At 49.5% G+C, this 115343-nt stretch carries 110 protein-coding genes, 2 tRNA genes, 3 rRNA genes and 6 pseudogenes (2 of these 121 only partly in view); 30 read left to right on the top strand and 91 right to left on the bottom strand.

What is annotated here, in order from left to right; all coding sequences use genetic code 11:
- From EBA_RS01590 to hxlA, 18 genes are all read right to left on the bottom strand, one after another.
- Positions 1-106: the beginning of an RNA polymerase sigma factor FliA gene (locus tag EBA_RS01590; protein ID WP_225615840.1), read on the bottom strand. The gene continues 641 nt to the left of window position 1, outside the view; 106 of the gene's 747 nt are visible here — the first part of the coding sequence; it begins with the start codon at positions 104-106; its stop codon lies beyond the left edge, outside the window.
- Entirely contained in the window at positions 103-936 is an 834-nt protein-coding gene (locus tag EBA_RS01585) for a MinD/ParA family protein (RefSeq protein ID WP_223146633.1), read from the bottom strand. The genes EBA_RS01590 and EBA_RS01585 overlap by 4 nt, the downstream gene beginning before the upstream one ends.
- 31 nt (positions 937-967) lie before the next feature.
- On the bottom strand, positions 968-2374 hold the full coding sequence (gene flhF, locus EBA_RS01580; RefSeq protein ID WP_192372598.1) for a flagellar biosynthesis protein FlhF: 1407 nt from the start codon (positions 2372-2374) through the stop codon (positions 968-970).
- 15 nt (positions 2375-2389) lie between these two features.
- Entirely contained in the window at positions 2390-4495 is a 2106-nt protein-coding gene (gene flhA / locus EBA_RS01575; RefSeq protein WP_192372596.1) for a flagellar biosynthesis protein FlhA, read from the bottom strand.
- A gap of 19 nt (positions 4496-4514) precedes the next feature.
- Positions 4515-5642: a flagellar biosynthesis protein FlhB gene (gene flhB / locus EBA_RS01570; RefSeq protein ID WP_192372593.1), complete on the bottom strand. Its 1128-nt coding sequence runs from the start codon at positions 5640-5642 to the stop codon at positions 4515-4517.
- A complete protein-coding gene (gene fliR, locus EBA_RS01565) occupies positions 5643-6419 on the bottom strand; it encodes a flagellar biosynthetic protein FliR (RefSeq protein ID WP_192372591.1) in 777 nt (258 codons plus the stop codon).
- Positions 6416-6688, bottom strand: a complete 273-nt coding sequence (gene fliQ / locus EBA_RS01560; protein ID WP_020483676.1) for a flagellar biosynthesis protein FliQ — start codon at positions 6686-6688, stop codon at positions 6416-6418. The genes fliR and fliQ overlap by 4 nt, the downstream gene beginning before the upstream one ends.
- A 9-nt stretch (positions 6689-6697) precedes the next feature.
- Entirely contained in the window at positions 6698-7405 is a 708-nt protein-coding gene (fliP, locus tag EBA_RS01555; protein WP_407663594.1) for a flagellar type III secretion system pore protein FliP, read from the bottom strand.
- Between the two features lie 34 nt (positions 7406-7439).
- Positions 7440-7883: a flagellar biosynthetic protein FliO gene (fliO, locus tag EBA_RS01550; protein WP_192372587.1), complete on the bottom strand. Its 444-nt coding sequence runs from the start codon at positions 7881-7883 to the stop codon at positions 7440-7442.
- Positions 7883-8335, bottom strand: coding sequence for a flagellar motor switch protein FliN (gene fliN, locus EBA_RS01545; RefSeq protein ID WP_192372585.1), 453 nt, complete (start codon positions 8333-8335; stop codon positions 7883-7885). Before fliN ends, fliO begins: the two co-directional genes overlap by 1 nt.
- Before the next feature lie 18 nt (positions 8336-8353).
- On the bottom strand, positions 8354-9334 hold the full coding sequence (gene fliM / locus EBA_RS01540) for a flagellar motor switch protein FliM (RefSeq protein WP_192372583.1): 981 nt from the start codon (positions 9332-9334) through the stop codon (positions 8354-8356).
- Entirely contained in the window at positions 9335-9883 is a 549-nt protein-coding gene (locus EBA_RS01535; protein WP_192372581.1) for a flagellar basal body-associated FliL family protein, read from the bottom strand. It abuts the gene before it with no gap.
- A gap of 283 nt (positions 9884-10166) precedes the next feature.
- A complete protein-coding gene (fbaA, locus tag EBA_RS01530) occupies positions 10167-11246 on the bottom strand; it encodes a class II fructose-bisphosphate aldolase (protein WP_192372579.1) in 1080 nt (359 codons plus the stop codon).
- Between the two features lie 103 nt (positions 11247-11349).
- A complete protein-coding gene (locus EBA_RS01525; RefSeq protein ID WP_192372577.1) occupies positions 11350-12336 on the bottom strand; it encodes a transaldolase in 987 nt (328 codons plus the stop codon).
- Between the two features lie 284 nt (positions 12337-12620).
- The gene (locus EBA_RS01520; RefSeq protein WP_229427818.1) at positions 12621-13295 is read right to left on the bottom strand and encodes a hypothetical protein; all 675 of its coding nucleotides are present in this window, start codon (positions 13293-13295) and stop codon (positions 12621-12623) included.
- A 72-nt stretch (positions 13296-13367) separates the two neighbouring features.
- A complete protein-coding gene (gene tkt, locus EBA_RS01515) occupies positions 13368-15383 on the bottom strand; it encodes a transketolase (RefSeq protein WP_192372575.1) in 2016 nt (671 codons plus the stop codon).
- A 198-nt stretch (positions 15384-15581) separates the two neighbouring features.
- A complete protein-coding gene (gene hxlB / locus EBA_RS01510; RefSeq protein WP_192372573.1) occupies positions 15582-16115 on the bottom strand; it encodes a 6-phospho-3-hexuloisomerase in 534 nt (177 codons plus the stop codon).
- A 3-nt stretch (positions 16116-16118) separates the two neighbouring features.
- On the bottom strand, positions 16119-16766 hold the full coding sequence (gene hxlA / locus EBA_RS01505) for a 3-hexulose-6-phosphate synthase (protein WP_192372571.1): 648 nt from the start codon (positions 16764-16766) through the stop codon (positions 16119-16121).
- 435 nt (positions 16767-17201) lie between these two features.
- On the opposite strand from hxlA, the gene thpR reads away from it, so the two are divergent.
- Both thpR and EBA_RS01495 read left to right on the top strand, forming a co-directional pair.
- Positions 17202-17717 carry an RNA 2',3'-cyclic phosphodiesterase gene (thpR, locus tag EBA_RS01500; RefSeq protein ID WP_192372569.1) on the top strand — a complete coding sequence of 172 codons (516 nt, stop codon included), beginning with the start codon at positions 17202-17204 and terminating at the stop codon, positions 17715-17717.
- Between the two features lie 14 nt (positions 17718-17731).
- A complete protein-coding gene (locus EBA_RS01495; protein WP_192372567.1) occupies positions 17732-18079 on the top strand; it encodes a phenylpyruvate tautomerase MIF-related protein in 348 nt (115 codons plus the stop codon).
- A gap of 151 nt (positions 18080-18230) precedes the next feature.
- On the opposite strand, the gene EBA_RS01490 is transcribed toward EBA_RS01495, so the two are convergent.
- The 4 genes from EBA_RS01490 to EBA_RS01475 all read right to left on the bottom strand — a co-directional run bounded on the left by EBA_RS01490 (position 18231) and on the right by EBA_RS01475 (position 21097).
- Entirely contained in the window at positions 18231-18557 is a 327-nt protein-coding gene (locus tag EBA_RS01490) for a ComEA family DNA-binding protein (protein ID WP_192372565.1), read from the bottom strand.
- Positions 18558-18688: 131 nt separating this feature from the next.
- Entirely contained in the window at positions 18689-19660 is a 972-nt protein-coding gene (gene cmoB / locus EBA_RS01485; RefSeq protein ID WP_192372563.1) for a tRNA 5-methoxyuridine(34)/uridine 5-oxyacetic acid(34) synthase CmoB, read from the bottom strand.
- Positions 19657-20388, bottom strand: a complete 732-nt coding sequence (gene cmoA / locus EBA_RS01480) for a carboxy-S-adenosyl-L-methionine synthase CmoA (protein WP_192372561.1) — start codon at positions 20386-20388, stop codon at positions 19657-19659. The genes cmoB and cmoA overlap by 4 nt, the downstream gene beginning before the upstream one ends.
- A gap of 61 nt (positions 20389-20449) precedes the next feature.
- Positions 20450-21097 (bottom strand): MlaC/ttg2D family ABC transporter substrate-binding protein, encoded by a 648-nt coding sequence (locus EBA_RS01475; protein ID WP_225615838.1) that lies wholly within the window; start codon positions 21095-21097, stop codon positions 20450-20452.
- Positions 21098-21236: 139 nt separating this feature from the next.
- On the opposite strand from EBA_RS01475, the gene hemB reads away from it, so the two are divergent.
- From hemB to EBA_RS01440, 7 genes are all read left to right on the top strand, one after another.
- Positions 21237-22253 (top strand): porphobilinogen synthase, encoded by a 1017-nt coding sequence (hemB, locus tag EBA_RS01470; RefSeq protein ID WP_192372557.1) that lies wholly within the window; start codon positions 21237-21239, stop codon positions 22251-22253.
- Positions 22254-22375: 122 nt separating this feature from the next.
- The gene (gene aroE / locus EBA_RS01465) at positions 22376-23221 is read left to right on the top strand and encodes a shikimate dehydrogenase (protein ID WP_192372555.1); all 846 of its coding nucleotides are present in this window, start codon (positions 22376-22378) and stop codon (positions 23219-23221) included.
- Between the two features lie 73 nt (positions 23222-23294).
- The gene (locus EBA_RS01460; protein WP_192372553.1) at positions 23295-24575 is read left to right on the top strand and encodes an HDOD domain-containing protein; all 1281 of its coding nucleotides are present in this window, start codon (positions 23295-23297) and stop codon (positions 24573-24575) included.
- A gap of 4 nt (positions 24576-24579) precedes the next feature.
- On the top strand, positions 24580-25869 hold the full coding sequence (locus tag EBA_RS01455) for an HDOD domain-containing protein (RefSeq protein WP_192372551.1): 1290 nt from the start codon (positions 24580-24582) through the stop codon (positions 25867-25869).
- Between the two features lies 1 nt (position 25870).
- Positions 25871-27235, top strand: coding sequence for an HDOD domain-containing protein (locus tag EBA_RS01450; protein WP_192372549.1), 1365 nt, complete (start codon positions 25871-25873; stop codon positions 27233-27235).
- A 34-nt stretch (positions 27236-27269) separates the two neighbouring features.
- On the top strand, positions 27270-29309 hold the full coding sequence (gene prlC, locus EBA_RS01445; RefSeq protein ID WP_192372547.1) for an oligopeptidase A: 2040 nt from the start codon (positions 27270-27272) through the stop codon (positions 29307-29309).
- Positions 29310-29369: 60 nt separating this feature from the next.
- On the top strand, positions 29370-29657 hold the full coding sequence (locus EBA_RS01440; RefSeq protein ID WP_192372545.1) for a hypothetical protein: 288 nt from the start codon (positions 29370-29372) through the stop codon (positions 29655-29657).
- A 58-nt stretch (positions 29658-29715) separates the two neighbouring features.
- On the opposite strand, the gene tssJ is transcribed toward EBA_RS01440, so the two are convergent.
- From tssJ to EBA_RS01340, 21 genes and pseudogenes are all read right to left on the bottom strand, one after another.
- A complete protein-coding gene (tssJ, locus tag EBA_RS01435) occupies positions 29716-30222 on the bottom strand; it encodes a type VI secretion system lipoprotein TssJ (RefSeq protein WP_192372543.1) in 507 nt (168 codons plus the stop codon).
- Positions 30223-30472: 250 nt separating this feature from the next.
- Positions 30473-30652: pseudogene (locus EBA_RS01430) on the bottom strand (PoNe immunity protein domain-containing protein); the annotation flags it as partial.
- A 15-nt stretch (positions 30653-30667) separates the two neighbouring features.
- The gene (locus tag EBA_RS01425) at positions 30668-31210 is read right to left on the bottom strand and encodes a PoNe immunity protein domain-containing protein (protein WP_192372539.1); all 543 of its coding nucleotides are present in this window, start codon (positions 31208-31210) and stop codon (positions 30668-30670) included.
- Complete coding sequence (locus EBA_RS01420) at positions 31211-31696, bottom strand: hypothetical protein (RefSeq protein ID WP_223146632.1); 486 nt, start codon at positions 31694-31696, stop codon at positions 31211-31213.
- Entirely contained in the window at positions 31674-32060 is a 387-nt protein-coding gene (locus EBA_RS01415) for an ankyrin repeat domain-containing protein (protein ID WP_192372537.1), read from the bottom strand. Before EBA_RS01415 ends, EBA_RS01420 begins: the two co-directional genes overlap by 23 nt.
- A gap of 3 nt (positions 32061-32063) precedes the next feature.
- On the bottom strand, positions 32064-32807 hold the full coding sequence (locus EBA_RS01410; protein ID WP_192372535.1) for a PoNe immunity protein domain-containing protein: 744 nt from the start codon (positions 32805-32807) through the stop codon (positions 32064-32066).
- A gap of 343 nt (positions 32808-33150) precedes the next feature.
- Positions 33151-33345, bottom strand: coding sequence for an RHS repeat-associated core domain-containing protein (locus EBA_RS01405; RefSeq protein ID WP_407663593.1), 195 nt, complete (start codon positions 33343-33345; stop codon positions 33151-33153).
- A 236-nt stretch (positions 33346-33581) separates the two neighbouring features.
- A complete protein-coding gene (locus tag EBA_RS01400) occupies positions 33582-33938 on the bottom strand; it encodes a hypothetical protein (protein WP_192372533.1) in 357 nt (118 codons plus the stop codon).
- Positions 33939-33972: 34 nt separating this feature from the next.
- Positions 33973-34350: a DNA/RNA non-specific endonuclease gene (locus tag EBA_RS01395; RefSeq protein ID WP_192377129.1), complete on the bottom strand. Its 378-nt coding sequence runs from the start codon at positions 34348-34350 to the stop codon at positions 33973-33975.
- Between the two features lie 22 nt (positions 34351-34372).
- Entirely contained in the window at positions 34373-35407 is a 1035-nt protein-coding gene (locus EBA_RS01390) for an RHS repeat domain-containing protein (RefSeq protein ID WP_229427867.1), read from the bottom strand.
- 206 nt (positions 35408-35613) lie between these two features.
- Positions 35614-36072 (bottom strand): hypothetical protein, encoded by a 459-nt coding sequence (locus tag EBA_RS01385; protein ID WP_223146631.1) that lies wholly within the window; start codon positions 36070-36072, stop codon positions 35614-35616.
- Positions 36069-36554, bottom strand: coding sequence for an ankyrin repeat domain-containing protein (locus EBA_RS01380; RefSeq protein WP_192372531.1), 486 nt, complete (start codon positions 36552-36554; stop codon positions 36069-36071). The genes EBA_RS01385 and EBA_RS01380 overlap by 4 nt, the downstream gene beginning before the upstream one ends.
- A 3-nt stretch (positions 36555-36557) precedes the next feature.
- Positions 36558-37934: an HNH/ENDO VII family nuclease gene (locus EBA_RS01375; protein ID WP_223146630.1), complete on the bottom strand. Its 1377-nt coding sequence runs from the start codon at positions 37932-37934 to the stop codon at positions 36558-36560.
- A 14-nt stretch (positions 37935-37948) separates the two neighbouring features.
- The gene (locus EBA_RS01370; protein WP_192372529.1) at positions 37949-39898 is read right to left on the bottom strand and encodes a type VI secretion system Vgr family protein; all 1950 of its coding nucleotides are present in this window, start codon (positions 39896-39898) and stop codon (positions 37949-37951) included.
- A gap of 45 nt (positions 39899-39943) precedes the next feature.
- Complete coding sequence (locus tag EBA_RS01365; RefSeq protein WP_192372527.1) at positions 39944-40234, bottom strand: PAAR domain-containing protein; 291 nt, start codon at positions 40232-40234, stop codon at positions 39944-39946.
- Positions 40235-40247: 13 nt separating this feature from the next.
- Entirely contained in the window at positions 40248-40796 is a 549-nt protein-coding gene (locus tag EBA_RS01360; protein WP_225615833.1) for a DUF6931 family protein, read from the bottom strand.
- Positions 40797-40865: 69 nt separating this feature from the next.
- Positions 40866-42203: a tetratricopeptide repeat protein gene (locus EBA_RS01355; RefSeq protein WP_192372523.1), complete on the bottom strand. Its 1338-nt coding sequence runs from the start codon at positions 42201-42203 to the stop codon at positions 40866-40868.
- Positions 42204-42460: 257 nt separating this feature from the next.
- On the bottom strand, positions 42461-42859 hold the full coding sequence (locus EBA_RS24840; protein WP_407663526.1) for an REP-associated tyrosine transposase: 399 nt from the start codon (positions 42857-42859) through the stop codon (positions 42461-42463).
- A 130-nt stretch (positions 42860-42989) separates the two neighbouring features.
- Positions 42990-44006 carry a LirA/MavJ family T4SS effector gene (locus tag EBA_RS01350; protein ID WP_192372519.1) on the bottom strand — a complete coding sequence of 339 codons (1017 nt, stop codon included), beginning with the start codon at positions 44004-44006 and terminating at the stop codon, positions 42990-42992.
- Between the two features lie 66 nt (positions 44007-44072).
- On the bottom strand, positions 44073-44375 hold the full coding sequence (locus tag EBA_RS01345; protein ID WP_223146629.1) for a hypothetical protein: 303 nt from the start codon (positions 44373-44375) through the stop codon (positions 44073-44075).
- A 285-nt stretch (positions 44376-44660) separates the two neighbouring features.
- Positions 44661-44786: pseudogene (locus EBA_RS01340) on the bottom strand (transposase domain-containing protein); the annotation flags it as partial.
- A 37-nt stretch (positions 44787-44823) separates the two neighbouring features.
- On the opposite strand from EBA_RS01340, the gene EBA_RS01335 reads away from it, so the two are divergent.
- Complete coding sequence (locus EBA_RS01335) at positions 44824-45312, top strand: transposase (protein ID WP_225615830.1); 489 nt, start codon at positions 44824-44826, stop codon at positions 45310-45312.
- Positions 45313-45441: 129 nt separating this feature from the next.
- On the opposite strand, the gene EBA_RS01330 is transcribed toward EBA_RS01335, so the two are convergent.
- From EBA_RS01330 to amoC, 20 genes are all read right to left on the bottom strand, one after another.
- Positions 45442-45726, bottom strand: a complete 285-nt coding sequence (locus tag EBA_RS01330; RefSeq protein WP_192372516.1) for a hypothetical protein — start codon at positions 45724-45726, stop codon at positions 45442-45444.
- 169 nt (positions 45727-45895) lie between these two features.
- Positions 45896-46966 (bottom strand): M35 family metallo-endopeptidase, encoded by a 1071-nt coding sequence (locus EBA_RS01325; protein ID WP_192372514.1) that lies wholly within the window; start codon positions 46964-46966, stop codon positions 45896-45898.
- A gap of 72 nt (positions 46967-47038) precedes the next feature.
- Positions 47039-49744 (bottom strand): type VI secretion system ATPase TssH, encoded by a 2706-nt coding sequence (gene tssH, locus EBA_RS01320; RefSeq protein WP_192372512.1) that lies wholly within the window; start codon positions 49742-49744, stop codon positions 47039-47041.
- Between the two features lie 38 nt (positions 49745-49782).
- Positions 49783-50853: a type VI secretion system baseplate subunit TssG gene (tssG, locus tag EBA_RS01315; RefSeq protein WP_192372510.1), complete on the bottom strand. Its 1071-nt coding sequence runs from the start codon at positions 50851-50853 to the stop codon at positions 49783-49785.
- The gene (tssF, locus tag EBA_RS01310; protein WP_192372508.1) at positions 50817-52703 is read right to left on the bottom strand and encodes a type VI secretion system baseplate subunit TssF; all 1887 of its coding nucleotides are present in this window, start codon (positions 52701-52703) and stop codon (positions 50817-50819) included. Before tssF ends, tssG begins: the two co-directional genes overlap by 37 nt.
- A 3-nt stretch (positions 52704-52706) precedes the next feature.
- Complete coding sequence (tssE, locus tag EBA_RS01305; RefSeq protein WP_192372505.1) at positions 52707-53210, bottom strand: type VI secretion system baseplate subunit TssE; 504 nt, start codon at positions 53208-53210, stop codon at positions 52707-52709.
- A complete protein-coding gene (locus EBA_RS01300) occupies positions 53203-54021 on the bottom strand; it encodes a type VI secretion system accessory protein TagJ (protein ID WP_192372503.1) in 819 nt (272 codons plus the stop codon). The genes tssE and EBA_RS01300 overlap by 8 nt, the downstream gene beginning before the upstream one ends.
- A 75-nt stretch (positions 54022-54096) precedes the next feature.
- Positions 54097-54579: an Hcp family type VI secretion system effector gene (locus tag EBA_RS01295; protein WP_192372501.1), complete on the bottom strand. Its 483-nt coding sequence runs from the start codon at positions 54577-54579 to the stop codon at positions 54097-54099.
- Between the two features lie 119 nt (positions 54580-54698).
- Positions 54699-56189, bottom strand: coding sequence for a type VI secretion system contractile sheath large subunit (tssC, locus tag EBA_RS01290; RefSeq protein ID WP_192372499.1), 1491 nt, complete (start codon positions 56187-56189; stop codon positions 54699-54701).
- A 3-nt stretch (positions 56190-56192) separates the two neighbouring features.
- On the bottom strand, positions 56193-56729 hold the full coding sequence (tssB, locus tag EBA_RS01285; RefSeq protein ID WP_192372497.1) for a type VI secretion system contractile sheath small subunit: 537 nt from the start codon (positions 56727-56729) through the stop codon (positions 56193-56195).
- A 40-nt stretch (positions 56730-56769) separates the two neighbouring features.
- A complete protein-coding gene (gene tssA / locus EBA_RS01280) occupies positions 56770-57801 on the bottom strand; it encodes a type VI secretion system protein TssA (protein ID WP_192372495.1) in 1032 nt (343 codons plus the stop codon).
- Between the two features lie 559 nt (positions 57802-58360).
- Positions 58361-59908 (bottom strand): type VI secretion system-associated protein TagF, encoded by a 1548-nt coding sequence (gene tagF, locus EBA_RS01275; RefSeq protein ID WP_192372494.1) that lies wholly within the window; start codon positions 59906-59908, stop codon positions 58361-58363.
- Entirely contained in the window at positions 59905-63453 is a 3549-nt protein-coding gene (gene tssM / locus EBA_RS01270) for a type VI secretion system membrane subunit TssM (protein WP_192372491.1), read from the bottom strand. The genes tagF and tssM overlap by 4 nt, the downstream gene beginning before the upstream one ends.
- 9 nt (positions 63454-63462) lie before the next feature.
- A complete protein-coding gene (icmH, locus tag EBA_RS01265; protein ID WP_192372489.1) occupies positions 63463-64776 on the bottom strand; it encodes a type IVB secretion system protein IcmH/DotU in 1314 nt (437 codons plus the stop codon).
- A 4-nt stretch (positions 64777-64780) separates the two neighbouring features.
- Positions 64781-66121, bottom strand: coding sequence for a type VI secretion system baseplate subunit TssK (gene tssK / locus EBA_RS01260; RefSeq protein ID WP_192372487.1), 1341 nt, complete (start codon positions 66119-66121; stop codon positions 64781-64783).
- An 80-nt stretch (positions 66122-66201) separates the two neighbouring features.
- Positions 66202-67554 (bottom strand): type VI secretion system-associated FHA domain protein TagH, encoded by a 1353-nt coding sequence (gene tagH, locus EBA_RS01255; RefSeq protein ID WP_192372485.1) that lies wholly within the window; start codon positions 67552-67554, stop codon positions 66202-66204.
- An 802-nt stretch (positions 67555-68356) separates the two neighbouring features.
- Positions 68357-68761: a hypothetical protein gene (locus EBA_RS01250; RefSeq protein WP_192372482.1), complete on the bottom strand. Its 405-nt coding sequence runs from the start codon at positions 68759-68761 to the stop codon at positions 68357-68359.
- 115 nt (positions 68762-68876) lie between these two features.
- Positions 68877-70121 carry a bacterial ammonia monooxygenase, subunit AmoB gene (amoB, locus tag EBA_RS01245; protein WP_192372480.1) on the bottom strand — a complete coding sequence of 415 codons (1245 nt, stop codon included), beginning with the start codon at positions 70119-70121 and terminating at the stop codon, positions 68877-68879.
- A gap of 89 nt (positions 70122-70210) precedes the next feature.
- Positions 70211-70960 (bottom strand): bacterial ammonia monooxygenase, subunit AmoA, encoded by a 750-nt coding sequence (amoA, locus tag EBA_RS01240; RefSeq protein WP_192372478.1) that lies wholly within the window; start codon positions 70958-70960, stop codon positions 70211-70213.
- Positions 70961-71077: 117 nt separating this feature from the next.
- Positions 71078-71830 carry a bacterial ammonia monooxygenase, subunit AmoC gene (gene amoC / locus EBA_RS01235; RefSeq protein WP_192372476.1) on the bottom strand — a complete coding sequence of 251 codons (753 nt, stop codon included), beginning with the start codon at positions 71828-71830 and terminating at the stop codon, positions 71078-71080.
- A 284-nt stretch (positions 71831-72114) separates the two neighbouring features.
- Here amoC and EBA_RS01230 point away from each other — a divergent pair, with 284 nt between their 5' ends.
- The 3 genes and pseudogenes from EBA_RS01230 to EBA_RS01220 form a co-directional block, all read left to right on the top strand.
- Positions 72115-72324, top strand: coding sequence for a transposase (locus tag EBA_RS01230; RefSeq protein ID WP_192372474.1), 210 nt, complete (start codon positions 72115-72117; stop codon positions 72322-72324).
- Between the two features lie 179 nt (positions 72325-72503).
- Positions 72504-72698 carry a hypothetical protein gene (locus EBA_RS01225; protein WP_192372472.1) on the top strand — a complete coding sequence of 65 codons (195 nt, stop codon included), beginning with the start codon at positions 72504-72506 and terminating at the stop codon, positions 72696-72698.
- A gap of 43 nt (positions 72699-72741) precedes the next feature.
- Positions 72742-72939 (top strand): annotated as a pseudogene (locus EBA_RS01220) (IS256 family transposase); the annotation flags it as partial.
- 302 nt (positions 72940-73241) lie between these two features.
- Here EBA_RS01220 and EBA_RS01215 read toward each other — a convergent pair.
- From EBA_RS01215 to EBA_RS01205, 3 genes are read right to left on the bottom strand one after another with little or no spacing between them, the layout of a single operon-like run.
- Positions 73242-73445: a hypothetical protein gene (locus EBA_RS01215; protein ID WP_192372468.1), complete on the bottom strand. Its 204-nt coding sequence runs from the start codon at positions 73443-73445 to the stop codon at positions 73242-73244.
- On the bottom strand, positions 73442-74401 hold the full coding sequence (locus EBA_RS01210) for a DDE-type integrase/transposase/recombinase (protein ID WP_225615826.1): 960 nt from the start codon (positions 74399-74401) through the stop codon (positions 73442-73444). The genes EBA_RS01215 and EBA_RS01210 overlap by 4 nt, the downstream gene beginning before the upstream one ends.
- A gap of 15 nt (positions 74402-74416) precedes the next feature.
- Positions 74417-74614, bottom strand: a complete 198-nt coding sequence (locus EBA_RS01205; protein ID WP_225615823.1) for a transposase — start codon at positions 74612-74614, stop codon at positions 74417-74419.
- A gap of 64 nt (positions 74615-74678) precedes the next feature.
- On the opposite strand from EBA_RS01205, the pseudogene EBA_RS01200 reads away from it, so the two are divergent.
- Positions 74679-75582: pseudogene (locus EBA_RS01200) on the top strand (IS256 family transposase); the annotation flags it as partial.
- A 52-nt stretch (positions 75583-75634) separates the two neighbouring features.
- On the opposite strand, the pseudogene tnpC reads toward EBA_RS01200, so the two are convergent.
- From tnpC to tnpA, 4 genes and pseudogenes are all read right to left on the bottom strand, one after another.
- A pseudogene (gene tnpC, locus EBA_RS01195) lies at positions 75635-77243 on the bottom strand (IS66 family transposase); the annotation flags it as partial.
- A 291-nt stretch (positions 77244-77534) separates the two neighbouring features.
- Positions 77535-77735 (bottom strand): annotated as a pseudogene (tnpB, locus tag EBA_RS01190) (IS66 family insertion sequence element accessory protein TnpB); the annotation flags it as partial.
- 38 nt (positions 77736-77773) lie between these two features.
- Entirely contained in the window at positions 77774-77914 is a 141-nt protein-coding gene (locus EBA_RS01185) for a hypothetical protein (protein WP_225615821.1), read from the bottom strand.
- Positions 77915-78085 carry an IS66 family insertion sequence element accessory protein TnpA gene (gene tnpA / locus EBA_RS01180; protein WP_225615819.1) on the bottom strand — a complete coding sequence of 57 codons (171 nt, stop codon included), beginning with the start codon at positions 78083-78085 and terminating at the stop codon, positions 77915-77917.
- Positions 78086-78250: 165 nt separating this feature from the next.
- On the opposite strand from tnpA, the gene EBA_RS01175 reads away from it, so the two are divergent.
- Positions 78251-78574 (top strand): DDE-type integrase/transposase/recombinase, encoded by a 324-nt coding sequence (locus EBA_RS01175; protein ID WP_192372461.1) that lies wholly within the window; start codon positions 78251-78253, stop codon positions 78572-78574.
- Positions 78575-78681: 107 nt separating this feature from the next.
- Positions 78682-78858 (top strand): IS3 family transposase, encoded by a 177-nt coding sequence (locus tag EBA_RS24835; RefSeq protein WP_192377124.1) that lies wholly within the window; start codon positions 78682-78684, stop codon positions 78856-78858.
- A gap of 310 nt (positions 78859-79168) precedes the next feature.
- Here the strand turns inward: EBA_RS24835 and grxD are convergent, their stop codons facing one another.
- The 16 genes from grxD to EBA_RS01090 all read right to left on the bottom strand — a co-directional run bounded on the left by grxD (position 79169) and on the right by EBA_RS01090 (position 94406).
- Positions 79169-79486, bottom strand: a complete 318-nt coding sequence (grxD, locus tag EBA_RS01165) for a Grx4 family monothiol glutaredoxin (protein ID WP_192372459.1) — start codon at positions 79484-79486, stop codon at positions 79169-79171.
- A 125-nt stretch (positions 79487-79611) separates the two neighbouring features.
- Positions 79612-79727: ribosomal RNA gene (rrf, locus tag EBA_RS01160) — 5S ribosomal RNA — on the bottom strand.
- A 195-nt stretch (positions 79728-79922) separates the two neighbouring features.
- Positions 79923-82818, bottom strand: a 23S ribosomal RNA gene (locus EBA_RS01155).
- A 321-nt stretch (positions 82819-83139) separates the two neighbouring features.
- Positions 83140-83215: transfer RNA gene (locus EBA_RS01150), tRNA-Ala, on the bottom strand.
- A 114-nt stretch (positions 83216-83329) separates the two neighbouring features.
- A tRNA-Ile gene (locus EBA_RS01145) sits at positions 83330-83406 on the bottom strand.
- A 61-nt stretch (positions 83407-83467) separates the two neighbouring features.
- Positions 83468-85001 (bottom strand): 16S ribosomal RNA (locus tag EBA_RS01140).
- Together the 16S, 23S and 5S rRNA genes with 2 tRNA genes alongside form the textbook arrangement of a ribosomal RNA operon.
- Before the next feature lie 410 nt (positions 85002-85411).
- A complete protein-coding gene (gene xerC, locus EBA_RS01135) occupies positions 85412-86305 on the bottom strand; it encodes a tyrosine recombinase XerC (protein WP_192372457.1) in 894 nt (297 codons plus the stop codon).
- Between the two features lie 5 nt (positions 86306-86310).
- On the bottom strand, positions 86311-87000 hold the full coding sequence (locus tag EBA_RS01130; protein ID WP_192372455.1) for a DUF484 family protein: 690 nt from the start codon (positions 86998-87000) through the stop codon (positions 86311-86313).
- Positions 86997-87827, bottom strand: a complete 831-nt coding sequence (gene dapF / locus EBA_RS01125; RefSeq protein WP_192372453.1) for a diaminopimelate epimerase — start codon at positions 87825-87827, stop codon at positions 86997-86999. The genes EBA_RS01130 and dapF overlap by 4 nt, the downstream gene beginning before the upstream one ends.
- Positions 87828-87829: 2 nt before the next feature.
- Positions 87830-89080 (bottom strand): diaminopimelate decarboxylase, encoded by a 1251-nt coding sequence (gene lysA, locus EBA_RS01120; RefSeq protein ID WP_192372451.1) that lies wholly within the window; start codon positions 89078-89080, stop codon positions 87830-87832.
- A 3-nt stretch (positions 89081-89083) separates the two neighbouring features.
- A complete protein-coding gene (gene lptM, locus EBA_RS24830) occupies positions 89084-89209 on the bottom strand; it encodes an LPS translocon maturation chaperone LptM (protein WP_192372448.1) in 126 nt (41 codons plus the stop codon).
- 140 nt (positions 89210-89349) lie between these two features.
- The gene (gene pilQ / locus EBA_RS01110) at positions 89350-91593 is read right to left on the bottom strand and encodes a type IV pilus secretin PilQ (protein ID WP_192372446.1); all 2244 of its coding nucleotides are present in this window, start codon (positions 91591-91593) and stop codon (positions 89350-89352) included.
- A gap of 2 nt (positions 91594-91595) precedes the next feature.
- Entirely contained in the window at positions 91596-92153 is a 558-nt protein-coding gene (locus tag EBA_RS01105; protein ID WP_192372444.1) for a pilus assembly protein PilP, read from the bottom strand.
- Positions 92150-92776 carry a type IV pilus inner membrane component PilO gene (locus tag EBA_RS01100; protein WP_192372442.1) on the bottom strand — a complete coding sequence of 209 codons (627 nt, stop codon included), beginning with the start codon at positions 92774-92776 and terminating at the stop codon, positions 92150-92152. Before EBA_RS01100 ends, EBA_RS01105 begins: the two co-directional genes overlap by 4 nt.
- Complete coding sequence (locus EBA_RS01095) at positions 92773-93345, bottom strand: PilN domain-containing protein (RefSeq protein ID WP_192372440.1); 573 nt, start codon at positions 93343-93345, stop codon at positions 92773-92775. The genes EBA_RS01100 and EBA_RS01095 overlap by 4 nt, the downstream gene beginning before the upstream one ends.
- Positions 93345-94406, bottom strand: a complete 1062-nt coding sequence (locus EBA_RS01090; protein ID WP_192372437.1) for a pilus assembly protein PilM — start codon at positions 94404-94406, stop codon at positions 93345-93347. Before EBA_RS01090 ends, EBA_RS01095 begins: the two co-directional genes overlap by 1 nt.
- A gap of 213 nt (positions 94407-94619) precedes the next feature.
- Here EBA_RS01090 and EBA_RS01085 point away from each other — a divergent pair, with 213 nt between their 5' ends.
- The gene (locus EBA_RS01085; protein WP_192372435.1) at positions 94620-96983 is read left to right on the top strand and encodes a penicillin-binding protein 1A; all 2364 of its coding nucleotides are present in this window, start codon (positions 94620-94622) and stop codon (positions 96981-96983) included.
- Positions 96984-97054: 71 nt separating this feature from the next.
- Here the strand turns inward: EBA_RS01085 and rpmE are convergent, their stop codons facing one another.
- From rpmE to nhaD, 3 genes are all read right to left on the bottom strand, one after another.
- Positions 97055-97255, bottom strand: a complete 201-nt coding sequence (rpmE, locus tag EBA_RS01080) for a 50S ribosomal protein L31 (RefSeq protein WP_081607938.1) — start codon at positions 97253-97255, stop codon at positions 97055-97057.
- Between the two features lie 202 nt (positions 97256-97457).
- Positions 97458-98816: an AmpG family muropeptide MFS transporter gene (locus tag EBA_RS01075; RefSeq protein WP_225615817.1), complete on the bottom strand. Its 1359-nt coding sequence runs from the start codon at positions 98814-98816 to the stop codon at positions 97458-97460.
- 283 nt (positions 98817-99099) lie between these two features.
- Positions 99100-100407, bottom strand: coding sequence for a sodium:proton antiporter NhaD (gene nhaD, locus EBA_RS01070; protein ID WP_225616432.1), 1308 nt, complete (start codon positions 100405-100407; stop codon positions 99100-99102).
- Between the two features lie 212 nt (positions 100408-100619).
- Between nhaD and EBA_RS01065 the strand changes: the two genes are divergently transcribed.
- Complete coding sequence (locus tag EBA_RS01065; RefSeq protein WP_192372429.1) at positions 100620-102272, top strand: nitrite/sulfite reductase; 1653 nt, start codon at positions 100620-100622, stop codon at positions 102270-102272.
- Positions 102259-102714 (top strand): DUF934 domain-containing protein, encoded by a 456-nt coding sequence (locus tag EBA_RS01060; RefSeq protein ID WP_192372427.1) that lies wholly within the window; start codon positions 102259-102261, stop codon positions 102712-102714. Before EBA_RS01065 ends, EBA_RS01060 begins: the two co-directional genes overlap by 14 nt.
- A gap of 113 nt (positions 102715-102827) precedes the next feature.
- On the opposite strand, the gene EBA_RS01055 is transcribed toward EBA_RS01060, so the two are convergent.
- Both EBA_RS01055 and EBA_RS01050 read right to left on the bottom strand, forming a co-directional pair.
- Entirely contained in the window at positions 102828-104189 is a 1362-nt protein-coding gene (locus EBA_RS01055; protein ID WP_192372425.1) for a S41 family peptidase, read from the bottom strand.
- 37 nt (positions 104190-104226) lie between these two features.
- Complete coding sequence (locus EBA_RS01050) at positions 104227-105372, bottom strand: murein hydrolase activator EnvC family protein (RefSeq protein WP_229427816.1); 1146 nt, start codon at positions 105370-105372, stop codon at positions 104227-104229.
- Positions 105373-105910: 538 nt separating this feature from the next.
- Between EBA_RS01050 and EBA_RS01045 the strand changes: the two genes are divergently transcribed.
- From EBA_RS01045 to mraY, 11 genes are all read left to right on the top strand, one after another.
- Positions 105911-106222, top strand: a complete 312-nt coding sequence (locus EBA_RS01045) for an ArsR/SmtB family transcription factor (RefSeq protein WP_036278096.1) — start codon at positions 105911-105913, stop codon at positions 106220-106222.
- Positions 106223-106257: 35 nt separating this feature from the next.
- Positions 106258-106692 (top strand): rhodanese-like domain-containing protein, encoded by a 435-nt coding sequence (locus EBA_RS01040; protein WP_192372420.1) that lies wholly within the window; start codon positions 106258-106260, stop codon positions 106690-106692.
- 33 nt (positions 106693-106725) lie between these two features.
- Positions 106726-107199 carry a protein-export chaperone SecB gene (gene secB / locus EBA_RS01035; protein ID WP_192372418.1) on the top strand — a complete coding sequence of 158 codons (474 nt, stop codon included), beginning with the start codon at positions 106726-106728 and terminating at the stop codon, positions 107197-107199.
- 5 nt (positions 107200-107204) lie between these two features.
- Positions 107205-108206 carry an NAD(P)H-dependent glycerol-3-phosphate dehydrogenase gene (locus EBA_RS01030; RefSeq protein WP_192372416.1) on the top strand — a complete coding sequence of 334 codons (1002 nt, stop codon included), beginning with the start codon at positions 107205-107207 and terminating at the stop codon, positions 108204-108206.
- Positions 108207-108597: 391 nt separating this feature from the next.
- Positions 108598-109065 (top strand): division/cell wall cluster transcriptional repressor MraZ, encoded by a 468-nt coding sequence (gene mraZ / locus EBA_RS01025; RefSeq protein WP_192372414.1) that lies wholly within the window; start codon positions 108598-108600, stop codon positions 109063-109065.
- Positions 109066-109070: 5 nt separating this feature from the next.
- A complete protein-coding gene (rsmH, locus tag EBA_RS01020) occupies positions 109071-110000 on the top strand; it encodes a 16S rRNA (cytosine(1402)-N(4))-methyltransferase RsmH (RefSeq protein ID WP_192372412.1) in 930 nt (309 codons plus the stop codon).
- A complete protein-coding gene (gene ftsL / locus EBA_RS01015; RefSeq protein ID WP_192372410.1) occupies positions 110000-110272 on the top strand; it encodes a cell division protein FtsL in 273 nt (90 codons plus the stop codon). Before rsmH ends, ftsL begins: the two co-directional genes overlap by 1 nt.
- Entirely contained in the window at positions 110273-112000 is a 1728-nt protein-coding gene (locus EBA_RS01010; protein WP_192372408.1) for a peptidoglycan D,D-transpeptidase FtsI family protein, read from the top strand.
- Positions 111997-113457, top strand: coding sequence for a UDP-N-acetylmuramoyl-L-alanyl-D-glutamate--2,6-diaminopimelate ligase (locus EBA_RS01005; RefSeq protein ID WP_192372406.1), 1461 nt, complete (start codon positions 111997-111999; stop codon positions 113455-113457). Before EBA_RS01010 ends, EBA_RS01005 begins: the two co-directional genes overlap by 4 nt.
- Positions 113454-114818 (top strand): UDP-N-acetylmuramoyl-tripeptide--D-alanyl-D-alanine ligase, encoded by a 1365-nt coding sequence (locus EBA_RS01000; protein WP_192372404.1) that lies wholly within the window; start codon positions 113454-113456, stop codon positions 114816-114818. Before EBA_RS01005 ends, EBA_RS01000 begins: the two co-directional genes overlap by 4 nt.
- Positions 114818-115343, top strand: the 5' end (the start) of a protein-coding gene (gene mraY, locus EBA_RS00995; protein ID WP_192372402.1) for a phospho-N-acetylmuramoyl-pentapeptide-transferase. Its footprint extends 557 nt past the window's final position; the window shows 526 of its 1083 coding nt (coding positions 1-526); its start codon is at positions 114818-114820; its stop codon lies off the right edge, out of view. Before EBA_RS01000 ends, mraY begins: the two co-directional genes overlap by 1 nt.

The raw sequence follows: 115343 nt of genomic DNA, 5'->3' as shown, positions 1-115343 counted from the left end.
GGCCCATTAAGTGGTAGGCAATGCGTTTTACCAGCGGCGCATGTTGGATGACTAAGGCATCAACATTTCCAGCCTGCACGGCAGCATACATTGCCGCTCCGCTCATGCAACATCCTCTTTCGCGCTGAACTGAATCATCCGCTCGACAAAAAACTCCAGGTAGCCGCCCGCTTTGGGCTTGATGGGCCAGCTGTCGATCTTCCGTGCCAAATTCTTAATGGCTAGTGCCGCTTTACTTTGCGGGAATGCTTCCACCACCGGCGTTTGTTTTTGCACGGACTTTTTCAAATATTCGTCCTGCGGCACCGCGCCGACGAAATGCAAGGCCACGTCCAAATAACGGTCGGTAACCTTACTAAGCTTATTAAACAAGGCCTGCCCATGCTCGGCAGATTGCACCATATTCGTAATAATGTGAAAACTGTTAAGCCCGTAATCTCTGTTCAACAACTTAATATAAGCATAAGCATCGGCCAATGAAGTCGGCTCGTCACAAACCACCACAATTATTTCCTGACAAGCGCGAGCAAAATTCACCACACTTGCCGAAATACCGGCGGCAGTATCGACTATCAATACATCCAACTCTCGGTCGATTTCGCTAAAAGCTCTTATTACGCCGGCTTGCTCGATACTCGACAAATCAGACATCCGCTGAATACCTGATGAAGCCGGGATGATTTTTAGCCCGGAAGGCCCGGTCATCATGATCTCCTTCAAGCTTTTTTCGCCGCTCAATACATGCGACAAATTGAATTCGGGAAACATGCCCAGCAAAATATCAACATTGGCCAAGCCCATGTCGGCATCGAGTATCGCCACTCGCCTACCCATCTTGGATAGCGCCACGCCGATATTCACGGAAAGATTGGTCTTACCAACCCCGCCCTTGCCACTTGTTACCGCGATTACTCGCACCGGTTTCATATGTCTCATTTGTCTTATTCCAGCTGCCTGATCGAATGACTTATGCATGGCTTTCCGCCATCCAGTCTTCAACATTCACATCGTCACCATAGCCTTGGTCTTGATCGACATTTTCCATACACTGCTGAATCAACGCATCGGCATCGGGTAAATAAATATCTTCCGGAACCTGCTGACCATCAGTGACAAATGACAATGGCATGCGCCGCTCGATAATCGCCGACAACGCGGTACCTTTGCTAACTGCCTCATCAAACTTGGTTAGTATAGTCGCTTGTGGTTCGAGTATCCGGAACGCGTCCATAATTTCCAGCATTGCCTTGTATTGAGTGGTTGCGGACATCACCAAATACGAGCGTATAGGCAAATCGCCGTGTTGCAAGGTTTTCAATTGTTCGACCAAGCGCATGTCGCGCTGGCTCATACCGGCGGTGTCTATCAAAATCAGGCGCTTGTCGGAAAAACTATTGATATGCCGACGCAATTCCTCGGCATCGCCTGCGACTCTGACCGGCACATCCAGGATTCTGCCGTAAGTATTGATTTGCTCGTGAGCACCAATCCGATAATTGTCAGTGGTGATCAACGCGATCTGCCGTGAGCCGTGTTTTAAAATAAACTGCGCGGCCAGCTTAGCGACTGTCGTGGTTTTACCCACGCCGGTCGAGCCAACCAATGCAGCGATACCACCATGATCCAATAGCTTGTCGTCGGCGATTGGCACCAGCTTGGCCAACATGTCCTGAGCTTTGCCGATGGCCATATCAAATTGCTTATGACTACCCAGCCGGTTGGCTATCTTCCCTGCCAGGTTTTTTGAGAAGCCGCACTCCAGCATCCGGTCGCGTAAATCGTCGTGCAAAGGTAGGCCGTGTTGCGGCATTTGCATCACGATATTCGACAGCTTGCTGTCCAACATGGTCCGTAGTTCTTTCATTTCCGCACGCATTTCGTCGATAAATTTGTCGCCGTTGTGCGCTTGAACCGGCCGAGGCTCGGTCAACGGTTTAATTTTTGGATCGGCACTCGCCCACGCAGGCTTTTCGACCTGCCGAACTTTTTCAGAGATTTTCTGTGCGTTGTTATGCCCAACCTGTAGTTTTTCAGCATAACCGACGTATTGATCCAAATTGCGACGGATAGGATTTTCCGGAATGCTACCTTCAACACCGCGTTTTCTGGCACTGCTCAACACATGCAAGGATTTTCTATCGGCTTCGAGATCCGGTAAATCAACTTTTTTAACTTCATTGGGCGGCAATTTTTCGTCTTCGCGCTGTTTGAGATTTTTATGAATGACCTGCTCGTCAAAGTCACGGGCTGCAACAATTTCCACGCCGCCATCCACCGAACGGTTGGACATAATCACTGCTTCGGCACCCAATTCTTCTTTGACCATGCGCATGGCCTGCCGTATGTCTGCTGCAAAAAAGCGTTTAATTTTCATCGCGCAACCTCTGTTTTATTGTCCACGCTGTCCCACTGTGGAAACCACCCTGATCTGCCGATCTTGCGGGATTTCATTATAGGCCAGCACATGTAAACCGGATATCGAATGACGAACGAAGCGAGCCAACCAGGGACGAATATAAGAAGACACCAACAACACCGCCGTCTGTCCTTCCATTTCCATCCTTTGCGCACTTTCCTCCAGGGATTTGTGCATCTGCTCAGCCAAGCCCGGTTCTAAACCCGCACCACCTTCGCCAGCCGTCTGCAATGACCTATGCAATATCTGTTCCAATCCAGGATCCAAGGTAATCACCGGGATCTCTGTTTGTACCCCATTGATTTCATGGACAATTGAACGCCCTAACGCCGCCCGCACCGCTGAGGTCAAGATGTCCGGATCTTGACTCTTCACCCCGTACTCCGCCAAAGTTTCGGCGATAGTCCGTAAATCGCGAATCGAAACCCGCTCTTGCAGCAGATTTTGCAGAACCTTGACCAAAATACCCAAGGGCAAGGTTTTTGGCACCAGATCTTCGACCAGCTTCGGTGCCACCTTAGTTAAATTATCCAACAGCTGTTGCGCCTCTTCGTAACCAAACAATTCGTGCGCATTGCTTTGCAGAATATGGCTGAGATGTGTGGCCACCACAGTACTGGGATCAACTACGGTATATCCCAAAGTTTGCGCCTGGTCTTTTTGATTGGCATCAATCCAGATCGCATCCAAACCGAAGGCAGGATCCTTACAAGGCGCGCCTTGCAATGTGCCAAACACCCGCCCGGGATTAATTGCCATTTCTTTTTCGGGCATGATGTTGGCTTCGCCAACGCTCACCCCCATCAAGGAAATCCGATATTCGGTAGGCGACAAATCCAGGTTATCGCGAATATGTACCGAAGGAATTAGAAAGCCCAACTCTTGCGATAACTTCTTGCGCACACCCTTGATACGCATCATCAATTGGCCGCCCTGATTTCTGTCCACCAGTGGAATCAGGCGATACCCGACTTCCAGACCGATCGCATCGACCGGCATTACATCATCCCAACCCAATTCCTTGATCTCGGTTTTAGCCAGTTGCTGCGGCGACACTATGCGCTCCATTTCCAAGGCTTTTTCTTCCTCCAACTTATGGCGCCTATCGATCAAATACGCCCCACCGACCAATATCAGCGCCAGCAAGATAAACACCAGATTGGGCATACCGGGAATGATGCCCAAGATGCCCATTACCACCGCAGTAACCAGCAGAGTGCGAGGATCTTCGAACAGTTGCGAACTCAGCTGCTTGCCGATGTCCTGCTTGCTACCCCGGACACGCGTGACCACCATCGCAGCGGCAACCGATAATAATAAGGATGGAATCTGCGCCACTAACCCGTCGCCGATAGTCAGCAACACGTAAACATTGGCGGCGTCGGCAAAGCTCATACCATGTTGGCCCACGCCTATCGCCAAACCACCGATCATATTCACGAACAAAATGATGATGCCGGCTACCGCGTCACCACGCACGAATTTACTGGCACCATCCATCGAACCGTAGAAATCGGCTTCCGCCGCCACTTCCTCGCGGCGAGCGCGGGCCTCGTCCTGATTGATCAAGCCGGAGTTCAAATCGGCATCGATAGCCATCTGCTTGCCCGGCATCGCGTCCAAGGTGAAACGGGCGCTAACTTCCGCCACCCGGCCGGCACCCTTGGTCACCACCATAAAATTGATGATCACCAAAATGGCAAACACCACGATGCCCACCGCAAAATTGCCGCCGATTACAAAAGAACCGAAGGCTTCGATTACTTTGCCCGCGGCGTCACCGCCTTCATGGCCGCGAATCAACACGACCCGGGTGGATGCCACGTTCAGGGACAGCCGCAACAAGGTTGCTACCAGAATCACGGTGGGAAAGGACGCGAACTCCAGCGGTTTGAGGGTGTAAATCACCACCAGCAAGATAATCAGCGAAAACGCGATATTGAAGGTAAAAAACAGATCCAGTGCAAACGGCGGCAGCGGCAAAATCAACAATGCCAGCAACATGATAATCAACAGCGGCGCACCCAAACCTAGCCCATTCAGTGCCTTCAACGCGTTGAGTATTTTCGTAAAATCCATAATTCAGCTCGATACCTGGCTATTGCTTAAAGTCGTCGGGAACTTGCACATCGGCGGGTGGAACCGGCTTGTTCCAACCGTATTGCGAGGACGCCCGTAATTGAAAAACATAGGCCAATACCTGGGCGACAGCCAAAAATAAGCCGCGCGGTATTTCCTGATTCAGATCGGTGGAATAGTACAAAGCCCTGGCCAGCGAAGGCGCTGCGACCAAAGGTACTTGCGAAGCCATTGCCAACTGCCTGATCTGCGCGGCAACCAAATCGGTACCTTTCGCAACCAGCAAGGGCGCGCCATTCCCACTTTGATCGTATTTTAAGGCTACCGCAAAATGGGTGGGATTGGTGACGATAACGTCAGCGCTAGGCACCGCATCCATCATCCGCCGCTGCGCAGCTTCCATCTGCATCCTGCGAATTTTGCCTTTGACCTCGGGATTACCCTCCTGATCCTTGGCTTCATCGCGCACTTCCTGCTTGGTCATTTTCAATTGGCGCTGATGATTCCACAATTGATAAGGCGCATCCAGCATCACCAACAATAAAAAGGTGGCACTTAAAATCACTAAACAGAACGAAATAATATCGCCAACGTGATGGATAGCCTGATCGATAGGCAAGCGGCTCAGGCCCATAAAATCGTCGAAATACAGTTTGAACAAATTCCAGGAAACAATGGAGACCAATATGGTTTTTATAATGGCCTTGATCAGTTCGACCACGCCTTGAATACCGATGATTTTTTTTATCCCGGTCAGCGGATTGAGTTTGGAAAATTTGGGTTCGAAGCCCTCGCTAGTAAAATTCCAGCCACCCAATAAGATAGCTGCGAGCAAATCGGCGACAACCAATACCGCCAAAAACGGCAGTATCACCGAAAGCCCGTCGGCAAGCGCTGATTTCAAATAGATTAACAGCGTGGTCGGATCGAATATTTCTTCACGAGATAGCCGGAATTCACGCTTCATCATCTCCAGCAAATCTTGCCACATGCCTTGACCGACATAAAAAAACAAGATGGAACTTGTCATCAGCGTTACAAAAGTATTTAACTCTTTGGAACGTGGGACCTGACCTTTTTGACGCGAGTCGGTAAGTCGCTTACCTGTGGGGTCTTCGGTTTTGTCTTGCCCGGAATCTTCAGCCATTTATTGCAACCTCAGTAATTCACCGACCAACGCGAAGCCGCCGTGCAACATATCGCTAAAGCCTTCCAGCATGGTGGGCAGACCAATCCAGATTAAACCCATGCCCAGCATGATGGTGATCGGAAAGCCGACACCGAATATCTGCAGCTGCGGCGCAGCTTTGGATGCCACACCAAAGCTAATGTTAACGAATAGCAGCGTAGCCATCACTGGCATGGAAAGTAGCAAGCCATCAGCAAATATCAGACTGCTCCAGCTGATGATCCGCCACAAGTCGGCTTTATCCATACCAATATTGCCCACCGGCAAGGTGTGGAAGCTTTGTGCCAGCATCTCTATCAGCAATAAATGGCCATCCACCGCTAAAAACAAGAAGCTGCCGCTAATCACAAATAGCTGAGCAATCACAGGCACTTGCACGCCAGTTGCCGGATCGACCATGGATGCAAAGCCCAAACCCATGCTGTAAGCAATTGTCTGTCCGGCAAACAACATAATGGAAAATACCATCTGCAGGATAAATCCGGTGGTCAGACCTAAGGCGACCTGCTGTACAGCTACCATAATCCCTTGATAGCCAAACATTTCAACATCCGGCATTGCCGGCAAGGTTGGCATAATTACCCAGGTAATTAATAGGCTGGCGATTAATCGTACTTTGGCCGGCACCGCTTTGACACTAAAAACCGGCACGGTGATAAACATGGAACTGATGCGAAAGAATGGCCAGACAAACGAAGCAAGATACCGCAGTAGCTCGTCTTCGCCGAAGTTCATCCTATTAGCGTAGGAATATCGCGCATCAAATCTTGGAAATAATCGATGAGCATTTGCAACATGCCGGGACCGGCTATCATCAATACCGCGATAATAGTTGCCAATTTAGGGATAAAGGTCAGAGTCTGTTCTTGAATCGAGGTCGCAGCCTGGAACATGGACACCAGCAAACCAACAACCAAGGATGCAATCAGGATGGGCCCCATTAATTTCAGGGAAATCAATACGGTGTCCTGGGCTATTGCCGAGATGGTTTCCGGTGTCATCATCGACTTGGCCTATACGTAAAAGCTGGCTGCCAGCATTTCCATCACCATGGTCCAGCCGTCCGCCAGCACAAACAGCATAATCTTGAACGGCAAGGACACGATCATCGGCGACAGCATCATCATACCCATGGACATCAATACACTGGCTACCACCAGATCGATAACCAGGAACGGCAGGAAAATCAGAAATCCTATCTGAAAAGCGGTTTTCAGTTCGCTAGTCACATAAGCCGGCACCAACAAGGAAAACGGCACATCTTCCGGCTTGTCAATTTGCTCACGGCCAGAGATGCGCACAAAGGTATCCAAATCCGCCTCGCGGGTTTGCTTGAGCATAAACTGCTTGAACGGTTCCGAGGCTTTTTGCAAAGCGGTCACGGCGTCGATTTTTTCTTCCATATACGGCTGCACGGCGGTTTCGTTAACCTTTTCCAACACCGGCATCATGATGAAAATAGTTAGAAATAGAGATAGCCCCAACAACACTTGATTGCTTGGCGCTTGCGCGGCACCTATGGCTTGGCGCAGCAAGCCCAATACAATCATGATCCGAGTAAACGAAGTCATCGATAACAACAATGCCGGCAGCAAGGTCAGCATGGTCATTAACGCTAAAATTTGGATGGTGACCGTGTAGGTTTCGCCACCTTTAGGGTTGCTGGTGACCGTAATCGCATCGATGCCTACTGCGGCGGAAACCGTTTCCGGCAACCACATTAAACCTATCAGTATCAGGCAAGAAGAGATCGACTTAATCATGGTGCTTACCCTGCATAACTTGCAGCAATTTCTTGGCAAATACGTTGGTTTCCTGGCTCGCTGCGCTATTCATAAACAAACGCTGATCGCCCTCAAGTTCGAGCAGTTTATCGATACGTCCGCCACTAACACCTAATAATAGTTGTTTCTCGCCAACTTTAACCAACACCAATTTCTCGCGCATACCCAAAGACAATCCAGCCAACACCGCCAACTGACTTTTACCGACAAAAGCCAAACTGCCACTTTTGCGCAATAGCCACACCGACAGAAAAAATAGCGCCAATACCAATAACAAAGCTAACACCCACTGTGCGACATCCCCAGAAGTGACTACTTTTGCGGTCTGTCTGGGCAGCGTAGCGGCTTCGTCAGCCCATGCAATAGGTGCAATTAATACCGACGTAATTTGGGTAGCTAGGCGAGATACGGACATCAGCCGAGCTTTCTCACCCGTTCCGACGGACTGATAATGTCGGTCAGCCGAATACCAAACTTGTCGTTGACCACCACTACTTCACCGTGAGCGACTAAAGTACCGTTTACCAAAACGTCCATGGGTTCACCCGCAAAACGATCCAGTTCCACCACCGAGCCCTGGTTTAGCTGCAACAAATTTCGGATATTAATTTTGGTTCGGCCGATCTCCAGCGACACTGTTACCGGCACATCTAGAATCACGTCCAGCTTAACTTCATCGCTGCTGGGGCCGCTATTTTTGGACTTTTGGTCGTTAAACTCCGGAAACTCCGCAGCAGCAAAACCTTGCGAAGAACCTTTGGTGGCATTTGCCTGTTCTTTTAACGCGTCCCCCCAATCGGCTTCAGCATCAGCCTGTTCGTTCATTGCTGCAGCCCAATCGTCGCCGATATCGTCGTTTTCACTCATGCTTAACCTTCCCTGCTGTTAAATATTATCCAGCGTCATTTTTTCTGTAATTTCGATGGCGTAGTTACCATCGGAAAGCCCCAACTTGCCCCGAAAAACCGGCACATTTTCAACTTCCAACAATACCGTGTCCGGCATTTCTATAGGAATTACATCGCCTTTCTTTAGTTCAATGACTTCGCTGATAGACATTTCTTTTTCTATCAGCTTACTGTTAACTATCACTTCGCTACGCATAATTTCAACCCGTAACGCGTCTTGCCAGCGACCATCGACTTCACCGCGATCACTGGTCACCGCATCCAGGAGCTCTCTAATGGGCTCAATCATGGAATAAGGCATAGCGATATTAATATCGCCGCCGCCGCCTTCCAGTTCCACATGGATAGTGGAAATCACCACAATTTCGGATGGACTGACGATGTTGGCAAACTGCGGGTTGACTTCTGAATTGATGTATTCAAAATCAATATCCATCACCGGTTTCCAGGCTTCGGCCAGATCTTTGAAGATCATGTCGATAATCAGCCGAATAATGCGCATTTCTGTCGGTGTAAATTCCCGACCTTCAACCTTGTTGTAAAATTGGCCGCCGCCACCGAAAAAATTATCTACTGCGGTAAAAACCAAACGTGGCTCCATCACGATTAGTGCTCGTCCGCGTAATGGCGACATCCGAATGACATTCAAATTAGTCGGCACGAATAAGCCTTGAATAAATTCGGAAAACTTCTGCACCTGAATCCCGGAAACAGAGATTTCCGCAGCACGCCTTAAAAAATTAAATAAAGCAATCCGAAAATGACGAGCAAAGCGCTCGTTAACCATTTCCAGGGTGGGCATCCGCCCGCGAACAATCCGTTCCTGACTATTAAAGTCATAGCTTCTAGCCGAGCCTCGACTATATTCGTCGTCATCCCCTGTATCGACGTCGCCGTCGTCCACGCCATGCAGTAGCGCATCAATTTCGTCTTGTGATAATAGATCGGCGGTTGACATTTATTGCATTACAAATTCAGTGAAATACACATCTTTAACGGTATTTTTACCGGCCATTTTTTCCAAAACCTTGCCAATTTCTGCCTGCATCATGGCTTTTAGTTCTTGCTTTCCTGCCAAGGTTTTCGCTTTCTCCGCACCAATCGCACTGATGGCCATCAATAAATTATTACGTATCATGGGCTCATGTTTTTTCATTGCAGCTACGCTCGCCTCACCTTGCGTCAGTATCGTCAAGGATATTCTGATAACTTTGGCACCCGAGCCAGCGGGAAAATTGACCAGTAACGGCGCCGGTAAGTCGTAATAAATATCAGGCTCAGCGACTTTTTCGTGGTCGGCATCTTCTTCGTGTGCAGCTTCCTCCTTGTGCTCTTCCTTCCCATGCTTGGCATCGCCTCCTTCCTTATGCTCCGCGTCGGCTGGCTTATTCATAAAAAAATAAGCCCCACCTCCCGCACCCGCCAAAACCAGCACAACCGCAACAATGATTACGATCATCTTTTTGGAAGACTTCTTACCTTCGTCTTTCCCTTGGGCTTCTGCCATTTTCCACCTTTTGATTTTTAAAGCACAACACGCGCCAAAATATTTACGTCCAATCCGACAGCTGGCCTAAAAACAGCTGGGTTCGATCATACAAGAAAAAACATCGTTTTAGAATAACAGTATAGCCGTCACTTGAAAGCAGTTAGGCAAAAAAGCGGAGTTCAGGTATTCAAAAAATACCTAGAGGGATTGTAGCTCTTAAGTCAATCTTTTGACTCAGATTGCAAACACTTTACAGAAAGGACTGCAAGGGCCTAGCGGCCCTTGCAGCTTTATCACAGTATTACAGCGAGTTAACAGCGTTTAACTCTTGGAACGCTTGCTCTAAACGAGTCACCATACCAACTTGACCGGCACGTTGCCAAACACGTGGATCATAGTATTTTTTGTTCGGTTTATCGGCACCTTCCGGATTCCCGATTTGGCCTTGCAAATAAGCTTCGTTTTTCTTGTAAAACTCCATCACACCAGCCCAGGAGGCCCATTGGGTGTCGGTATCGATGTTCATTTTAATGACGCCGTAGCTGATAGACTCTTTAATCTCTGCTGCAGAAGAACCCGAGCCGCCATGGAACACGAAGTTCAATGAGTTTTGCGGCAAACCGAATTTTTCCGAAACGTACTTTTGCGAGTTAGCCAGAATAGTGGGCGTCAGTTTAACGTTACCTGGAGAGTAAACGCCATGGACATTACCGAATGACGCAGCAATAGTGAATCTGTGACTGCTTTTGCTCAGTTGTTCATAAGCATAAGCAACATCTTCTGGTTGGGTATACAGAGCAGAGTGATCCATACCGCTGTTGTCGACGCCGTCTTCTTCACCGCCGGTGCAGCCCAATTCGATTTCCAGCGTCATGCCCATTTTGGACATACGCTCCAGGTATTTACCGCAGATTTCGATGTTTTCTTCCAAACTTTCTTCGGACAAATCCAACATGTGCGAGCTAAACAATGGTTTACCAGTCGCAGCAAAGTGTTTTTCACCCGCATCCAACATACCGTCTATCCATGGAAGCAATTTTTTCGCAGCATGGTCGGTATGCAAAATAACAGGCACGCCGTAATGTTCCGCCAGAGCATGAACATGGTGGGCACCGGAAATTGCGCCAACGATGGAGCAGCCTTGACCTTCGAGCTTCAGCCCCTTACCAGCAACAAATGCCGCGCCACCATTGGAAAACTGAATAACCACAGGCGATTTGGCTTTTGCAGCCGCTTCCAATACCGAGTTAATGGTATCGGTGCTGATCACATTCACAGCAGGTAGCGCAAATTTATTTTCTTTGCAAATTGCAAAGACTTTTTGTACATCTTCACCGGTTACGACACCGGGCTTAACAACATCTAATATTTTCTGAGACATGCCATAAATCCTGCTTATGAATCGGATTACTCAATAAACACGCAACCCGAGAAATTCGTAATGGAACGCTGGCAACGACAAAAAATCGCTGCCAGCTATCTTTTTAAGCTTCCAAACTAGCCAAACGCTCTGACAACAACTTTTCCAAGGCTTCCAACGCTTTAGCAAAACCGTCGATACCTTCCGCCAATTTTTCTTTTGCCATGCGATTTTCTTCGTGCATACGATCAAAAGTCGCTTTGTCGACAGTGATTTTTTCGATCGTAGCTGTCGCTGCATTAGCTGGATCCAATTTACGCGGCAGATCGCCTTCAACGGATTGCAATTCAGCCAATAACGATGGAGCAATAGTTAACAGATCACTACCCGCCAATTCGGTGATTTCACCGAGGTTTCTGAAGCTTGCACCCATTACTTCGGTTTTGTAACCGAATTTTTTGTAGTAGTTGTAGATTTCAGTTACTGACAATACGCCTGGATCTTCAGTAGGCGCATAGGAATCGCGGCCGCTGTCTTTTTTGTACCAATCCAGAATACGACCAACGAATGGCGAAATTAGCGTAATGCCGTTTTCCGCGCAGGCGATTGCTTGATGCAAGCCGAACAACAAGGTCAGGTTGGTGTGAATGCCTTCTTTTTCCAACACAGCAGCAGCTTGGATACCTTCCCATGTTGCAGCGATTTTGATCAGTACGCGCTCTTTGGTAATTCCAGCAGCTTCATATTGTTTGATCAGATCACGGCCTTTAGCAATGGTGCCTTCGGTATCGTAAGACAAACGGGCATCAACTTCTGTTGATACACGGCCTTCAATAATTTCCAAAATTTTCAAACCGAAAGATACAGCCAAGCGATCAAACGCCAGCGTTACAACTTCCGCTGCGGATGCAGCTACACCTAAAGTTGCGCGCGCACCTTTCAAAGTGTCATCAACAATACCTTGGTATTGCGGCATTTGCGCAGCTGCGGTAATTAAAGAGGGATTAGTGGTTGCATCGCGCGGTTTAAATGTTTCGATCGCTTGAATATCGCCGGTATCGGCAACAACGACAGTCACTTCACGGAGTTGTTCTAGTAAATTTTTTGCCATAGGATTATCCTCAGATTTGTTATTAATTTTTCCCCCTTGTTTGAACCGAGCTTTACAAGCAAATGATGTTCAGCAATTCTTGCAGGAGATTGATTGCAAAAGAGTCCCTGGTGATGAAACTCAATTTTTAGTTAGATTGACCAGACTGAATCGCCACTTGGCATATATTCAAAGCCGAAAAGCACGCTTTAAAACATACGAAGTGGCGATTGCTTGAATCTGCCGGGTGAGAGTTAATGCTTAACCCTTAAGTTCCAGCGATCAGCATCAGAAATCAGATGTTATTAACCTTTATCGCGCAAATACTTTTCCACGCCAGTCGCTTTCGCAGCTGCCGCTTCTCTGTCTCTTACGATTTGTTTTGCCATGTATTTAGCAACACCTGTTGCAGGATTGGAGTCTTGCTTTTCCAAATATTTAGCAACACCGGTTTTGTTCGCGCCCATTTTTTCCAGATATTTTTCCACACCAGTTGCACCAGATACCGCTAGGTAAGCATCTGCTGAGGAAGCTTTGGCTTTTTTAGGCGATTTTTTATTGTAGATAAAAAATCCAGCTACTGCCAACAGCGCCAAGCCAATATAGGAAAAATCAGAAGAAGCGGCTTTTTCTGTTTGTATAACGTCTACAGCTGCTTCTGCGGAAGTTGCAGAGGCGGATGATTTTGACGCTTGATCCGCACTTGGCGCTGCTGCGCTGTGCTTGTAATCGGCATCGCTATACAGCACCTTAGGTTGGAAATTAGTTGCCGGAAACGCTGGGTCGGCTTCAACTTCTTTTGCAGCCGGTTTTGCCACGGGCGCTGCAGCTGGTGCAGCTTTAGTGTCGTTATATTCAGGATTGGAATAAAGCACCTTTGGCTGATAATCGGCCGCCGGATAATCCGCTCCCGCCATAGCTAAGGAACTGGTCAGCAGTAGAGCTGCCATCACGCCTTTCGTTAATTCATTTCTTTTCACGTCTATCACCTATGCTGTTAGAAACGTGAGGCCTCGATCATTCAATCCAAGCCTCACCTAATGTTTACAAAATTAAAGAACGGCTTCCACATTAGCGACGACATTGTCCACGGTGAAGCCGAACTCTTTGAAGAGTTGACCTGCCGGGGCCGATTCGCCGAAACGGTCCAATCCTATGACTCTACCCGCGCTGCCGGCATATTTCCACCAGCTGTCGGTCACACCCGCTTCTACCACGACACGCTTGGTCACGCTAGGCGGCAACACGCTGTCTTTGTAGGCTTGCTCTTGGGCTTCGAAGACGTTGGTCGACGGCAGGGAAACCACGCGGATTTTTTTGCCTTTCGCGGTGAGCGCTTCGGCAGCTTTGATCGCCAATTCGACTTCGGAGCCGGTGGCGATGATGATCGCTTCCGGTGCGCCGTCACTGTCTTTCAGGATGTAGCCACCTCGGCTGATCGCGTCAATCTGCGCTTGGCTGCGAGCCACGTGCGGCAGGTTTTGACGGGAGAAGATCAGGGTGCTGGGGCCGTCTTGACGTTCGATGGCAGCTTTCCAGCTCACGGCCGATTCCACTGCATCGCACGGACGCCAGACTTGCATGTTGGGGATCATGCGCAGGGTGGCGGTTTGTTCGACGGGTTGGTGGGTCGGGCCGTCTTCGCCTAGGCCGATTGAGTCGTGGGTGTAGACGAAGATGGTCGGGATTTTCATCAATGCGGCCATGCGCAGGGCGTTACGGGCGTATTCGCTGAACATCAGGAAGGTGGCGCCGTAGGGTTTGAAGCCGCCGTGCAAAACAAGGCCGTTCATGATGGCGGACATGCCGAATTCACGCACACCGTAGTAGATGTAGTTGCCATCGTGTCCGGCGGCGTTGACGTCTTTGCAACCGGACCACAGGGTCAGGTTGGAGCCAGCCAAGTCGGCGGAGCCGCCCAGCAGTTCCGGCAGCAAGGGGCCAAAGCCGTTCAGGGTGTTTTGTGAGGCTTTGCGGCTGGCGATGGTTTCGCCTTTGGCATTGACCTCTGCGATGAAGGCGTTGGATTTTTCGGCCCAGTCGGCAGGCAGTTGGCCTTTGACGACGCGACGGTCAAATTCGGCAGCCAGTGCCGGATGTGCAGCCTGGTAAGCCGCGAATTTGGCGTTCCAGTCGCTTTCGAGTTTGGCACCTTTGGCATTGCCATCCCAACCGGCTTTGATGTCGGCAGGAATCTCGAACGGGGCATGCGGCCAACCCAGGTTTTCACGGGTGAGTGCAATTTCCGCTTCGCCCAAGGCGGCACCGTGGCATTCTTCTTTGCCTTGTTTGTTCGGCGAACCGAAGCCGATGGTGGTTTGGCAGCAGATGATGGTCGGTTTGTCGGTGACTTTTTTGGCGGCTTCGATAGCGGCTTTCACTGCCTCGGCGTCGTGGCCATCCACTTTAGGAATGACGTGCCAGCCATAGGCTTCGAAACGTTTTGGGGTGTCGTCCAGGAACCAACCACTGACATTGCCGTGACCACGCACTTCACCATCGATAGAGATGTTGTTGTCGTCGTAGAAGGCGATCAGTTTGCCCAGTTTCATGGAGCCGGCCAATGAGCAGGCTTCGTGAGAAATACCTTCCATCAAGCAACCGTCACCCAGGAAGACGTAGGTATGGTGGTCGACGATGTCGTGGCCGGGACGGTTGAATTGGCCGGCCAGAGTACGTTCCGCCAAGGCGAAACCCACGGCATTGGTGATGCCTTGTCCCAGGGGACCGGTGGTGGTTTCGACACCGTCGGTGTAGCCGTATTCAGGGTGGCCTGGGGTTTGCGAGTGCAGTTGGCGGAACTGTTGCAGTTCTTCAATAGGCAGATTGTAGCCGGCCAAATGCAGCAAGGAATAAATCAGCATGGAACCATGACCGTTGGACAGGATGAAGCGGTCGCGGTTGGGCCATTTAGGGTTACTGGGGTTGTGTTGCAGAAAATCGTTCCACAATACTTCTGCGATGTCAGCCATCCCCATCGGCGCACCAGGGTGGCCTGAGTTGGCTTTCTGTACGGCGTCCATGCTAAGTGCGCGGATGGCGTTCGCTAAGTCTCGGCGCGAAGGCATGTTGGTCTCCTTTTTATTTTGTTATTTTAGTTGCGACATTCGATTTCTCAAACATCACTCTGGCTGAGGCTGGTAAATACAAGGAAGACCAAAACCACACTCTCGTTCAGACTGCTGGAATCGGTATCGCCTTGACACCCGAATATAATGTAAAAAACCTGTGACCGAATTGCTCCGATCACAGGTTTACACGCTAAGTTATTCCAAGTTGGCGTGTCTTGATCTCATTTCTTCTTCTGCAATACCTTTATCGTGGATTACATGCGAAATTGTCGCCTCCAGGAAAAACAAGGTAGAGAGCTCAAATACAGTACCCATCGGCATGCCTTTGACTTTACCGTACTGCTCCGATCTGCCAACTTGCAAAGTGACATCAGCCATGTCGCCAATAGTTGAATCGTCTTTAGCCGAAATCAGCACAATTTTTGCGCCGACTTCTTTAGCCTTTTTAGTGAAGGCAATCAGCTGCTCGGTCTCGCCAGAGCCAGAGATAATGATCAACAAATCGCCAGCTTTGATACTCGGCGTAACGATTTCACCAACAACGCTAACCTCATAGCCGCCATGCATCAAACGCATGGCAAAGAAATTGCCGACCAGCTTTGAACGGCCAGCGCCCGATATAAAAATGCGCTTGGCTTGATCCAGCATGTCGACCAGAGTTTTGTCATGCGAATCGGGTGTCGCTTCCAGAATCCCTGAAATTTTGTCAATAATTAACTGCTGATGCATGACTTATACCGCCGCTGCGTCAACCAGTTCACGGATTTCACGAGCCGCTTCAGCAGGTGAAGGCGCGCCGTAGATAGCCGCACCAACAACGATGATGTTCGCGCCGGCTTCAACCACTTGTTGCACAGTGGCTTGTTTAATACCGCCGGCAACAGAGATGCGAACGCCCAGACCCAAACGAGCGATGTCGTTCAGATCGGTAAACGGAGTGTGGCCAGCTGCTTGAGCATCCAGACCGGTGTGAATACCGACGATTTGCGCGCCTAATTTGACGGACTCTCTAGCGCAATCTGCTTTGTCGGCAACATTGATCAAGTCGATTTGAGTTTCTGCACCGTGTTGTTTCGCGGCTTTGATAACGCCGGCGATAGTGGCCAAACCGGATACGCCCAATACGGTGCAGATATCCGCACCAGCAGCGTAGAAAGCACCGGCTTCGTATTCGCCTGCGTCCATGGTTTTCAAGTCAACCAACAACAACTTGTCTGGGAAACGTTGTCTCAGTTCTTTAACCAGGTTGATACCGTTGTATTTAATGCAAGGGGTGCCGATTTCGAAAATGTCGACATAAGGTGCTACTTGATCTGCCAACGCAACGGTTTGGTTGAAATCCAGTGAGTCCAACGCCATTTGAATTAATGGTCTTGCCATGTGATGTGCTCCGAAAGTTTTAATTTTTAGTAATAGCCGATTCTTGCAAATTGCCACAACCCGCTAGGCTTGTCACGTACGTGTGATGCATTTGTAACTGTAAGATAGAAATGGGATATATGTCAATGCTTAGCAACTCTGCGCTGCTTACAGACAGAAGGGACAAATCCTTACTAGACTATTCCGCATCTAAACCTTAGGATGAACAAAACTAGCCGGCAAACCGGGCAAAATTGATTTTCAATTTTAGAATTCGCACGTTACAAACTGATAAATCTGGATATTTTTTTGGTGGACTATCAATCCTCGTGACAACAAACTAGTTGATAGCAAAAACCAATGACTTAGTAGCCAGTTGTAGGCGCCCCAATCAAAACTTTTGATCCTACCGTCAAAAGTCATATTGCCAGCGAAGAGCAACAGGGGAAATGCAACATGAAACGTCTCTTTTTTGCCTTATGGCCAGAACTACACATAAGACAACAATGCGCGACTTTGACCGGCAAACTGAATAGCTCCGGGAAACCGGTTACCCCGGCAAATTTACATGTCACACTGTTGTTTTTAGGGCGAACCTCTCCCGAACAGCAAGCTGCCGTCACAAGAGAGGCCTCACAAATACCAGCCTCGCCAACCACGCTGAAATTTGATCACCTGAGCTTCTGGAAAAAGCCGGCAGTGCTGTGCCTAACCGCCAGCCAATTCGATCAAAACCTTTCTAAATTGCACGAAAACTTGGTCAACATTGCGAAACAACAAGGAATTGCCGTCGAAGATAGGCCATTTACGCCACATGTCACGCTGGTAAAAAAAGCCTATTCGGTAATCGATATAGGTTTCTCACCCGTTATTTGGCATTCCGACGGATTTTGCTTGGTAGAATCCTGCGCGGGTGCCAACGGCATTGAATACCGAATTATTGAACGCTGGACAACAACCCTTCCACCCTAGACTGGAGACTGAACATGCCTTTTTTAAAGCTGAATACCAACATTACGTTAGACGCCGAACAGAAATCAACAATGCTAAGCGAGCTATCGCAGCTTCTGTCCAAAGAAACCGGCAAACCGGAACGCTATGTAATGATCTACCTTTCAGAAAACAACACCATGTTGTTTGCCGGCAGCGAAACCCCCTTAGCCTATCTGGAATGCAAAAGTATCGGTTTGAGCCACAGCCAGGCTAAAAGTTTGTCCACATCAATATGCCAACTGCTAAACACCCGTCTTTCCATACCTCAGGATCGGATTTATATCGAATTCAGTGACTGCCCACCTGACTTCTGGGGCTGGAACGGTTCGACGTTTGGCTAAACTCGGGCAGCATTTTTACCGATAAACGTTACACCCGAGCATTAATGAGGGTACGACGGGCATATAACTTTAGCAATCTCAAAATAGACTCGCCACAGAAACAGACTCAGAGAGCTGGCGCACCAAACACAAGCACGCCAACTCAGTTGCGTTATTTTGGTTTTTTAACTTCTTGAGGTTTTTCCGGCGTCTCAGGCTTATCGGTTTTCACCGCAGCAGCGGGAGCCGGATCGCCAAACAGGATATTCTTTTCATTCTGTTTGGCGGTTTTCTCCCCGATGCCGGAGACATTTTCCAAATCTTTCAAGGTCTTAAACTCGCCATGTTCCTTACGGTATTGAACCACGGCTTCGGCCTTCTTCGGACCTATACCCGTCAGAGCCTTGGAAATAGCTTCGGCATCGGCTTGGTTGATATTGATTGGCTCGGCTAAAACGGCAAAAGAACACAGCATTAAAAGCATAAACAACTTTTTCATGGATTTTCTCCGAAATGAATTAATAAAGAACGCCTAGACCAATCAGCGCACGCATTATCGGCTGATCTTACAGACTAGGAAAGCTTAGATCGTTCTTTAAATTTTACAATCCATAAACAAAAATCCACTGATTATTCGACGCTAGCCATAATTACCGCACGAACCGGTGCCGGCAAGCCTTCGCAAGTCAAATCGGGAGACTTTGGATCGAGAAAATCCGCCAAGGAATGAAACCGCATCCACTCAGTACTACGCTGCTCGTCGACGGAGGTCTTGGCAACATCCGCCAAGCGAATATTTTTAAAACCGCAACGGCGCATCCATAACATCAACGCTGCGCAGCTCGGCAAAAACCAAACATTACGCATTTGTGCATATCGCCCCTCAGGCACCAACACTTGCCCGGCATCGCCTTCAATTACCAGCGTTTCCAAAATCAATTCACCACCCGCGCGCAAACAAGCTTTCAGCTCCAGTAAATGATCAATAGGCGAACGACGGTGATACAACACTCCCATCGAAAACACCGTATCGAACAAGCCCAGGTTCGGCGGCACATCTTCAATCCCCAGCGGCAACAGATAAACCGGCGCTTCGCCATGTAGCTTACGGATAGCATGGAACTGCATCACACTGAGCAACGTGGGATCAATGCCAATCACCAATCTCGCTCCTGCACCGAGCATGCGCCAACAATGATAGCCATTGCCGCAACCGACATCCAACACCAGTCGATTCCGAAGCGGCGCAATCTGGTCTTTCACCCTATCCCATTTCCAATCCGAGCGCCATTCGGTATCGATATCGATGCCAAATATCCGATAAGGCCCTTTCCGCCAAGGATGTAGCTGCTGCAATTGCTCGCGCAAACCGGCCCGTATCTCTTCGGAAATATCCTCTGCATGACCTATTCTGACGCTCTCCAACAAATCGACATTCGAGCGAGTCAAGTCCGGCAAATCGTCTATTGCCTGTTGCCAGCGCTTTAGATCGCCGTGCGACGAGTCCGCGAAAGCGGCTGCCAATTGTCCAGGCAAACGGCTTACCCAGACTTCGTCACCGGCCGCCGCCAAGGCTCGATAAAGACCTTGGTATAGCGTCATTTCAATGCAATCATTGAAGCGAAGTTGAAATACTGAAACCAGACTTCCGCGCTGGCGAACCCCGCCGTTTTCAAGCGCTGTTGATGCGCGGCAAAGGTTTCCGGAATCAGCACGTTTTCTAGTGCGCTGCGCTTTTGGCTGATTTCCAGCTCGCTATAGCCTTGCGCTTTTTTGAATAAGTGATGCATATCGATCTGAAGAGCCTGTTGCCGGACATCGTCGAATGCCAGCTTTTCAGACAAAATCAAAATCCCACCCGGTAGTAGTCCCCGATAGATCGTAGCCAAAAAAGCCTGCCGGTCAGCCAATGGAATAAACTGCAACGTAAAATTCAGCACAACCACCGAAGCATTACTAATCGCGACATCGCGAATATCGGCACATAAAATGTCTATATCGACTCCGCCGGGCGCAGCCGACAGATTTTGCCGACATTGCTCGACCATTGCCGTTGAACAATCCACCGCTACGATCCGACAATTCTTAATCGAGATTTGCTGGCGCATAGCCAGGGTCGCTGCACCCAACGAACAGCCCAAGTCGTAGCAAACACTATCTTCTTTGGCAAAGCGCGCCGCCAATAAACCGATTGCCGAGATGATGGTGCTGTAACCGGGAACCGAGCGCCGGATCATGTCCGGAAAGACTTTGACGACAGCTTCGTCGAAGCTAAATGCACTGATTTCGCCCAGTGGACTGGCGTAAAGAGAATCTTTAGCGGATTGCATACTGATGATAGTTCCCGGCCGGCCTAAACAGCACAGCCAAGAACATTAAGAAGGGATAAACTTATGAATTGTTCTTGTTACTTAACGCTTCGGTATTGCGTTTGGCTAATTGGTTGATGACCTCTTGCAGCGAGCCAGTGCGCTCCACTTCATTTTTGAAGCTGGTGCGATAGTTAGTCACCAAGCTGACCCCTTCAATCATGATGTCATAGGCTTTCCATTGGCCTTTTACATTCAACATCCGATAGTTAACGGCGATAGGCTGCAAACCGGGTTGTAACACTTCAGTTTTGATCAATACTTTTCTTTCGTCTTCTTCCGGCGTAATCGGCAAAAACCGCACGGACCAATCTTTAAATTCAAAAAAAGCCCTGGAATACGTTCTGATCAACAAAACCTGAAACTCTTTTTTAAAACTATCTTTTTCGGCAGGAGAAGCATCCTTCCACATTTTCCCCAACACCAGCGAAGAAATCAGATCGAAATCCACATTCGGATAAATCACTTCCTGTACGAAAGCATTAATTTTTTGGAAGTCATGCGGAAAAGCCGGATCCTGCAAGCGTTGCTTCAATTTGTTGGACGCATCCTCAATAGCACGCTGCGGCTCGCTCAAATCGGCCGCAGCAGCGGGCAAGGACAAAAACATTCCGGCGAACAAGCTAAAAACCACTACAAATATAAAATGCATATGACGTTTGACATTCATAAAAACCATCTCAAAAAGGTATCGCCGGCTAATTTCAACCGCCTTCATTCGATACACTGCTAAAATAAAGGCTGAAGCGCTAACCCGGCTCCAGATTCCAGCCAACCCATCGGGCCAGCAAGTACCTTATTATATTACTATGGAAGAGATGTCACACCCTAAAGACTTTTTCCCAGCCACCCGGATGCGCCGAATGCGTTACCAGGCATTTTCCAGACGACTGATGCGGGAAAATCGCTTAAGCTGCGACGATTTAATTTGCCCGCTATTCGTTATCGAGGGCGATAAAAAACAAGAAACAGTCGCGTCCATGCCAGGCGTAAACCGGTTATCCATCGACCTGCTGCTGAAGGAAGCAGAAACATTATTAAACCTAGGCGTTCCAGCGATTGCTCTATTCCCCGTGGCTAATCCGAACAAAAAATCCTTAAGTGCGGAAGAAGCTTACAACCCTGACGGATTGGCGCAACGCTGCGTACGTGCCTTGAAAGACGCGCTGCCGGAATTGGGTGTGATCACCGATGTGGCCTTGGACCCTTTTACCGCACACGGCCAGGATGGCCTGCTGAACGACCAAGGCTACGTAGTCAACGACGAAACCGTTGAAGTCCTCTGTAAACAGGCTTTGTCGCATGCTGAAGCCGGCGCCGACATCGTCGCACCATCCGATATGATGGATGGCCGTATCGGGGCAATCAGAACCACACTAGAAGCGCATGGTCATATCAACACCCGAATTCTGGCCTATTCCGCGAAATACGCCTCCAGTTTCTACGGCCCCTTCCGCGATGCGGTCGGCTCGGCCGGCAATCTGGGCGGTGGTAATAAATACAGCTATCAAATGGATCCGGCCAATTCGGATGAAGCCTTGCGGGAAATTGCCCTGGACTTGAGAGAAGGCGCCGATATGATCATGATCAAACCCGGCATGCCTTATTTGGACATTATCCGCCGGGCCAAGGAACAATTCGGTGTGCCCACGTTTGCCTATCAAGTCAGCGGCGAATACGCAATGCTGAAAGCCGCCTCGCAAAACGGCTGGCTGGACGAACAACAAGTGGTAATGGAATCCCTGCTGGCATTCAAGCGTGCCGGCTGCGATGCAATACTGACTTATTACGCTAAATCCGCCGCCCAGTGGCTAAAACAACAATAACTACACAAAAGTACCCGGGCATGATCGAGAACTTTGAACTTTATGCCAATACCGAACTGGGTGCGCAATGATAGCCCGCGCTTTCCTACAGGGATATTGGCGCAGCAAATACACTAACAACGATGAAAATTGAATATTATGCGGTGTTCGGCCAGCCGATCAGCCACAGCAAATCACCTCGCATCCATAAGTTATTTGCCGATCAAACCAGCCAACTCATGGACTATTCCGCCCAAGAGGTGCCAGCAGATACCTTTACAGTAGCGACAAACCATTTTTTCGCCGAAGGCGGCAAAGGTCTGAATTGCACCGTTCCGCTCAAAGAGCTGGCTTGGCAATATGCCCACCAACTGACAGAACGCGCGCGTCTGGCAAAAGCAGTCAATACTTTAGTCTGCCAAGCGGATGGCAGCATTTTGGGCGACAACACCGACGGTACAGGCTTACTGAACGACTTGATCGTCAACCACTGCATAGCGCTGAAGGGAGTCAGGATTCTCATATTGGGGGCCGGCGGCGCGACGCGCGGCATTGTGCCCCCCCTGTTGGAGCAAAAGCCATCGGCATTGGTAATCGTCAATCGAAATGTAGGCAAAGCCCAAGCTATTGCCACAGATTTCGCAGCGCTGGGCCCGGTGCAAACTTGCGATTACGCTAGCTTGATCGATCAACAATTCGATTTGATCATCAATGCCACGTCGGCTAGCCTCAGCGGCGATTTGCCACCCTTGCCCCCAGCGTTGTTGAGCGCAGGCGGCAGCTGCTACGACCTGGCTTACGCCAACCAGGTGACCGCATTTGTGAAGTGGGGCCTAGCCAACAATGCGACTCACAGCCTGGACGGCCTAGGCATGCTAGTGGAACAGGCCGCGGAAGCTTTTTATCTCTGGAGAGGTATTCGACCGAACACTGCGCCCGTCATTGAATTACTAAACGACGAACGAAAATTAAGCAGCACAAACAGATGAAACTATTGACCGGGGCGATGTCCATGGTAACAATCTCCCCAAATCGCCCGCCATTAACGTTTACTGGAATAATATGAGTGGAATCAGAGCTTTTTTTGAAAAATCCCATGCTAAAGGCAAGCTTCAGCAGAATGCGCAACGCATTACGCCGGAAACGCTAAAACAGTTATTCCCTATCAGGAATTTAAGCGATGAGATATTACAAACCTTCGCTACCGAGAATCACATCGAAACCCTGCAAGCCGGCAACACATTATTTAGTGTCAATCAACAGGCAACGTGCGCCATATACCTGCTGCGAGGCACGGTAACCTTGGCCGACCACAACGGCAAAAGCTATGAAATATCGGCAGGCACCGCGCAAGCCAAATTTCCTATCTGTAGCGGCATCAAGCATACCGCCACCGCCACCGCAAAAACCGAGATAGACGTGTTGCGGGTCTCCCTGAAAATAATGCTGACGCCGAGCCGCCAAGACCACGGCAAACTCTATATTCCCGATGAGTTGCATAACAACCGGCTATTGAGCTTATTTGTCGAACACTTTGAAAATAACGAACATGAGATAGAAACTCCCTCACTACCTGAAGTGGCGATCAATCTGCGCAAAGCCATCCAAAGAGATGTCAGCATCGACGATGCCGTCAAAATCATCCAGCTCGATCCAGCCATCTCCGCCAAATTGATAGAAGTCGCCAATTGCCCGCTGTATCTGACCACCGTACCGGCGAAAAACTGTAAGGATGCGGTAGTACGCATCGGCCTGAATGCCACCCGCAATCTGGTGACAGCGCTGAGTATGAAGCAGATTTTCAAAAGCAAATCGCCACTGATTAAAAATCATATGGAAGACCTTTGGAAACAAAGCCTTTACCTGTCTGGCCTCTGTCACGTACTAGCCAGCCACAGCTTGCAGCAAAATCCAGAGAATGCCTTACTAGCCGGCTTGGTCTGCGATATCGGCGTGATTCCGTTTCTGAGTTTTACCGCCAACTTACCCCCCGAATACCATAACGACGCCGAGATCGTGGAAGCCATGCCCTTCATTAAAGGCCCGGTTGGCGCAGTGGTGCTGAGAGAATGGGATTTTGCCGACGAATTCATCGAGGTGGCCAAATCGTCTAGCGACTGGTTTCAAAGCAGTGGCGATACATTAACCATGACCGATATCGTCGTTCTCTCCAGGCTACATGCCTTAATCGGTAAAAAAGCCACAGGCGATCTACCGGCGATTACCGCCATCCCGGCGGCGGCCAAATTGAAAAACTTCTCTTTGTCTCCGGAAAACACGTTAGCCATCTTGCACGATGCCAAAACCAAAATTAACGAAGCATTGAGCATATTTACGTCCTAGTCGCATGATCTGGAAATTTTTAAAAAAATCACCGGACAAAACGCCGATAGAGACCAGCCCAACAGAAGCCACCGTCAACCACCTGCCGTTGAGCTACTTACAAAAGCTCATCCCGTTGGGGGACTTGCCGGCGGCGGAATTATTGGCCATACCCGCGACAATGCATAACTTCAACCCTGGCGACATCATTTTCAATCGCGGCGCCGCGTCGGAACAACTCAGCTATCTCTACACCGGCACCGTTTACTTGGAAGCTAATAACGGCACCGGTTATACGATCAATGCCGATACGTTTAAGGCATTTTATCCATTGGCAACATCCGGCGAACACACCTTCAGCGCGATCGCCAAATCGCCGACCCAGGTAATCTATATGCCGCTGTCCAACTTGCAGCACAGCAGCAAACCCGTCAACAATCCGCTGATCAACCCCGAGCGTATCCCGCCTAAGCTACGGGACAGCTTTTTTTTCGATAGCTTTTGCGATACATTTAGAGCCGACAATCTGCATGTTCCAAGCCTTCCAGATGTTGCACTCCGTTTGCGCAGTGCCTTACAAAAAGACATTAGCATCGCCGATGCGGTGAAGATTTTAAATCTGGACCCTGTTATATCCTCCAAACTGATTCAGGTGGCAAATAGCCCGATCTACCGTAGCGACAACCCAATCACCAGTGGTCATGATGCCGTCAATCGGTTAGGGTTTAAAACCACGCAAAATCTGGTTACCAGTATCAGCCTGCACCAGCTGTTCCGAAGCCGCAACCGACAACTGAACAACATTATTCAAACACTTTGGAAACAAAGCATCCAAATTGCCAGCCTAAGCCACACACTGGCCGGAATTACCCGAAAAATAAACGCTGACGAAGCCTTGCTGGCCGGGTTAATTCACAATATTGGCGCGTTACCCATCGTCACGTTTGCCGAAAGCATCGATATTTCGCGGTACACTGAAGAAGAATTACAGGCCAGTATCGATTGCCTGCAGGGTTTGGTAGGTACCTATATTTTGAAAAAATGGCATTTCCCGGATAACTTTCAGCAAATCCCCATCAATACAACCCATTGGTATTACGACAATGGCCAGGGCTTGCAACTACATGACGTAGTCTTGCTGGCAAAATTTCACAATCAACTCGGCGGCGCAAACACCCAAAAATTACCGCCACTAAATACCTTACCGGCCTTTAAAAAACTGGACGACAGCACACTGACACCGGACATGTCGCTGAAAGCGCTACATGACGCAAAACAACAAATTGCCGATGCGCTGATTTTTTTTCGGACCTGACATGAATTGGTTTACCAACCTATTTGAAAAAAAAGTCATCCCCCACCATACGCTCCCAAGCGCCACCAGCCCGACACCGAACGACCGGGCCAAGCCGCCGCTCGACATCGAGCTGTCCCGACCGATTACCGAGCATCGGCAAAGCCTTACGACGGCGCAACTGAAACAATTTGCGCCGCTACGCGATCTCGACGACGCCACCCTAACCGCGCTGCCGCAAGCAACCTTGGGTTATCGCAAGCGCGACATCCTATTTGTCCACGGCCAACTGACGCACAGCGTGTTTTATCTGCTAAGCGGGCAGTTGTCGATGCAGCCCAATAGCGAAAGCAGTTACCAAATCGATGCAAATTCCACATTGGCTCACCTGCCGCTAAATAGCGGCAGCCGTTGCGGAGCCACCGCAACCGCGCTCACCAATGTGTCGATTTTGGAAATTCCCATCGAACTGAACCGGCTGTGGACCGAAAAAAGCCAAGCAGCCGCCAGCTGTTTGGAACTGGTCGATATTCAGTTACCCGCACCTATCAACGGCAGCAGCTTCTTTAACAACTTCGCCCAAGCCTATCGGGAAAACAAGCTGCGCCTGCCGTCCTTGCCCGATGTCGCCCTGAAGCTGAAAGAAGCCATGAAAAAAGACATCGGCATTCACGATGCCGCGGAAATCATCCAGCTTGATCCGCCCATCGTGGCAAAATTAATCCAAGTCGCCAATAGCGCGTTGTATAGCACCGGCGCATCTATCGGAAATTGCCACGACGCCGTGGCCCACATCGGCCTGAATGCGACCCGCAATCTGGTGATGGGTATCAGCATGAAACAATTATTCAGCTGCACCGACCCGGAGCTGATGAAGGGCATGCAGGCATTGTGGAAAAACAGCCTGTATGTCTCAAGCTTAAGCTTCGTACTTGCCCAGGAATGCAGCAATATCAATCCGGAAGACGCACTGCTGGGCGGGCTGATCGCCGATATAGGCGCTATTCCGCTATTGCATTTTGCCGAACAATCTCCCGACGGCGGCCCCAGCTTCCTAGAGCTGCAAGCCGCGCTTCCCTATTTGCGCGGCCCGGTCGGAATGTTGATGCTCCATACGCTAGGGTTTCCCGAGCAACTCGGCAATATTCCGCATCAAGCGGAAAATTGGCTATACGACAGCGGCCCTGAACTAACGATGACCGACATTGTGATCCTGGCGAAATTGCACAGCTATTTCGGTTCCGGCAATGCCCGCGACCTGCCTTATATCAATTCTATACCCGCGTACAGCAAGCTCAGTAACGGCAAACTCAACCCCGACTTCTCGCTGATGGTGTTGCAAAAAGCCCAAGCCCGCGTCAATGCGGCAATGCATCTGCTGTCCTGATCACTCCCATACTCCTACTAGACTGGCTACCGACATGACCAATCCCTTACTAGAAAACACCGAACTACCGCAATTTTCCAAAATTCTGCCCGAACACGTAGAACCCGCCATCAACCAGCTACTCAGCGACGCTCGGCAAGCCATCGCGCGCCAACTGGAAACCGGCGGCCCTTACACTTGGCAAAATCTGATCGAACCGATCGAAGCCGCCGAAGACCGACTCAACAAAGCCTGGTCACCGGTCAGCCATATGAATTCGGTGGTCAACAGCGAAGCGATGCGCGACGCTTATAATGCCTGCCTGGGTAAACTCAGCGAATATGCCACCGAAACAGGGCAGAACCGGGCTTTATACGAAGCTTATCAGGCCATCCACGACAGCGCGGATTTTGCCAAACTCGACCACGCCCAGCAAAAAATCGTCAATAACGCCCTACGCGATTTTCATTTGTCCGGCGTGGACTTGCCGGCCGATCAGCAAGCTCGCTACAAAGACATTAACCAGCAATTGTCCAAACTGGCTAGCCAATACGAAGAAAATTTGCTGGATGCTACCAACGCCTGGCACAAACAGATTAGCCATATCGACGACTTGGCCGGCCTGCCGGAATCCGCGCTGGCGCAAGCCAAACAAGCCGCAGTAGCAGAAGAGCAGGACGGCTGGCTGATCAACCTGCAATTTCCGTCCTATCTGGCAGTAATGACTTACGCCGACAACCGCGAATTGCGCCGCGAACATTACGAAGCCTTTTGCACCCGCGCTTCGGATCAAGGACCAAATGCCGGCCAATGGGATAATTCCGAACTGATGGAACAAATCCTGGCTCTGCGCCACGAGAAAGCCCAATTACTGGGATTCAACAACTACGCCGAATATTCGCTAGCCACCAAGATGGCCAAATCCACCGACGATGTCGTGAAATTTCTGGAAGATCTTGCCGATAAATCCTGGCGCCAGGCCCGCCGGGATTTGACCGAACTAAAAGAATTTGCCGCCAGCGAGCACGGCCTGAACGATTTACAAGCCTGGGACATCGGTTATTACTCGGAAAAAATGCGCCAGCATTTCTACCAATTATCCCAGGAAGAGGTAAAAGCCTATTTCCCGGACAGTAAAGTCGTACCAGGCCTGTTTGCCATCGTCGAAAAACTCTATGGCCTGCAAATCAGCGAGATCAAAGACTTCGACACCTGGCACCCGGACGCCCGCTTTTACCGGATTCTGGATAAAGACGGCCAATTGCGCGGCCGCTTCTTCCTTGATCTCTACGCCCGCGCCAAAAAACGTGGCGGTGCTTGGATGGATGATTGTGTCTGCCGTAAAAAAGTCGGCGGCGAGCTACAAACACCGGTCGCCTATCTAACCTGCAATTTCACCCCACCGACCGGCACCGGCCCGGCCTTGCTGACCCACGACGAAGTGGAAACGCTGTTCCATGAATTCGGCCACGGTTTGCATCACATGCTGACTCAGATAGACCATCTCGGTGTGTCCGGCATCAACGGCGTCGAATGGGATGCGGTGGAACTGCCCAGCCAATTCATGGAAAACTGGTGCTGGGAAAAAGAAGCGTTGGGCTTAATCTCCGGCCATTATCAAACCGGCGAACCGCTGCCCGATGCGCTATACGACAAAATGCTGGCCGCCAAAAATTTCCAAGCCGGCATGATGATGGCGCGACAACTGGAATTCAGCTTGTTCGATTTCAAAATGCACCAGCACTACAGTCCGGCCAAGGGCGGACAGATTTACAGCATCCTCAAACAGGTGCGCGACCAGGTAGCAGTGGTCAAAGTACCGGAATTCAACCGCTTCGCCCACAGCTTCTCACATATTTTTGCCGGCGGTTACGCGGCCGGTTATTACAGCTACAAATGGGCGGAAGTGTTGTCGGCGGACGCGTTTTCCTTGTTCGAGGAAAAAGGCATCTTCGACCAAACTACCGGCGCGGCATTTTTGCACAACATCCTGGAACAAGGCGGCAGCAGCGAGGCGATGACCCTGTTCAAAAATTTCCGCGGCCGCGAACCCAATATTGATGCACTGCTCAGACATAATGGTATCGCTGCGTAAATTTTTCCCGCATTACCTTAATGTTACGCATCAAGGCAATCGAGTTTTTAAGGAGTTAGCATGAAAAACTGCCCTCAATGCGGCCAGCCCAGGTTGGGCGAGGAATTTAAGTGTCCGAGTTGCGACGTGTTCTATTCCCAGCTCGACGAATTGCTGTATGAAGAACAACAAAAGCAGGAAAGCCAAACGCTAAAAGGCGCGTTTAAACGCATCCGCGCCGCCGAAAACCACTCACAAGCCCTGCGTAATGAGTTAAAAACCATTTGGCGCAACACACCGTTAAAAACCAAGATCGTCATTTGGACCGTCATCGCCTTCGTGTTTGTGCTGGTCGTACCGATTTTTTAAGCGCTTAAAACGATCCGGGACTAAGGGCTAACCCATAGTCCCGCAAATTTCTATCCGATTAGTCTTCCTTAGGTGCCGGGGGCGGTGGCTCGGTTGGCGTATTGGTGACGGTTAAACTATTCGCATCCAGTTTCAGTAAAACCGCGTTGTTCTGATGAGCTTTCAACTCGGTCAACGTGCGCCAGCCGGCATTATCCAGTTTACGAAAAGCCGCGAAAAAACCCAGTATCCGGGTGTCTGCAGCTGGTTCGATCCGCAGAACTTTATTCTCGCCAGGTTTTAACACCAACTCTTGCTTACGTACCAAATCCGCGCCCAAAGTAGTCTGCTCTTTATCGAAGATGGCAAAAAAATCGGCACCGTTAAATGCGCTTTGCTCCCGTAACTCGTAGACTCTTAAAACTACCGGGGAGGCCTTGTCGTCCGCGTCAGGGTTAATTGACTTGGTGGCATTTAAAGTCAACTCGACCACTGTCGGTGGCGGCGGTGCGGGTTGTTCAGGCACTTCAGCGCAGGCAGTCAGCAGCGAAACAAACAGAATTGGTAGTAATCTGACCAGCAACATACATCTATCCCATTTACAGTACAGTTAGCTACATTCTGCCACAGTCACACAACGCTTGCCGAACCAGACTGATTTCCATCATCAAAAATAGGCTTTGTTGCATCAATCGAGTAGCGATCCCCCGCCCGCTGAACGGATTTTGGGTGCAGCCCCTCCTAATTGGGGAGCATGCCTCCACTTCAAACTCACCCTTGCTTAGCTGGCTGGTCTGTCATTTCAACATGTGGCTTTAACCCAACCTCCGGTAATGCTATACCAGATCGGCGGGATAATGTGGATTGGCCGCGATTGCAGTGTCATCAATATCGAACAGCATAGCAACTAGCGCAGCTTCAAAACACCAATAACCAAAATAGGCACCTTCCGCACCCTCATGGCTATCATGCCAATAAATAGGCTTCATGCGCTTGTACCAGCCTTCCAGGTATTTTTTTAGTTTGGCGGATCACTGTTCGGCCGGCGCCTGGATGCTTTCAACCAGGGGAGCGTATATTTTCGGGAACTTAGATTGGGCCACGATAGGCCTCGATTTATCCCCCAACACTCGCGCAACATGATCGAGAAACGCATCTTCCCCTGCATGTCCGATTAAATCCAGCGCATCGCGCGTTTCTTGGGAAGAAAATCTTAACGACACCATGAAAGCAAGCAAAGTCAGGTTCTCGTATAATCGTCCCAAATCCAACCGTTCGTACATTTGGCGGACATTCTTTTCCAATTGGATGCTGGCAAAAGTGGAACGCTTCAACTCCAATAAATCTTTGACTTGTAAGATGCTGTCGCGTAGCTCGGCTATGGCATCTCCTCGCCCGTAGCGCATAACTACCACCTGAACAGCGCTCGTCACCAAGGACGTCGCACGTAGCGCTCGCCCATCATGATTTGGAAGATCGTTCAACGATGTCTTGCGAGAATCGATAGCCTCGTTCTGCTCGAAGCCAATCCATCTGCTGAAATAAGAAATATCGAATAATTTGTCTCTTAACATCTATTTTTCGACCAGTTCACTTAGATCAAGAGCATCGGGATTAACGTCCGCATCGACTGCGCGTCTCAATGTTCCCGGTTTTTTACGGAGTGAATATGCTCGCATCGTGGTGAGTGGCGCAAACTCAAGCCCCTCAAGTTTTGCATGCCCGATGATGACGGGTTTGTTGAAATTGACGTTGTTTTCATCGTCCAATAGCTCGCACCATCGACCACCATAATTCTCGCGAACTACCTCTCCAAGATGTCTGCCAAAGGAAACAATTAAACTTGAACGTGTGTCGTTATCGACGTCACCAACCATCATGTCAAACAGCTTTTCTAAACGCTCAAGATCGTCCAACGATAAATCGAGAGTAATACCTCTTTTCGCCGCCTCATTGCGAAGAGCATCCGACTGATCATCCATTACCATCAAGAAATGATCAAAATCTTCTAAAGCCTGTTCTCTGCTGATCACCATATCAAGACGATGCGTCAGCCGCATTTAGATTATTTACTAACACCCGATAGTTTATTTGATTTGCAAAATCCAACGGGCTTCTACCTGCTCTGTTTTTATGCCTGATATCGGGCTTAAATTTTAAAAAGCATTTTACAATCTCGTAATTTCCCCTGGCGTTAAAAAGGGCTGTCCATGTAGGCTGATTTCCATAATCATTCTCAATATTCAAGGCGCCACCACTATTTAGAATCAACTCGGCAATTTCCAAGACCTTATGGTTTGCGGCGTAATGTAACGACGTCCGAGCCTTTATATCTCGATGATTGACATCGACATTATCAATCTCTTCGTAAGATGTATTCTCGTCATTTAAACGGATAGATTGGAACAGATCTATATTACCCATGCATTACTTCTCAAACTCATGACTTCTATTTGCGCTGAATCGAGGATAATGCGCCAGGTCGCAAAAAGCGCTATCGTCAATACCAAACGCTTTCACCACGCCAGCGACTTCCAAAGACCAATAGCCAAAGAATCCTCCGCCCTCAGGCCCCTTGTGACAATCATACCAATACGTCGACTTCATGTTGCCGTACCATTCAATCAGGAATTGGCAAACCAACTGACTTCTTTCCGGCTCTGTCGCGTCAATAGCCTTATAAAGCGATTGGTATACGCCCGGAAATGCCAAATGAGAACCTAGTGATCTACTTTTAACTCTCGCGGCCACAAGCCGCTCAAAGAGAGTGTCTTCCCCAGCATTCCCAATACAATCGATGAGACGAATGAATTTCGCCTCATTAATATTTAAAACAATCGCCAAGGAAATTAGCCACATTGAAACCACGTAATCTTCAAATTCAGAGAATTTAGGAAAGATATATTGGCTCGGCTTAGCGGCTTCAACTGCGATATTTCTGTATTTTTCCAAAGCTGTCAGAATGCGTTCGAAGTAAACGTCCAATGTTAAAACGTCATCCCCCAACGAATAGCGAATCATTAAATGTTGGTAGGTCTCTCGAAATAAAGAATACTGATACGTCATTTTCTTCTGCGGAGGAGCATTGGATGCCGCTAGTTTCTGCTCCATTTCCGGAATTCGCTTCTCCAGATATGCATTTCTTTCAAAAAAATATTCTTCGCTGATCAAATTTTATTGCCTACGAAAGGTGTTACGGAAAGCTAACGGTATTGGCTGACGCCATTTGGAGTTTCGGCGCGGACCAGACGGTTGTCGCCATCGTACTGTTAGCGGGTGACGATGTGGCTGGCCTTGCCGCGTTTTTCTTCGATCAGGTTGAGCCGTAAGCGGGAGAAGCGTTTTGATTCAAGAAATGGCGGAGAATCAGCATTTCCATGCGAACCGTTACGCTGAAGCTAACAGTATCTACGCAGGCTAATCTTCATATTCATCAGATTCGACAAGCTGATTTACAAACAATTGAAAAGACACGCCTAACTTCTTTTTTGCCTTCGCATGATTTTGTTCGTCATCAGGTCAACCCAAATGGATCAATCCAATTCACCGGATTCGGTACATACCGGTAAACGTTGCTTCCACCTTCCAACCCAATCGGATCCTGATGAATAAATCGCCCCGCATTAGGATCGTAATATCGATTCACGTTGTAATGCAAACCGGTTTCTTGGTCGAAGTACTGGCCTTGAAAACGTAGCGGGTTGCCGATACGCCGGCCCGGGGCGTCGTAGCAGTATTCGCTAATTCCCTGCGGCGTTTCAGCGCGAATCAGGCGGTTGTCGCCATCGTATTGGTAGCGGGTGACGATGTGGCCGGCCTTGCTGCGTTTTTCTTCGATCAGGTTGCCTGCAGCAGCAAGTGGGCGAAGCTTTGCTGATTCTGGGCGTCGTTATGAATCAGCTTCCCTGCGTACCATTACACTGCCGCAAATCCTAACTACGCAGACTATTTAGCGTTTCCAAGTTGAATACGAACAGTACCACCTACTGGTAACATATCAACACCTGATTGGAATAATCTCAGCGCGCCGTCTGTATATCGATGACTCTTTATCACCGACGTTTCTCCGCTTTGCGGATTTATTGCGACGGCACCACACTTTGTTTTTTTCTTAATGATCGAGGCAAATTCTTTCCATTTCGACAACGAAGCTTCATCGTCAGTTTTGCATGACAACCATGATCGTTTGAGCCCGTCTTTCGTCAACTGTCCAACATCGAGAACTAACGCGTTTGGGTTTTGGATTACAAAGCCGTAGCGACTTACACAATTTAAGTCAACGGGATAAAGTGTAAAACCCAAGCTGATCTCGCCTGGATTTTCAAATGCGAGCCTTCTACCCTCCACTGCCTTTTCCGATTAGAGTGACAGCTTTAGGAATCAAATTATTGCCGTTATATATTGGCGTTGCCGAATAATCAACTACTTGACCACCTTCTACAGCCGCTCTTACTTGCCCTTCAAATCCACGCATCGTTGGAGTATTGGTCCAATTCTGCTGCAATGTAACCAAATTTTCCGGTATATCGCCAGAGCCTCCGAGTTGCTTGCCTAACAGATCTCCACGAGCCTCATTAAAAGCAGTTCCATTACCCGACCAACCTGGTGGTTGAATCGCCGGATTAGCGGAAGTTCCAGTATTAATCATATCTTTTGTTATGGTGGCTTTAACTCCTGTTGGACGCCCAAGATCATCAGGTGAACCATAATCGATTGATCCAACGTTTGCACAGTCTTTAAGCCCCCAAAGGATCTATCCAATTAACCGGATTAGGCGCATACCGGTAAACGTTAGCCCCGCCTTCTAACCCAATCGGATCCTGATGAATAAACCGCCCCGCGTTCGGATCGTAATATCGATTCAGGTTGTAGTGCAAACCGGTTTCTTGGTCGTAATACTGGCCTTGGAAACGTAGCGGGTTGTCGATTTCTTGAACGTCAGCCAGGGCCAGGTTGCCGTAGGCGCGGTAGCGGGCGGACCAGACGATTCTGCCATTGGTATCGGTCAGTTCCCTGGGCGTGCCGAGATGGTCGCCTTCGACGCGGCCAGCTTCGGCACTGGCGCCCAGCAGGTTGCCGGCCGGGTCGTGAACGAAGCTTTCCGGGCTGAGGCCTTCGCTGCGGATCAGGCGGGCGGCGGGATCGTAGTGGTATTGGCTGCGGCCTTGGCGCAGGTCGTCCAGTTCGTGCAGTTTGATCAGGCCGATCAGGTTGCGTTCGCTGTCGTAGCGATAACGCATTTCGTGGCCCAGCGGATCGATGCGGGCGGTGGGTTGGGACAGGCCATCGTCGTAGCGGTATTCGGTGGTGTGGCCCAGGCTGTCGATGTAATGGGTCAATAGACCGGCTGGTTTGTAACGCAGTTGCACTGTGCTGCCGTCCGCGTGTTGCACCGCCGTAACGCGGCCGGCGGCGTCATAGCCGTAACGGGTGGTGCGTTTGTCTTGATCGACGATGGCGACGATACGCTCGTCATCGTCGTATTGGTAGCGGGTCTTGATGCCGTCGAAGCCGATCTCGCCGACCAGGCGTAACTGCTCGTCCCACAACAGCGAGCGGGTCCGGCCCAGTGCATCGGTGATGCGCACCGGCACGCCTTGGGCGTTGTATTGGTATTGGGTGGCCGCGCCGTTGGCGGCGACGGTTTCTTCCAGACGGCCGTTGGCGTCGTAGCGGCGCAGCCAGCGCTGATCCAATGCATCGATCAGTTCGACTGGACGGCCTTGTTTGTCGTATTTGACGCGTTGGCTAAAACCCAGCGCATCGGACACGCCGACCAAGCGGCCTTCCTGGTCGTAGTTAAAGCGGGGCTAAGTCCTGCGGACGCCAGTCATTAGAAGTAGTGGCATCGTTGCACAAGCATTTCGCTTATTGGATTTCACATTCTATGCAAATGGGGATGTGCAATATTTTGAATATATTAATGGCCTCGGCACATCAGCTATTACGTTCAAAACATTCCCAGGCCTATTGGGCGTTAGTTTTCGATGAACTCACTCAGATCAAGCACTTGTGGGTTAACATCGGCCTCCACTGCTCGCCTTAATGTTCCTGATTTTTTCCGAAGTGAATATGCTCGCATCACCGTTAGCGGCGCAAACTCAAGCCCCTCAATTTTTGTATGCCCAATGATGACAGGCTTATTGAAATTAATGTTTTTTTCATCATCCAACGGTACCGACCATCTGCCACCATAATTCTCGCGAACCACCTCACCAAGATGCCTACCAAATGAAACGATCAAACTTGAGCGGGTATCGTTATCAACCCCATCAGACATCAAATCAAACAGTTTTTCTAACCGTTCAAGATCATCAAGTGACAAATCAAGAGTTAAGCCTCTCTTTGTTGCCTCATCATGAAGAGCTTCCAACTGATCATCCATCACCATCAAAAAGTTATCAAAGTCTTCTAAAGTCTGTTCTTCGCTGATCAAAACGAAGCATCAACAGAATTTAGAATATGTATTAAATTCTGATCGTTTATTTGATTTGCAAAATCCAAAGGACTTCTACCTGCACGATTTTTATGACTTATATCGGGCTTAAATTTTAAAAAGCATTTTACAATTTCATAATTTCCTCTGGCGTTAAATACAGCTGTCCATGTTGGCTGATTCCCATAATCATCCTCAATATTCAAAGAGCCACCACTATTTAAAATCAACTCAGCGATATCCAAGAATCCATGGTTTGCGGCGTAATGCAATGGCGTCTGAGACTTTATATCCCGATGATTAACGTCTATGTTTCTTTTAATTAGCGCCTTTGCAAAAGGCAAATTATTGTATGCTACAGCCTCATGTAACATATTCTGACCATCTTCATTAACTTGATTGATATCGACATCATCAATCTCTGAATAAAATTTTTCCTCGTCATTTAAACGGATAACCTGGAACAAATCTATATTACCCATGCCTTACTCCTCAAACTCATGGCTTCTATTCGCACTTGGTGATTCGGGACTATAATTATTAGGATTTTGGTATTCTTTCAAGAATTCATCTTTAGTTATTTTTCCGTCCATATAATCTTTATGTAGCTTCCTATATTCTTTACCTGGCAAATGCCCCATATCCCATTGTCCTGCACGGGATTTATTTCTATCCCACTCAAGCTTTTCACCCGTATTCGGATCATATACATTGCCGTCGGGTTGTTTAGCATTCTCCCATACTTTATCTACTTGACCATCCTTATATGGAGGACGATTTTTGGGGTTGGAATAGGCTTTTGGTTTAACAGTGCCATCCTGATCTGCGGTGAGCTCGCTCTTCCTGGCAACATCGTTTCCAGCCGTTGAATTAGATTCTTTACCGGCCAGTTGCGACAACCGATCCCGCTCCTCCTTTAATTGCGACGGCGTAGTAGTCGGCCCAGACTCGTTCTTAATAGTTTGCGATACAGTTTTCCGCTTCAACTTCGGGTTTCGCGTCAAATCATCCCAGTTCGTTTCCAGCCACAACGCAAATTCGTCGGGCAATTTGCTTTTGCGGATTAAACCCGCCACTTCCGCGACGCTGGTCTCGGCGGTGGCCGAGACTCCGGCCGTGGTCGCCGAGCGCACCGTGGATAAGCCGGCGCGCGCGGTTGCCATGCCGGCGTTTTTCAAGACGTAGGCGAGGATACCTTGCAAAATCAGCCGGACCAATACCGCGATGGCCCGTGCCAACTCGCGCGCCGCCTGATTGACGCGATGTCTTTTTTCTTGGGGATTTTCGGCGGCATGCCAGGCGATACTGAAGGCGTTAGACACCATGAAGGCCAGCTCGCCCAAACCGTCGCCGATGGCGACAATCAAAAAGCCCAGACCCAACCAGGTTAAGATAGCGGTACTGAGCTCCGCGCCCAGCTGCGCACCGACTACCGCGCCAGGGACGGCGCCCACGCCGCCGAAAAAGGCGCCGATGAATCCGCCGACCGCCGCGCCGCCAACCGTGCTAAGCCCCACAACCGCCAGCATTTGCAACAAACCCGGTATCAGGCTTTGCAACACGCCTTTCAGTTGATAACCGGTTTCTTCAAAGACCGCCGCTGGCCATAACTCTTCGGTTTGATCCAATACTTGATAGATGCATTTGGCGCGCTGGTACAGGCTGGGATCGGCAATTTGTTGCGGCGACCAGGTCAACGCCGCCGGTGCTTCGGGATGAATCAAGCCATTGGTCAAGGTCCGATCGGCCAGCGGGGAACCGACGGCGCTACTGCCGCCCGATCCGCCGCCGCCCCTGGGCGCGCCGGGGTGACTAATCACGCCGGCGGCATTTTTATACGGCGAATTTTTTAAGTCCGACATGCGTCAATGATCGTTTAATTTATCTTCACCAGACCGCCTTTCAGCGTCAACATGCCGTCTCCACTGACTGTCGTTGTAAGGCCTTTTAATTCTGCTTGAGTATCTGCCTGGATTTTGACCATCATGCCTTTAATCGTGATTCCACTTTGGTCGATTTTGATACTGTTGGAACCAACCTTCAATTCTATAGACTGCCCGGCTTCCTCGGAGATACTACCGGCATTAACTTTGACCGTCCTGTTCCCTTTGCTGACCATTAAACTATCGTTGCCTTTATCAATTCCCACGGTGTGATCGCCGGTCTTCACCGTCAACTTGTCGCTGCCTTGATCGAGCGTCACCGTCCGGTTGTTGTAGATATCGACAGTCTGGTCGCCGGCGTCTTTTTTCTCGAAGCCGATTTTCTGCACATCGTTATTTTCGACGATGCGCGTGAAGTTTTTCTCGGCGTGCATATAGACTTCTTCTTCGCCTTTTTTGTCCTCGAAGCGAATCTCGTTGAAATTGTCGGCCCCGCCGCTCGGGGTACTGCGGGTTTTGATACCGCTCTGGGTTTTATTGGCATCCAGATCGTAGGGCGGCATTTTCTCGTCGTTATACACCCGCCCGGTAATGATGGGGCAATCGGGATTGCCTTCCAGAAAATCGACGATCACTTCCTGGCCGACGCGGGGGATGAATATGCCGCCCCAATTGTTGCCGGCCCAAATTTGCGCGACACGCACCCAGCAAGAGCTATTCTCGTTGTTTGTCCCGACTCTATCCCAGTGAAACTGCACCTTGACCCGGCCGTATTTATCGGTAGTGATTTCTTCGCCGCTTCTACCCACCACGATCGCGGTTTGCACACCTTGTACGACCGGTATCCGGCTCAGGCGCGGCGGCCGAAATACGTATTCGGTGGCGATGACGGTATAGGCGCATTGGAATTCTTGGATGCTATTGGCGATGCCGTAAGACTCATAGCCGTTGTTTTGAATCTGAAACTGGGTAGACACCGCCAGATACGGGCGATTCTGATCCTCGCGCGGATAATCGGTCAGGGAAAATTTATGTCCCACCGCCAAGCGGCGCACGTTTCCGCGCGCGGAAATCCGTTCGAATTCGGCGCGTAATTCTTCCATCCGAATTTTGGCGAGGCGATTGCCCTCGCTGCTTACTTTGTACTCGCCGGGATAATCGTATACTTCCTTATCCGCCTGTTCATGATTGGCCGCGATCATCGCTTCGGATTCTAAGGTCGCGCCAGGTGCTTCGAAATCAAATTCTTTAAGGCGGTAAGCGCCGGATTGGATAGTCTGGCTGAGGCTCCACTCGTAGATATTTTCTTCCTCGCGCTGCTCCTGATTGACCATCGGAAAATAGCGAATTCTGGCGCTGCCGGGAATATCTTGGTGCGCGTCCATGCTGTCGCATAGCACCATGGTATGGTTGCCGTCGCTATGTTCGAAGTAATAATAAATGCCCTCTTCCTCCAGCAAACGGCTGATGAAATTGAAATCGGTTTCCCGATATTGCACGCAGTATTCGCGGTTGGAATAGGCGCCCAGCGAACCGTCGTCCACATCGGTATAACCGTGTCTGGTCAGGACATCCTTGACGATCTTGGGAACCGACGCAGGCTCGGGCATGATTCGGCAGTTGTTGGCCCGCGTCAGCAGCCATACCTTGGGTTGTAAGGTGGCCCGGTAATAATAGAGACTGCCCAGCATGCCGAACTGGCTAACCCGTGTGACGAGACCGTTGAAATAGCGGTATCCGCCTTCAGTCAGCGCCAACTTTACCGTCATATCTTTGCCGAGCAAACCCTGGAGATTGACGCTATTGCTCTCGCTAAGCAGTTCCAGTTCGTATTCGAACAAGCGGCTGAGTTGCTCCGTACCGCTCATCCTGTAAAGCAGTAACGGTCCCACATCCGCCGGAGCGGTAACGGAAGCAACGCGATTATCTTGAGAGTAAGGCATGGTTTAGTCCTATATCGAGCTTTTAGCCGGCATGTTTGAGATTGTTTAACCGATCAGTACGGTTGGAAATCCAACCACAATAGTCCCACCGTGCGCGCAGCTATCACCCATTCTGGCGGCCGGCATATTAGCGATCAGTACTGTCGGCGATCCCATCGCGACGGTATCCGGAGGGCCTACGCAAGTTGCCATATCGGAGGCTCGGGCGGCTGGAAGATTACCAATCAGCACCGTCGGCGCACCCGGCGGCAATATCGGGCCGCCGACATGCGGCACCGGACCGGTGAACATCGGGCAAACATGCATATCGGTAATACGTGCGGCGGGCTGACCCATGGTTTACTCCTGCTTAAGTTGGCTGCCAAACCCGGCCATTGCCGCCGTTGGCGATGTCGATGCCCTCCGCGATAAAGAACAGGTATTTGTCTTTGGCTTTTTCCGGCTGTATTAACACCGCTGCCAACATAACCGCGCCGGCCACCGCCTTAGAGGTCAAATTGTCGGCGGGCGGGACAGATGGCGCATCTTCCGGAGCCATGCTACCGTCGCTCCAAAACGCCGCCATCGCTGCCCAAGCAGCGGCATTTTCAAAGGAAGCGGCGTGCGCAGCACTGTTGGCAAGTCGGCGATTCGGCTCAGTGGGCTTGTAAACCCACTGCTCTGCCGCCTCCAAGGCCTTGACAACCTCTGGCTTACTCGCTGAATCAATGGCGCTACGCGCGCACAGACACGCCCACCAAGTCGCCTCGCGCTTAGGTAAGGCTCGCGCCAAAAAACGCACTGCGTCGGGAAATAGCTGCTTAGCTAACAAGGCATTTAAAAACTGGACGGGCTCAGGGTCCGGATCCAGACACTTCAAGGCCTCCGGCTCCAGTTGAATATCCTGGCATATAGCCATAGCCTTAGGGATTGAAACTTTAGTTAAAGACGCCGCGCCCACCATATGTTCCCCATTTTCCTTTTTACGTTATCGATACAACTCGCTATTAGCCACCACCAAAAAGCCGTTTACCGGCTCTCCCACTTCATAACGCAACATGACTTTATCAAGTTTTTGCAGCACTAGGCCGGCGGACTTTATCACGTTCCGCAGATATTCATCGGTGTGACTAAAGCGACCATGCGGATGAATTTTATACTCTCCCGCAAGATTATCCTCAATACGTTCAACGGTAAAAACGAAATGACCTCCGGGCAGCAAAGACCGCGCCACAGCCGTGCAAACCGGCCCAAGATCACCGAAATACACCAAAGTATCGGCGGAAACTATCACATCGTAGCTGGCCGGATGCGACTCAATAAAGGCGGTCAATTCGGATTGAACCAGTTGTTCGTAACAGCCGCGCCTTTCGGCCTTTTCCAGCATTTTGCCAGATAAATCCACGCCGATTATCCTGCTGGCAAAAGGTTTCAGTAACGGGCCACACAGGCCTGTCCCGCAACCGGCGTCGAGTATCGTTAAAGCCCGATCCGCCACTTGATAAATTTCCTTGACTGCATCGGCCACTAAAAACGGCGCTTTGTACTCAAGCCGCTTAAGCACCATGTCGAAACTATCGGAAAAGCTATCAAATGTTTTACAAATATATTCATCAGAAGCTCTTGGTAACGATAATTCCCCTGTATACGATTCCAATCGGTGCAAGGCCAATGGATTTTTCGGATCATGCTCCAGCCACTGTTTGACGAGATGAATTGCTTCTTCTACGCTACCCTGCAAATAAAGCACTACGCATAAGTTTTCATAACTTTCGGAGATATAAGGCTTTAAACCTAACACTTGCCTGTAGGAGGCCGCTGCCTTCGCAAAATCACCTTGTTTTTTAAACACATTCCCCAAATTGCGGTAAAACTCAGAATTGTCCGGCATGATCGTAACCGCCATCGTAAACGCCTCAATCGCTTCCTCGAAACGAGACAAATGGCCTAAAACAATACCGAAATTACTATATGCCGCTGCATTGTTGGGATCTAAATCCAAAGCCTTACTGTAAGCCTCGGCAGCCTCTTCAAACTTCTCTAGCTTATGGTAGATATTACCCAGATTGTTATAGGCATCGGAATATGCCGGCGCCGCCACCAGCGCCTGTTTGATAGACTGGATAGCCGCATCATTATTGCCTTTTTGATGCAGCAATAAACCGAAAAAATGCAAGGCCTCTACACATTGCGGAAAAGCCTCGAGTATAGCCCGATATAAGGCTTCAGCCTCGCCCAGTTGGCCGGTTTGATGCAGCCTGATCGCCGCAGCCAGGGCGTAGTCCAGATCAAGCTCTTGTTCTGACGCTTGGTTTTCGATTTCCATTTGTTCGCCTGAATTTGCAAAAAAATTTAACCCTTTAGGACAGTCATATTTCTGTTTTCCATCCTGATAATTCAATCTAAAACAAAGTATTGCCGCGTTCTACAGAGCCTACTCAATTCAAAATATTGATCATCGACAGATATGCAAGGAATACCCAGAAACGCATTAATAACCTAAGGTGACCAGTCTAGCTTAAATTCCCGCCCCTCCTATAAAAAAGCCGGCGAACGGTAACCCTAAACCTACTATATAAAACATCAACAAGCTTTCGAACCGTCTCCGATGACTTTCCTATAGTCACGTTCATCCCTGATGGTGTGTTCCCAAAATCGCCATTGCCAAAGCCTGTGTTCACCACGATGATCTCGATTCAAGGGCATTCCCGTCGCCCTTAATTGGCGGGTAAATTCAGATTTGATGGCCCGCCATCGCCCCGAATAATTCGCATCACCTTCTGGCAAAGTCCATACCCTATGTAGGTGGTCAGGCAATATAACAATGGCATCCATTGTAAAGGAACGTTCCGCGCGAACCGTACGAAAAGCGTGGCGCAACAAAGCGACATGTTGCACCAGAATCGCCGAAGACCGATCCCGCAGAGTCAAAGTAAAAAAGCATGTTCCTCCCTTAAAGCGATTGCGCCGATTCAACACCATCACCCTGCCCCGGAAAATTTCAATTTATGGGTTGTGTAGTCCATATGAAGTGCAACAGAATACGGGAAATAAAAGCCACGAAGGCCCGGATTCCGTTACACTCTATCCAGACTACTCGCTACTTGCTTATTCATTGATTTGAATTATTACCCATAGTTAATTTTCCATCCACACCATGAAATTTGCATTTAATTGTCCGAATGTCTTTGGGAGTTGTCTTATCGGCACCAACCTTCCTTTCATAGGTACCACTAGCATCGGTTTTTACTTTCCATTGTTGATTTTGTTGATTTTGTTGATTTTTACTTTTCCACTTTCCTGCACTATCACCTTTTATTTCTGATAAACCCTTTGTTACTATTCCGTTTTCGTCATAAGTATCCTCTTCTCGACTAATCCAGTTCCGATTTATATATCTTCGATAAAGATATGCTGCAACAAAATTATCTTGGAGATTATTAGCAAAAAAACCCCTTACAAAATAATTCATAAAAAATTGAGGCGTACGAAAGTCGTTTGCGACTAATTTGCTATTCTCTACTTCTTTACCTCCAAATGAAGGTGCAGCCCCTGCTAAATTTTGAGGGAAAGCATCTACTAACCAGCTCCACAAATATATATGTTTATCTTTGTCTTTCGTACTACAACGGTATTGAGCAGTCATTGAATAAAGTTTTGGAGTAACTGCTCCCAATATTTCATATATTGCTAGCCACTGCAAACTATGGGTATGCTCACCATGCTCGTTGTTCATGACATCTTTCCAGAAATATCTCTTTTGAACATAACTCAAAAAATTTTGATCTCCTCCATCCGTCAGAACTAAAGATTCTGGTTGTGAACTTACCCCACCATTATCAGATACAATGAATTGTTCTTCTTCCGCTAATACTCTCAAGGCCCTAGTGAATCGATTTCGGGTATCAGGAGGCTGTGCGTTGTATCTAATCCATAACTTTCTAGATACATTTTCGAGGGCACTTGTAAAATTTACCGTATCACATAATAATTCGGCTGCCTTGCATAGATTCTCTAAGTTCTCATTTTGTTTATCGATAACACCGCCCCCCCCGACTTTACTGAATTTTGCAGCTAAAAGCTGATCTTTAATGTCACTAAACTGTTTTAGATTTGTGTAATCTACCATTTCACCAACCTCTTAAAATTTCAACATTCAATGGGCTCGGACTCCATTGAAATGTTATTTAAAAATTTAATATCGACCTTGGGCTAAGTACTCAAACCCATACCAAAACTCACCATTTTCCACTTTCACATGCACCCTCTCAATGGGCTTTCCTTCCTTCATTCTCAGCAAAAACTCTTCACTGGTCCGCGGCAACACCGTGTTGGTCAGAATCGCGTCTATCATCCGGCCGCCGCTTTCCAGTTCGGTGCAGCGGCTGGCGATGAGCTTGATGACTTCATCGTCATAGCTGAACGGCACTTTGTGGCTTTCGGCAACCTTCGCGATAACGCCGCTCGCTGTACTGCAGGGCTGACACAACTCTCTCAATAGACTTCTTTCCGAGCATCCAGCCAGCTATATTGATCTAGTACAGTCAATTCTTGTGCCAGCCACTTCAATTTGCTCAAAAATACTTTAACAACTTGTTTTTATTAAAATTTATTCGAATCTAACACTGCTTTATCCACTTAAAGCAGCAGATGATGGATACGCTATTTCGCTTGCAGTACGAAATATCGTTTTTATGCACTTAATATAATGTAAGCAAGCAGTCCGACCACATCGTCAGCTAGTTGCCGTTATGATTTAATTTATGCTACTGAACGGTAGAAGTTAATTGATGCGGCTGTTGGGCCAAGTGTGGAGTTTTTCCAGGGTGTCTTTTAGCCAGGCGGCCGGATCGAGGCTATTCAGTTTCGCGGTGCCGAGCAAGGTTTGAATAACGGCCGCCCGCTGTCCGCGTAGTTTCGTGGTAGGGTTGGACGCATACAGTCAATTGGAAAAACGCATTGATACCTTGGCCGATGAAGCGATGGCTTTAATCAACCAGCATCCGGAACTTCAGCGCATATTCGGACTGTTGACCGGCATCAAGGGCATTGCCCAAACCAGCGCCATTACCTTGATGGGCGAGCTGCTGTTATTGCCGCCCAATCTGTCGCACCGTGAATGGGTCAAGTTTGCCGGACTCGATCCCAAGGCCTTTGAATCCGGCAAAAGCGTACACAAGAAAATGCGGCTGTCCAAAGCCGGTAACCGGCATATTCGCTCCGCGTTGTATATGCCGGCCTTGAGTGCTAAACAGCATGATCCGCATGTGCGAGCTTATTTCCAGCATTTGATCGACAACGGCAAGAAACCGTTACAAGCTGTCTGCGCTGTCATGCGTAAATTGTTGCATGCGATCCATGGCATGTTGAAGCACGATCAACCGTTCGATAACACACGGTTTTATGCCATTCCGGCACCGACCGTCGCGGAATAAATAAACGACGAAAATTGTTGATTTTGAACAGAGTATCTACCGGGCTTGTTATTTGAACGACTTTAAACTAGCAGGACGGATTTTTATAAAATCCGTCCTGCCAAATAAGAGTTAGTTGACGGTAGTTTGTCAAGGCATGGGCACAGAGTTGAGTTTGTTGGTATCAACTAAAAACCGCCGACCCACTTCATCCGTAATGACCAAGTTACCAGTACCGTCAAATTCCATGGATTCGAAAAATATGTCCTGAACATCACCCTCAATATCCGGGTTTCGCGAATTTTCGTAAACCTTGATCGTGGTAATTAGCTTACCCGTCGTGTCGTCAAAAACGTCAAGCAACCCTCCACTTTGACCAATGCTGTCATCAAACGAACCCAGTCGTTGAACGTATCGTTTACCGTCGCGGATCAACGGGGGCACTTCCGGCGGGGGGAACTATCAAACGAGCTTATTATCAACTTTGAATCGGACATTGGAGTCTCCTTGTTTCGAGGTTGGGAATGGTTGGCTGTATTCTGCCGACTGTCGCAAGCGACTATCAATCCGGCAGTAAGCAAAGCAATTCGCGCAATAATTTGCATCACGCACCATTGGTGGCTCTAGAAATATCACCTACTGTCATTGCGCCGGCCGCATCCGCCACAAAAATGGCCCAGCTATCGGCATTCACCATGGCATCTGCAGGGGAAATTTTGCCAGTCGAAGGCCCGATTCCTGCCCAACCGTAACGTTTATCTTCCGTCGCCGCTTCCCGGTGAGTCATTTCGTGAACCATGATGCGCGCCCAATGGTGTGAGCGAGTTTGAAAGACGTTTTTCGCACCTACTGAGAAAAAACCTTCCTCGATGTAGATAACGTTCTGGGCCTCGGCCGCGACAACAAACGCATTGGCCTTACGTGCTTTTTGATCGTCAACTTCGGTAGAACCACGAATGGGGACAAAATCGGTAACCACCGCTGTTCCTCCGTTGAGTTTATTCGCCACTTTACGTAAACCGGCGCGCAAATTAGCGACGAAGTTAGTCAATTGGATTTCAGTTGTAGTGTTGTCACCAAACCAACGCTTGAGCAACGTCATGGCATTTCCGCCGGAACTAAGATCGTCAAGCACTACCAGTGCTTTTAACGTCCAGGCTAGTCCGGTTTGAGCCGCCGTGGCGATATGTTTACGGTCTTCAAGCGAAAACTTTTCTGCTAAGCCTCCGTTTAAAGCGATCAGTATGTCGCCCACAGTAGCATTTTTAAACCGAGTATGCGGCCACGTCGAGTAATTAGTCGGGATAGAAACAATCCATACCGATTCTTTGCCTTTGGTCGAATGGTAATAAGTGTGATAAAGCAATTCCAAGGCCGCAAGCCGCTCGGATTGGGCATTGGTCGCCGTATCTGTCGAAGTTGTTGATAAGCCGCACGAACTCAATATAAAGGCCCCATACGATCCTGCAGTCGTAATTTTTTGAGTACCTATACGTCGAAAGTCCTCAAGACAGGAAGCATGAGAAGCCTCGAACGAGGCACTGCACAAGGTTGCGAACCTTGGCATCAAAACAACCCAAGGGTCTGATCGAGTGAAATCTTTTGTTTTGACTGCCGTTGCGGTTGTTGAATAAACAGCAGAAAATAAATTGTCGAATGTCAATTGCGTTGCCATATACACCCCCCTTTCGGTCAAATTGTTAATTAAATTATCTCGCAGGCGATCGCTTGATGGTGGTTGACGACGCTATTCAAACTCATAGACAAATTCCCCATCGATTACCGTCACATGCACTCGCCCAATAGTTTTACCCTCTACCATGCGCGTCAAAAATTCAGCGCTGATGTTGGGTAATACAGTATTGGTCAGGATCGCATCTATCATCCGTCCGCCACTTTCCAGTTCGGTGCAGCGGCTGGCGATCAGTTTGATCACCTCGTCGTCGTAGCTGAACGGCACTTTGTGGCTTTCGGCAATGCGTTTTTTGATCCGGCCCAATTGCAGTCTGGCAATCGCGCCTATCATTTCGTCGGTCAAAGGATAGTAAGGAATCACTACCAGCCGACCTAACAGAGCGGGCGGGAATACTTTTAACAAGGGCTCGCGCAAGGCCTTGGCGATGCCTTCCGGCTCCGGCATCAATTCCGGATCGGCACATAAACCCGAGATCAAATCGGTACCGGCGTTGGTAGTCAGCAGGATCAGCGTGTTCTTAAAGTCGATCACCCGGCCTTCGCCGTCTTCCATCCAGCCTTTATCGAACACTTGAAAGAAGATTTCGTGGACGTCGGGGTGGGCTTTTTCCACTTCGTCCAACAACACCACGCTATACGGACGTCGCCTTACCGCTTCGGTCAGCACTCCGCCCTCGCCGTAACCGACATAGCCTGGAGGCGCACCTTTCAGCGTGGAAACGGTATGCGCTTCCTGGTACTCGCTCATATTGATGGTGATGACATTTTGCTCGCCGCCATACAGAGTTTCCGCCAGCGCTAACGCGGTTTCGGTTTTGCCAACCCCGGATGTGCCTGCCAGCATGAAGACACCGATCGGCTTGTTGGGATTGTCCAGACCGGCTCGGGAAGTCTGGATACGCTTGGCGATCATCTCCAGCGCGTGGCGTTGCCCGATGATGCGCTGTTCCAGTAAATCCGCCAGTTTCAATACAGTTTCAATTTCGTTCTTGACCATTCGCCCGACCGGAATACCGGTCCAATCCTGTACCACCGCGCCGACGGCTTGTTGATCGACAGTCGGCAGGATTAACGGTGACTCGCCTTGTTGTTCATGCAATTGGGATTGCAAGGCTTTCAATTCGGTAAGCGATGCTTGGCGGTCCTCAGCTTCGGTGCCGGGTTGTTGTTCCGATGCGCCAGCTGCTGGCGTGACGCTGTCCACGGCATGGCCCGCCGCTCTCAGTTTGGCACGCAAGTCCAGAATCTTGCCGACCAACTCTTTCTCGGCATTCCAGCGCACATCCAGTTCGGCTAAGCGCTGTTTTTCCACATCGAGCTTCTCGTTTGCCAATTGTTCGCGGCCGCTTACTTCCACACCCACCGTCTTTTCCCGGCCGATGATCGCCAATTCGGTTTCCAGCGCTTCGATGCGTTTACGGCAATCGTCAACTTCCGCCGGTACCGCGTGTTGACTGATGCCAACCCGTGCGCAAGCGGTGTCCAGCAGACTGACCGCCTTGTCCGGCAGTTGCCGGGCAGGAATATAACGATGCGACAATTTGACCGCCGCTTCCAGCGCCTCATCCAGGATCAGCACTTGATGATGCTTTTCCTGCACCGTCACCACGCCACGCATCATCCGAATCGCTTTCTCTTCGCTGGGTTCCAGCACCTGCACAACCTGGAATCGACGCGTCAAAGCGGGATCTTTTTCGATATGCTTCTTGTATTCCGCCCAAGTGGTGGCTGCGACAGTACGCAGCGCGCCGCGTGCCAAGGCAGGCTTTAAAAGATTGGCCGCATCGCCGGTGCCTGCAGCGCCACCGGCGCCAACCAGGGTGTGAGCTTCGTCGATGAATAAGATGATCGGTTTGGGCGAGGACTGCACTTCTTCGATGACTTGGCGCAGGCGATTTTCGAATTCGCCTTTCATGCTGGCGCCAGCTTGCAGCAATCCAACATCCAGGGTGCGCAGTGTCACATCGCGTAGCGAAGGCGGCACGTCACCAGCCACAATCTTTAACGCAAAACCTTCTACCACTGCGGTTTTACCAACACCGGCCTCGCCGGTCAGAATGGGGTTGTTTTGCCGACGACGCATCAAAATGTCGATGACTTGCCTAATTTCTTCGTCGCGGCCGACAATGGGATCAATCTTGCCATTGCGGGCCTGCTCGGTGAGATCTACGGTAAACTGTTTCAACGCTTCCTGTTTGCCCATCGCCGCCGGGGCGATGGCGCCGCTAGCTTCGCCGGGCGCGGCACCGCCTTGAAAACCGTCGGTTGCCGACAAACCGTCTTCCGGCGAACCGGCGGTCACACCAGCCAATTCGTCGGACAGCAAATCCGGTTTAATTTTTTCAAACTCCTTGGAGATACCCAGCATTTCGTTGCGCAGCGATTTGGTTTTCAGCAAGCCCACCAGCAAATGGCCGGTACGCACTTGGCTTTCACCGAACATCAAGGTGCCGTAAACCCAGCCACGCTCGACGCTTTCCTCAATGTGCGGGGAAAAATCGGAAATCGCCGTCGAGCCGCGCGGCAAGCGGTCTAATGCATTCGTCACATCCCTGGCAATCACCGACGAATCCAGGCTGTAATGCTTAATCAATCTATGCAAATCCGAATCGGGCAGTTGCAACAACTGGCTCACCCAGTGCACCAGTTCGACGTAGGGATTGCCGCGCAACTTACAAAATACGGTCGCCCCTTCAATGGCTTTGTAACAGACCCGGTTTAATTTCCCAAACAGCTTGACTCGGCTAATTTCTGCCATGGTTTATGTCCTATCGGTAAAAGTTTACAAATTGTTTGTCACTCGACAGCCAGGGTAATGAACGGGTTCAGCCGCAAATCATCGGCATCGCTGTACTTGTGACGCGGCCCTAACCACATACTCCAGCCCAGTTGGGCATCGCCGTTCATGCTCAGGTCATTGCATGCATCAACTTTGCCTAAGACCAGTTCGTTTGGCACTTGAAATTTCTCCAGTATCAATTGCGCATCCCACACGTATTCGTCGCCGACATAATTTCGGACGATGGCCACCAGCTGCGGCAAGCCCTCGCCCCCAGGCAACAACGCCAAGTATTGCGGCAAACGTAAGGGCCCCAACGCGATATTGAATTTATGCTGACATCCCCAGACTGCCGCTCCCAGCAACGCCGTTTGCCCCAGGCAGGCTATATCGGCGCTGACACCCAGGCGAGTTTGATCGCTAAGCTGGATATCCATCCACTCGCCGACGAATTCATCGATGCGCACCTGCACATTAAGCACATCGGCAATAATAGACTGCAAACCGGCCGGGTGCTTGGTTTGGGCGGCAAAATGTCCGGCATAAAATAACTTGGCTCTATCGGCTAGTGCATCGCGGTCCTGATGTGCCTCGCCAGCGACACCCAGCATAGCGCCGACATAAAAGCCGAAGCGGTCGGTTTCCGGCCTATCATATTGCACAGTGGGCCGGGCGTTGGCCCAAGCCCGATAAAACAAGCTGATCATCCGATGATGGAAAATATCGGCAAAGCGGGCAAAAGTGGGGTCGTGATGATGACGCAACCGCTCTCTGACATATTCGGTCAAATGCAGCGGCATAGGGCCGTTCGGACCAAACAGACCTAGAAAATTAACAGCCAACCGCGGCCGCTCGGAGATGCGGTCATGATTGACATAACTGGCAATTGTGGAAGGCGAAAACTCCAGCTCCGGCTCTTGGGCAAAACGTAACGGATCGTCACCGACTTTAACGCTAGAGCCCAACCTGGGCTTATCGGCATTCAAACATTCGATAAGACGGACTGCCTCGAAAAAATCGAAGCCTTGAGCAGCCTGTTCCAGATCGGTCATTAAAACGTGTGGCGGCGTCCGATTCTCACTGGCCATCGGGCCACCTCACCACGGTCCGTTGTACGTATCACCGTTTCTATGAAGGAATTAATCGACACATAACGGGCAAAGAACTGCTCCAATACCACACCCAACAGAAAATACCCTCCGCCTTCAAAAGCCGATTCGTCGAACAATACCGTAATTTCCAAGCCCCTGCCGAATACCATAGGCCCTTTGGAATCGATGCGTCTGACCACATTTTTAGCATTGACCGAGATCACGCCCTCAATTTGTTTTTTGATTGCCGGCTCGCGATTATTCGCGTACAAACTTAACAGCTCCCGCAAGGCCGTTGCACCGGTATTGGCATCGTTATCAAGCAACGACAAATAATTCAGGGACAGATGATTGATCAAACGCCAAACCGTATCGGCTTCGTAAGCGGCCGGCAACGGCCGCGTCGGCCCGGCGATACTACGTATCGATTTGACCGGTGCACTAATTTGCAAAGTAAAATCCGTATCGCCAAGCCCAATTGGCATCACCAGCGGCAAATCGCGGTTAGTACACAGGGTTTCCAGACCTAATTGGCTTAAATTGACCGAATAAGGCGCCTGCGCGGCATCGACCAGAGAAATGAAGACTTCGCTACCGATGTAACTGGAGCGTACACCCTTGCGGCGCTGCTTTGTCGATAGAACCCGTTTTTGACGGCGCAGTGTGTAGAACGCTGTTTCCGTTTGGCTGTGAAACGCCGTCTTTGACCCGTAAAACGGTAAAAACGTTTGTTCCACACTCTGGCCACTACCAAAGCCTTCGACCTGTTTGACGCTGAACACTTCATAATCCATTGGCCGACCGCGATCAACAACCAGATGGTATTCCGACTGGCGATGATCGACGCGAATTCTGTCCGCACGCTTCGGAAACAAATTGACGGCCGGTACGCAAAACAAGGCCAGATTGGTTTTATCCACGGCATTAATCAACTGTGCGTCACTGCGGTCTAACAACACAAATAGCTCAATTTCGTCGCTTTCGCATTCTGCAATTAAGCCCGATAACCCGCTAAGTTCGGCGAACAGGTAACGCTCCGGGAAAGCGAAATATTCCTGCAAAATCCGATAACCATCAAAGGAGCGCGGTGTTTGCTGTATCAACGCCTCATCCGGCTCAAAACCTACGCCGCGAATCAAACGCCCATCGGCAAACTTAACGACAATCGACGGGCCCTGCTTAAATTTGCAGGCGACGGCTTTACTGTTAGCTAAAAATTGTTCATATAAACGATAGGGAGTGCTACCGGAGCCCCGAAGAAACAGCGTCAGTTTATCCAGCGCCAATTGGTTGAACTTAGCACCGGTAGTGGTGCGCAGCACGATGCGTAGCGCCGCCTTTACCTGACTCTGGTATTTCGTCGACGACAAGCCACTGCTGGAAATAGCCGCCAGGGTCGGTAAATATTCCAACTGGCTAACTTCAAGTGGAAACAGTTGTAACGACTGGGCTGTTCGATATTCACAAGCCGTCTGCTCGCCCTTGGCCACTAAGCTACGTAATGCGGTGCCTTTGGGGATAACCAGTCCAGCCGCCAAGCCCTCTTCACTTAAATCCGGCTTGAACTCGACAACGGTCATGGAAGGGGTAGCTGACAAATAATGCGGATAAATAATATCCAGCAGATGCTGCGTAAAATTAGGGAATTCGGAATCGACTTTTAACTGTACCCGCGCAGCCATGAAGGCAAAACCTTCAAACAGCCGTTCAACGTAAGGATCGGTGCACTCAAAGGTATCCAATCCCAAGCGTCCGGCGATCTTGGGGAATTCACTGGCAAACTCCGCACCAACTTCACGAACGTGCTGAAGCTCTCGGTTATAGTATTTGAGTAGGCGCGGATCCATCTGTTAACCCCCCAAATCCTTTACCGTCACTTCGCCGGTTTCCAGATCCAGATCACTACGGATATACAAATGCACCGGCAGTGGTTGAGCCCATAGGTCGCCTTCGATTTTGAAACAAACGGCCTTCTGACTCATCGCTTCATCAGCCATCGCCACATTTACTTTTAATGAGGCGGCTAATATCCTCGGCTCGAAGTCGACAATGGCTTGTCTGATTTTGCGTTCCAGCTTTCCGACATCAGTGCCACTAAGATTCGTACCGGACAACGCAGGAATACCATAGTTTATGACTGATCGCGCAACATAAGGGGCATCGGACAAATCCTGCAATGCCTCGAAAGCAGTAGTATTCAACAACCAGCCTAAATCTCTTAACGCACTTTGCCGCAGTTGCCGATAAGACAGCACCCGCTGTTCGCCCGATTCGACCGAATTGCCCGGCGCATTGTCAGTTAGCCGGTCCAGCAGTGAAGGTTGCAGACGCTCCGTGGCAGCCAGTTCAGCCATGGTCAACCGATACATCTGAGTTAAAAATCAACTCGCGAGCGTCGAATAACGCGTGCTCGCCTTGGTCTGTGACCAAAATCCGCTGTCCCAAGCCATGGTAATGTCCGGCAGGCAATTCGATCCATTCGGTTTTGCGGGCCAAGCGCAGCATGGCATCCTCCGCCTTATCAGAACCTGGATAGCGAGAAGGAATCAAGCCAAAAGCAGTGCCACCGTTAACCCAGGTAAATTGGGCTGGCAACCAAACCAAGTCGCGTAAATCGCTAGGTGCTTCGATCTGGATTCTGGCGATCCGAGAAAATGGTATCCAGTAATACCGGCCATTGACTATCGCCTCCACCACTGGACCGATACGAGTATCGGAGTCGGCGATCCAGTCAAACTCACTACCGTTAAAGGAACCTGAAATGGCCGGCGCCAATTCGAAAGCCTGATCGCGAAGTTCGCCCGCCTGTTCGTAGCGCGCCTCGGCCGATAACTTACCTGCCTCTATCAGCAGTGCGATCCATTGTTCCGGCTCACCAAAGACCAACGGTGACGTTTCACCCAGGAAAATCTTTTCCCTAAGCATCTCGCAACGGATAGCCTCTCGATACGTCTGTACCATCGCTAGATTTGACGGATCCAGATTGCCGCAGACATTCAGCTGATTCAAGGCCCTATCCCACTGACCGTTGAGTGCCAATAACTGAAAAAGAAAAACCCGATGCTTGGCTACATCGGGATTTTTTCGGACCTGATCTTGTAAGAGCGCCAGCGTTTCATCCAGACGCCCTTCTTTCAAACTCATTTCGGCGGTGCTTGTAGTCATTTGAATTTAGAATCCGATATAAAAAAGGACGCGTCCACCCTTACGGACAGACGCGTAAGTCGACCCAGACAACGCTTAGTAAGTGACGTTAGACTGGATATTCCAGGACATATCCGGCTTATCGCCTCCTGCACCTTTCTCGGTTTGCTCGATATATTTAACTTTTACCTTTGCAAAATTAAGCGTGACATTTTCAGTCAAGCGATCTTCACCACCCGAACCTCCGGTATTGATCGACGCAACAAGCACTTCTTCCATGGTGATGGTTAGATATTCCAAGGGTTTATCGCCGGCTTTGCGAACCACCAAAACCGCTTTTGGAATATGCGTACCTTTACAGCAAGCCAACATCAGATCGGTACTGCCTTTATCCATCCATTTGGTAAAGCTAATATCCTGCACATTTACCTTACCTGCGCCGCCGCCGCCGCCAATATGCATAGTGCCGGATTGGGATAAGCCCCAACTCCAAGCCAACACATCGGTTTCACCTTCATGAGCCTTATCTTTGGACTCACCTTTGATATTATCGATTTTAATAAACATATCTACTGCCATGACCTTCTCCTTACTTTTAATTAATAAACAATCGAACTTAAAATAATACTGCTCTTTTTTGAAACAAAATCATCCCATACACACGCCTCCTTGAATACTCGACAGCACTGGCCAGTCAATTAACCGCCTTTTACTGACGGTAACTTGGAAACCAATCGCAACGATACAGTAAGCCCTTCCAACTGATAGTGCGGTCTTAGGTAAAACTTCGAGGTGTAATAACCGGGGTTGCCTTCCACCTCTTCCACTACTACCTCGGCGGCAGACAAGGGCTTACGGGACTTGGTTAAGTCATCCGACATCGCCGGGTTGGGGTCCACGTAGTTTTTCACCCAATCGGTCAGCCATATTTGCATCGCATCACGCTCTTTGAAGGAACCGATTTTGTCCCGCACGATGCACTTCAGGTAATGGGCGAAACGGCAAGTCGCAAACAAATAGGGCAAGCGTGCCGCCAAATTGGCGTTGGCCGTCGCATCCGGATCGTCGTATTCGGCGGGTTTTTGCAATGATTGCGCACCGATAAACGCGGCGAAATCGCTATTTTTCTTATGTATCAAAGGCATGAAGCCACTTTTTGCCAATTCCGCTTCGCGCCGATCGGTAATCGCGATCTCGGTTGGACATTTCATATCCACGCCGCCGTCATCAGTCGGAAAGCTGTGCACCGGCAAACCTTCCACCGCACCGCCGGATTCGATACCGCGAATCCGTGAACACCAACCGTACATTTTGAATGAGCGATTGATATTAACCGCCATAGCGTAAGCCGCATTGGACCAAGTGTATTTAGTACTATCGGCGCCGGAGGTATCTTCTTCGAAATCGAATTCATCGACCGGGTCGGTTTTAGAACCATAAGGCAAACGACTCAGGAATCGCGGCATCGCTAAACCGAGATAACGTGAATCTTCTGAATCTCGCAACGAACGCCAGGCAGCATACTCAGGGGTTTGGAAAATCTTGGTCAAATCGCGCGGATTGGCTAACTCTGACCAACTGTCCATCTGTAGCACCGCCGGCGCCACACCGGACAGGAATGGCGTGTGCGCAGCAGCGCTTATTTTCGCCATCTCGCCCAGTAACTCAACATCCGGCGGACTATGGTCGAAGTGATAATCGCCAACCAGACAGCCGAACGGTTCGCCGCCAAAAGTGCCAAACTCCTCTTCATACAACTTCTTGAATAACGGACTCTGATCCCAGGCGGTACCTTTGAATTTCTTCAAAGTTTTACCTAACTCGTTTTTCGAAACGTTCAAGACTTTGATTTTCAGCATCTCATCGGTTTCGGTGTTGTTCACCAGATAATGCAGGCCCCGCCAAGCCCCTTCCAGTTTTTGAAAATCGGGATTATGCAATACTAGACTCAACTGTTCGGAGATCTTTTGATCCAGCTCCGCGATGATGGCCTGAATGCTCTTGATTGCATCATCGGACACTTTTGAAACATCCTGCAACGCATATTGCGCCAACGTAGCCACCGCAGTAGTGACCTGATTCGCTGCTTCAGTGCCGGGCTTGAATTCCTTCGACAACAGAGCCGAAAAATCGTCGAGCTCAAGTGTCTGAGTCGCACCTTGTTGGGTTTGGGTATCTAATTCGGCCATGAGTTATTCCCCTGTTCCTTCAGAGCCTTCACCACCAGCTTTGGCTTCGGTTGGTTTTGCCGATGAGGCCAAGGTCTGCAATAAAGCGGGATCGTTAATTAGTTTGGTGATTAGTTCCTCGGCTCCGGTCTTACCGTCCATATACGTAATTAAATTGGACAATTGGGTTCTGGCCTCTAACACCTTATCCAAACCGGCTACTTTCTTGGCAACCGCCGCCGGTGAAAAATCATCCATGCTCTCAAAAGTAATATCGACGTTCAGATTACCTTCACCAGTAAGGGTGTTAGCCACCTGAAACGCAGCTCTGGGCTTCATCGATTTCAATCTTTCATTGAAATTATCGACATCGATTTCGAGCAATTTCCTATCCGCAATTGGGGGTAAAGGCTCGCTGGGCTTGCCTGACAAGTCGGACAGCACCCCCATAACGAATGGCAACTGCACCTTTTTCTCGGAACCATAGACCTCAACATCGTATTCAATCTGCACACGGGGAGCTCGGTTTCGTTGTATAAACTTCTGACTGCTTTCTGCCATTTTATTCTCCAATTACTTATGATTAACGACCCCAAAAAATTTAGCTTGGATCAGGACCTTTTATAGCATCTATTTGCGAAAGTGCATCGGGCATCAAATTTTGGACTATTTCCATGAAATCCGCCGTCACAAGGTGTTTAGCGCGTTTTAGCAATATCGGCACGGGACTGGATGGTTCAAAGTCGGTGTAGTACTTGCAGAGCATGTCCAGGGTTCGCAATACATCCTGCCGCGACTCTATCACTCCGGATATTGGCTTCACTTTAACAGACCCATCACCAGCCACAACCTCCGTATTGCCGCTCTCAAGCTCCCCCTGTTCCGACTCAGCATCTCCTAACCTAGTACCGCCGAATTGTTCATATTGATAAAGGATGTCCTTCAGGAGTGTTTTTAATGCCGATAAATTCGCTCCTTGGCCAATCCCAACTTTTTCCCCGACAAACGTGTCCAATTGATCAATACTACGAATGCATTCGATTACCGCCTGATACGCCGCGTTCAAAGCCTCGCTATCCACATCCAAAAAAGCTGCCTTGATCGCACTAATATCTGGCTTTTCCACACCGTCCGGTGTATCGATTTTATCAGTGGCATAATGAATATCCCTTAAGCTAAACCGACCAACGGCTTTAGACTCCACCAGCATCGCTTGGCTCAATGGCCTTAATATCCAGTCAAAATTTATCAATTCTTCAAGGATATTGATCCGCATCGTCGGGTCGAAACCGTCATCCGCATCTAATTGCGGGTGGATGGAATCCCAATATAGGTTTACCGCCTCACCCAAATACTGCAATCCATCGCGAAATCCACAAATTCCCTCTAGGGGAATTAATGACCTGATCAAGTACAAAATCACCTGCAAGTCTCTAGATTTTTGCAATAACGCAATCGCTTGCTTGTTTACGTCCCGCCAGTTGGGCGGTATCGCTTTTTCTCCGCTAAACTGGTTCTCCGGCGTACCCTGAATATCGGTATCCAGCGCCACGCGAGCATTGTCGTATTCAAGATTCTCTCCACATGGGTTGTCGGGACTTAACTCACTTAACAACCCTGATAAATCCGCCATTTTCTCACCTCGCTAGTAATGACATTGTTACCTTCACTCGACAGTAGCGATGCAATGCATCCATCACACCTTCACGCAATCGGCTCGAACCCTCGTTCACCGCAGGATCTTTTTACCTCTGCATTACGCCTATAACAAACCGACTTAGTCTAGTAGTTTTTTCGAGTCACGAATTAAACAAAGCGCTTTCGATTTGAACGGGTCAGATATTCCTGACATCTCCCTGGCTTAGTATTGGATAACTTACATAAACCATTAAGCATGCCAATTATTGAAAACGGCAACCAAAACAATGTAACAAATTGATTTAACACTAAATTAATCATCGACACACTGCGAAATCGCGACTTTCAAACACCATTTCGGCAAAAAGTCAGTACGATATTTCGTAACGAATACGGTATTCGGTAAGTACTGTGTCCAAGCGCCGAAACTTAAGAGCATCAGATAACTTCCAAAAAACTCTTTAACTATCCCTAGAGTTTACAGTGCTGGATGTCCAGCCACCGCTCGCACCCGATGCGGGGTAAAATTACCGCCGATCCATGGAGACCAAATCTCAACTATTATATTCAGCGATTAAAACAGTAATGTTATCTCTACCACTTCTGCTCAAAGCCTGATTGATCAACGCTTCGGCGGCTGACTGGCAATCGCCTGCGGCCATCAACTCCGCAATCTCGCTTTCCGACAACTCTTTATCCAAACCATCGCTACACAAGAGATAACGATCTCCGCTGGCCGCTTGAAAACGAACCTCATCCAATGCTAGCGTCAATTGCCCACCAACCGCGCGCGTAATCACATTCGCCCCGACTTGCTGTGCGGCAACTTCCCGGCTCATCACCCCGGAATCCATCAATTCGTCGATCAAGGTATGGTCGCGCGTGATCTGCGTAAACGCGCCTTGGCGTAATTGATATAAGCGACTATCGCCAGCCCAAATCGCTGCGCACTCGGCCGCTTTAGCCAACAAGGCCACTACCGTGGTACCAACAATACTGCCTTGCTGAATGCCCGTAGCAAACCGGCAAAGCTCTTCGTTGATCTTATGCAATTTGCGGGATACGGCTTCGACCTGACTATTCAGGTTTTCGGCAAACTCCAGCGTCGATAAGGAATCCACCACCAAGCGACTGGCAACGTCGCCGGACTGATGCCCGCCCATTCCGTCCGCAACCACCCATAAGCCGTGTGACGGACAATCGAGCAGCGCATCCTCATTGTGTTTGCGCTTATTACCGACCACTGTGACCCCGTATGAAGTCCATGCTGAGGAATTAGGCATCGATAAATCTTGGGGCGCCATAGCATCTACCTCGGGTGGACTTGGCACGCACTCAGCCTTTTTAACACTTTGAATTTGCTTATAACTCTGCACATGCCAGGATCTGCCGACCTGCGGCATACCCTGCAAAAAACCGGCATAAGCGTCGATGGGCGGTAGGCCTTCGCAAAACAGCAAATTGGGTTGATTCGCCTGGCCGCCTTCGCTCGCCCAAATACTGTAACCGGGCATAAAGCGTTCAATCAGACTTTGGCTCAAGCGCGGAAACAGTGCATCCGTCTGATCCAAGCTCTCTAAGTCAAAACGAAATGCGAGCTTACCGTTGGACGCACGCCCCCCGCCGTTGCAATCGACTTGGAATCGTTGCAACGTCATAGAGTCAGCCGAACCGATGTCTATTAAGCCTTTATCGAACCGATCCAGGTCACAAGATTCGTTCAACACCGACAGCGCTGCATCTTCCAAGTGCGCGAACCATTCCGATTCGGACGAAAATAACGGCAGCAAAGATTCCGCAGTGACCGCTTGGGCCAGGGTCAGCGGATAATAGCGACCGACTCTATCGACGCTAGGCATCATGACACCGGCCCAGGCACTGGTACCGCATACACCGGGGCTTAGCGCAAAACGCCAAATCGGACTAACCAAAAACAGCGAGAGCCAGGTATCGCCTAGGGTTTCCTGACTCGAACGCATAGACGCCTGTAACCACTGGTCCCATGGCTCGATAAAATGCCTGGGCAAGCGCCGACTCACAAAATCGCCCAAGCCCGGCACTTTCCCAAAAAAACCAACGCTGAGCCCGTCCACAGCACTCATAAAGACTCCGGACAACGGAAACTTTGATATTCGCTGATACCAAATGGGTTATTGACGCTAGCCGCGCGCAACTCGAATTTGGCGGTATAGCCTTCCAGTTGCACGGTCAAGTTGAAGCGGTCCGGCAAGCCGGTAGGCTGGATATTGAACTCGTCGAACATTCTGAATAACGCCCAGGCACCTTCCTTGGATTTACTGACTTGTTTGCCGTCCAACGCTTCAAATACTACTCTGACGCCAGCACTGTTATTGGTGCCGGGCCACTGAAACTTGCTTAGCTGCTCTGGGCCATGGCGATACACCAATTCCTGGCCTTCGACGTTTAATCGGAAGGTGGCGACCTTATCGTCCAACGCCACCGGTTTTAACTCGAATTGCACTTGAGGCACTGCGCCGCCGGCGGGGAAAAACGCATCGCGAATTTTCGAGGCAATTTGGAACTGCCGAATACTGGCAGCCGACAAACCCAACGCCTTATCGGAGCTGAGCTCCTGCCATTGCACCGCTGCAGTATCGACAAATGCCTTGAGATTAGTGTTAAAAAATTGATCGACAATACCGTTAGCCGCAAAGACTTTGCCGAAATCAGCCATCAACACATCCTGCTGGGTATTTTTTGCAAACGGATAACGTCCGGCCAAAGCACCTTTGCAGGGCATGGTCACGGCTGTTTTCAGCATTTCGTTGAGTTGTCCTTTCGCACCGGTTTTGATTTGCTGTCCTCCCGTGCTGGTCAGGGCGTTCAGGGAGGCCGCAACCGGGCCAGGCAAGCGGGCAAACTCCATTTTGGCCGCTTGTAGCGGGTCAACGCCGCCTCCGGAAAACCGCGCGGCCTCAGTCGACAAGGCTTGACCGCCGCTATTCGGTGCCGAGCCAATCTGCATCAAATAATCGTGCAGATTTTTGATACTCGCTAATGTTGCAGTGATGGGAGCAGGCCTATCGGCTGCGCCTCGCACTTGCATGTTGTAAGGTTCGAAGTAAGCCTCCAATGCCTTAACCGGATCAACACCTCCCTCGCTTTGCTTAGCCATTGCCAGCAGTTTTTGGGTAGCCGCCTCGGGAACGGCCAACGCGCCACCGGTGGATTTTGCCAAGGCATCGGCCAATTCAGATGAGAGTTTGCTTAACGCGGTATTTTTTTCAACCAGCTCCAACAACAGCTTCAACGGCGAATCGGGGCGCGACAGCAGATCCAAGGTATCTACCAGCTGATTATTGTTAGGTTGCGGACGGAATTTAACCGCCGTCAGGACGCCATCCCAAGTCTTTTGATAATCCCCCAAATACAAGCGTTTGAAATCGCCGTATAAACGATCAATTTCGATAGGTGTACTCGCACCCGTTACTCCAAGCACCCAATTCTGTTCACTGGCTTCCTTGACGTAAACCATGCCTTTTTTCAGAAACAGCTCGGTATAACCGTAATTGCTAAACAGACCGGGTACCACTAGCGTATCCAGCTCCTTGCCGGTCGCTGTAAACACTCGGCCGCCATTGGGCGCTAATTGCCCGGCGACAGAAATGTCGTGGCTACGATCAAACAGCGCCTCGCTCTTGAAGCGACTATAAAGTTGATTGACCAAAGGGATTTGCGTTAATTTATTCCGCACCGCGTCGACAAAACTGCTATCTAGAGTAGCCGGATCCAAGCTCAAGGCCAGCAAGTTATCCAGATGCGACTGCAATTTAGCTTGTGTCTCCGGATCGGTAGCAAACATTTGTTCCCAGTCCAATTTAACCCAGGGTTGAGCAACCTTGGCGTCCATCCGTTTTGGCTCGCCAAACATCAGATAGACTCGCAACAATTGATAGAGCACATCCAGGTTTTTGCCTTCATCGCTTTGCATACGCTCTTTCAATCGTAGCGTAATCAAGGCCTGAAAATTTTCGCGAAGCAAACGTTGATAGGAAATATCTATGGCAGAATCAATTTTATCGCCTTGATATAAACCAAAGCCACTACTCCACCCGGTTTGAGCATACACGTCCTTGGCTGCTTGCAAGGCATTAAGCTTGGGCAATAAGGCCAAAAAACCGGAGCGCGAATCGCTGGGCACAAGATTACTGGCTCGGTAAATTTCTACCTGCTTTTCGACATCGGCAATCGCCAGCTTATTGGTGGTAAAACTGACCATCCAAACCACCACCGCGATAGCGACAATCGCAAAGGTGGCAGCAAAACCGACTAAATTCATCAAGCGAAAACGCCGCTCGACCTTTGGATTCACACCCACCAATTCGGCTTCGGGAAACACCACTTGTTTTAGGAGCTTAGTCAGAAAATAGCTTTTGCCGCGCCCGCTCATTAAGGGCGTGACTTGCCTTTCCAATCTAAAACTCGAGGCCAACGCCGCCATCACCCGATCTATCGGCGTACCTTCTTGGGTGCCGCTGCTGAAATACACGCCGCGTAGCAGGAAAGGCTCTTCGTAGCGATTAGTGGAAAATGCGGCTTCCAGAAAGCCGGTTGCCACCGATTTGAACAGCATTATTTGTTGAGGAAAATCGAAAATAGCGGTACGACGCTGCACATCCCGTTCTTCCTGGATACGCTTCAAACGGCGTTGCACCAACCTCTCGGTCAATTCGTCATAGGCTTTCTCGAATTGCAATAAATGGGCGGCCAGATCTTCTTTATCGTTGTCCGCACGGATAAACGTCTCGCCCCACACCTGGCTGCGCTCGTCTTCGGTTAAATTGGCGAAGAAATCGCTAAATCCTGCCACGAGATCGATTTTGGTGAACAATACATACACCGGCAGTTGCACACCCAATTGCGCATTGAGCTCGGTAATCCGCCGCCGAATTGCCGCCGCATGCTGGCGCAACTCTTCCTCGGTCTGCTGTATCAAATCGCTGACGCTCAATGCCACAAACACACCGTTCAGCGGCCGGCGTGGTCGGTACTTTTTTAGCAACTGCAGGAATCCATGCCAGGCCGAGGCATCCACTTCCTGATGACTATCTTGCGTGGTATAGCGACCGGCTGTATCTAATAACACCGCTTCGTCAGCAAACCACCAATCGCAATCCCGCGTACCGCTGACACCTTTTACCGCATGCTTGCCCAAGCGCTCTGCCAAGGGGAAATGCAATCCGGAATTGATTAAGGCGGTGGTTTTGCCGGATCCCGGCGCACCGATAATCGCATACCAAGGCAATTCGTAAAGATATTGCTTCCGACCGCTTTGTTTAGAACTGGTGGTTTTCAGTAAAGCCAAGGCCTCTTCGAAACCGCGATTCAGCACATCCAGCTCGGTCGCCGAGGCTGTTTGCGCATCGTTTGCGTCAGCACCGCTGGCCAAATCGGCCATCAGGCGCTGCTCGCGCTTACGCGACAACAACCAAGCGATCAACCTGTAAAGCAACCAACACCCGACTATTACGCCTATCGTAATTATCCGACTAAGATCAGACTCCAACGGCACACTGCCGGCAATCGCGATTAAAGGCCCTATAAACCAAATCAATACCGACAGAACCACGATACCGATCAGCTCAAGCACCCACTTTGTTTTAAAAAAACTGATTATCCGTTCCACGCGGTATTCTCACTTTATCAAGATGTCAACGCGCCGATTTAAGGCGCGATGTTCAGGAGTATCATTGGGTTCCAAAGGCTCGCCGTCAGCCCGGCCTTCTGCTCTGACCGAACCTTTTAATTGGGCGGATGCAGTCAAAATCGCCAAGACGTTTTTAGCGCGTGCCGCAGACAAATGCCAATTCGACGGAAAGCGGGCCGACACGATGGGTTTGTCGTCGGTGTGCCCTGTTACCAAAATGGAGTCTTGTTCATTCTCGAGTTCCTTGGCGATTTTTTTTAACATGGGCAGAAATTCCGGCTTGACCTGATCGCTACCCGAGGGGAAGGAATTACGAACTCGAATGATGCTATCGTCGACCACCTCGACCATGTTTTGGGAAATTTCATCGCGCAATAAAGGCTTAAAGCGCTCCAATCTGTTAGCTACAACCGGTGTGGGTGGCGTTATCGTGGCTGCTGCCGCAGCAACTTGTACCGGTTCCTTGGCCAATTTCAGTAACTCCCGATAGGCCGGATCGGATGCCGAATTAATAAAATACGCAAAACTTAGATAGCAAAGCAGTAATACTCCGCCCGCTGCACTGGCGAAAACCCATAAAGGCACTTGCGTTATCAACGAACTACTTCCGCTTTTTTGCCCTTGCCAGCGCGGCGAGAGTTCAGTTGAAAAATCCCCTCTTACTCGCTGCGTCAACTGGTATAGCTCAAGCCGCTGTTTTTCCAGTTCGTTAGCACCGTTGGCCATAACCCGATATTTACCTTCGAATCCAAAACTTAAAAGCACATAGCAAAGCTCGATAAGCGCTAAGTTTTGCGCCGGTTGTTTTACCAGATGATCGAGTATTTGGAAAAAACGTTCTCCGCCCCAAGCTTCTTTATGAAAAAGGATAAGTAAACTCTGATGGCCCCAATTACTCTGCGAGCCCCAGGGCGTGTTTTGGATGATTTCATCCAGAAAGGTACATAAGTCATAACTCGCCATCCGCATCGTTTCTTGCTGAAACCCGGCATTCAAGCCACGGTTTTCAAATTCTCTGACCTCTTTGGCCAGCTTTTGCTTTAATTCGTCAACCCCGGAGTAACTAACTGTTGCTCTGAGTCTAGCCGCCAAGGAAAGTATGCCGGCCGATAAGGTCAATAAGGAATCGCTATCCGCTCCTGAAAGCACGCTGAGCGAAGGAATGTTGATATTTGAAGTCGGCTGCTGAGGTGGAGGGGATGTCGGTATTTGCGTGAATGACGGCTGCTGCGGCATTCTTCCGCCGGGCGAAGGCCGTAATACTGTTTTATCATCATCGCCGAAAGGTCCTTGTTGCACCATGTCATCACCCTTTTTTTATTGCCCAGAATTCCAACTCTAATCCCGGAAAATTACCGCCAATATGAAACGCAAAGCCGCCGGAATCCATCATTTTCTTCCAATAGGGGCTTTGCTTATCCAGCTCAAAATAAGAGCATCCGGCGTGATATGGCAATTGCCTTGGCGCCACGGGCAAAGGGTGAATTGATATACCCGGCAGAGCTGCTGTTACCAGTTGCGTGATCTCCTCGACAGGACCAATCTTCACTTGGGGCGGAAAATGCGTACGCAACATTTCCGACGATACTTGCGCATTTGCGGCGAGTATGTAGATAGCCTGTTCCAATAATTTCACATCCGGACGGCCTGAGTAATACACTGCCTGACTATGCTTGGTTAGCGGAATTTGAATCGCATTTTGCTCAAGCACCATGCTTAGCAAGCGTCGTAATTCATCAATTAACGGGATAAAGCAAATACGCAGGTCATCATGCCGATACTCGGGCAACACCGCAGGCCGTTTAGTTTGGCGATAAAAAGTTGCTAAATCTCCCATCACCTGCAGGCACAAGGAAAACAAAGTTTCCGGATGTAGCAGCGCATTTCCAGCCAAATGTGCCAGCAAAGGTTCATAACGATTGATGGTTTGCAATAACATAAAATCTGCAACCTCCGCCACGCCGGCACCTTGCGAAGTACCCGCCACGCGCGCGGCCAGTGCCTCCCCTCTGGTATGCAATAAGCCCTGCAGTTCGCGGACGAAACCATTTAAAATGCTACTGGTTGCCGATTGCAATACCACGGGAATGTATTTGTCATCCAGTACGACTGTTTTGTCGGCACGCACCTCAACGATATTGGCAATCCCCAGACATAGATAGCCTGATCTCTCTTGATTGCCCAGCATAAGCTTTGGCCGAATGCTACCGATCTGCACCGGATAGCGGCCGTCATAACCGGCGTTGTTATCTCTGACATCCCGATGGATAACTCGATACCTCGCCAAACCATCTGAGTTATTCTCGCTGTCTACCTCAACGGCGTCCGGACGACGTAGCGGTAACGCCAAATACACCACTTCATTGGCGACGCCTTCAGACACATCTAGTGGTAGTGGCAACTCATCTTCGTCAGGCAAGTGAAACGGAGTACCATCCTGGAAAATTCCTCTGGCGGCAACCAAACTGATTTTACCAATCGCCAATTGCCCTTCATCCAGCTTAAGAGAGGACAAGCCCCAGTCGTACGCTCTAATTCCGTAACAACGACCATCGATACGGCTTTCCAGATAACGATCATGTTGTTGAAAGTGCTGAGGCCTAAGGAACATGCCCTCCGACCAAACAATCCTGTTATTAATTGACATACTGTATTCGATACCGTTTTTTATTTAAGAACAATGACCGATGCAAATTGAGTTACCAATCGACTAAGCCTGCAAACACCTTACCGCCGCGCAAACAAACGCATCTGCTTTTCGTAAGCTTCAGCGAATTCTTCCCCAAAAAAGCCTTCTATCGCCTCCGCTTTTAATTCCGGATATTTCTCGCAATAAAGCTCCCAACATTTGGCTTTTTTTTGAAAAACAATGCCTTCCCCCAACGTTTTTTCAAAAGACTCGGGATCAAAGCGATGTAAAATCTCTCCTAATGCCGCCTGAATACCCGCTGTCATCGCTAGTTGATGAAACTTAACATCCTTGAAAGCTTCATTAATCGCATCGTTTGAATTAATAAACGCAGGATTATTTGGCGCGAGCATCAGTTTGAGAACACTTTCCACGTCCGGATTGAATTTTAGCGGGTTATTGTCAAAAGACCGGATGGTGGTGACAGAAACTCGAAATTCACTTTTCATTTCCGCTCGCGCACGTAATACATCCATCAACCCTTCGATCAAATTTCGGAACAATGCCCCTGTGGCTTTCATCGCCTCCGGCCATTGTTCTTCGGGTAGAAACGCATGATCTTTTATTCCCGCACCATCCAAAAACATTTTCATTAGCAAGGCACCGTCTGACGCCGAACTCGCAGATCCCGCCACAGGTAGTTCTGACTCGATTTTTAGCTCCCGAAAAACCGGGGTTGTGTGATGCTCGCGTTCGGTGCCGGACGTGTTGCGCAACACTACACCGGAATCGGAATCTATACCTGACGGTATAGCCTCAGATAAATTAACTGATTGAAAATTTGGGAATTCGACAACGGGAGGTGTATTTGAAGGTGCATCCACGGCACCCAATGAATCTAACCCTTTTAAAAAGTCGGCGATATCCTTACCTGCATTCTCCGGGGGTAAAACCTGCGGAGGGGTAAAACTGTCATGAAAAGGTGACACTGGCGGACGCTCCCCGAAAGGAGAGTTTGCTTCGTTAAGCGGAATGGAGAAATTCAGAGGTTCACTCATTATTGACTGCTGATCGTTGGAAAACGATTGATCAAAAGGTGAAGGCAATATATTGTCTACACTAATGGGCTGATTTGGCGATATTTCCACCATCACTTCATATTCGCCTATGCGCAATACTTCCTGATCGAGCAATGTAGCTTGCGAGTCATTGATATTTAGCGCCGCATGAGATAAGAATGTTCCATTTTTACTTGTATCTCTAATCAAATAATCTCCGCCTTGGTAAATAATCTCGGCGTGATGACCTGAAACAAAGTTTTCTGCGTCAGGCAACACTAAAGTATTTCCTGCTTTTCTGCCTATCGTTCCCCCTTGCGGGTCGAATTCGGCTATCAATTCGTTGGGTAATGGCAAACCTTTGTAAGAAAGTACTTTTAAGATAATTGGCACGATTGTCGTCCTACCGTTAATGTTAGCTAAGTAGCTTAACAATTTACATCAACTTTTAGCAAAATGCTTATCGGCTGTTATTGCATTACCGTTGTAGCCAAGTGAAAGCTCAATCCAAGGCGAATAAACTTCAAAAACTGCGTTTTATTAGCATCATGTATAGTGACCTCTTTGCAATCTTGCTCTTCACTATAGAGATACTGATGCAGTTGGACCTTTTCTCGATCCGCGGGGTGTCATGCAGATATTATTTTCTACCCTCATTATTGATTAAAAGCCTTCTGAAAGGCTCAAAAACCACAGGATTTCGACTTCATAGTTCAATAAACGTTCTAACAAACTCCAAGATTTAGTCCGCATGGAGTGAGTACTCTAGCCAGGGATTTTTGCTGGATTTGGTAGCGGACACCCGCTTTCGGCTGATTGCAACAATATGCGTACTGCTCGCTACAATCTGACACGTATTCTGTTGGGGCTGTGTGACATTCTGATTTGGCGGCTTGCTGCATGGGTCAGCATAGGAGCTAGCATTTTCTCAACTCAATCTTGTTGGTCATGTCCGCTAGCATAATTCACTAGGTGGTGAGAATTGTATACCGCATACTGGCATGCCTAGCTGGGATTCAGATTACCAGCGATTCTAAGCGGCAAAATGAATCATTTTTAAAGCGATGACTGCAAAATGGCGACAACCCCTTTAGTAAGTAATCTTCCAATTTACTAACCGAGGAAAATTCTGATTTGTTGATGCTTTACTACGAAACCTTAACGCTACTCAGAAGAGAATTATGTCTATCGCGAACTATTTTGTGCTTTTTAATTTTTCTTCACCGCCAGTCACCAATCCAGACATACATTCCACGACGCTTTCGACATAGTTTGAATGAGCTTCCGCCAGGTTCTTTGCATCACCAAAACTTTCACGTAATTCATTCAACGTCTTTTGCGGGTCTGTAGTTTTATTCAAATCTAACATTTTCGCGTAATTCTTATACGCTTTGCGTCTTTCAGGATCAAATAAAATTATTCCAGGCATATTGTTTGACGACGTATCAACGACGCACTTTGTCATTATTTCTGGCTCGATTCCGTAGTCCTTAATATCTTTATCCTGCTTCATCTGCTCCAATACTATGGATTGATATTCTTCTTTTTCTGAACAACCACTTAGTACCAATATCCCTACGATTACCAACATTTTTTTCATTTTCTAAATTTTCCTACATTTTCAAAGCATATTTACCAAAAAAAACCCCCGCTATCTTTCAATAGCGAGGGTTTCAGTTTCTTCCTAAGTATTTCGACTTAGAAAACTTTCAGTATTAGATGAAAGTTGGGATCAGAGGAGCATCAACTGTTACCAATTGACGGTTACCTTTTTCATCCCAGAAGAACAACAGACCTGCGAAGCGGCTGTCTGGATCGTAGATCAAGTCAGCTAAACGATATACTTCCCAAGCAGCGTCAGAAGCAGTAACTTCGACAGTGCGTGTTTCGCCTGGAGCCAGAGGGCTGTTATCGCTAACAGACAAACCTTCTTCAGCCAGCAAATCATCTGGGTAAGCAGTATCATCTTCATGAACCGCTGGATCCAAGAAACGTACGCCTGCAGTGTTAAACTCGCCCAAACGCACAGCTGAATCGCCATTGTTTGTCAGGGTCAAGGTCATTTGCATTGCACGGCCTGGTACACGGTATGTCGCATCATCAACTTTAACTGAAACAGTGGCTTCAGGCATTTGATAAGTTTTCATACCACGCAACAAACCAGCTTGCAGAGGAGTAGTTACAGGATATTTTTCGTTGGTAGCGCCCATAGAAGCAGCAACGATAACCAATGTACCTACAGCAAACAGCATACCGATTTTTTTGTCACCGGCTGAGATCAAAGAATCTGCTTTGCCTGTGCTTACAGCGATATGACGTGGAACGAACAATGGACGCTTGATCCAGAACAACAACCATGCGAACGCAATTGCGAACCATACTGCGTGCCAGAAATAAACGTTATCCAAAGCGTAGTTTTCCAAGTTGATTGTTTGACCAGTCAAAGTTGTAACTGGGTTAACAAACTCACTCATAGAACCAGTAATGGTTACCCATTTACCTGGACCGATGATTGGACCACCACCTTGAACGTTCATCATAGCGTGAACGTGCCAGTCACCTGGACGACGAGCTTTCAACAAAACTTTAAACTCGTAAACTTCACCCAGTTCCAACGATACTGAACGTGGAACCAATTGACCGCCGATCCAAGAACCTGCACGAATAAATACAGGACCAGGGATACCAACGTTCAAGAATGAAACTTCTGGCTTATCAACAGTTTCTGGCCATCCTGCGAAAACCAGGAATTTACCACCAATTGTCATAGTTTCATTAACAGGCACTTCTTCTTTTGACCAGTTCAGGTCAAACCAGTGAATCGTCCGCATACGCATAAACGCAGCCTGTGATTTTTCACCGTGAGCAGATGCTGTTGGAGCATAGAACATCGCTGCAGTCATTGCGACCAACAGTGCGACAAAGGACAGTTTTGCAACTTTGTCTTTTATTATTTTCATATTTCCTCCTCTATCACTAGAGAATTTTAATTAAGACTTTCTGGTAATTATCTAGAACCACCAGGTTCATTTTCTTACTATTCTTCTAATTAAGACGCGTCGTCAGAGATGAAGTCGGTTTTAGCGAACCATCTGCCGAAGAAGTGCCACAAGAAATAGATAATGATAGAAACGAATCCAGAGAAGAACGCTGATACAGGAGCAACGTCTTTACCGAAAGTTCTTAATGTACCTTTCTCTACCATACGAATGTACTCAGGTGTACCGGTACGAACATAGTGGTAACCTTGTAAGTCAGCCAATGTCATCATCATGCCATTATATTCTACAGGCACGTGCAATGGAGCGATAACAGGCCAGTTACCTGGATAGAACAACAGACCATAAGCCAAACCACCAACAACAGCAGTCAGAGTCATGCTGTTACCCAACATTAGGATAACATCAAGAACAATCGCGCCTGGCAACAGGTTTGATGGGAAGCAAATGTTAACTGGGAAGTATGTCCAACCCCAGAAGTTCATATAACGATTAATCCACTCACCAACCATCAGAGCAACAACAGACAATGTTGCGCCAACTGGCAAACGGTATCTCCACCACAAGCAAGCTTGAACAGCAGCAGGGAAGGTAATAGAAACAATAGGAGCTACGGTTACCCATAGACGTCTATCTTTCCAGTCGGTCCAAAAATCCCAGTCACCACCGGTCAACATGTAGTGAATGTGATAGCCACCCAATACTGCGGTGAACAGTGTAAAAAGAATCATCCAGTCAAACGTACGGGAAACTTGTACCGCTTCCGCACGTGAACGTACAGCTGATTGAGATGCGCTCATTAGCTTACCTCCTAAAGAATTAAAATTATATTTTTTTCACTTCTCTTTATCCTGCCACCACTTAAACAAAGCAGCGACAGGAAAGGAGATAGTATTTTTACTTTTAAAGATAAGCTATTAAGCCAAATCTTTTTTCAGCAATTTTGCAATTGCCATTACTTCGGTGTTCACAACACCCATTACAGCCAGAGCAGCCCAACCAAAGAATACGAAACCGTAATGCAATGGCGCAACGAACAACTCTTCCATAAACCAGAATGTGTGACCCCATTCGTTCAAGCCAACGTTTGGCAAGATCATAAATGGACCGATAACCGCAATCAGATACATCAGGTGCAGGCCTTCGTGGTATGTAGGCAATCTTGTTTTTGCATACATGAAAGAAGCTGAACCAGTGATGATGTAGATTGGGTATGACAGGTAAAACTCGATGATGTGACTTGGAGTAAAGTCAGTATCACGAACGATAGTTTGGTGCCATGTACCGTCTTGCTCTGTGAAGTAAGAAGCACCCCAGTAGATAGCCCAGCCGTAGCAAACCAACCATGTCCAATGTGTAAAGTGTCTTCTCAACTCTTCACGTGGAGTGATTGACATAACTTTACGGTCACGAGTTTTCCAGATATAGCCATTGATACCAGCAAACAACAGTACTTCGATAACGATCTCGATATACAGCATGTTCATCCAGTATGTTTCAAACTCTGGAGCGAATGAGTCTAAGCCAGCTGACCAGCCATAAACACCTTCGTACCAACGAATGAAAGAATAAAAAACCAAGTACAGGGTAATGCCTGCCCACAGGTTTTTTTGATTTAAAAGCGGTGCTTCCGCAGCATCAGCCTTAACTGATTCAGTTGTAGCAGCCATTTCTACCTCCTAAAAGATTATCTAAATCCCCGATCGAATCGGGAGTTCTTTGTTTTTCCATGTTATTAGCCTCCATATTGAAGACACCCCGGTCCCTTGAGGTGCGTGGCAGTCTACCACTTGACCAATCCTTGTCAAGATAATTTGAACAAAATCATCTACCCCACTGCTACGACCCTATTACTGGGACGTGTGTTGAATTGGTGTGGCAGCCGAATATGAAATGGTTCAATGAATCCGGACACTTCTAAAGGCAGAATTTATACTGTTAATAGAGGTAAACCATGAGTAACGACAAAAAACAAAAGCGGCCAAAATACAGCCTGGAATTCAAACAAGACGCTGCCAAATTGGTTCTGGAGAAAGACTACAGCCAGCAGCAAGCCGCCGATCATCTGGGGATATCGTTAAGTGCCATTGGGCGCTGGGTACGATCAGAACGTAAACCTTCTAACCCGGAGTCTACAGCGAAAATCCAGTTTAAATCTGGCTAACCAAGACGAATTAACCCGGTTGCGTAAGGAAAACGAACAGTTGCGAATGGAGCGCGAGATATTAAAAAAGGCCGCTGTCTTCTTTGCGAAAGAAGCCGAATACCCATAGGGCACAAGTAAAGTACGGATTTATTCAGGCGCAACAGAAGACTTATCCTGTAACCGTACTCTGTCGAGTGATGGAAGTAAGTACCAGTGCGTATTATGCGTGGTGTAAGGCCCCGCAAGATGATGATAAAAAACAACAGGATCAAAAACTTGCCGATAAAGTGCAGCAGATTTTTACCGACAACAGGCAGTGTTTTGGTTCGCGTCGAGTTATAACTAAATCTGGTGTACAGCCCGACTTGAAAAAAGGTGGCGCCCTCTGCTGAAATGCGATTGTCGAGATCGAATACCAGCAAAATCAGAGACGCCATGAACAAAGATAATGCAAAAGACTGGGATAGCGCCAGTGTACTTAACGATGCTTTGACGGATTTGTTGAAGAAGAGCGCTAGAGCCTTGAGCCAGCAGGCCGTTGAGGCGGAGTTACAAGCCTTTCTGGGCGAATATGCCAAGGTGACCGATATACGGGGCCGACAAACCTTGGTGCGCAATGGCTATTTACCGGAGAGCGGAAAATTTCAAGCTAGTTGTCGCCTCAATATAAAATTTTATGCGGCTATTTTGTCGGGATTCACGACCTCCTGGGGCGAGTTGTTTTGGGTTTCGGCATGATCCGGATTTAAGTGCACGGTATGGACTCTGTTCCAGTTCCGGGTGTTTTGGCTCCAGCGCCGAGGGTTTTGGCGGCGGGCGTCTTCATAAAGCGCTTTGCGTTGATTCAACAGCGCCTCGTCCAATCCAGTATGGCGTTGGGCCGGGGTCACGAAACCAATAGCACTATGCCGATGCTCGTGGTTATATCCTGAAGGTCATAAATACCAATGCACTAAATCGGCCACCCATTCACGAGCGACGCTCAGATCGGCCAACGGTTTCAACGGGTATGGCGGCCGATATTTCAAGGTTTTGAACAGCGATTCCGAAAACGGATTGTCGTTACTCACTGCCGGATGACTCAGCGAGGGCATGACGCCGAGCTGTTGCAGTGTGGCCAGTATGGTGGCACCTTTCACTTGTGCCCTGTGGGTATGTGGCTACCGTTATCGGAATGCAGGATGACTTGCCCAGGTTGTAGACCTTCGCGCCCAACAATATCCCGCAACAGCTCGCTGGCGTAGTGGCTGCTTTCTTCTGCAAACACCTGCCTGCCGACGATCTGGCGACTGAAAATATCGAGGAACAGGTAGAGATAGTAGAACTGGCCTTTGATGGCGGTCGGCAGATAGGTAATGTCCCAACTGTAAAGTTGGTTCGGTGCCGTCGCACTTAAGGCTTTGGGCTTGGTGCGAGGCTGGCTAGGGCGTTCACTGCGGCGGTGTTTCAGTTGCCGGGCGACTTTTAGAATGCGATAGATCATCGATTCAGAGCCCAGATAAATGCCCTGATCTGCCAGGCGCGGAACAATCTGGCTGGGTGGGCAATCCGCAAATTCAACGGAATTGACCACGGTCAAAATGTGGGTGCGCTCGGCCTCGGTCAACGCCTGCGGTGGCGTGTATTGCCGCAGCGGTCGCCGGTCTTCGCCCAGGGCTTTACCGGCTTGCCAGCGCTGCAAGGTGCGCGAACTTAAGCCCAACACCGCACAGGCTTGGTCTTGGCGGGCACCGGCCATGGTCGCTTCGGCGACGGATTCAATCAGGTGTTGGCGCGGCTGAAGGGATGTCATTCGACCTCGCCCGCCAACAGCGCCCGGACCTTTTCTAGTGCCCCGTGTGGGTATTTGCAGGATCAGCAAGGCAGCGGCTTCAGCCAGGGCCTTGTCCTTACGGTTGAGTTCGCGTTCCAGGCGTTGATTCTCGGCTTTCAGGCTGCGCAAGGTCAGGCTGTCATCACGTCCTGAAGCAGTGCGGGTAACGGTGCAGAAATCACTTTTCCACTGGATAAGTTGATGGGCAAATACGCCACGCTCCCGACACCAGGCATTCAGCACTTCACCGATCAAACCATGACTTTCCTGAAGGGCCAGCAAGCGTTCTTCGGGGCGTCAATCTTGGGGACGTTTGGCCGGATTGGGTTTTGGAATATCGGTCGGTGCTGTTTGGCTCATCCAGGTTTTTAAGGTATGTATGCTGAGGTTAGATTCGTCGGCAATGTCTTGAATGGTTCGTGTTCCACGATTGTAGACTTTCGCCAGGGCTTGCTCTCTGAACTCGTCAGAATACCGCTTTTTCGGGGTGATCATTTTTTGTCTCAAATTTAAAGGGGTCTAAAAATTTGAGGCGACAACTATTCTGACGCTGGGGGCCCCCAAGGTTCGAGATCGTTCCGGCGGCGGGATCAAGTTCAACTCTTCGCTGGTGCCGCCGTATGTGCGTAAAGCCAAACTGGTGGAAGCCGCCTTACCCTGGCTGTATTTGCGAGGCATTTCAACCGGCGACATGCAGTCGGCCTTATCGGTCCTGTTGGGTGACTATGCCAAAGGCTTATCACCCGCTGTGGTTAGCCGCCTGAAAGCCCAATGGACCGAGGATTATCTGGCCTGGAATCGGCGAGATCTATCGCAGGAACGCTATGTGTATGTCTGGGCGGATGGCATTTATTCAACCCTGCGCGACGAAGATGATCGGCTGTGCCTACTGGTCATCATCGGCTTCAACGAACAAGGGGAAAAGCGCTTGCTGGCCTTGTCAGACGGCTATCGGGAATCGAAGGCTTCTTGGCTGAGTGTCTTGCAGAATATACAAGCTCGCGGCTTACAGGAAGCGCCGAAACTGGCCACCGGCGACGGCGCATTAGGCTTCTGGGCGGCACTTAACGAAGCCTGGCCAACCACGCAACACCAGCGCTGCTGGGTGCATAAGACAGCAAATGTGTTGGGCGCTACCCGATTCGCTCCAAGGCAAGGCCAAAGCGGGACTGAAAGAAATCTGGATGGCGGAAACCAAAGCCCAGGCGAGCAAAGCTTTCGATGGTTTCCTGCGGGATTTTGAAGCCAAGTATCCCAAAGCAGTGGGCGTGTTAGCAAAAGACCGTGAATCATTATTGGCTTTTTACGACTTTCCCGCCGAGCATTGGATACACATCCGGACGACTAACTCGATCGAATCCAGTTTTGCGACGATTCGCCATCGGACGACCCGCACCAAGAACTGCGTGTCGCGAAATACCTTATTGGGGTTGGTGTTCCAATTAGCCTTAACCGCCGAGAAGAGTTAGGTAAGCAAGCAGTCCGACCACATCGTCAGCTAGTTGCCGTTATGATTTAATTTATGCTACTGAACGGTAGAAGCTCATCGATTCGGCTGTTGGGCCAAGTGGGGAGTTTTTCCAGGGTGTGTTTTAGCCAGGCGGCCAGATCGAGGCCATTCAGTTTCGCGGTGCCGAGCAAGGTTTGAATAACGGCCGCCCGCTGTCCGGCGCGTTCGGAGCCGGCGAACAGCCAATTCTTTTTGCCCAAGGCAATGGGGCGAATGCTGTTCTCGACCGGATTATTGTCGATAGGCAGGTCGCCTGTTTTGGCGTAACGGCTTAAGGCCTCCCAGCGTTTCAAGCTGTAGTCGATGGCTTTGGCCGTGGCGCTATTGGGCGCGGTGCGCAAACGGGTTTGCTGTAGCCAGTCGTGCAATCCAGCTAGGATGTGTACGCAATTTTCGGCGCGTAGTTGTTTGCGCTGGTCGGCTGTCATCTGGCGGCCTTCGGTTTCAATGGCGTACAGCTTGGCGATGCGGTTCAGCGCTTCTTGCGCGACGGGGCTCTGGCTGGCTTGAAACAGATCGAAGAATTTGCGCCGCGCATGCGCCATGCAGCTCAGCTCAATGCAGGGTTCGAGCCGGTGTTGCGATTCGGGATGCGCGCGAGCAGCGGCAAACAAGGCTTTGTAGCCAGCGTAGTCATCCACCAGTAAATGGCCGTGCCAGTGACCCAGAAACTGCTGAGCATATCGGCCGCCGCGACCGGTTTGGTAGTCGGAGACGATGATTTTGGCCCCTGGCTGCACGTCGTTGCTGCGATAGGCCCACAGATAGGCTTTCTTGGTTTTGCCATGGCCGGGATCGAGTTGCGGCACTGGGGTTTCGTCGGCGTGCAGACTGGTGCGTTGACGAAGATGCCAAGCCAAGCGGTCGGCCAAGGGCGCTAAAGCGACACCGAGTCGTCCGACCCAGTCAGCCAGCGTGGAGCGGGATAAGATAACCCCGTCACGCGCGGCGATTTGCTCCAGCCGGTACAGCGGCAGATGATCCAGGTATTTGCCGATCATTACCCAGGTGAGTAAACCTACGGCGGCCATGCCGCCATCGATCACTGCCGGAGGAATCGGTGCTGCGGTGATGGTTTCGCACGCGCGGCAGGCGTATTGCGGGCGTATGTACCCACAGGGCATAAATGCCGATGCACGAAAAACTTCGCCGGCTCCACGTCCAATTGCTCGGTCACATCTTCGCCGATACTTCGGCAAGCTCAGCACAGGTTTTGACCAAGTCTTTACCGCAGTGTCCGCAGGCGCAAGACTCAGGCTCATGGCGATGTTCGATGCGAGGCAAATGCTCGGGTAACGGCTGCCGACAAGCCACAGGGATGTGGCGAATGCAGAAAATGCAGGAGCATTTTTCTGCCGGCGCGAAGGCGTTTGGGGCGAGCGACGGTGTCGCAGGGTTGCTCATCCCGGAGTTGTTCGACTTCCTCATCAATCGCCGAGAGGTCGGCGTTCCAGGTTTCCTCGAACACATCTCGCTGTAACGGAGCCAGGGCTTCGCTTTTAGTGCTGAAGGGATGCGTCTGTAATACGCCAACTCATGCGTCAGCGCGCCGATTTTGACCTCTTTGGCGTGAATGATGGCGTCTTTGGCTTGGATAACTGTGACATCCTGGGCTGTCTGATCGATCAGCGCCTGAAGCATCGCCGCCACTTCGGTTTTGGCGGTCGGCTCCAGATTCAATTGTTCCAGTTTTGCCAGCGGATTCATGGCGATATTATACCGCAATCCTCTCTGAAAGCCTTGATATGACTGGCTTTCAGCGGTGTTTAGCACCCCGTTTACCCCGCATTCACACCTGCCAGTCTGCTGGGGGCCGAGCGGATAAGCGTTGCTAATCGACACCGGCGACCAGCCAGTGCCATTTATGCCCTTTGGGTATTCCGCCTGCGTCAGGGCAAACACCGCATCGCCCACCTTGGGCCAAACAAAACGGCCCTGATGCAGCCGGCGCTGACATAACCAAACGCCATTGCCGTCCCACAGCAACAGACGCAAGCGGTTGCCGGCCCGATTACGAAAGATAAAGGCCGATCCGGCACAGGGTGCATGACCCAGACACTGCTGGACGATGGCCGATAAGCCATCCAGACCCCGACGCCTATCCACTGGCGTCACCGTCAACCAAATCTGCCCGGGGTAATCGATCAAGCCAGACCTCGTAACAACTCGGCCACCCAAGCCGCCGGCACCGAAGACGAAAGTTCCAAGCGATGACCTTGGACATGGGTAAAGACTATGGCCGCTACCGCCGGTGCCACCACAGAAGTAGGCTCAGCCGGCGCCATCTACACTGGCACTAAAGCCACCGACTCGGTCACCGGCCGTTTGCGATAGTCGCACAGCCTCGCAGCAAATGTTCGGACATTGATGTCTTGCTGCGCACAATACTCGGCCTGAGACAAACCACTGCTTTGCCATCTTTCAATATGTTGACGCCATTTCGGGGTTACGGCCATACGCACTCCTGATCAAAAAATCATAGAATGCAGAAGAAACACAGCAGATGGCCGCCTGATTAAAATCAGCTATACACCAGATTTGACTATATCTCGTTCGCGTCGTTTAGCGAATCGATCGCAAAAATAAGGTTTGCCGTTGGTCGTTTCAAAACTCGGAGGATCATGCGGGACTTGAAATTGAAGGTTCGCTACCCCAAACGGTTTAAAGTCACCACGGATAGCAACCACAGCGAGGCCATTTCGCCCAACCGATTGGATCGGCAATTTCAAGGCGCTGAGCCCAATCAAGTATGGACGACCGATATTACCTACCTGTGGACGCTACAGCGGCGGCTCTATGTGGCGGTGGTTATCGATCTGTTTTCCCGGCAAGTGGTGGGCTGGGCGATTGACGAACACATGCGCACGTCGCTTTGTGTACGAGCATTGCAAATAGCCTTCTGGCGCCGTAAGCCGCCGCTCGGCCTGCTGCATCACTCGGATTGAGGTAGTCAATATGCGCGTCGGGAATATCGACAACATCTAGCCGTGATGCGCATGGAGCAAAGCATGAGCCGCAAAGGCAACTGTTGAGATAACCCACCGACCGAACGATTTTTCGCAGCCTGCAGCATGAGCAGCTCAACTACGAAAAATTCAAAACCCACGAAGCGGCAAAACTGAGCGTGATCGATTATTTGGCTTTTTACAATGACCGAAGATCACACTCAACATTGGGCTATCAATCCCTGATCGAATTCGAACGGGAGTATTTTAGAGATGCGGACTAAACAGGTGTCCGGTTTTTATTGACAATTACATTATAAACCGGATCGGTCCCACTGGGCATTCGCAACCACCTTTTGACGGCGTCGCGAGACAGGCTGGTTCGCCTGGCAATCTCGTTGATGGAGAGTTTGTGACGGAAATACATCCGTCGGATTTTTGAAAATAAGATCATGGTCATCACCTTCTAAGCTCCTGTCTAAAGCTTGGACAGGACAGGTTAATAACCCAGGTTAATTTTTGACCGGCGTCAACATCAAAGTTAGCAGACCAACAACCTGCTCATTGGTATCCGAAAAAAGTTGACCACCATGTTTAAATATTTCCGCTATTAGCGAGCATATTGGTTAGCTCACCTTTGCTATACAAATCCATGACGATATCGCAGCCGCCCACCAATTCGCCTTTGATATACAGCTGCGGATAGGTCGGCCAATGAGAGTATTCTTTTAGCGCGTCACGCAACTCCGGATCTTCAAATATATTAACGTGCGCGTAATTGGCGTTGCAGGCTTCCAATGCCTGCACAACCCGACTGGAAAACCCGCATTGTGGAAAATCGGGCGTACCTTTCATGTACAACACTACCGGGTTACTGGCTAATTGGGCTTGGATTCTGTCTACTACACTCATGACTATACTCACTGAATAATTATCGTAACCTGATTCTAGCAACCGCTGTAGTAATTTTGAAGCTATTGCAGGTAGTCAGGCCAAAAAAAAGCCCCACTAGTATTAGAGGGGCTTTTGGTATAAGAGCTTGGCGATGACCTACTTTCACATGGCAACCTGCCACACTATCATCGGCGCTAAGCGGTTTCACTTCCGAGTTCGGGATGGGATCGGGTGGTTCACGCTCGCTATGTTCACCAAGCAAACTGGTTTGGCTGTTGTTGCAGCCATCATGCACAGGTTATAAGCTTTCGCTGTTAGGCTGATCTTGCTTTCCGCTTTCACGCTTAGCGTAGAGTTTGCCTCTGACCTGTTGTTCATGGAAATCTGTATCGAGCTTGTCGTTCTCAGTTAGTTATCAGCTTGTCAACTGTTACCCAAACGCATTGGGTGTTATATGGTCAAGCCTCACGGGCAATTAGTACACGTTAGCTACGCCCATTACTGGACTTCCACACCGTGCCTATCAACGTCGTAGTCTCCGACGGCCCTTCAGGGGACTTAAAGTCCCAGTGAGATCTCATCTTGGGAGGGGCTTCCCGCTTAGATGCTTTCAGCGGTTATCCTGTCCGAACGTGGCTACCCGGCAATGCCATTGGCATGACAACCGGAACACCAGAGGTTCGTCCACTCCGGTCCTCTCGTACTAGGAGCAGCTTCCCTCAAATCTCAAACGCCCACGGCAGATAGGGACCGAACTGTCTCACGACGTTCTGAACCCAGCTCGCGTACCACTTTAAATGGCGAACAGCCATACCCTTGGGACCTGCTTCAGCCCCAGGATGTGATGAGCCGACATCGAGGTGCCAAACACCGCCGTCGATATGAACTCTTGGGCGGTATCAGCCTGTTATCCCCGGCGTACCTTTTATCCGTTGAGCGATGGCCCTTCCATACAGAACCACCGGATCACTATGACCTACTTTCGTACCTGCTCGACTTGTCCGTCTCGCAGTCAAGCACCCTTATGCCATTGCACTCATTGCCTGATTTCCGACCAGGCTGAGGGTACCTTCGTGCTCCTCCGTTACTCTTTAGGAGGAGACCGCCCCAGTCAAACTACCCACCAGACACTGTCCCTAACCCGGATAACGGGTCGAGGTTAGAACTCCAAACATACCAGGGTGGTATTTCAAGGTTGGCTCCACGAGAACTAGCGTTCCCGCTTCAAAGCCTCCCACCTATCCTACACAAGTAGGTTCAAAGTCCAGTGTCAAGCTATAGTAAAGGTGCACGGGGTCTTTCCGTCTAGCCGCGGGTACACTGCATCTTCACAGCGATTTCAATTTCACTGAGTCCCAGGTGGAGACAGTGTGGCCATCGTTACGCCATTCGTGCAGGTCGGAACTTACCCGACAAGGAATTTCGCTACCTTAGGACCGTTATAGTTACGGCCGCCGTTTACTGGGGCTTCGATCAAGAGCTTCTCCGAAGATAACCCCATCAATTAACCTTCCAGCACCGGGCAGGCGTCACACCCTATACGTCCACTTTCGTGTTTGCAGAGTGCTATGTTTTTGCTAAACAGTCGCAGCCACCGATTTTTTGCAACCCCCTTCCGCTCCGTGAGCAAGTCACTTCACGTAATGAGGGCATACCTTCTCCCGAAGTTACGGTATCATTTTGCCTAGTTCCTTCACCTGGGTTCTCTCAAGCGCCTTAGAATTTTCATCCCACCCACCTGTGTCGGTTTGGGGTACGGCCACTAGTAACCTGAAGCTTAGAGGTTTTTCCTGGAAGCAGGGCATCTATCACTTCGCTGCTCTTTCGAACCGCTCGTCATCACGTCTCAGCATAAAGCACCCCGGATTTGCCTAAGATGCATGCCTACCTGCTTAAACGGCCACTTCCAACCGACCGCTGATATAGCCTTCTCCGTCACCCCATCGCAGTTACTACTGGTACAGGAATATTAACCTGTTTTCCATCGACTACGCTTTTCAGCCTCGCCTTAGGTGCCGACTAACCCTGCGTCGATTAACGTTGCGCAGGAAACCTTGGGTTTTCGGCGAGGGGGTTTTTCACCCCCTTTATCGTTACTTATGTCAGCATTCGCACTTCCGATACCTCCAGCCGACTTCTCAATCGACCTTCGCAGGCGTACGGAACGCTCCTCTACCACTCACGCTTAACGCGCAAATCCGTAGCTTCGGTACTATGCTTAGCCCCGGTAAATCTTCCGCGCAGACCGACTCGACCAGTGAGCTATTACGCTTTCTTTAAAGGATGGCTGCTTCTAAGCCAACCTCCTGGCTGTCTGTGCCTTTCCACATCGTTTCCCACTGAGCATAGATTTGGGGACCTTAGCTGACGGTCTGGGCTGTTTCCCTTTTCACGACGGACCTTATCACCCGCCGTGTGTCTCCCGTGCTTGCACTTGCTGGTATTCGGAGTTTGCATCGGGTTGGTAAGTCGGGATGACCCCCTAGCCGAAACAGTGCTCTACCCCCAGCAGTGATACACGAGGCGCTACCTAAATAGCTTTCGAGGAGAACCAGCTATCTCCGAGCTTGATTAGCCTTTCACTCCGATCCACAACTCATCCCCGTATTTTTCAACAGACGTGGGTTCGGCCCTCCAGTTAGTATTACCCAACCTTCAGCCTGGTCATGGATAGATCGCCCGGTTTCGGGTCTACACCTTGCGACTAAACGCCCTATTAAGACTCGCTTTCGCTACGCCTCCCCTATTCGGTTAAGCTTGCCACAAAATGTAAGTCGCTGACCCATTATACAAAAGGTACGCAGTCACCCCACGAAGGGGCTCCCACTGCTTGTACGCATACGGTTTCAGGTTCTATTTCACTCCGCTCTCCGCGGTTCTTTTCGCCTTTCCCTCACGGTACTAGTTCACTATCGGTCAGTAAGGAGTATTTAGCCTTGGAGGATGGTCCCCCCATATTCAGTCAAAGTTTCACGTGCTCCGACCTACTCGATTTCACTAGAAAAAGGTTTTCGTGTACGGGGCTATCACCCTGTATCGCCGGACTTTCCAGACCGTTCCACTAACCTTATCCTAGCTTAAGGGCTAGTCCCCGTTCGCTCGCCACTACTTAGGGAATCTCGGTTGATTTCTTTTCCTCCGGGTACTTAGATGTTTCAGTTCTCCGGGTTCGCTTCAGTGAGCTATGTATTCACTCAAAGATGACGTGCTTATGCACGCCGGGTTTCCCCATTCGGACATCTCTGGATCACAGCCAGTTTGCAGGCTCCCCAAAGCTTTTCGCATGCTACAACGTCCTTCATCGCCTCTTACTGCCTAGGCATTCACCGTATGCGCTTATTCACTTGACCATATAACCCGAATACGTCTGTACTTTGGTTATACTGTCAGCTGACATTTTCGCTGATTTTTTCTGCTTGAGAACGACATGCTGCCTGACCTCTGCCGTTCTCTTTCGAGAATGACGTCATTCAAACCGCAACTCGTTTTAGTTCGATCATTGCTGATCGTTACTATAGTTACAGATTTCCATATTGTTAAAGAGCTATCGGTACGAATACCAATGCTATAAAGTCTTTATCTACTCATTGAGATAAAACCTTATAGCGCTGACGTCCTAACATCGACTATCTACTTATGACGAACTGGTTTACCCTCAGCGTTCAGCATGATGGTGGAGCCAGGGAGGATCGAACTCCCGACCTCCTGCGTGCAAGGCAGGCGCTCTCCCAGCTGAGCTATGGCCCCTAAAACAGACTAAAGACCAAGACTCAAGCCAAAATCCGACTTCGCCCAATGTTCCACTCTAGCCAGAATCATTGTCTGTTCGTATTCGCCTTGTCGCTTTCGCCTTTTATGCGTTGGTGGGTCTGGGAGGAGTTGAACCTCCGACCTCACCCTTATCAGGGGTGCGCTCTAACCAACTGAGCTACAGACCCAGGTGCGTCTTTCAATCGAAATAATTTGTTGTGAGTACGTATGACAGTTACTCTGTCTTTGTAAGGAGGTGATCCAGCCCCAGGTTCCCCTAGGGCTACCTTGTTACGACTTCACCCCAGTCATGAATCACAAAGTGGTAAGCGCCCTCCCGAAGGTTAAACTACCTACTTCTTTTGCAACCCACTCCCATGGTGTGACGGGCGGTGTGTACAAGGCCCGGGAACGTATTCACCGCGGCATTCTGATCCGCGATTACTAGCGATTCCGACTTCACGCAGTCGAGTTGCAGACTGCGATCCGGACTGGGACCGGCTTTTTGGGATTCGCTTACTCTCGCGAGTTCGCAGCCCTCTGTACCGGCCATTGTAGCACGTGTGTAGCCCTACCCATAAGGGCCATGATGACTTGACGTCGTCCCCACCTTCCTCCGGTTTATCACCGGCAGTCTCCCTAGAGTTCCCGCCATTACGCGCTGGCAACTAAGGATAAGGGTTGCGCTCGTTACGGGACTTAACCCAACATCTCACGACACGAGCTGACGACAGCCATGCAGCACCTGTGTTCGAGTTCCCGAAGGCACTCTCTCATCTCTGAAAGATTCTCGACATGTCAAGGGTAGGTAAGGTTCTTCGCGTTGCATCGAATTAAACCACATGCTCCACCGCTTGTGCGGGCCCCCGTCAATTCATTTGAGTTTTAGCCTTGCGGCCGTACTCCCCAGGCGGTCAACTTAATACGTTAGCTCCACTACTAAGTTCTTTAAGAACCCAACAGTTAGTTGACATCGTTTACGGCGTGGACTACCAGGGTATCTAATCCTGTTTGCTACCCACGCTTTCGTACCTCAGCGTCAGTTTTAGTCCAGGGAGCCGCCTTCGCCACTGGTGTTCCTTCAGATCTCTACGCATTTCACCGCTACACCTGAAATTCCACTCCCCTCTACTAAACTCTAGCCTGCCAGTATCAAATGCAGTTCCCAGGTTAAGCCCAGGGCTTTCACATCTGACTGAACAAGCCGCCTACGCACGCTTTACGCCCAGTAATTCCGATTAACGCTTGCACCCTCCGTATTACCGCGGCTGCTGGCACGGAGTTAGCCGGTGCTTCTTGTATAGGTAATGTCAGTCTACCGGGTATTAACCGATAGGTATTCCTTCCTATTGAAAGTGCTTTACAACCCTCAGGCCTTCTTCACACACGCGGTATTGCTGGATCAGGCTTTCGCCCATTGTCCAATATTCCCCACTGCTGCCTCCCGTAGGAGTCTGGGCCGTGTCTCAGTCCCAGTGTGGCTGATCATCCTCTCAGACCAGCTATGGATCGTCGCCTTGGTAGGCCATTACCCTACCAACTAGCTAATCCAACATAGGCTCATCTATTAGCGCCAGGTCCGAAGATCCCCAGCTTTCCCCCGTAGGGCGTATGCGGTATTAGCGTGAGTTTCCCCACGTTGTCCCCCACTAATAGGCAGATTCCTATGCATTACTCACCCGTCCGCCACTCGTCAGCGCCCGAAGGCCTGCTACCGTTCGACTTGCATGTGTTAAGCATACCGCCAGCGTTCAATCTGAGCCATGATCAAACTCTTCAGTTTAATTTTAACTTGTTACTAAACAAGATTAGTAACCAATCTTGGCTCGACTACAGAACATCTTTTCTTGCGAATTGACGTGGTTTCTGTGTCGACTATCTCTATAACAGAGCATCGCCATCACACATACCCACACAAATTATTTCGATTTAGTTTGTTAAAGAGCCAGAGCACTTTGCCCTGTTGAGCCGACGTATTCTACAGCGTTTTCAGTTTCTGTCAAATTTATTTTTAAGTCATTTCAAAAAACCGAAACACCAAAAAAAAAAAACGAATCCACCAATCAACAGCCTCAAACCCGCCGAACCAAGCCGACCGCTTTACCACCAAAACCAAGTTGCTTTAGCAGTGAAGAGCCGTCCATTCTAGTCATACAAACTCTAGGCGTCAAGCACTATTTTACTCAGCACCCTTCAGCCTTTGCGCGAGCGCGGATGCGCTTGATCATATACGGCCGCTAAATGCTGAAAATCCAAATGTGTGTATATCTGCGTCGTCGATATATTGCTATGCCCTAGCAATTCTTGGACTGCCCTAATATCTTGACTAGCCTCAAGAAGATGGCTTGCGAAAGAATGCCTTAACATATGAGGATGAAGATGCTCGGCTATTCCGTTTTTTTTACCCCAACGATCCAATCTAAGCTGCACACTTCTTTGCGACAAACGGCGCCCCTCTAAAGAAACAAACACTGCCTCGCCAATCCCGTCGGGTCGACTTACCAACCAAGTCTTAAGTGCATCAAGGGCTTTCTTACCAACGGGCAGCTGTCTTTGCTTGCCGCCTTTACCAAATCTAACCCTCAAAAAACCTTCGGTAAAATCGATGTCTGATCGATCAAGCATTACCAATTCACTGAGCCGCACTCCAGAGGAATAAAACAGTTCGAACATTGCCAAATCCCTGACTTCCAAAACCGAATCCGGCATTGCATTTAACATCCCTGTCATCTGGTCGACATCCAACACATGAGGGAGCCGTTTGGATACCTTAGGCGCCTGTACATGCTGAGCAGGGTTACTCTCCACTTTGTTAGTTTTGAGCAAAAACCTATAAAAACTACGCAGCGCCGCAAGCTCACGTTGAATCGTTTTGCTCCCTATACCATTTTTATGGCGCCCGGCAATATATTTCCGCACATCGCGATCCAGCACGTGCTGCCAAAACACAAGTCCTTGCATATCGCAGAAACTTTGAAAGCGCTTTAAATCCCGCCGGTAATTCGCCGACGTATGCGCTGAAACGCGCTTTTCCGAAACTAAATAGCAAAAATACAACTGTAAGGCATCATCCGCTTCGGCATGCATGACACTTAATCCATTTGCTGTAGCAATGAAATAAGGCGCGTCCCAATAATCTCGCTCATTTGGGTTAAAAATATGCTACCCATACTGTAGTGAAACCGTGACTCATCGCGGCTACCAATTGCCAACAACCCATCAAGCTGCGTAAACACCATTGGTATGATTGCGCACGAGCGGACTTCAGTGGCCACATCACCGAATAAAAATCTAGATTGGGCCAAGGTCGGCCGACCACATTTTGGCTGGTTTGTCGCTAATTCATTGGAAAAATGCTTCAAATTAGCATCATCTACTCCAACAAATAAATTACTGATTGGCGATAGCGGTTGCTCTTTGATGATCTTAATGGCCACGAAATCAGTGACAAAACATTCGGCCAAGACTTCGCTTAAATTGGCTACCGCATCTTCCAAGGAATTTGCCTCCAGCATGGCTAGCGTCAACTCATGCATACGATTGAATGACGCGTCATTTTCCCGAGCAATGTCAATCAATGCGGTCAATTGATTTTCTTGCTCCTGGTGCTTTGCCCTGAAAATCTCCAGTTGTTTGGAAATTAACGATATCGCGTTTCCGCTAGGGTGAGGTATGTGCATCTTCTCCAGCAAATCCAGATGATTCTGAAAAAATTCGGGATGATCTTGCAAATAAGCCTTAACACGGGCTTCGGTCAATAAGACTTTTGGTTCACTGCTCATAGCGTTATTTGCCCCTCGAATACCGTGGTAGCCGCCCCCGTCATCAGAACAGGGAGGCCGTTCCCAACCCAGCTAATAGTTAATTCCCCGCCAGGCAAGTGAACTTGAACTTCCTGATCCAACAAACCTTGCTCGATACCCGCCACAACGGCGGCACAAGCACCGCTACCACACGCCAAAGTCTCTGCCGCCCCTCGCTCGTAAACTCGCAACTCTATTTGCCGGCGATTAATAATTTGCATGAAACCAATATTGGCTCGCTCCGGAAATAACTCATGACACTCCAGCCGAGCACCAATCGTTAGCACGGGTGCGCTCACCACATCCTCGACCAGAATAACCACATGAGGATTTCCCATTGATACGGCTGCGAACTCGATTTCGCCCTCCGCCAACTTCACTTTATACAGCTTGGACTGCTCGGAAACATTTAACGGTATTTGCTTAGGTTCGAGCGCCGGAACGCCCATGTCAACGGTGATCAAACCTCCAGCATCAAACCTTAGTGCTAGCTGTCTCGCATCAGTATCGACAATAATTTCGTCTTTATTGCTTAAGCCTTTGTCGCGCACGAAGCGAGCAAAGCAACGCGCACCATTTCCGCACTGAGCAACCTCACTGCCGTCAGCATTAAAGATCCGGTATTTAAATTCGGCATTGGCGCTAATCGGCTTTTCCACAAACAACAATTGATCGCAACCCACGCCAAAATGACGATCCGCCAAAAATCGAATCTGTTCTATAGTCAATTGGATTGGCTGGTTTATGGCGTCGATCACGACAAAATCATTGCCCAAGCCCTGCATTTTGGTGAAATTAATCTTCATATCTACTCAGGCAAAAGTTGTTCGCCAACCCACAATTGATCCAAAGTTTCTCGGGCTCGAATAAGATGCGTTTTGTCACCATCCACCATCACTTCTGCCGCTCGCGGCCTTGAGTTATAGTTTGAACTCATCGTAAATCCGTAGGCGCCCGCCGAACGAACCGCTAATAGATCTCCTTGCTTCAACTTCAATAACCTAGCCTTCCCTAAAAAGTCGCCCGTCTCGCAAACCGGGCCGACAATATCCCATTCCAACTCGGGCTGACCGCTGTCGGCATTCGCGGGAATAATTTCCTGCCATGCCCCGTATAAAGCCGGCCTGACCAGATCATTCATCGCCGCATCGACAATGGCAAAGTTTTTATTATCCGCCGGCTTAAGGTACTCCACTCTGGTTAACAATATTCCGGCATTACCGACAATTGCCCGCCCCGGTTCCAGTAGGATTTCAAAATTTCGCCCCTCCAAACGCTGCAGCAAAGCGGCGATATACTCGGAAGGCTGCGGCGGTTGCTCATCGCGATAACAAATACCCAGCCCTCCCCCTAAGTCAAGGTGGTGCAATTCAATACCTTCCCCGCGCAGTTCATCAACCAAGGCCAGCACCCTATCCAACGCATCCAGAAACGGTACTGTTTCCGTCAATTGGGAGCCAATATGGCAATCGATACCAACAATTTTGATATTCGGCATCTGCGCGGCGCGCTTATATTCGTGAATGGCTTGCTTGATATCGATCCCGAATTTATTCTCCTTCAACCCGGTGGAAATATAGGGATGAGTCTTGGCGTCAACATCAGGATTAACCCGGAAAGACACAGGCGCGACAACACCCAATTCACCGGCTAAACGGTTGATACGATCCAACTCACCGCTGACCTCGACATTAAAGCAGCGTATACCAATTTTCAGCGCCGCCAAGATTTCGTCTTCGCGCTTACCGACGCCGGAAAACACAATTCTGTCAGGACTACCACCCGCTGCCAACACCCGCTGCAGCTCACCTAGCGATACGATATCGAATCCGGACCCCAGCCGGGCCAACAGATTGAGAATAGCAATATTTGAGTTTGCTTTTACGGCATAACAAATAAGATGAGGATGACCGGCAAAGCCTTGATCGAAGGCTTGCCAATGTCTTTCCAGAGTAGCTCGCGAGTAGACATAACAGGGTGTGCCGTAGTTTTCGGCAATTTCGTCAACAGAAATGCTTTCGGCAAACAGCTTGTGTTGCCGATAATTAAAAAAATCCATGGCTTATTTGTCTTGTTTAGGTACGTATATAGGCGGTGGGCTATCGGGCATGTATAGCGGCCCGGTTTGGCCGCAGGCCTGCAACAGCAGCGCCCAGAGAACTAGGGTTAAAACATTGTTTGTCGTCATATTCGTAACGATTGGATAATGAACGCGGAATATAGCATAGCCCACGCCGTAAAAGAACGAACACTGGCAGCCACGCAATCTCCGCAAAGCACAAAAAAAGGGGCTTGACGCCCCTTTTTGCTAACCGACCAAGCAACAAATCATTTTGCCGTCATAGACTCTTTCACAACTTTAGGGGTAATAAACACCAATAATTCTTTTTTAGTATCATTCTTGACACTTTTCTTGAACATCCAGCCAATCACCGGCAAGTCCGACACCCAAGGCACAGTATTGTAGGACTCTTGGACAGTTGACTCATAGATACCACCCAATACCACTGTCTCGCCGTCTTCAACCTGAACTTTGGTTTTCAACTGCCTGGTATCGATAGGCACAGTGGCATTGCCGCCCGTCGCCAATGGAGTACCGGGAGAATCTTTTTTAATGTCCAACTGCATAATCACACTACCGCTTGGGGTAATTTGTGGTGTGACATTCAGCTCCAATACCGCATCAACCAATTGAGTAACCGGCCCAGTTGACTGACTCTGCGTTTGGTAAGGGATCTGTACGCCTTGCTTTATCGAAGCCTGTACCCTGTCACTGGTCATTACCCTTGGATTGGATACCAATTCGCCCTTACCGTCATCCTGCAACGCGCTTATTTCGAGATTCAACAAGTAATCTGCGCCACGCGCCAAAGTCAGCGCCAAAGCTCCCCCACTTGATGCCGCCAACGCAGATCCTAAATCCGACAAGATTTGTGAATTTTCACTAGTTTCAGCACCGCTGGCAGTCATTCCATATTGGGTGCCGCTATTTACGTTGGCTTTATGCGCCACCCCAAATTTAGTACCCAAATTCTGAGCAAAGGAGGTATCGGCGATCACGATCCGCGATTCGATCAAAACTTGACGCACAGGAACGTCCAACAACTTGATCATTCTGCGCACATCTTCCATTGCTTTTGCCGTATCCTTGATAATCAAGGTGTTTGTCCGGGCATCCTGGATCGCTGTACCTCGTGGTGAAAGTAATCTCATACCACTTCCTGCGCCGGCGCCTGCTTGACCGGACGCACCACCAACACCAGCCTGCTGACCGCCACTACTAGCACCGCCGCCACATCCACCGCCACCGCCGCCACCTCCCGCACCGGATTGTCCACCTTGCGAGTTGTTACCGACGCCTATCAATACGCCACAAATCTCACTGGCTCTGGCGTAGTTAATCTGAATATTTTCGGTTTTCAACGGTTCAAGTTCTTCAAAGATCTTTTTCGAATCAAGTTCTTCCTGCTCGATTTTCATGATCTCGGCAACGGGAGCCACCATCACCACATTACCATTCTGCCTTTTTGCCAAGCCTTTGGATTTTAGAATCAATTCCAAAGCCTGATCCCAAGGTACATCGTTCAATCTGAGCGTCACATTGCCTGCTACGGAATCAGCGGCAATGATATTAAGCTCGGTAAAGTCGGCCAGAATTTGCAGCACTGAACGCACTTCAATATCTTGAAAATTTAATGACAGCTTGTTGCCAACATAAGGGAATTTCTCTTTTTGCTGCGCTTCCTTTTCCGCTGGCGTCAAAGGTCGAAACTCAACAGTCAACAAATTATCAGACTGATAGGAGGAGTAATCGTAATTGCCGTTGTTAGGTGTAATAACAATGTTGACGCTATCGCCTCTTGGAGAGGCTTCAATTTTTTGCACTGGCGTCGCAAAGTCTGATACATCGAAACTCTTGATTAGAGAATCGGGCAACTTGGTATTAAGAAAGCTTAACACCACTTTGCCTGCATTTTGCTTGGCATCCACGACGGTATTTGCCGCTGACAACCCCAGCAATAAGCGTCCCTCGCCATTAGGACCACGCCGGAAATCGATACTTTTGATGTTTTGTTCGGGCAAAAATTTGCTGATTACCGAATCCTTGGCAGCCGGAGTTTGCTGTGCCACTCGATTCACTGCCGCAACGGTTCCGCCGGACTTCAACACCACATAAAACTTATTGCCCTCGACTTTAGTTTCGTAAGGCACTTTTTCTATTAAATTGATAATAACCCGAGTACGCCCCGACGCCTCTACTACATAAACAGTACCCGCAGCACCTTGATTAATGGGGAAGCTTTTTTTTGCCAGATTACTTTTCACGCCGGCAAAGTCCAATGCAATTCTGGAAGGATTATCGGTCTGGAAAATTTTTGGCGCTACTATCGGACCATCCATTTCCAGTTGCACTTGCACTTGATTTCCGGCCAACGTGGAAAACTCCAAGTTGTTTATTGCCCCTTCATCGGCGCTTACCCGCGCAACGTGCGTAAAACAACCCAGCAACACTACACACCAGAAACCGAAGCCGGCCGCTTTCCACCCGTTTTTATTTTGTTTAGTACTCATTTCTATAACCCTTTTTCATCGGCCAATGCCAGTGAAGACTGTTGTTCGCGCCAAGCGCCCGGCTTATCAGGTACGATTTCCATTAGTTCTATTTTGTCGTCAAGAATACGCAGAATTTTGCCGTAATTTTGCCCCATATGATGTCCGACCTGGACTCGATGGATTGTGCCGTCCCTAGCTCTAATTAAGCCCCAATACCCTTTATCGTTGCGCAGAGTGCCAACCATACGCAGACTATCCAGCGGATAAGCTTCCAACTCTTCCTTGCGACGCTCTATATCGGGCTTAACACCGTTGATGCCGGAGACATCGATATTGCTATCATCATCCTTTCTTTCGATGGACCTAAAAGGGTCCCGCAAACCATCGGGTTTGAATATAAACGACTCAACCACTTTGATTTCAGGCAATGGCTCAATGGCAGCCTTGGGCCGTGCTTTTACTTCTTGAATGTATTTGGTTAGATCGCTGACATCGTCACCACCGCAACCGGCCATCCCAACTAAAAGCAAACTCAATGCCGGCAAGGTCGGAAATACTTTCACTCGACCGCGCCTCATTGTCCTCTCCTTTTCTTAGCTGCGGGTCCAGCAGCAGCTTGCGCCGCTTCGCCCTCATTATAGGTTTTTATGGTTGCACTCATACTCATGCCATCTTTGCCTTCTTTACCCATCGGCGTCATAACCACATCATGCACCGTCACAATCCGGGGTAACGAAGCCAAACCGCTAACAAACAAGCCCAACTCTTCATACTTACCGACAACCTGAATGCCAATGGGCAATTCAGAATAAAACTCTCTACTAATTTCAACACTCGGCTGAAACAATTTAAACTCCAGCCCACTGGCCAATCCGGTTTGGGAAATGTCAACCAACAAACTAGCCACTTCGGCCTTGGTGGGCATTTGCTTGAGCATCTCACCTAGCGACGCTTCGATTTGATCCAGCTGGTCGCGGTAATCCTGCAGATTTACAGCCTTTTTCTGCTTAACTTCAAACGCACTTTTCAAACTCTCTTCTTGTTTTTCAAGCACATCCAATTCGTCCAATTGCGGCACCGTAACAAAGTACACCCCCGCGGCAGCGGTTAATGCCGAAAAAATGAGTATTACGATAATCTTCAGCGGCGTCGGCCAGCTGCCGGCCGAATTTATGTCCCAATTTATTTCAGACAAATTCATTTGACCGCTCCTGGCTGAGTCTTACCGGTCTTCTTGCCTTGCTTGGCAGTCAGAGTGAAGTCATTCATCTGTCCGTCTTTCTTGCCTTCGCCTTTAATTACGGTGAGGACAGAGGTATTCATCCAGGGTGAGTTATCGATAGCTCGCATATACGCTGATACCCGCGCATTCGATTCCGCCTTTCCGTCCAAAGTCAAAACCGATCCGACTTGCGCAAATTTCGTCAGATAAATACCATCCGGCGTGGTTTTGGCTAATTCGTCGAACAAATGCACCACCTCCGGCCGGCTTTCCTGCAGCTTTTGGATCACTTCAATTTTGGTCAATAACCTGTTTTTCTTATCTTCGATTTCTTTGATTTCTTGAATTCGCTTATCCAAGATGGCTATTTCGTTTTGCAGGAGGGTGTTTCTGCGAGCCTGGTACTCTTTAATCCCTTCTATATACATAAACACGACGACCAAAATCAGTGCTGTCACCAAAACACCAGCACCTATACCCGCCACAAAATCCTGCTGCTTTTTTTTGCGCAGTTCTTCTCGCCAGGGGAGTAAATTAATTCTTGCCATTAATCGAAACTCCTTAACGCTAAACCACACGCTATCATCATCGCTGGCGTATCGTTGCTCAGACTTTGCGGTTTGACCCGATTAGACAGCGCCATATTGATGAACGGATTGGCAATGTAAGACGGGATGCCCAGATCACGTTCCACCAATTTGTCCAAACCCGCGATTGATGCGCAACCGCCGGCAAGTACCAAGGCATCGACGCCGCGATTGGCGCTAGAGGAAACGAAGAATTGCAACGATCTGGCGATTTGCTGCAACATGGCTTTTTTGAAGGGGTCCAGCACATCCGTTACGTAATTATCCGGCAAACCGCCATGTTTCTTGGCCAAGCCGGCTTCTTCATAAGAAAGGCCGTAGCGGCGCTGAATCTCTTCGGTTAGCTGCTTACCACCAAAGCCCTGTTCTCGGGTATAAACCGTTTTACCCTCATGCAGAATGTTCAGAGAGGTCATGGTTGCGCCAATGTCGGCTATTGCGACAGTCATATTGCCTGCTCCTTCCGGCAACTGATCCGCCAACAAGGAAAACGCATTCTCCATCGCAAACGCTTCCACATCGACTACAACTGCCTTCAAGCCAGCATAGGCGAGCGCGGCAACCCGATCCTCAATGTTTTCTCGCCGAGAAGCCGCCAACAACACATCGACCATATCCGGATTATTTTTGGTTACGCCCTGAACTTCGAAATCGAGATTAACTTCGTCCAACGAATACGGAATGTACTGATCCGCCTCCACCATTATCTGCTCTTCCATGTCCCTATCGGACAAGGAGGCAGGCATCGAAATAATTTTGGTCATCACCGACGACCCCGCAACCGCGACGCTCGCCTGCTTTGCCCGAGTACCGGATTGCTTAACCGCCGCTTTTATTACCGCGCCGATTTGCTCGATATTAGTGATGTTCTTATCGACTATGGCATCCTGCGGCAATGGCGCTACCGAGTAGCTTTCTACCCGGTAACGAGCACCCACTCGGCTCAATTCCAACAATTTAACCGCAGCTGTACTAATATCCACACCCAGCACAGCCGACGGATTCCTGCTCAACCAGCTCATGAATGAACCCTTTTTAGATCGAATATGATTGAATTTGGCTCAAGCATGCTCAGACGAGGTCATGCAGAACCCACATGGCCTTGAAGTATAGTAGATTTTTTTATTTTCATCCTCTTAGATAAACCACTTTACAAGTAACTTTAGGTTGTTCCCAATATCAAAAGGGTTTATTTTGACCGGCAATTTGTATTTTAGCAGTGCGTTCGAATTTCAGTGCCCATTAAGCAACCCCCCAAACCCAAATCCCTGATCAAGACACTTTTTAAGTGGCTGGCCTTTTTATTTTTTGCATTTATCGGTACATTTCTGATCGCCAGTTACTTTTTCCTTGTCGAGCTCGACAAGGAGCTACCAGATATAGACCAGTTGCAGCATGTTCAATATCAGATGCCATTGAACATCTACAGCCAGGATAATCTGTTGATCGCTCAATTTGGTGAGAAACGCAGAATCCCGATCAGCAGCGAACAAGTTCCTCCGCAATTATTAAAGGCGTTCATAGCGGCAGAAGATGACCGGTTTTATAAACACAATGGCGTCGATTTCAAAGGCCTAATCCGCGCAGCTAGCCAATTAGCAGTCACCGGCAAGAAGAGACAAGGCGGCAGTACCATCACAATGCAAGTTGCCCGCAATTTCCTACTTAGTAACGAAAGGACCTATTTACGCAAGCTTAAGGAAATCATCCTAGCCCTGAAAATAGAGCGGCAATACTCCAAAGATCAGATTATGGATCTTTATTTGAACAAAATTTATATGGGTCAACGCGCCTATGGCGTAGCAGCGGCCGCGCAAACCTATTACGGTAAAGATATTGTCGAGCTATCCCTAGCTCAACAAGCGATGATTGCCGGCCTGCCAAAAGCGCCATCCATTTATAACCCGATCACCAATTCTCAGCGCGCTATAGAGCGGCGAAATTACGTATTACGCCGGATGCTCGATTTACATTATATAAATCAGCATGATTACGATTTAGCGGTGCAGGCAGCTGATAACGCTGAGATTCAAGCAATAAATGTCGAGCTACAGGCACCATATATCGCGGAAATGGTTAGACAGGAAGTCATGTCCAAATACGGCGAAACAGCCTATACCTTGGGTTTGAAAATTTATACCACCATCCCCAGTCAATTACAGTTGGCAGCAGAGGATGCTTTACAAAAAACGCTGCACGAATATGACGAGCGCCACGGCTATCGCGGCTTCCCTCATAAAAATACGCAAATAAATGGCATTCAACTAAGCGGCAACGTTATTGGAGACGCTAGGCAAGCCCTGATAACGGCACTCACCGACGGTGGGGTTACCGCAAAACTTTATGACAACACGCAGATCGACATAGCCTGGAAAAATATTCAATGGGCAAAACCTTACCCGGAAAAAAATATTGGCACCGACAAAGCTTTTCTTAAACCAAACGACATCATCTGGGTTAGACAATTAGCCACAGACGAATGGGCGCTAACGCAAATTCCAGAGGCTGAAGCTGCTTTTGTAGCGATCAACCCCAACAATGGCGCGATTCTGGCGCTATGCGGTGGCTTTGATTTTTATCACAGCAAATATAACCGCGCTACGCAATCTAAGCGTCAGCCGGGCTCGGGATTCAAGCCTATCGTTTACACAGCCGCATTAGAAAAAGGCTTCACCGCAGCCAGCATCATTAATGACGCGCCGATTGTGATCGAGGATCCCTCTCAAGAAAACGATTGGCGTCCGGAAAATTATAGCCACCGTTTTCTGGGCCCAACATCGCTAAGAGTTGCATTACGTGAATCGATTAACCTGGTATCCGTGCGCTTGCTGCAGGAAATCGGCGTATCCCAGGCAATAGATACGGCCATACGCTTTGGTTTCGACAAAGAACAACTACCCGGCACATTGTCTCTGGCCTTGGGTAGCGGCTATGCTTCGCCGTTGCGCATGGCATCGGCCTATGCGGTTTTTGCCAATGGCGGTTTTTTGGTAAAACCCTATCTCATTGAACGCATTGAAGACCACCAAGGCAACGTGTTGTTACAAGCCAACCCAGCAGTAGCATGCGCCGATTGTCCCGACCAGACCCCACCGCCGACAAACCGAGCACCGCGATCCATTTCAGCAAAAATCAATTTTCTGGCAAACAGCTTGCTGCGAGATGTTGTGCAACGCGGCACAGCAACCCAAGCCAAACAATTAGGTCGTAACGACTTGGCCGGCAAAACCGGCACCACTAACGAACAAAGAGACGCGTGGTTTAACGGTTTTGCTTCGGATATAGTCGCTTCTGCATGGATAGGATTCGATAACTCATCGCCACTTGGTCACGGCGAGACGGGCGGCAAAGTGGCACTACCTATGTGGATAAAATTCATGAAATCGGTGCAACAAAACTTCCCGGAAAAACCACTAACTCAGCCGAACGGTATCGTCCAAGCGTACATAAATCCGGATGACGGGTTATTGCTAGATCAGGCAGCGAAAGGAGGTGTTTGGGAGTACTTTAGCGAAGAAACCGTACCGACAGCTACTTCTGCACCGAAATCGGAAGAGCCCACAGAGGAAGAAAAGTTTGCGGAAGAAGCGTTATTTTAGAAGGTGGTGTATAACTCAGAGGAATCTGGCCGCCAATTGATCGACGGCCGAATCAAGCTTCTCGAAAATTTTTATTTCCCGAATTTTTTACGGAATTTATCAACGCGACCCGAAGTGTCAACGACGCGCTGTTTACCGGTATAAAACGGATGGCACGACGAACACACCTCGATGTGTAAATCAGAGGCCAGCACAGAACCGGTTTGAAAAGTATTGCCGCACCCGCAAGTTACAGTAATTTGTTTATATTCTGGATGTATTTCTGGTTTCATAGCGCTCACATACCCGTTCCGGGCTACATACTTGATAGAGAACTGCTTATGATACGAGTTCGACGGATAATCTGCAACACAAAACGAGTTTCGCGGCAAATTCAGCGGGCAAGACCATCGCCAGCATTCCCTGCCCTCACCAACAGCACCATTAGAATCACTACCAGTAGACCAACGAACTCAGAATAGATTAAGACAAGGGCTATCGTTTGAAATTCTGCACGCGCCAAAGCAGCAGTAATAGCAGCAGCGGAGGTACCGCGGTCAAGCCAGTGACCACGAACGCCCTGGCATAGGCTCCGAGCAACCCGTAGATTGGCATTAGAGTTTCGACCGCAATCCCGGAGAATCCTTTCAGGAACTTGCCGAGTAAGGCGTAGATTGAGGACAGCATGGCATACTGGGTGGCGGTGTAGCCCAGGCTGGTCAGGCCCGACATATAAGTTACCAAGGCAACGCCAGCAAAGGATTGAGCAAACGCGTCGAGTGTCATGACTGCGGCGAAAACCGTCGTGCCAGCGTTGATACTGAGCAAGGCGAATGCCGCCGTGCCAAAGCCCTCGAGCACGAGCCCTGCGATCAGTGTTGGTAGAAATCCCAGTCGCAGGGCACTAAGACCGGCAGCGGCTATCCCGAAAAAGGTCGCAACCAGCCCGAATGAGCCGCGGACCCAGGCCACCGTGTCCTTGGAGAGCCCCAGGTCGTGATAGTAGGGGTTGTACATTGGCCCCATCACGAAGTCTGGCAAGCGATAGAGCGCCACCATCAGCAGCATAAGCAGTCCGGTCACCTTGTGTTTGGCGAAGAAGTCGATGAACGGGCCGGCAATCGCGTCGGCGAGGCCGCGCAAAGTCCAAAGAGGCAGCCTCTGATGCAACACCACCTCGGCGCGAGCGGGTTCAGCCGCGAACAGAGTTGCTATCATGCAGAGCACCATCAATACCGCCATGGCAACGTACGACATGCCCCACCCAACACGGGCCGCAGCAGCGATGATCAAGGCGTCGGTAATGATGAGGGCGACACGGTATCCGACCTGCGCCGCCGAAGTCATCAACCCAACTTCGTCGGCGTCGGAAGCAGATTCGATGCGCCAAGCGTCGATGGCGATGTCCTGCGTAGCTGACGCGAAGGCCGTCAACAACGCGAAGGCGCCAATAGCCGCCAACCCGTCTGCCGTCCCGACAGTGGCCATGCCCAGCAGCCCGATGGCGACCAAAATCTGACACAGGAGTATCCAGCCGCGACGCCGTCCCAGACGGCCCAGCAGCGGCACGTCGATACGGTCCACTAGGGGCGACCAGTACACCTTGAAAGCGTAGGCGAAGCCGACCCAGGAGATGAAGCCGATGGCGGCAAGGCTAGTGCCGTAGTCCCGCAGCCAGTAGCCGAAGGTGTTGGCCGTCAGCAGAAAGGGCAGGCCTGAGGCAAACCCCAGCGCTACCATCACAGCGACCTTGGGCTGCTTGATCTCACGCAGCACCTCCAACGCGGTGCGTTTTCGACGAGCGGAGGGGGCGGTCGCGGTAGATTGGGGCTCCAGCGACGGATTGTCAGCCAAAGAAGGAGCTCCGAGCGTCGGCATGCTTATGCAGGAATAATACTTTAAACAAGTAAGCTATTCCCACCAAACTAAGAGAGCCGATGATGGACGGATAAACTTGCTAATCGACCAGACAATCCGATAAAACCAAAGGCATCATCAAGAAGGGAAGGCCAGTAGGAGCCGAGAAATATCATACTCGGCGCCATGGCCTGTAGAAAGAGAAAGCGCTACGCCAACTATTGACAGTCTTTGTCACGCGCCTTCCCTTTTTTATTGCAGTTTTATTAAAATCGACGAATTAACCGTTGATCAAATAGTGAGTCACGATACTCGCCGCATAGCCTATGGCGATAACTGGCGTCCATTTCAAGTGACTGAAGAAAGTGTATTTGTGATTGGATTGCCCCATCAAAGCCACGCCCGCCGCAGAACCCACCGAGAATAAAGAGCCACCCACCCCGGCAGTCAATGTCACCAACAACCATTGATACAGATCCATGTCCAAATTCATGTTCAATACCGCAAACATAACCGGAATGTTATCAACAACCGCTGAAATGATACCGACCAGGATGTTAGCCGTAGTTTGACCAAGACCGTCGTACATCGCGCCGGACAACAACTCCAGATAGCCAATATAACCCAAGCCGCCTACTGCGAAGACCACGCCGAAAAAGAACAGCAACGTATCCCATTCAGCTTCCTTTACGCGATCAAATACATCAAGATGCACCTCATCGGCTGAGGCGAAGCGCATCTTTATGTAGTATATGAATAACATCAAAATGGACAACCCGGCCATCATGCCCATGAACGGCGGCAAATGCAGAAATTGTTTGAAGCTGACCGCCAAACCAATAGTCACGCCAAACAAACCGCAAACCACCCAACCGCCTGGCTTCAACTCCACCGCAGCCTCATTGGTCGCCAACGGCTGACCACTCGGAACCGCTTGCGCCATGAAGAAAGCAGGAACCACAAAGTTAACCACAGATGGAATAAATAAACGGAAGAAATCGAAGAATTCAGCATAACCCGCTTGCCAAACCATCAGTGTGGTAATGTCCCCGAACGGGCAAAATGCCCCTCCCGCATTGGCCGCGATCACCAAGTTAACAAAACCGACCGACACAAATTTTTCATTGTCCGCGCCAACTGCCATCACCACCGCACCCACCAACAATGCAGAAGTTAGATTATCCGCAACTGCGGAGAGGAAGAATGTAATAATTCCGGTAATCCAAAACAGCTGCTTGTAACCAAACTGCTTTCTGATCAACCATGAACGCAGGGCTTCAAACACATTCCGCTCGGCCATGGTATTGATGTATGTCATGGCCACCAGCAAAAACAGCATCAATTCGGCATATTCTTTTAAGTCATGTTCAAAAGCTTTGTGTAGTTCTTCACCCGACACACCGGCTTCCTGAGCCAATATTGCCACATGCCCCCAAATCACGGCGGCAGCAAAAATGACCGGCTTGGATTTACGCAAATGCGTAAATTCTTCTGCCATCACGAAACCATAGGCCACCAAAAAGATCAGAACGGTATAAATGCCCCGCTCGGTTCCGGTTAAGCCGAGATTATGAAACTCTTCAGCCATGGCGATTTCCGGCAAAAACAGCAAGCCGGCCAAAATTAACAGTAAGCGCAACAAGATAGCCCCCTTTATCCTCTATGTTTTAGTCATTATTGAAAGCGGAAAAAACTAACCGGGCATGTTATCACCATACAATATTCTTTGTCATTTAATCCCGGCCAGTATATTATTCAGATACCTAGCAAAATAGTATGTAAACCAAACATCGCCCTTAAATGTATCAATATAACAAGCAAGATCAAACACTTATAGAAGAGCGCGTTAACGAGTTTCGCGGACAAACCCAACGTTTTTTAAACGGCGAACTCGGCCCGGACCAGTTCAGAGCCTTGCGCCTAATGAATGGTTTGTACGTACAAACGCACGCCCCCATGCTCAGAGTCGCAGTACCTTACGGCCTGCTCTCTTCCAAGCAATTACGAAAACTGGCTTCGGTTGCTCGAGACTACGACCATGGCTACTGCCACTTCACAACCCGCCAAAATGTGCAATACAACTGGCCGGAACTTGGCCGAGTGCCTGACCTGCTCGCAGAACTAGCAACGGTGCAAATGCATGCGATTCAAACTAGCGGTAACTGCCTGAGAAATACGTCCTCAGACCATTTGGCCGGTATTTGCAAAGATGAAATCGAAGATCCGCGCCCGTATTGCGAGATCATTCGGCAATGGACAACATTGCATCCTGAATTTGCGTTTTTACCGCGCAAATTCAAAATTGCCGTCAGCGGCGCTACGCATGACCGCGTGGCCGCGCAATTCCATGACATTGGCGTGTATTTGGTAAAAAACGAAGCCGGCGAAATCGGCTTTAGAATCCTGGCCGGCGGCGGCTTGGGCAGGACGCCCGTCATTGGTCAAACGGTTAGGCCTTTCCTGGAAAAGCAACATTTGCTGTCTTATTTGGAAGCGATTTTGCGGGTCTACAACCTATTCGGCAGACGCGACAACAAATATAAAGCGCGTATCAAAATCTTGGTCAAGGAAACCGGCCTGGAGAAATTCACCGCCATGGTCGAAAAGGAATGGCTACGAATTAAGAATGACATGCTGCTGAGTCATGAGCGCATCGACGAGATCAAAGCCCAGTTCGCACCACCGGCTTACGACGTTACCGCTAGCAACGATGGCTCTTTAGACGCCCATTTAGCCGACAATTCCGCTTTTGCAAAGTGGGTTAAATACAATACGGTTGAGCACAAAGTTTCTGGCTATCGCGGCGTTTATGTTTCTTTGAAAGCGCCCGATTCACCGCCTGGCGATATGACCGCGGAACAACTTGAAGCCGTCGCCGATTTGGCCGACCAATATAGTTTCGGCGAAATCAGAAGTACGCATCGGCAAAACCTGGTCTTGGCCGATGTAAAACAAGCGGATCTGTTTACAGTATGGCAACAACTAAACGCCATCAAATTGGCTACGCCCAACATCGGCACCGTCACCGACATGATTTGCTGCCCCGGTCTGGATTTTTGCTCACTGGCCAACGCCGGCTCGATCGGCGTCGCTAAAGAGATTAACGAAGCTCTCGATGACCTGGATTACATTCACGGCATCGGCGACATCAAAATCAATATGTCCGGGTGCATGAACGGCTGCGCTCATCAAAGCGTCGGTCATATCGGCATTCTCGGCGTCGATAAACATGGTGAGGAATGGTATCAAATCACCTTGGGCGGCTCTTCGGAAAACGAAGCAGCGATAGGCGAGCGCCTAGGCCCATCGATTCCCAAAAGCCAAATCACCGCCACCATAACAACGATATTAGACGTTTACGTCAAGCAACGCCTTGAAGACGAAGCATTCTTAGAGACCGTCAAACGCGTTGGCCTGGAACCATTTAAAGAAAGAGTTTATGCAAATCATTAAAGATAGACAGTTGGTAGACAATACTTGGACTTTTATTGCCGACGACAGTCCGCTACCGGAAAACGGCGATATTACAGTCACATTGGCACGCTGGCTGGCAGACAAAGAACAATTACTCAAACGCCCTGGTAAAACTGGCGTACGCATAAACCCCAGCGAGCAAATTGAACTTCTCGCCGGCGACCTGGCAAAAGTTGGCGTAATAGAGCTTAATTTTCCGATATTCGGCGATGGCAGACTTTTTTCGCAAGCACGTTTGCTACGTAGCCGCGACGGTTATCTAGGAGAAATCAGAGCTGTTGGCGATTATCTGCCCGACCAAGTATTTTATTTGGCACGAGTAGGCGTTAATGCGTTTGAGTTTGCCGACCCAAACCATATCCAAGAAGCACTCGCAGCCATGAACAATTTTTCGGTACGCTATCAGGCATCGACAAACTGAGACAAAACAGCCGGTTTTTCTTGAACCCCCGATAATTACAAACATTAAACACATAAAAAACCCGCTTGACGGCTATCGTCAAGCGGGTTTTTCTTTGCCTAATACTTAGGGAACTACTTTCTGATAATGCTGATGCCTTTCAGCAGATTTAACGCCTCATGCAAAGGGTAATCGCGAATTTCCGCTTCTGAAGATTCAGCGGCATCACCCTTTTCAGGCTGATCTTTCGCATCGTCTTTATCCTCATCTTCGGATTTTTTCTCCGGCTTGGCATTACCGTTAGTCAAGTGATGCGTCAAATCAGCTTCTTTAATCGATTCGATTTTAGCCTTATCCAGCGACTCCAACTTCACTCTTGCCAAAGTCACATCAGGCTCTATGCCCTGCGCCTGAATGGAGCGACCGGAAGGCGTAAAGTAACGCGCCGTAGTTAGCTTGACCGCCGCACCATTGCTGGTTGGCAGAATAGTTTGCACGGAGCCCTTCCCAAAAGACTTCTCACCCATAATGATGGCGCGCTTGTGATCCTGCAGCGCACCGGCAACAATTTCCGATGCCGACGCCGAACCGCCATTGATCAACACCACAATCGGCGCGCCGTTAATCACATCGTCTGGCGTTGCACTAAAACGCATTTCTGAGTTTTTGATTCTGCCTTCGGTATAAACGATCAAACCGGACTCGATAAACGCATCGCTAACATCGACAGCAGCATTCAAAACACCGCCAGGGTTATTACGCAAATCCAACACGACCCCTTTCAGCGGGCCTTCGTTTTCTTTTTTTAGTTCGTCAACTGCATCCAACAAGCCCTGGCCAGTACCCGATTGAAAGCTACTGATTCTCAAGTAACCGTAATTTTTTTCCAGCAGCTTGTTTTTAACGCTTTTGACTTTGATGATGTCACGGGTCAATGTAAATTTCAGCGGCGCTTCTTCACCTTCGCGAACAACGGTCAATACGATGTCACTACCTGGTTCACCACGCATAATTTTTACTGCGTCGGCCAGTGTCATGCCTTTAACCGGCTTGTCGTCCAGTCGCACGATTAAATCGCCCGCCTTAATGCCAGCACGTTGCGCAGGTGTATCGTCGATCGGAGAAACGACTTTTACGAAACCGTTTTCCATGCCCACTTCAATACCCAAGCCGCCAAATTGGCCAGTGGTGCCTTCTTGCAACTCTTTATATTCTTCGCTAGCCAGATAAGCCGAGTGCGGATCAAGACCGGACAACATACCGCGGATCGCATCTTCCAACAGTTTTTTGTCGGATACAGGCTCGACATAATCCTGTTTGATACGCCCGAATATCTCGGTAAATGTCCGTAATTCATCGAAAGGCAAGGCCTGTAAATCATCCGCCTTGCTCGGAACAGGCGTTTCCTTTTCCGCCAGGACACTGCTACACAAACTCAGTGTCGCACCTAAAATAAAACCGACCAATAAAATCAAAATATTTCTGTTTTTTAGCATGTGTTTTAAAACTCCAACAACCTGTTCCTGTAAATGATTAACCCTTGGCCGGTTTGCGGCACCATTGCTCGGGATTAATGGGCCGACCTTTTTTCCTTATGCCAAAGTACAACGCTGCATCCGCACGCCCACCGCTACGCCCAACCGAAGCCAGTGTCTCGCCAGCCCTAACATGCTCTCCCACGTTTTTATGCAAACTTTGATTGAATGCATACAAACTCATATAACCTTTACCGTGATCGACAATTATCATCAAACCATAACCTCGCAACCAATCGGCATAAACAACTCTCCCAGCAGTAACGGCATGAATATCGGCACCTTCGCGGGCACTAATCACCACACCATCCCAGGTTGTCTCGTAACGGCGACTGCCAAAACGATCAGTTATTGCACCTTGCACCGGCCAAGGCAGTTTTCCTTGCAACTCGGCAAAAGAGAGGCCCGCGGGCTCGCGAACCAGATTCACTTCGGTTTTTTTAGGTGGCTCGGGTTGCTCCGCAGGTTTTTCGTGCTTTTCAAGCACGAGCTCCGGTTCAACCGTGGGTTCGTGAGCTTCATTATCATCAGTTTTCTGTAATGATGCTACCAAGGCCTGCAATTTTTTCTCGTCATGCATCAAACCAGCCATCTGAACGCTTTTCGATGCATAGTCTTGCTCAATGCTGGCAAGCAAGACTTCTCGCTGCTTTCTCAGCGTCTGCATCACCTCGGTTTCTTGTTGTTTCTTTTCGAGCGACACCTGCAATAGCTGGGTTTCTGTGTCTTTTTGCGCCTCCAACTGCCGCAAAACCTTGAAATCTTCAGCCATGGCCTCAAGTTTTTGTAATCGGGCCTTGCTAACGTAGTCGTAGTAAACCAGCATCCGGCTTGATACAGCCGGATTGTGTTGATTCAGAATAACCTTCAATCCCTCCTTATCGCCGCCCATCGCATAAATCGCCTTGATCAGCCCCTCCAGCTCCTTCTCCTGGCTACGCATGTCTTTTTGAGTGGCAACGCTCTTATTACGAACGTCCTGCAGCGCCTGCTCTTGTTGCTTGATTTCGGCTTTGATAGCTCGCAGACCATTCGCAAGCTCTCCGTATTGTCGCTCCAACTTTTGCAACTGCTCTAACAATCGAGATTTTTCAACTGCCAGACTTTTAACATCATCGCCCACTTGCTGAATTTGCGATTGCACCTCGACCAATCTACGGGCCTTTTCGGTATCGCCCTTAACGGGTAAAGCCCAACCAATCGCCAGACAAGCAAACAAAAAGTAACTATCAACTTGCATCGACTAGGCAACCAACGACGACCGTCCTGCCATTCCCGCCCAGCCAATCTTCCTGATTTCGCTCAACGTCATAGCATTATCAGCATCTTCCGCTCTGACACCTAAACCATCGAGACTCAGCAGCAATAACGGTTTTGATAGGTTCGCCACTTGTTATAAACTCCAAACATTAGTTTTGCAGGTTTTTACTAGGTAAAATTTAAGCTTGTTAAATGAGCTGACTCGCCAAACTCCCAGCTATTTTTCCGAAGCCGCTAGCGGAGGGTATTGAACAATAAAGCCCACTCTGTTAGATTTGCTCTCCTTTGTATTGCACCAGCGCAAGCAATTAAACCCACTTACACCGTAGAGGCATTATACCAGCACAAGGATGCCGTCATAGTTCGAAAAGTGCCATTGTTCGCTCACCGCCCTTAACTTTTGCCAAGATCATCGTTATTAAATGGAAGACAAAAACGATACCATCCTTTACGACGACACCGATATTAATCGGGCCGCGCGCTGTTTGAAAGCGATGTCCCATCCACTGCGCCTAAAAATCCTGTGCGTGCTCGGTAATAACTCGATCAGCGTGCAAGACATCGTTGAGCAAGTTGGCACGAGTCAAAGCAATATTTCCCAGCATCTGGCGATACTGCGAGATAAAGGGATTCTTGACTACAAAAAAGAAGCCAATAGGGTTTACTACTTCATCGACGACGAACGCGTAATACATCTGATCCAAATGATGCGCAGCGTTTTTTGCGGCACTTAAACAGCATTCCATAACTACTAAAATAAACCACCGCAATGGACCAATACATAGAATTTGCCACCAATCACTATTTGCTAGCATTCTCGCTGGTATGCGTTATCTTCCTGCTAATCCAGGACTTGTTCGCGAACTCATTTAATAAGTACGAAAGCATTTCTCCATTGATCGCCGTAACCAAAATGAACAGCGACGATGTCGTGGTGCTCGACGTCAGAGAAACCAACGAATTCATCAAAAGCCATATCGAGAATGCAATCAACATCCCGTTAAGCAAAGTGGAAGAACAAATTGGCTCGCTGGAAAAACACAAAACCCATCCGGTGATCGTTACCTGTCAGACCGGCGCCCGCTCGGTAGCCGCATGTAAAACGCTTACCAAAAGCGGATTTGAGAACGTATTTAATATGACTGGCGGCATGCAATCCTGGGAAGATAACAAACTCCCCATCAAAGTCAGCAGTAAAAACTAAAGTTTAATCAACCAACCCCCAACAGCAAACATCATGGCCGAAATCGACGCATCCAGCGAAAAACAGTTCGCTATTCAAAAGATCTATACCAAAGACATTTCTTTTGAAACACCCAACGCTCCAAAGATATTCACCCAAAAATGGGAGCCCGCGCTGGATCTTAATCTCGGCACGCACGTTCAACCCATCGAAAACTCGATGTACGAAGTGTCCCTGACATTAACGGTCACCGTAAAGATTGCCGATAACACGGCATATCTGGTCGAAGTAAACCAATCCGGTATTTTTTCGATTGCCGGTTTCACCGAACAAGAGATGGGACCCATGCTAGGCAGCTTTTGCCCAAACGTCCTGTTCCCCTATGCGAGAGAAGTAATTTCCGACCTTGTCAACAAAGGCGGCTTTCCGCAATTAATCTTGGCACCGGTCAATTTCGACGCGTTGTATATGCAGCACCTGCAACAAGCCCAAGCCCAACAGGAACCAGACGCAAAAACGCTAAATTAAGCTGGATGCCACCATCAATCAGCATTCTTGGTGCCGGTTCTTGGGGAACGGCTTTAGCGGTACAGGCAGCCAGAAATGGCTGCGACACCCTTTTGTGGGGCCATAATCCCAAACATATAGCAGCGCTAAAGCAAACCGGCGAAAACAACCGTTACTTGCCGGGCGTCTATTTTCCCAAAAATCTGCAATTCACCGACAACCTTAGGGAGGTCGTGACTTTCAGCCCGGTGCTGCTTATTTCGGTCCCCAGCCACGCCTTTAGAGGCACCATGGCGCAAATCAGGCCAATGCTCAGCGAAAGCTCGAGAATTGCCTGGGCGACCAAGGGTTTCGATTGCCAAGACGGCGCATTGCTAAGCGAGGTAGCAGCACAAATATTGGGCGCCAATATCGAAAGCGCCGTACTCTCTGGACCTACGTTTGCACAAGAAGTCGCCGCCGACCTGCCGACTGCGCTAACCATCGCCTCTACCTCGGAAAGCTTTGCCGCCCAACTCAGCGATAGACTGCACAACCAACGATTCAGAATTTACACCAGCAACGATATTATTGGCGTACAGGTGGGCGGAGCTTGCAAAAATGTTCTGGCAATCGGCGCCGGCATAGCCGACGGCCTTGGCTTTGGTGCCAATACCCGAGCAGCACTGATCACGCGCGGCCTGACCGAAATTATGCGACTCGGCATCAAGCTTGGCGGCCAAGCTGACACTTTTATGGGACTAGCCGGACTCGGCGACCTGATTTTGACGTGCACCGATAATCAATCCAGAAACCGCCGCTTTGGCCTGGCATTAGGACAGGGCAAAGAACAACAGTACGCTTTAAACGAAATCAATCAGGAAGTAGAAGGCATATCGGCGGCCAAAGAAGCATACCGGCTATCGCAAAAACATGGGGTCGAAATGCCCATTACCGAACAAGTCTACAAAGTCCTTTTCGAACACCTACCCCCCAAACAAGCCGTCCAAAATCTGCTGACGCGAGATCAAAAATCGGAAACCCTGTAAGTTTCTATCTAAATGCTCATATATAAACCCAAATAGCGCTACAGCCACCATCTAAACTCAACTACTCATCAAGCTTTTGCTAAGCAAGGCCAACCTTGCAACACACCATCCAGCCTACCCTTACAGCAAATCGTCTTCAAAAAGTAAGGATTAGCACTTAATAATTGCAATCCACATCAAAAGCCGCCATTAACTTTTTGATAAAAATCATTTTTAACCAAAACATTCCCCTCTACCACTCAACATACCTCAACCCTGCGTAAGTCCTTGTAGAAAAAGAAAGAATTTAATCTAAATGCCTCTTGACTAAGCACCTTTTGAAAACTATAGTGGTGCAAAAGTGATGTAAAGTGGTTAGAAATGGATTTTTTTGGAATTTTTGAGGTTCATCTTGTTTCGAGGCATAAGTGCAATCAGTTTGGATGCGAAAGGGCGCATTGCGATTCCTACCCGTTATCGGGAGGAGTTACAGGAATCCTGCGACCGCCAAATGGTTGTGACTGTTGCTGTTGACGACAAGTGCGTCGGCGAGCAGGGGTGCCTTTGGTTATATCCATTACCAGAATGGGAAAAGCTCGAACAGACCATCAGTAAATTGCCCACTTTAAACAAAATGGCCGGCAAACTGCGGCGTTTTGTGATCGGCAACGCCTCGGAATGCGAAATGGACAGCCAGGGTCGTCTGCTGTTACCGGAGCCTCTCAGAGAATTTGCCGGCATGGAAAAACACATCATGCTGGTGGGACAACTGAATAAATTTGAAATATGGAACGAAGCCGCCTGGAAGGCCAAGGAACGGGAATGGATGGACGGTAACGACACCGAGGGCCTTGAGGAACTTGGCTCGCTGTCGTTTTGAAGGAGATGACCACCCATCAAACGGTTTTGTATGAAGAAGCTTTACAGCAACTTAACATAAAACCCGACGGCATTTACCTGGACTGCACTTTCGGGCGCGGCGGACATAGCCGCGGCATCCTAAAGTTACTGAATGATTCCGGCAGATTGTTGGCACTTGACAGAGACATGGACGCCATTTCTAGTGACGAAGCCAAGCATCTAATGATCGACAGCCGCTTTAGTTTGCATCACGCCAGCTTTGCGGAGCTGAGTACCGCTATCGAACAGCACGGTTATACCGGCAAAGTTGACGGCATACTGATGGATTTGGGCGTATCGTCCCCGCAGCTTGACAATGCGGAACGCGGTTTCAGTTTTTTGCGCGACGGCCCTTTGGACATGCGCATGGACAGCAATCATGGCCTGTCGGCTGAAGTCTATTTAGCCGGAGTCGACGAAAAAGAATTGGTTCGCGTGCTGTTTGAATACGGCGAAGAGCGCTTTGCCAGAAGAATTGCCAATGCTGTTGTCACCCAACGCCAACAGCAACCGCTGCAGACCACTTTGCAATTGGCAAAATTGATCGAAAACAGTGTGCCGTTTCGCGATAAGCACAAACATCCTGCAACCCGCAGCTTCCAGGCGATCAGGATAGAGATTAACCAAGAACTCGAACAGATTAAAACCGGATTGAAACAAGCCGTGGACGTATTGGCACCGGATGGGCGTTTAGTCGTGATCGCCTTCCACTCTTTGGAAGATCGCATCGTCAAACGCTTCATTCGTGACCAATCCGGCCCAAAAACCAATCCGGGCAAGCTGCCGATTAAAGAGCAAGACATCGAACAAGGCCAGTTACGCAAAATAGGAAAGTCGATACGGGCACAACAACAGGAGTTGCAACAGAATCCACGCGCACGTAGCGCGGTGATGCGAGTTGGGGAGAAGCGCTGATGGCGATTGCGAGAAATATCCTGCTGACATTACTGGTGGCGATGCTGATGGTCTCGGGAATCGCCGTGATTTACAGTAAATACCAATCGCGTCTGCTATTCATAGACATTCAGAAAAAAGAAAAAGAACTCGACGATTACGAAGTGGAATGGGGTCGGCTACAACTCGAATTGACTACGCTGACCGAAGAAAACAGGGTTGAAATCGAAGCAAGAACACGGCTGATGCTGACTTTGCCAGCCCAAGACAAAATTATCTATATAAAGCCGTAAATGCGAATTGCCACCGGCGCGGGCACGATACCGCGCCAAAATACAGATTTTGTGATCCGGCGCAGATTGCTGCTTTCGGTGATGCTGCTGGCCATGCTGGCCTTGGTGGGCCGCGCGGTGTACCTGCAAATTCTCGACAAAGATTTCCTGCAAGACAAAGGCGATATGCAACATGTCGGCGTAGTGTCGGTATCAGCATATCGTGGGCAGATTAAAGATAGGAATGGCGAACCCTTGGCGATCAGTACCCCGGTGCAATCGATTTGGGTCAATCCTCGCCAACTGCGAGATGCGGAACAGGACAAATTGGCGCCGATGGCGAAAATCCTCGGCTTTCCGGAAAAGGAGCTCCGCTCGCTGTTAAAAAAGGAAAAAGACGCCAACAAGCGTTTCGTGTATTTGCGCAGACAGATCAACCCGGATATAGCCGAAAAGGTTAAAGCCCTGGAAATTACCGGCGTGTACTTCGAACGGGAGTTTAAGCGTTACTACCCGGCCGGCGCGGTATCGGGCCATTTACTTGGCTTCACCAACATAGACGACATCGGCCAGGAAGGCATCGAACACGGCTACGAACATATTCTGCGCGGCCAGCCCGGCAAAAAGCGCGTCATCAAGGACGGCAAGGGCCAAATCATCAAGGACGTAGAAAATATTGAAGAAGCCATACCGGGTCGCGATCTGGTGTTGACTATCGACGAACGCCTGCAATACCTGGCTTACCGGGAATTGCAGAATGCGATGATCCAAAACAAAGCGCATTCGGCATCCCTAGTGGTGTTGGATGCCAAAAACGGCGATGTATTAGCGACTGTCAGCCAGCCGGCTTTCAATCCCAACAACCGTAGAGAATTGAGCAGCAACCGCTATCGCAACCGGGCCATGGTGGACAGTTTCGAACCCGGTTCGACGGTTAAACCCTTCGTGGTGGCTGCGGCGCTGGATGGTGGCTATATAAAGCCCAACGTAATGATAGAAACCCATGGCGTCTATCATCTGGGCCGCAACGTGGTTAAAGACGTACATAACTATGGCACGATGGATTTAACGCACGTGCTGCAAAAATCCAGCAATATCGGGGTCACGCAAATCGCGATGACCATGCCGCCGGAATATTTTTGGGGCGTATACAGCAGACTGGGGTTCGGCACCTCCGCCGGCGTGGGTTTTCCGGGAGAAGCTAGTGGCTCCTTACTGGACTACCAAGGCTGGCACGAATTTGACCAGGCGATTTTATCGTTCGGTTACGGGGTTTCCACCTCGATTTTACAATTAGCCAGAGCCTATACCGCTTTGGCAGACGACGGCATCATTCATTCCGTCGCCTTATTAAAGCGCGATGAAGATCCCGACGCACAACGGATTTTTAAACCCGAGACGGCAAGAAAGGTCCGGGAAATGCTGGAACACGTCATCGGTAAGGAAGGCACGGCATACCAGGCCAGAGTCGAAGGTTACCGGGTAGCCGGTAAAACCGGTACGGTGAAAAAGGCTGGAGCAGGCGGTTACAGCGAAGACAAATATTTATCGGTGTTCGTAGGCATGGCCCCGGCCAGTAATCCGCGCTTCATTATTGCGATTGTGGTGGACGAGCCCACCACCGGCCAATATTACGGCGGCTTGGTAGCGGCACCGGCATTCTCGAAAGTGATGGCGGGTGCATTGCGCGTTTACGGCGTTGAGCCGGACGGCATGGACAACATGCATCTATTGTTGAGCAAACAATGAAACTGGCCGAATTGCTGGACGGACTGACAATAAATCCAGCGGATTTGGAGATTAGCGGCTTGTGCTTGGACAGTCGAAACATCCAAATCGGCGACGCGTTTATTGCGTTGAACGGGGCAGTCCAGCATGGGATTGCTCATGCAAAACAGGCAGTTGCCAACGGTGCAATAGCAGTAATATACGATCCAAGCGGCGCGGATATGCAGACGGTTAGCGCCTTGAAAATACCAAGCCTGGCAATTGCTGATTTGGCGCAAAAACTGGGCGAAATCGCCGCAAGATTTTACGGCAATCCATCGGAAATTTTGGATGTGATTGGTGTGACAGGCACCAATGGCAAGACCACCTGTAGCCAGTTAATCGCGCAGGCTTTGCCGGCTTGCGGCGTGATAGGCACCATGGGCTGGGGTGATGTTGGCAGCTTGCAGCCGACCGCAAACACCACGCCGGACGCGTTGGCCGTGCAGCAGATGCTGAGCGAATTTGTAAAACAGAATAAGCGTAACGCGACCATGGAAGTGTCCTCGCACGGATTGCATCAAGGCCGAGTTAACGGGGTGCGCTTCAAAGGCGCGGTCTTCACTAATTTGAGTCGCGACCATTTGGATTATCACGGCAGCATGGCGGAATACCTGCAAGCCAAACTGACGTTATTTAAAACGCCGGGCCTGCAATTCGCGGTGGTCAATCTGGACGATGCCAGCAGCGCCGAGGTATTGCAGAATCTGCCGGACTCAGTGCAGTGCTGGACCTACAGCACGAATGGAATGCGCGGGACTGCTAAGGAAGCCGTAAGCGCCGAACAGGTAAAACACAGCGCCACCGGCATCGAATTCGACGTGATATGGCGTGAGCAAAGACGCAGGGCAAAGACTTCGCTGGTCGGCAGCTTTAATCTTGATAACGTGCTAGCCGTGCTTTGCGTACTACTGGCAAGCGGCAGCGAATTCGACGCGGTGATCGCGCAATTGGCCAAATTAAACGCTATTGCCGGCCGCATGGAAAAATTCGGTGGCAACGGCAAACCCACGGTATTGGTGGACTATGCACATAGCCCGGACGCACTGGAAAAAGTGCTGAAAGCAGTGAAGGCCGCGAACCGACTGCGAGTCGTATTTGGCTGCGGCGGCGACCGCGACAAGGGCAAGCGCCCGGAAATGGGCCGGATTGCCGAAACCTGGGCGGATCAAGTCATCGTCACCGACGACAATCCGCGCAGCGAAGCACCTACAACGATTATTAAAGACATTTTGAGCGGCTGCCAAAGCCAAAAAATAACGGTAATTAACGATAGAGCCACGGCCATAAACACAGTGATACGACAAGCAGACCCAGAGGATTGCGTGGTGATAGCCGGCAAGGGCCACGAAAACTACCAAGAGATCAACGGTGTAAAACAGCCGTTCAGCGATCGACGCGTGGTCGAACAGGCACTAGCTGCGTGGAGCAAACCATGAAACTGCAACTTAGCGAGATTGCCCAAGCCGTCAACAGCAAGCTGATCGGCGAAGACAGAGAAATCCCTGCCGTCAGTATCGATACCCGCACCTTACAGCCCGGCGCGCTGTACATCGCAATAAACGGCAAGAATTTCGACGGTCACAGCTTTATCGATAAAGCCGAGCAAGCCGGCGCCGAAGCACTCCTGCTCGAACGAGCCGCACCATCCGCTTTACCGCAAATCATCGTCGCCGACACCCATCTGGCGTTGGCGGAACTGGCTGGATACTGGCGTAAAACCTTGCCAGTCAAAGTAGCCGGCGTCACCGGCAGCAACGGCAAAACCACCGTCAAGGAAATGATTGCGGCGATTTTCGCTACCCAAGGCCACACGCTTTCGACGCAAGGCAATCTGAACAACGACATCGGCGTACCGCTGACGCTGTTGAAGCTGGATGACTCTCATCGCTACGCAGTCATTGAAATGGGCGCCAACCACCCAGGCGAAATTGCCTATACCAGCCGCTACGCACAAGCCGACGTCAGCGTTATCACCAATATCGGCGCCGCCCACATCGAAGGTTTCGGCAGCATTGAAGGTGTTGCCAAAACCAAGGGCGAAATCATCGAAAGCCTGGGTAAAGACGGCGTAGCCGTATTAAATCGCGACGACGCTTTTTACGAATTCTTGCTGACTCTGGCGGGCAATCGCAAACACGTGTCCTTTGGTTTGAGCACCACCGCCGACGTCACGGCATTAAATATCGACACAGCCTTGGATTCCCAAGGCTTTGCCACCTGTTTCGAATTAAAAACCGCGACTGGCTCCTTACCCATTCGATTGCATCTGGCCGGCGTCCATAATGTAAAAAATGCGTTGGCCGCAGCAACGGTAGCCATGCAATTCGGCATAAGCCCGGCTGACATTAAACAAGGCTTGGAACAACTGCAGCCAGTCACTGGCCGTATGCAGCCTTTACTGGGCAGCAAGGGCAATATCGTCATCGACGACACCTATAACGCCAACCCCAGCTCGCTGAAAGCCGCGCTGGACGTGCTGACCGATTGCAGCGGCGAAGCGTGGCTGGCCTTGGGCGCCTTTGGCGAGCTCGGCCCGGATAGCCCAGCCATACACCGGGAAATGGGCGAATTAATCAAAGCAAAATCGGTGCAGCGTTTGTTCGCCACCGGCGCATTGGCAAAACACGCCGTTGAAGCCTTTGGCGACGGCGGCCAGTTTTTCGACGATCAGGAACAATTAATAGACACCCTGACAAAAGCCGTCACAGGGAAGGAAACCCTATTGGTTAAAGGCTCGCGCGCCCAGAAAATGGAAAACGTGGTGGCGGCGATGGTCAACAATTTCAGAGCAGCCTAATGTTACTTTTTCTCGCGGATTTTTTAACCAGTATCGACAGCGGCTTCCGGGTCCTACATTACCTGACCTTTCGCGCCATTTTGGGCGTACTCACTGCGCTGAGTATTTCCTTGCTGGTCGGCCCGGCCATGATCGAAAAACTGACGCGTAAAAAGATCGGTCAAAGCGTGCGCGACGACGGTCCGCAAAGCCATTTTTCCAAATCGGGCACGCCAACCATGGGCGGCGCGATGATTTTGTTCGCGGTTGCAATCAGCACCCTGCTCTGCGCCGATCTGAGCAATCGTTATATCTGGGTGGTGTTGTTAGTAACATTGACCCATGGCGTAATCGGCTTTGTCGACGACTATAAAAAAGTGCTGCTTGGCAATAGCGACGGATTATCCGCCCGCGCCAAATACTTCTGGCAATCGGTGGTGGCCCTGGGCGCCGCCTTATATTTGTACAACACCGCTCAAGTAGCGGCGGAAACCCAGTTCATCGTGCCGTTTTTCAAAAATATCACCCTGGATATAGGCTGGGGCT

The sequence above is a fragment of the Methylomonas albis genome (assembly GCF_014850955.1).
Lineage (GTDB): Bacteria > Pseudomonadota > Gammaproteobacteria > Methylococcales > Methylomonadaceae > Methylomonas > Methylomonas albis.
Note: the sequence above shows the minus strand (reverse complement) of the source record. Positions and strands in the feature narration are given on the sequence as shown.

Bases quoted from the DNA above. Each gene is read 5' to 3' on its own strand.
- EBA_RS01585 (WP_223146633.1), bottom strand. From the start codon at position 936: ATGAGACATATGAAACCGGTGCGAGTAATCGCGGTAACAAGTGGCAAG.
- flhF (WP_192372598.1), bottom strand. From the start codon at position 2,374: ATGAAAATTAAACGCTTTTTTGCAGCAGACATACGGCAGGCCATGCGC.
- flhA (WP_192372596.1), bottom strand. From the start codon at position 4,495: ATGGATTTTACGAAAATACTCAACGCGTTGAAGGCACTGAATGGGCTA.
- flhB (WP_192372593.1), bottom strand. From the start codon at position 5,642: ATGGCTGAAGATTCCGGGCAAGACAAAACCGAAGACCCCACAGGTAAG.
- fliR (WP_192372591.1), bottom strand. From the start codon at position 6,419: ATGAACTTCGGCGAAGACGAGCTACTGCGGTATCTTGCTTCGTTTGTC.
- fliQ (WP_020483676.1), bottom strand. From the start codon at position 6,688: ATGATGACACCGGAAACCATCTCGGCAATAGCCCAGGACACCGTATTG.
- fliP (WP_407663594.1), bottom strand. From the start codon at position 7,405: ATGTGGTTGCCGGAAACGGTTTCCGCCGCAGTAGGCATCGATGCGATT.
- fliO (WP_192372587.1), bottom strand. From the start codon at position 7,883: ATGTCCGTATCTCGCCTAGCTACCCAAATTACGTCGGTATTAATTGCA.
- fliN (WP_192372585.1), bottom strand. From the start codon at position 8,335: ATGAGTGAAAACGACGATATCGGCGACGATTGGGCTGCAGCAATGAAC.
- fliM (WP_192372583.1), bottom strand. From the start codon at position 9,334: ATGTCAACCGCCGATCTATTATCACAAGACGAAATTGATGCGCTACTG.
- EBA_RS01535 (WP_192372581.1), bottom strand. From the start codon at position 9,883: ATGGCAGAAGCCCAAGGGAAAGACGAAGGTAAGAAGTCTTCCAAAAAG.
- fbaA (WP_192372579.1), bottom strand. From the start codon at position 11,246: ATGTCTCAGAAAATATTAGATGTTGTTAAGCCCGGTGTCGTAACCGGT.
- EBA_RS01525 (WP_192372577.1), bottom strand. From the start codon at position 12,336: ATGGCAAAAAATTTACTAGAACAACTCCGTGAAGTGACTGTCGTTGTT.
- tkt (WP_192372575.1), bottom strand. From the start codon at position 15,383: ATGCCTTCGCGCCGAGACTTAGCGAACGCCATCCGCGCACTTAGCATG.
- hxlB (WP_192372573.1), bottom strand. From the start codon at position 16,115: ATGCATCAGCAGTTAATTATTGACAAAATTTCAGGGATTCTGGAAGCG.
- hxlA (WP_192372571.1), bottom strand. From the start codon at position 16,766: ATGGCAAGACCATTAATTCAAATGGCGTTGGACTCACTGGATTTCAAC.
- thpR (WP_192372569.1), top strand. From the start codon at position 17,202: ATGAAACGTCTCTTTTTTGCCTTATGGCCAGAACTACACATAAGACAA.
- EBA_RS01495 (WP_192372567.1), top strand. From the start codon at position 17,732: ATGCCTTTTTTAAAGCTGAATACCAACATTACGTTAGACGCCGAACAG.
- EBA_RS01490 (WP_192372565.1), bottom strand. From the start codon at position 18,557: ATGAAAAAGTTGTTTATGCTTTTAATGCTGTGTTCTTTTGCCGTTTTA.
- cmoB (WP_192372563.1), bottom strand. From the start codon at position 19,660: ATGACGCTATACCAAGGTCTTTATCGAGCCTTGGCGGCGGCCGGTGAC.
- cmoA (WP_192372561.1), bottom strand. From the start codon at position 20,388: ATGCAATCCGCTAAAGATTCTCTTTACGCCAGTCCACTGGGCGAAATC.
- EBA_RS01475 (WP_225615838.1), bottom strand. From the start codon at position 21,097: ATGAATGTCAAACGTCATATGCATTTTATATTTGTAGTGGTTTTTAGC.
- hemB (WP_192372557.1), top strand. From the start codon at position 21,237: ATGGAAGAGATGTCACACCCTAAAGACTTTTTCCCAGCCACCCGGATG.
- aroE (WP_192372555.1), top strand. From the start codon at position 22,376: ATGAAAATTGAATATTATGCGGTGTTCGGCCAGCCGATCAGCCACAGC.
- EBA_RS01460 (WP_192372553.1), top strand. From the start codon at position 23,295: ATGAGTGGAATCAGAGCTTTTTTTGAAAAATCCCATGCTAAAGGCAAG.
- EBA_RS01455 (WP_192372551.1), top strand. From the start codon at position 24,580: ATGATCTGGAAATTTTTAAAAAAATCACCGGACAAAACGCCGATAGAG.
- EBA_RS01450 (WP_192372549.1), top strand. From the start codon at position 25,871: ATGAATTGGTTTACCAACCTATTTGAAAAAAAAGTCATCCCCCACCAT.
- prlC (WP_192372547.1), top strand. From the start codon at position 27,270: ATGACCAATCCCTTACTAGAAAACACCGAACTACCGCAATTTTCCAAA.
- EBA_RS01440 (WP_192372545.1), top strand. From the start codon at position 29,370: ATGAAAAACTGCCCTCAATGCGGCCAGCCCAGGTTGGGCGAGGAATTT.
- tssJ (WP_192372543.1), bottom strand. From the start codon at position 30,222: ATGTTGCTGGTCAGATTACTACCAATTCTGTTTGTTTCGCTGCTGACT.
- EBA_RS01425 (WP_192372539.1), bottom strand. From the start codon at position 31,210: ATGTTAAGAGACAAATTATTCGATATTTCTTATTTCAGCAGATGGATT.
- EBA_RS01420 (WP_223146632.1), bottom strand. From the start codon at position 31,696: ATGCGGCTGACGCATCGTCTTGATATGGTGATCAGCAGAGAACAGGCT.
- EBA_RS01415 (WP_192372537.1), bottom strand. From the start codon at position 32,060: ATGGGTAATATAGATCTGTTCCAATCTATCCGTTTAAATGACGAGAAT.
- EBA_RS01380 (WP_192372531.1), bottom strand. From the start codon at position 36,554: ATGGGTAATATAGATTTGTTCCAGGTTATCCGTTTAAATGACGAGGAA.
- EBA_RS01375 (WP_223146630.1), bottom strand. From the start codon at position 37,934: ATGTCGGACTTAAAAAATTCGCCGTATAAAAATGCCGCCGGCGTGATT.
- EBA_RS01370 (WP_192372529.1), bottom strand. From the start codon at position 39,898: ATGCCTTACTCTCAAGATAATCGCGTTGCTTCCGTTACCGCTCCGGCG.
- EBA_RS01365 (WP_192372527.1), bottom strand. From the start codon at position 40,234: ATGGGTCAGCCCGCCGCACGTATTACCGATATGCATGTTTGCCCGATG.
- EBA_RS01360 (WP_225615833.1), bottom strand. From the start codon at position 40,796: ATGGCTATATGCCAGGATATTCAACTGGAGCCGGAGGCCTTGAAGTGT.
- EBA_RS01355 (WP_192372523.1), bottom strand. From the start codon at position 42,203: ATGGAAATCGAAAACCAAGCGTCAGAACAAGAGCTTGATCTGGACTAC.
- EBA_RS24840 (WP_407663526.1), bottom strand. From the start codon at position 42,859: ATGGTGTTGAATCGGCGCAATCGCTTTAAGGGAGGAACATGCTTTTTT.
- EBA_RS01350 (WP_192372519.1), bottom strand. From the start codon at position 44,006: ATGGTAGATTACACAAATCTAAAACAGTTTAGTGACATTAAAGATCAG.
- EBA_RS01325 (WP_192372514.1), bottom strand. From the start codon at position 46,966: ATGGCAACGCAATTGACATTCGACAATTTATTTTCTGCTGTTTATTCA.
- tssH (WP_192372512.1), bottom strand. From the start codon at position 49,744: ATGGCAGAAATTAGCCGAGTCAAGCTGTTTGGGAAATTAAACCGGGTC.
- tssG (WP_192372510.1), bottom strand. From the start codon at position 50,853: ATGGCCAGTGAGAATCGGACGCCGCCACACGTTTTAATGACCGATCTG.
- tssF (WP_192372508.1), bottom strand. From the start codon at position 52,703: ATGGATCCGCGCCTACTCAAATACTATAACCGAGAGCTTCAGCACGTT.
- tssE (WP_192372505.1), bottom strand. From the start codon at position 53,210: ATGGCTGAACTGGCTGCCACGGAGCGTCTGCAACCTTCACTGCTGGAC.
- EBA_RS01300 (WP_192372503.1), bottom strand. From the start codon at position 54,021: ATGACTACAAGCACCGCCGAAATGAGTTTGAAAGAAGGGCGTCTGGAT.
- EBA_RS01295 (WP_192372501.1), bottom strand. From the start codon at position 54,579: ATGGCAGTAGATATGTTTATTAAAATCGATAATATCAAAGGTGAGTCC.
- tssC (WP_192372499.1), bottom strand. From the start codon at position 56,189: ATGGCCGAATTAGATACCCAAACCCAACAAGGTGCGACTCAGACACTT.
- tssB (WP_192372497.1), bottom strand. From the start codon at position 56,729: ATGGCAGAAAGCAGTCAGAAGTTTATACAACGAAACCGAGCTCCCCGT.
- tssA (WP_192372495.1), bottom strand. From the start codon at position 57,801: ATGGCGGATTTATCAGGGTTGTTAAGTGAGTTAAGTCCCGACAACCCA.
- tagF (WP_192372494.1), bottom strand. From the start codon at position 59,908: ATGAGTGCTGTGGACGGGCTCAGCGTTGGTTTTTTTGGGAAAGTGCCG.
- icmH (WP_192372489.1), bottom strand. From the start codon at position 64,776: ATGGTGCAACAAGGACCTTTCGGCGATGATGATAAAACAGTATTACGG.
- tssK (WP_192372487.1), bottom strand. From the start codon at position 66,121: ATGTCAATTAATAACAGGATTGTTTGGTCGGAGGGCATGTTCCTTAGG.
- EBA_RS01250 (WP_192372482.1), bottom strand. From the start codon at position 68,761: ATGAAAAAAATGTTGGTAATCGTAGGGATATTGGTACTAAGTGGTTGT.
- amoB (WP_192372480.1), bottom strand. From the start codon at position 70,121: ATGAAAATAATAAAAGACAAAGTTGCAAAACTGTCCTTTGTCGCACTG.
- amoA (WP_192372478.1), bottom strand. From the start codon at position 70,960: ATGAGCGCATCTCAATCAGCTGTACGTTCACGTGCGGAAGCGGTACAA.
- amoC (WP_192372476.1), bottom strand. From the start codon at position 71,830: ATGGCTGCTACAACTGAATCAGTTAAGGCTGATGCTGCGGAAGCACCG.
- EBA_RS01230 (WP_192372474.1), top strand. From the start codon at position 72,115: ATGAGTAACGACAAAAAACAAAAGCGGCCAAAATACAGCCTGGAATTC.
- EBA_RS01225 (WP_192372472.1), top strand. From the start codon at position 72,504: ATGGAAGTAAGTACCAGTGCGTATTATGCGTGGTGTAAGGCCCCGCAA.
- EBA_RS01205 (WP_225615823.1), bottom strand. From the start codon at position 74,614: ATGATCACCCCGAAAAAGCGGTATTCTGACGAGTTCAGAGAGCAAGCC.
- EBA_RS01185 (WP_225615821.1), bottom strand. From the start codon at position 77,914: ATGGCGCCGGCTGAGCCTACTTCTGTGGTGGCACCGGCGGTAGCGGCC.
- tnpA (WP_225615819.1), bottom strand. From the start codon at position 78,085: ATGGCCGTAACCCCGAAATGGCGTCAACATATTGAAAGATGGCAAAGC.
- EBA_RS01175 (WP_192372461.1), top strand. From the start codon at position 78,251: ATGCGGGACTTGAAATTGAAGGTTCGCTACCCCAAACGGTTTAAAGTC.
- grxD (WP_192372459.1), bottom strand. From the start codon at position 79,486: ATGAGTGTAGTAGACAGAATCCAAGCCCAATTAGCCAGTAACCCGGTA.
- xerC (WP_192372457.1), bottom strand. From the start codon at position 86,305: ATGCATGCCGAAGCGGATGATGCCTTACAGTTGTATTTTTGCTATTTA.
- EBA_RS01130 (WP_192372455.1), bottom strand. From the start codon at position 87,000: ATGAGCAGTGAACCAAAAGTCTTATTGACCGAAGCCCGTGTTAAGGCT.
- dapF (WP_192372453.1), bottom strand. From the start codon at position 87,827: ATGAAGATTAATTTCACCAAAATGCAGGGCTTGGGCAATGATTTTGTC.
- lysA (WP_192372451.1), bottom strand. From the start codon at position 89,080: ATGGATTTTTTTAATTATCGGCAACACAAGCTGTTTGCCGAAAGCATT.
- lptM (WP_192372448.1), bottom strand. From the start codon at position 89,209: ATGACGACAAACAATGTTTTAACCCTAGTTCTCTGGGCGCTGCTGTTG.
- pilQ (WP_192372446.1), bottom strand. From the start codon at position 91,593: ATGAGTACTAAACAAAATAAAAACGGGTGGAAAGCGGCCGGCTTCGGT.
- EBA_RS01105 (WP_192372444.1), bottom strand. From the start codon at position 92,153: ATGAGGCGCGGTCGAGTGAAAGTATTTCCGACCTTGCCGGCATTGAGT.
- EBA_RS01100 (WP_192372442.1), bottom strand. From the start codon at position 92,776: ATGAATTTGTCTGAAATAAATTGGGACATAAATTCGGCCGGCAGCTGG.
- EBA_RS01095 (WP_192372440.1), bottom strand. From the start codon at position 93,345: ATGGCAAGAATTAATTTACTCCCCTGGCGAGAAGAACTGCGCAAAAAA.
- EBA_RS01090 (WP_192372437.1), bottom strand. From the start codon at position 94,406: ATGAGCTGGTTGAGCAGGAATCCGTCGGCTGTGCTGGGTGTGGATATT.
- rpmE (WP_081607938.1), bottom strand. From the start codon at position 97,255: ATGAAACCAGAAATACATCCAGAATATAAACAAATTACTGTAACTTGC.
- nhaD (WP_225616432.1), bottom strand. From the start codon at position 100,407: ATGGCTGAAGAGTTTCATAATCTCGGCTTAACCGGAACCGAGCGGGGC.
- EBA_RS01065 (WP_192372429.1), top strand. From the start codon at position 100,620: ATGTATCAATATAACAAGCAAGATCAAACACTTATAGAAGAGCGCGTT.
- EBA_RS01060 (WP_192372427.1), top strand. From the start codon at position 102,259: ATGCAAATCATTAAAGATAGACAGTTGGTAGACAATACTTGGACTTTT.
- EBA_RS01055 (WP_192372425.1), bottom strand. From the start codon at position 104,189: ATGCTAAAAAACAGAAATATTTTGATTTTATTGGTCGGTTTTATTTTA.
- EBA_RS01045 (WP_036278096.1), top strand. From the start codon at position 105,911: ATGGAAGACAAAAACGATACCATCCTTTACGACGACACCGATATTAAT.
- EBA_RS01040 (WP_192372420.1), top strand. From the start codon at position 106,258: ATGGACCAATACATAGAATTTGCCACCAATCACTATTTGCTAGCATTC.
- secB (WP_192372418.1), top strand. From the start codon at position 106,726: ATGGCCGAAATCGACGCATCCAGCGAAAAACAGTTCGCTATTCAAAAG.
- EBA_RS01030 (WP_192372416.1), top strand. From the start codon at position 107,205: ATGCCACCATCAATCAGCATTCTTGGTGCCGGTTCTTGGGGAACGGCT.
- rsmH (WP_192372412.1), top strand. From the start codon at position 109,071: ATGACCACCCATCAAACGGTTTTGTATGAAGAAGCTTTACAGCAACTT.
- ftsL (WP_192372410.1), top strand. From the start codon at position 110,000: ATGGCGATTGCGAGAAATATCCTGCTGACATTACTGGTGGCGATGCTG.
- EBA_RS01010 (WP_192372408.1), top strand. From the start codon at position 110,273: ATGCGAATTGCCACCGGCGCGGGCACGATACCGCGCCAAAATACAGAT.
- EBA_RS01005 (WP_192372406.1), top strand. From the start codon at position 111,997: ATGAAACTGGCCGAATTGCTGGACGGACTGACAATAAATCCAGCGGAT.
- EBA_RS01000 (WP_192372404.1), top strand. From the start codon at position 113,454: ATGAAACTGCAACTTAGCGAGATTGCCCAAGCCGTCAACAGCAAGCTG.